The following is a 111,474-nucleotide window of genomic DNA, read 5'->3' on the forward strand; positions in this document are numbered from 1 at the left end:
GAAGGTGTATCGAGAGGTATGCTGGAGATATCAGAAGTGCGAATGCTGACGTAAGTAACGATAAAGGGGGTGAAAAGCCTCCTCGCCGGAAGACCAAGGGTTCCTGTCCAACGTTAATCGGGGCAGGGTGAGTCGACCCCTAAGGTGAGGCCGAAAGGCGTAATCGATGGGAAGCAGGTTAATATTCCTGCACGACTTGTAATTGCGATGGGGGGACGGAGAAGGCTAGGTGGGCCAGGCGACGGTTGTCCTGGTGAAAGTGCGTAGGCGGTATCTCTAGGCAAATCCGGAGATGCAACGCTGAGACACGAGACGAAGCCACTACGGTGGTGAAGCCATTGATGCCATGCTTCCAGGAAAAGCCTCTAAGCTTCAGATTACAAGTCATCGTACCCCAAACCGACACAGGTGGTCGGGTAGAGAATACCAAGGCGCTTGAGAGAACTCGGGTGAAGGAACTAGGCAAAATAGAACCGTAACTTCGGGAGAAGGTTCGCTCTTGACAGTGAAGTCCCTTGCGGATGGAGCAGTTGGGAGTCGCAGTGACCAGATGGCTGGGACTGTTTATCAAAAACACAGCACTCTGCAAACACGAAAGTGGACGTATAGGGTGTGACACCTGCCCGGTGCCGGAAGGTTAATTGATGGGGTTAGCGCAAGCGAAGCTCTTGATCGAAGCCCCGGTAAACGGCGGCCGTAACTATAACGGTCCTAAGGTAGCGAAATTCCTTGTCGGGTAAGTTCCGACCTGCACGAATGGTGTAACCATGGCCATGCTGTCTCCACCCGAGACTCAGTGAAATCGAATTCGCCGTGAAGATGCGGTGTACCCGCGGCTAGACGGAAAGACCCCGTGAACCTTTACTACAGCTTGGCACTGAACATTGAACCTACATGTGTAGGATAGGTGGGAGGCTTTGAAGCGATGACGCTAGTTGTCGTGGAGCCGTCCTTGAAATACCACCCTTGTATGTTTGATGTTCTAACGCAGGGCCCTGAATCGGGCTCGCGGACAGTGCCTGGTGGGTAGTTTGACTGGGGCGGTCTCCTCCCAAAGAGTAACGGAGGAGCACGAAGGTTGGCTAATCCTGGTCGGACATCAGGAGGTTAGTGCAATGGCATAAGCCAGCTTAACTGCGAGACGGACAGGTCGAGCAGGTACGAAAGTAGGTCATAGTGATCCGGTGGTTCTGAATGGAAGGGCCATCGCTCAACGGATAAAAGGTACTCCGGGGATAACAGGCTGATACCGCCCAAGAGTTCATATCGACGGCGGTGTTTGGCACCTCGATGTCGGCTCATCACATCCTGGGGCTGAAGTCGGTCCCAAGGGTATGGCTGTTCGCCATTTAAAGTGGTACGCGAGCTGGGTTCAGAACGTCGTGAGACAGTTCGGTCCCTATCTGCCGTGGGCGTTGGATGATTGAAGGGAGTTGCTCCTAGTACGAGAGGACCGGAGTGAACGAACCTCTGGTGTTCGGGTTGTCACGCCAGTGGCACTGCCCGGTAGCTAAGTTCGGAATCGATAACCGCTGAAAGCATCTAAGCGGGAAGCGAGCCCTGAGATGAGTCATCCCTGACCCCTTGAGGGTCCTAAAGGGCCGTTGGAGACCACAACGTTGATAGGTGGGGTGTGTAAGCGCGGCGACGTGTTGAGCTAACCCATACTAATTACCCGTGAGGCTTAACCATACAACACCCAAGAAGTGTTCTGAGACTTGTAGCAAGTGCGAGACTACTTACAAATTCAGTGATAGTGACGAAGCAAACAGGCTAAGTCGTTATTCACATCAGCTTTCCGGATGAAGTTTTTTGCCTGGCGGCCATAGCGCCGTGGACCCACCTGATCCCATGCCGAACTCAGAAGTGAAACGCGGTAGCGCCGATGGTAGTGTGGCATTCGCCATGCGAGAGTAGGACACTGCCAGGCTCCTAATTACGGTCACAGCGATGTGATTGGCCACAAATGCAGAGGCATTTGACTGGTAGCAAGACCCTGAAAGCCCGCTCTCACGAGCGGGCTTTTTTCATGCTTGAAATTCCGGAAGGAATAGATCCTCCATGTTACCTTCTGCTTACTTCCTCTTTTCAAATCATATGTTTACTGGCCGGACATCTAGCGTTAGCACGCAATAGGCTTGTATCTGTCATATAACTCGGTAGAGTGAAGAGAAGTGATGTTCGCCTGCTTTTCTGCAGATGGTTTTTCGTATCAGGCGTAACCTGCCCCCCGCTTTTATCAACCTTGAGTCAGTGGTATCGATATGGAACAAGTAAATAAATCTACTTTTAGCGATGTATTGGAATACGTGCGTATGTCTCGTCGTCAGAACAAGCTCAAACGCGAGATCACCGATAACGAGAAAAAAATCCGTGATAACCAGAAGCGAGTACTGTTGCTCGATAACCTAAGTGACTACATCAAGCCGGGCATGAGCATAGATGAAGTTCAGGCCATCATCGCCAACATGCGCACCGACTATGAAGAGCGAGTCGATGACCATATCATCAAGAATGCTGAGCTCTCCAAGGAGCGTAAGGAGCTGAGCTCCAAGCTGAAAGCGATGAGCTCCCAGAAGTAATCCATCCAGGATAGAGATATTGAACACCGGCACATCGCCGGTGTTTTTGCATGAGTACAGCGGGTTAGAACGAGACAATCGACTCCCATTTTGGAGGTCGGCCTGTTACCATCGGCACGAAGCGGTGAATAGTTTTCAAGCCATTGACTTGAAAAGACTAAGCTTGAGTGAAACACAATAAATTGCGTAACCATGGTGGGCAAATATGGGCGCATTACAACGGACGGATCTGGATACAGTGGCACCTCAAGAGTTTCCCGTCCCGCCAGAGGGCGGTCCCAAAAAGCGCAAGCGTCGCTCCTGGTGGCGTTGGCTATTCTGTCTGTTTATCTTGCTCTGCCTGATAGCGGCAGGCCTGCTGATCGCTTACGAGATGAAGACCTCCAAGCTTCAATCACAAGAGATTTCCCGTTATGCGGCCAAGCTGACATATCAGGTCGAGCCAGGGCCGAGCAAACAGATTATCTTCCCGGATGACGGCCCCTTTGATAAACGGTTGGGCTATGTCTTGTTGCCCATGATGCAGGAGCGCTTGCTTCAGCGAGGCTATGAGGTGAGCGCGCAGGTACGCTTCTCCGATGCGCTCTACGACTATGCCAAACGTGGTTTCTTCGTACCATACACCGAGAAGGTACAGGCTGGTCTGACCCTGCATGACTGCCGGGCCGACTCTTTCTACGCGTTCCACTATCCCACTTATTACTACCCCGATTTTGCCGCGATCCCGCCTCTGGTCGTGCAGTCTTTGCTGTTCATCGAGAACCGCGATCTGCTGAGTAATGAGCAGCCTTTGGCGAATCCCGCTGTCGACTGGCCACGCTTTACCAAGGCGGCCGTCTCCCAGCTTGGCAAGGCGCTGGACATGGAAGGGCAGTCGGCGGGTGGCAGTACCCTGGCGACCCAGGTGGAGAAATACCGGCACTCACCCGATGGTTTGACCGTCTCGCCGACTGAGAAGATCCGTCAGATGATTTCAGCCAGCGTAAGGGCTTATCGATTGGGGCCTGAAACCCTGGAAGCGCGCAAACTGGTCGCCTGGGCCTACCTTAACTCTGTCCCCTTGTCGGCGGCTCCTGGTCATGGCGAGGTGCATGGACTGGGTGATGGTCTCTGGGTATGGTTTGGTGCCGATGTGGCCGAGGTGAATCGCCTGCTCGATCCTGCGCGCAATCAGGATGCCTCCCTGGACGATAAAGGGTTGGCACTGCGCCAGGTGGTCTCCTTGATGATCGCCCACCGTCGTCCCTCCTACTACCTCGCTCAGGGGCGTGATGCCCTGTCCGCGCTCACCGACAGCTATCTGCGTCTCTTTGTGCAAGAGGGCATGATTACCCCGGATCTGATGGCGGCTGGCCTTAAGGCCAAGATCAAATACCGGGATTTCTTGCAGTCACCCGCTATTACCAAGGTCAATAACAACAAGGGGTTGCAGGTTGCTCGCACTCGTTTGAGCCGCCAGCTAGGGGTGCAGTTGTACGATCTGGATCGCATGGATTTGACCGCCGAGACCAGCCTCAATATGCCGTTGCAAAAAGAGATCACTGGCTACCTGCATCAGTTGGCCGATCCCGTCTTTGCCGAGAAGGTCGGTTTATTTGGTGAGCGGTTACTCTCGCCGGAGAAGACGGGGGATGTGCGTTATAGCTTTACCCTGTTTGAGAAATCCCAGGATGGCTTCAAGGTTCGGGTACAGACCGACAACACGGATCAACCCTTCGACATCAACGAGGGCAGCAAGCTGGAGCTGGGATCTACCGCCAAGTTGCGGGTGCTGACGACTTATCTGCAGATCGTCGCCGAACTGCATGACAACTATGTGGATATGCCGGCTGAGAACCTGCGCAAGCTGGATCTCTCCCCCCAGGACAACATCAGCCGCTGGGCAGTCTCCTATCTGGCCTCGGCCAAGGACAAGAGCCTGTCCACCATGCTGGAGGTGGCACTGGATCGCAAATATTCGGCCAGCCCCTATGAAGGCTTCTTCACGGGCGGCGGCATGCACACCTTCAACAACTTCAACAAGTACGATAACAATCGCAATCCGTCGATCCGTGACGCGCTGCGCGAGTCCCTCAACCTGCCATTCGTGCGTCTGATGCGTGATCTGGTGCGCTATACCCTCTACAAGGAAGGTAACCGCAATCAGCTGCTCAAGGATGACAAGGATCCGCGCCGCACCGAGTATCTGACCCGGTTTGCCGATAAGGAGGGGCAGACCTATTTGCTGCGCTTCTGGCGTAAATACAATGGCAAGACCCCGACCGAACAGATCGATACCTTCCTCGATGGGCTCAAACCGAGTGCGAGTCGTTTGGCGGCTGTGCATCGCTATCTCTACCCCGATGCGGATTTACCGACCTTCACCGCCTTCCTGGATGCGCGTCTGCCCAAGGTGCTGCGTAATCAGTTGAGTGAAAAGCGTATCAGCCAGCTCTATGACTCCTATGGTCCAGGTAAGTATTCACTACCGGATCAGGGCTATATCGCGCGGGTACACCCTCTCGAACTCTGGCTGGTCTCCTATCTCAAGGCCTATGAGAAGGCGACGTTCGCCGATGCGGTGCTGGCGAGTCGGGACGAACGTCAGGAGGTCTATAGCTGGTTGTTCAAGACCCGCCATCGCAGTGCCCGCGATACCCGGGTTCGTACCATGCTGGAGGTGGAGGCCTTCCTCGACATTCATCAGCGCTGGGCCAAGGTGGGCTATCCGTTCGATCACCTGGTGCCCTCTCTGGCCACCGCCCTGGGCAGCTCGGGCGACCGGCCGGCGGCCCTGGCCGAGCTGATGGGTATCATTCAGAACGATGGTATCCGGGCACCGACCTTGCGCATCGACCACCTGTCGTTTGCCAAGGGCACGCCGTTCGAGACCGAATTTGAGCCACTCCATACCCAGGGTGAGCGGGTGCTACCCTCCGAGGTGGCGACAGCCCTGCGGGGTGCGCTCTCCAAAGTGGTGGAAGGCGGCACGGCGCGGCGCATCTCTGGCGCCTTTACCCTGGCCGACGGCACAGTGCTGACCATGGGTGGCAAGACGGGGACAGGGGACAACAGGCTTGAAACCGTGGGACGCTACGGTAACGTCACCAGCTCCCTGGCTCGTAACCGCACGGCTACCTTCGTGTTTTTCATCGGCGATGATCACTTCGGAACCCTGACCGCCTATGTACCTGGCAGTCAGTCAGACAAGTTCCGCTTCACGTCGGCGCTGCCAGTGCAGGTGCTCAAGGGCATGGCTCCCTTGCTCACTCCTTATCTGGTGCCTGGGACCCAGACCCAGTGTCTGGCACCGGTTGCGGGTTGAGAACAAGGGAATGCCAGATACGAAAACGGGGCCTGATGGCCCCGTTTTTATGGCGATATCCGCCCATCACTTCCCTTACAACTGGTCTTCTATCTCGCCACGCAGATATTGGTAGATCTCGCGAAACGCCGCGGGCGGCTTGTTATGCTCGCGCTCTTTCTTGGCGTTGCGGATCAACTGGCGCAGCTTCTGGCGGTCCAGTTCATGGAACTGGGACATCAGTTCATTGAGAGCCTCGTCCCCTTCGACGATCAAGCGCTCGCGCCACTGCTCCAGGCGGTGCAGGCGAGCATTGATGGTGGAGTGGCGATTCTTGAAGATCGACAGTGCTTCGGTGATGGGCGCTATGTCGCGACTGCGCATCAGTTTACCGATGAACTGCAGGTGACGGCGGTAGGACTCATCCTTCTTGGGCTTGAGTTTACGACCCAGTTCGATAGCTTCCGCCAGCTCTTCGTCCAGTGTGATACGTTCCAGCTCGCTGTGGCTGAGATCGACGAGATCATCACCCATCTGCTGCAGTATCTCGGCCTCACGCTTCAACTGGCTCTTGCTGGGGCCCCAGTCATCCAACTCTTGCTCATCGTTAAAGTGGCTCATTATTCTTCATATCCTGTCATTCGCGTTTGGTCGATATGTTACCAGTTTCTCCCGCTGGGCGCAGGGGTCTGATATGCTTAGCCCCCTTCCTTTCTTCACGCAGACTTGAGTTATGACGCAGCAAGACGAAATCCGCCAGGATCAGGCGCAACTGGAGGCCGTGGTGGCCGAGGCGCTTGAGATTGCCAAAGGGCTGGGCGCCTCCTTGGCGGAGGTCTCTATCAGCAAGCAGACCGGTTTGTCGGTCAATACCCGCGGCTGCGAGCTGGAAAGCATCGAATTCAACAAGGATGGGGCGCTGGGCATCGCCGTCTACCGCAACGGTTGCAAGGGATCCTCATCGACCACGGATCTGAGCCAGTCCGCGATTCGTGCCGCCGTCGAGGCGGCCATCGAGATTGCCCGCCACACTTCGGCCGATGATTGTGCCGGCCTGGCCGATCCCGAGCTGCTCGCCTGGGATGCCCCGGACTTGCAGCTCTGTCACCCCATAGAGCTGGATCCCCAGCGTGGCATCGCATTGGCTATCGAGTGCGAGCGGCTCTCCCTGAATCGAGACAGCCGGATCAAGCACTCCGATGGTGCCGGTTTCTCCAGCCACCTCGGTATCAAGGTCTATGGCAACAGTCACGGTTTTGTGAAGGGCTATGCGGCCTCGCGTAACTCCCTGAGTTGCATGCTGATCGGGGAGCAGGATGGCGACATGCAGCGCGATTATGGTTACTCCTCCAGCCGTGACCTTGCCGGGCTCTGGAGCCCGCAACGCATCGCCGACGAGGCCGTAGAGCGTACTCTAGCCCGTCTTGGTGCCCGCAAGATCACGACCCGCCATGCTCCTGTGCTCTTCCACCCCGATACCGCAGCCGGTCTGTGGGGCCATCTGGTGATGGCCATCAGCGGCGGCAATCTCTACCGCAAGTCGAGCTTCCTGCAAGGTCGTCTGGGCGAACAGATCCTGCCTGCCTGGCTCAGGATCCAGGAGTTCCCCCATCTGCTGGGGGGCTTGGCCAGTTCGCCCTTCGATGGTGAGGGGGTGCGTACCCAGGATCGCGACATCATCCGCGATGGCAGCCTGATGAGCTGGCTGCTCACCTCCTACTCGGCGCGCAAGCTGGGGCTGACCACCACGGGCCACGCCGGTGGCATTCACAACTGGCAGGTGTCACACACGGGTCAGGATTTCCAGGGCTTGCTCAAGGAGATGGGCACGGGTCTGCTGGTGACCGAGCTGATGGGGCAGGGGGTCAATATCGTCAATGGCGACTACTCCCGTGGCGCGGCTGGGTTCTGGGTCGAGAATGGCGAGATAGCCTACCCGGTCGAGGAGATCACCATCGCGGGCAACCTCAATGACATGTACCGCCAGATAGTGGCAGTCGGTACCGACGAGGATGAACGCTCCAGCCTCAAGACCGGCTCTGTGCTGATCGAGAACATGAAGCTGGCCGGCCACTGAGTCTTTGCCCTGCACGGCAAAATAAAACGGCCCCCTCGCCAGGCGAGGGGGCCGTTTTTGTTGGCCAGCATGCGGTTTAGCCGGCGATACGCTCGATGCGACCACCCAGGGCCTGCAGCTTGTGCTCTATGTCTTCATAGCCACGGTCGATGTGATAGATACGCTCGACTATGGTGGTGCCTTCGGCGACGAAGCCAGCCAGAACCAGGCTGGCGGAGGCGCGCAGATCGGTGGCCATGACCTGGGCACCCTTGAGCTGCTCGGTGTCACGGCAGATGGCGACGTTGCCCTGCAGTTCGATATCCGCGCCCATCCGCACCAGTTCCGGCACGTGCATGAAGCGGTTCTCGAAGATGGTCTCGGTGACCATGCCGGTGCCCTTGGCGACCGCGTTCAACACGGTGAACTGGGCCTGCATGTCGGTCGGGAAGGCCGGGTAGGGAGCGGTCTTGATGGTGACTGGCTTGAGGGTACGGCCCGTCATATCCAGGCTGATCCAGTCTGGGCCCTTCTCGATGAGTGCGCCCGCCTCTTCCAGCTTGACCAGCACAGCTTCCAGCAGGGAAGGGTCCGTCTTGCGGCAGACAACCTTGCCACCGGTGACGGCGGCACCGACCAGGAAGGTACCGGTTTCGATGCGATCCGGCTGGACGCTGTAGGCGCCACCGTGCAGCTTCTCGACCCCGTCGATAGTCAGGGTATCTGTGCCTGCACCCTGCACCTTGGCGCCGAGGGTGTTGAGGAAGTTGGCGAGATCGACCACTTCCGGCTCACGGGCGGCGTTCTCGATCACGGTGCGACCATCGGCCAGGGCAGCGGCCATCATCAGGTTCTCGGTGCCGGTGACGGAGATCATGTCCATCAGTATGTGGGCACCCTTGAGGCGACCATCGACACGGGCCTTGATGTAACCATCTTCGATGGTGATCTTGGCACCCATCAGCTCCAGGCCATGCACATGCAGGTTGACCGGACGGGCTCCAATGGCGCAACCGCCAGGCAGGGAGACGTCTGCGGCACCGAAGCGGGCGGCCAGGGGGCCGAGGGCCAGTATGGAGGCGCGCATGGTCTTGACCAGCTCATAGGGGGCGACGTGGTTGTTGACGGCACCGGTCAGTACGGTCACGTTACCGTTGACCCTGGTGCTGGCACCCAGCATCTCCAGCAGCTTGAGGGTGGTGCCGACATCTTTGAGGCGGGGCACATTGGAGAGCTGGATCTCTTCGTCACACAACAAGGTGGCGAACAGGATCGGCAGGGCGGCGTTTTTGGCGCCGGAGATGGTCACTTCGCCGTTGAGAGTACAACGACCATCGATCTTGAATTTGTCCATGTTACTTAAATACCAAATCAGGAGGGCAGGATAAATTTGCGTTCACGGGCCCACTCGGTAGGCGTAAAGGCCTTGATGGAGAGGGCATGAATGGCGTTGGTGGCGATCTTGTCCATCAGCGGGGCGTAGATGGCCTGCTGCTTCTTGACCCGGCTCATGCCGTCGAACATGTCGCCGACGGCGATCACCTGGTAGTGACTGCCATCCCCTTTGACGTGCACTTCGGACAGGGGCAATGCCTCTAGGAGTAGTGCTTCAATTTCAGAGACTTGCATTATGCGTCCTCGGTTTGTTGGGCAATGGGTTGGAAAAGAGCGACGACCCCGTACAGGGTCGCCAGAGTATAGATGTCGGCGGTGGCATTGATCAGCTGTGGTTGGGCGCCCCGGGCCAGTGCGGCCTTGGCCCACTTGACCAGCAGCGCCAGCCCGGCGGAGTCGAGTCGCTCGACCTGGCTGAGGTCCAGACTGTCTTGCTGCCACCACTGATCGCGGCTCTGCCACAGAGTGATGACCTGCTCGGATTGCAGGTCGGCACCGAATGTCATGACTTGAGTACCAGCGGCTTGGCGTTGTGGGCCTGCAGCTGGGCAATCACGGCGTCTATGCCGTTCTGGCGGATCAGGCCACCGAGCTCGCTCTGCTTGGCGGAGAGCAGGCTGATGCCTTCGGCCACCATGTCAAACGCCTTCCACTCACCGGTCTTGTTGTTCTTGCGCAGCTTGAATTCGAGGAAGAGATCGGGCTTGCCGCTCTCCTTGACGCTGACGCTGACCGCTGTGATGTTACCTGTCGCGGGCTTGCCCGGTTCGACCTTGACCACCTGCTTGTCAAAATGGGCAAGGGCATCGGCATAGGAGCTCACCATGTATTCGGTGAACACCTGCACGAAGGCATCACGCTGGGCCGGGGTGGTCTCTTTGATCTGGTTGCCGAGCACCTTGTAGGCAGCAAAGCGGGTGTCGATATAGGGCAGCAGCTCTTCGCGGATGATGACTCTCAGGTGATCCGGATCCTGCTTGATTTGTGCCTGATCGGCCTTCAAGCGGGCGAAAGTCTGCTTGGCTGCGGTATCGACCAGAGCATAGGGGTCGCTCGGATAGCTCTCGGCCTGGGCCACCAAGGAGAACAATATGCTGGTCATCAGCCCGATCAGCAGGGTCATTTTCTTCAACATGGTTACTCCTTCTTGGTGTCATCTTTGCTGTCGGAAGATTGGCTATACAAGAACTTGCCAATCAGATCCTCGAGCACTATGGCGGACTTGGTGTCTTCTATGATGTCGCCATTCTTGAGCATGCCTGTCCCCATCTCCTCGTCGGAGAAACCGGGTGCCAGGCCGATATATTGCTCGCCGAGCAGGCCAGAGGTCAGGATGGAGAGGCTGCTGGTTTCGGAGAACTCACCGGCACTCTTTTGCATCTCCAGGGTGACAACGGGCACCTGAGTTTTGCTGTCCAGGCTGATGTCACTGACTCGACCGACTACCACGCCGCCCACCTTGATCGGCGAGCGCACTTTCAGGCCGCCGATATTATCGAAATGGGCGCGCAGGGTATAGGTTTCTCCCTCAGGTTTAAAGCTCAAACCGGCGACTTGCAGTGCCAACGCCAGAATGGCCGCGATGCCGGCCAGCATGAAGGCGCCAACCAGGAATTCTACTTTGCTGAACTTCATCTTTACCTTATCCAAACATGATTGCGGTGAGTATAAAATCCAGGCCGAGCACGGCCAGGGAGGAGTTGACCACGGTGCGGGTCGTGGCCTGGCTTATCCCAGCCGAGGTGGGCTTGGCATCATAACCGTTAAAGAGCGCAATCCAGGTGACAACCAGGGCGAAGATCACGCTCTTGATGGCGCCCTGCATGATGTCGTCCTGCCAGTCTACCGCGGCCTGCATGGCGGACCAGAAGCCGCCTTCATCGACGCCGAGCCAGTCTACCCCGACCAATTTGCCACCCATGATGCCAATCAGGCTGAACATGAAGGCCAGCAGCGGCATGCTGATGACGCCAGCCCAGAAACGGGGGGCCACCACGCGGCGCAGGGGATCGACCGCCATCATCTCGAGGCTGGAGAGCTGCTCGGTCGCCTTCATCAAACCTATCTCGGCGGTGAGTGCTGAACCGGCCCGGCCTGCGAACAGCAGCGCCGTGACCACAGGACCCAGCTCACGGAGCAGGGAGAGGGAGACCAGCGGCCCCAGGCTGCCTTCCGCACCGAAGTCTTTCAGTACGTTGTAACCCTGCAGCGAGAGCACCATGCCGATGAAGAGGCCGGAGACCAGGATGATGGCGACCGACTGCACCCCCACCACATAGAGCTGCTGGATGAGCAGCGGGAAGTGCTTGCGCGGTTGCGGGCGACCGGCCAGGGCGTGAAACAGCATTATGGTCGCCCGTCCCATGGCGGTCAGAGACTGGATCCCGGATCGCCCCAACTGGGTTATTTGACTTATCAACATCATAGATCCTGTAGCAGTTCGCCAGCCGGGAAATGAAATGGAACCGGACCATCGGGCAGCCCTTGCAGAAACTGTTCGACCTCGGGATTGCGATCCTCCCGCAACTGCTGGGGCGTGCCCTGGGCCACGACCTTGCGATTGGCGATGATATAGGCGTAATCGGCGATGCCCATCACCTCGGTGACATCATGGGTGACGATGACGGAGGTAATGCCAAGGGCATCGTTGAGCTCGCGAATAAGTTTTACCAGCACCCCCATGGTGATGGGATCCTGGCCGACGAAGGGCTCATCGAACATGATGAGGTCCGGATCCAGGGCGATGGCCCTTGCCAGGGCAGCGCGTCTGGCCATGCCCCCCGAGAGCTGGGAGGGCATCAGGGATGCCGCGCCGCGCAGACCGACGGCTTCCAGCTTCATCATGACGATGGTGTGGATCAGCGCCTCGGGCAAGCCGGAGTGCTCACGCAGGGGGAAGGCCACATTGTCGAACACCGTCATGCCGGTGAAGAGGGCACCACTCTGGAACAGCATGCTCATCCGCTTGCGCAGGGTATAGAGTCGGCCGCGCGACAGGCTGGGCACGTCCTCACCGTCAAACAGTATGGTGCCGGCATCGGGTTTGAGTTGACCGCCGATCAGCCGCAGCAGCGTGGTCTTGCCGATCCCGCTTGGCCCCATCACGGCGGTCACCTTGCCACGGGGGATGGTGAGGCTGATGTTGTCGTAGAGCAGGCGATCGCCGTGACTGAAGCTGAGATCGGAGATGGTGATCAGATCGTTGTTCAAACAATTGTCCATCGGGTGCAAATGAAGAGCGAATTTTATGGGCTAGTCTAGGTCTAAGCAACAACAAGGCACAACTATTGAGCAGGCCAGTCCCCTCTGTCGGCGACAGTTTCCGGCCTTTCGCCCCCCATCATGCTCGCCAGAAACCATCAGATTCGCTTATCTGGACAGACTTTTTTATAATCCCGCAGCTAATTTCGGCCCGGAGCTCTCCCCATATGTCTATCAAGCCTGAAAACCTGTCTGAAATGTTCGATTTTCGTCGCAGTGCCAAAGCGGTGCTGGACATAGAGAAACAAGCCATCGAGGGCTTGCATCAGTATCTGGACGAGACCTTTGTTCGTGCCTGCCAGCTGATGCTGGGCTGCGGGGGCAAGATAGTCATCACTGGCATGGGCAAGTCCGGCCACATCGGCAACAAGATTGCCGCTACCCTGGCCAGTACGGGTACCCCGGCCTTTTTCCTGCATCCTGGCGAAGCCAGTCATGGGGACCTTGGCATGATCTCGGCAGGGGATCTCATCATCGCCATCTCCAACTCCGGGGAGAGCGACGAGATCCTGGCCCTGCTGCCGGTACTCAAGCGCCGAGGCATACCGCTCATCTGCATGACCGGCAATCCAGCCTCGACCATGGCCAAAGAGGCGAATGTGCATCTCTGTGTCAGGGTCGAGCAAGAGGCCTGCCCCCTGGGACTGGCCCCTACCTCCAGCACCACGGCCACCTTAGTCATGGGAGATGCTCTGGCGGTGGCTCTGCTGGAAGCCCGTGGCTTCACCGCCGATGACTTCGCGCTCTCCCATCCGGGGGGATCCTTGGGCAAGCGCCTGCTGCTGCGGGTTGGCGATCTGATGCATGCCGGAGATCTGTTGCCCCGGGTGGGGATAGATGCCACCATCAGTCAGGCTCTGCTGGAAGTCAGCAGCAAGGGGCTCGGCATGACGGCCGTGGTCGATGGCGACGGCCTGTTGGCCGGCCTGTTTACCGATGGTGACCTGCGCCGCATTCTGGATCTGCGGGTCGATATTCACAGCACGCCTATCGCGCAGGTGATGACGGCCAACTGTGTTACCGTAAGACCGGAGATGATGGCCGCCGAGGCGGTAAAGCTGATGGAAACGAAAAAAATCAATGGCTTGCTGGTAGTTGATGCGGACAAACGACCGCTCGGTGCCTTCAACATGCACGATCTGCTCAAGGCGGGAGTGATTTGATGCAACAGATTGCAACGCCCTATGGCCCAGTGACGGCAGCCCAGTATGAGAAGGCTGCCCGTATACGCCTGCTGGTGTGCGACGTGGACGGCGTGCTCTCCAATGGCCTCATCTATATGGGCAACGATGGCGAAGAGCTCAAGACCTTCTGCACCCGGGACGGGGCAGGCATGAAGGCCTTGATGAAGGCGGGGATTGAGATTGCCATCATCACCGGCCGCAACTCGCGCATCGTCAGCAACCGGATGGCGAGTCTGGGGGTCAAGCATCTGGTACAGGGGGCGGACACCAAGCTGCCTCACTTTGAGGCGCTATTGGCCAAACTGGGCCTGGAGGCCACTCAGGCCGCTTATATGGGGGATGACACCATAGATCTGCCGGTGATGCAGGCCTGTGGGCTGGGGGTCGCAGTTGCCGATGCTCATCCACTGGTTGCGGCCCGGGCCGATCTGGTCACCCGTTTGGGTGGCGGCATGGGGGCGGTACGCGAGTTGTGCGATCTCATCTTGCAGGCTCAGGGCCATGCCGATGAGCTGGCCGAGGTGTCGGCATGATCAATCGCCAGACCTTGCTGTTTGCAGTGCTCTTCCTGGCTGCCTTGGCCATCTGGCAATTGGGAGACGTGACCCTGGCGCCGCCAGCCGCGACCAAGACAGAACATTATCAGCCGGACTTCATCGCCAAGGATCTGGTGACCACCCGCTTCGACGAGACAGGCAAGCGCAGCGAGCGGCTGGAGTCTGTCTATGCCGAGTATTTTCAGCTGCTCGAGCAGGCTACCTTCGACAAGCCCATCGTCTATCTGTTTGATGACAAGGGTCAGGAAGAGTGGAAGGTGACCGCCGAGACGGGAGTGCTCAACACGGACGACAACGTGATACTGCGCGACAAGGTCCATCTCGATGGCCTCTTGCCCACCTCCTTCATCTCCACCCTGGACACACCCTATCTGGAGCTGGACTTGGTGACCCAGGATGTGAGAAGCAATCGGCAGGTCAACATAGTCGCCAAAGAGTTCCAGACCGAGGGCGTGGGCCTGAAGGGTCATCTGGATCGCAAATATTTCGAATTACTGGATCAAGGTCATGCCATCTATTTCAATGAAAAACGTTAATCTGGCCGTCCTGGCACTGCTGCTGTGCGGTGGCGTCAACGCCAAAGAGTCCGACTTCGCCGAGAAGGTGTATGTGGACGCCGTCAAGCAGATCGCCGAGATGCAGGATAATCGCGTCACCTTCAGTGACGATGTGATCATCACCCAGGGCACCATCAAGATTAAGGCCGACAAGGTCGTGGTGATCCGCTCCGGCGAGAAGGGTGCCGAGGTGATGACCGCCTATGGCAAGCCCGCCACTTTCTTCCAGATCCTCGATAACGGCAAGCCGGTCAATGCGCACGGTGACAGCATCCGCTATGAGCTGAAGAACCGCCTGGTGACCATTACCGGCAACGGTGAACTCAAGCAGGAGGACAGCCAGGTCAACGGCGACCTCATTCGCTATGACATCGTCAAGCAGAAGATGATCGCCGAGAGCAAGGGGGAGACCAATCGCGTCAAGACGGTCTTCCTGCCTGATCAGGTTGAGAACTTCGACAAGCCCGCCGACAAGAAGCAGGACAAATAAACCATGGCCGTGTTGAAAGCAGCAGGGCTGCAGAAGAGCTACAAGAAGCGCATGGTGGTCAGTGATGTCAGCCTGGAAGTGGGCACTGGCCAGATCGTGGGTCTGCTCGGCCCGAACGGTGCGGGCAAGACCACCTCTTTTTACATGATTGTTGGCCTGGTGCAGCGCGATGCGGGCCTTATCACCATCGATGAGCAGGACATCAGCCTGCAGCCCATGCATATCCGTGCCCGCAATGGCATCGGTTACTTGCCGCAAGAAGCGTCCATTTTTCGTCGCCTCTCCGTCTATGACAACCTCATGGGGGTCATGCAGACCCGCAAGGGGCTGAGTCGGGAGGAGCGTGAAGACAAGGTTGAACAGCTGCTGGAAGAGTTCAGCATCACCCACATTCGCGACAACCTGGGCCAGAGCCTGTCCGGTGGCGAGCGACGCCGAGTCGAGATAGCCCGTGCCCTGGCCGCCGAACCGCGCTTCATCCTGCTGGATGAGCCCTTTGCCGGGGTAGATCCCATCTCCGTCATCGACATCAAGAAGATCATCCAGCACCTCAAGGAGCGGGGCCTGGGTGTGCTTATCACCGACCACAACGTGCGGGAGACGCTGGACGTGTGCGAGAAGGCCTATATCGTCAGCCATGGCCAGATGATAGCGGAAGGCACTCCCGCCGAGATCCTGGCCGATGAACAGGTCAAGCGTGTCTATTTGGGCGATCAATTCAGTCTATAGTAAGGGGAAATCACCCTTTGCTGCCTGATGACCGCCTCGCTGAATATAAGGATATCCCGACGTAGATGAAGCCGACACTCCAGTTGCGCCTCGGTCAGCAATTGACCATGACGCCACAGTTACAACAAGCGATTCGTCTGCTCCAGCTCTCCTCATTGGAACTTCAGCAGGAGATCCAGCAAGCCCTCGATAACAACCCCCTGCTCGAGCAAGAAGAGGCCGAGCTGCAGGAGACCCATGCCGAGGTCAAGCAAGACGAGAGTCAGCTCGACAGCAGCGAGGCCATGGCGCAGGAACAGATGCCTGACGAGTTGCCGGTCGACAGCAGCTGGGATGATGTCTACTCCGCCGGTACTGGCCAGAGTGCAGGGCCCGTCTTTGAGGGGGAAGAGAGCGTCTATCAGGGGGAAACCACCGAGAACCTGCAGGACTACCTGCTGTGGCAGATGCGACTCACCCCCTTCAGCGATGTCGATGCCGCCATCGCCCTGGCCATCATCGATGGCATTGATGAGTCCGGTTACCTGACCAGTCCTCTGGAGGATATCCGGCAGGCGGTGAGCAGCGAAGAGGTTGAGGTAGAGCTCGACGAGGTGGAAGCCGTGCTCAAGCGGGTGCAGCATTTCGATCCCGTGGGCATCGCCGCCCGTTCGGTGCAAGAGTGCCTGCTGATCCAGTTAGGTCAGTTCAGCCCCGATCTGCCCTGGCTGGCCGAGGCGCGGGAGGTGATTGGCGAGCACATGGATTTGCTGGGCAATCGTGATTATCGCACCCTGGCGCGCAAGACCCGCCTCAAGGAGGGGGATCTCAAGGAGGTCATCGACCTTATCCAGCAGCTCGAGCCGAGGCCCGGCAACAGGGTGGTGCAGAGTGACTCCCAGTATGTGATCCCGGATGTGTCCGTCATCAAGCGTCAGAATCGCTGGGTGGTGGAGCTCAATCCGGATTCGGCACCGCGCATTCGGGTCAACGAGACCTATGCGGCCATGGCCCGCCAGGCGCGTACCAGCCAGGATACCCAGTTCATTCGCTCCCATCTGCAAGATGCAAAATGGTTCATCAAGAGCCTGGAGAGCCGCAATGAGACGCTGCTGAAAGTTGCCACTTGCATCGTGGAGCAGCAGCAGGGGTTCTTTGAATATGGCGAAGAGGCCATGAAACCCATGGTGCTCAACGACATCGCCGAGGCGGTGGAGATGCATGAATCGACTATTTCCCGGGTGACTACCCAGAAGTACATGCATACCCCGCGCGGCATCTTCGAACTGAAGTATTTTTTCTCCAGCCACGTCAATACCGAAGGAGGAGGTGAATGTTCATCGACTGCAATTCGCGCCCTGATCAAGAAGCTGGTGACGGCGGAGAACCCGGCGAAACCGTTAAGTGATAGCAAGATCGCGGATTTGTTGGCCGAACAGGGTATTATGGTGGCACGACGCACGATCGCCAAATACCGTGAATCCTTGTTGATACCACCGTCCAATCAGCGCAAACGCCTGGTTTAGGCAAAACAAAAGGAAGACGTTATGCAAATTAACTTGACCGGACACCACGTAGAGATCACCGAAGCACTACGTGATTATGTGAATAACAAGTTTGCCAGACTCGAGCGTCACTTTGACCAGATCAACAATGTTCACGTGGTGTTGAGCGTAGAAAAACTGAACCAGATTGCCGAAGCCAAGCTACACGTCAGCGGGGGCGAAGTGTTCGCCAACTCACAACATGCAGATATGTATGCTGCGATAGATAGCCTGCTCGACAAACTTGATCGACAGATCATCAAGCACAAAGACAAGCTAAATCAAAAATAACTATGCAACTTGAACACATACTGAGTCGGGACTGCACCAAGAGTGCGGTCCCTTGTACCAGCAAGAAACGCGCCCTGGAAATCATCAGCGAACTGGCCGCCGAGCGGCTGGGAACCTCACGCCAGGCCCTGTTTGAATGTCTGCTTGCCCGTGAAAAAATGGGTAGCACCGGCATAGGTGCCGGGATCGCCATTCCCCACGGTCGTATCGGCGACGAGTTCCCGCCAACGGCCGTCCTGATGACCTTCGCAGAACCCATCCCCTTTGACTCCATCGACAATCAGCCCGTCGATCTGCTGTTTGCGTTGCTGGTGCCGGAGAGCGAGTGCAAGCAGCACCTCAAGACCCTCTCCCTGATGGCATCCAAGCTCGGTGACAAGGCGGTGTGCCGCCAGTTGCGCCAGGCCAGCAGCGATGATGATCTCTACCAGATCATGATCTCCGCCTGATGGGCATCACTCAGCTCTAATCAATCCTTGTTGTGGGAGGGCGCAAGATGCAGCTCATCGTAGTCAGTGGCCGATCCGGGTCGGGCAAGACAGTCGCCCTGCGGGTGCTGGAAGATCTCGGTTATTACTGTGTCGACAACTTGCCGGTCAATTTATTGCCCCAGCTGATCGTGTCGGTACAGAGTCAGTACGACAAGCTGGCGGTCAGCATAGACGTGCGCAATCTGCCCAGCGATCCGGAGCGGCTAGAGACGCTGCTTGCTCAGGTGCGCAACGATGGCCGGGTGCAGTACAGCAGCTTCTTCTTCGATGCCGAGAACAGTACTCTGCTCAAGCGCTATGGCGAGAGCCGCCGCCTGCACCCGCTGTCTCGCAAGCGCCTCTCATTGGACGAGGCGATCCGTGAAGAGACCCATCTGCTGGCGCCTATCTCGGCCAGCGCCGACCTGCGCATCGACACCACAAGCCTCAGCATCCATGACCTGAGCGAGCTCATCAAGACCCGGGTGCTCGGCAAGAAAGAGAACGAGCTGGTGCTGGTGTTCGAGTCGTTCGGCTTCAAATATGGCATTCCCAAGGATGCCGACTTCGTGTTCGATGCCCGCTTCCTGCCCAATCCGCACTGGATCCCCGAACTCAAGCCCTTTACCGGCAAGGACGAGCCCGTGGCTCGCTACCTGGCCAGTCAGCCGGACGTGATGCAGTTCACCCTGCAGATAGAGAACATGCTGGCGACCTGGTTGCCAGCCCTGGAGCGCAACAACCGCAGCTACCTCACGGTCGGCATTGGCTGTACCGGTGGCCAGCACAGGTCGGTGTTTATCGCCGAACAGCTGGCTCGCACCTTTGAGGGGCTCGGCAAGAACGTGCAGATCCGCCATCGCACCCTGGACAAACGCGATCCGCAACATTGATGGCCCAACGGGAGGTCAGATGACAGTTTCCGCCTCGGTAGAAGTGAAGAACAAGCTGGGCATGCATGCGCGCCCGGCCATGATGCTGTTCGAGCTGGTACAGGGGTTCGATGCCCATGTGCTGCTGCGTAACGAAGAGGGGGTCGAGGCCGATGCCGATAGCGTCATCGGCATGCTGATGCTGGATTCGGCCCAGGGCAAGCAGGTGGAAGTGCAGGCCGAAGGGCCCCAGGAAGAGGCGGCCCTGGCCGCAGTGGTGGCGCTGTTCACCTCGGGTTTCAACGAGGAGTAGGGCCGACCACTCCCCTGGTTAGTGGGGCCCGGTGCGTGCCAGCGCCTTGAAACTGGCAAAGTTTTCACAGGCCAGCAGACTCTTGCTGGCCTTCTCGTTCATCAGGCTGATGAAGAGATCGTAGAGGCCCATGGCCTCCTCATAGTCCCCCTTGCTGATGGCCAGCACGAAGATGAGGCTGGCACTCTCGCCGTTGCCCCACTCTATGCCTTGTGGCGCCAATACCGTATAGACACAGGTGCGCTTGGCCAGCAGGCCGAGGGAGTGGGGCAGGGCTATCCCTTCCCCCAGCATGGTGGAGACGATGTGCTCGCGCTCGAACAGAGAAGCGCGAAAACCGGCCTCGACCATCTCTTCCGCTTCCAACTGCTCGCAGACTCGCATCAGTAGCTGACTCTGGCTGATGGCTTCATTGAGAATAAGGAAGTGGTGCTCGCTGAAGTATTTGTCGAGCAGGTAGGGGCGGGTGCGATCGATCAGCACCAGCTTGCCGAGCTGCTCCAGCTGATACTGGGTCGGAAAAGGGTTGACCTGTACCACTGGGATACCTTTCTCGCTCACCCGTACCGTGCTTATCACGAAATCCTGATCCAGCCTGTCCAGGGCCTCGTAGTCGCGCACCGAATCCAGGCTGGTGAACCTCAGTTGCGGGTATTCACGTCTGATGCTGGCCTCCAGTACCCGGAAGGTGGCATTGCCCGCATCGCAGAGCAGCAGGGCATGGGGGCGACGCTCGTAGCCGATGTCGTAGTGACGCTCCAGCCCGACCCCTATGTGGATCACCAGGTAACCAATCTCGTGGTTGGTGAGCCGGTAAGGGGTCTGCCTGATCCACTCGGAGATGGCGGCAAGGGTGATGTCGTAGGCGAGGGGGTAGTGCTGCTTGATGTGCTCGGCCAGCGGGTTGTGACTGCCTATCTGGTATTTGACCCGCAGCAGCATGGTGCTGATGTGGGTGAGCAGATCCCCGCGCAGCTGGGCATCGTGGCGCAGGTCATAGGGGAAATGCTGATGGATATAATCGAGCAGATGGCTGACGAGCCGCTCACTCTCCGCGGCCATGACCGGATTGAGCAGGGGATTGTCGGCAATGACCCGCGCCTGGATCTGGATGGCCAGACAGGCCAGCTCGCTTGCACCCGGCCGGGTCAGGCTGGGCAGTTGCGCGAAGATGGCTTCGGCCGCCGTCAACATGCTGTCGGTCAAGTCTTCGGTATCAAACTGGGCCAGCTCATGCCCTGCGGCGAGACGCAGCAAGGCGACGGCGCAGTAAATGGTCAGCTGCTGCAGCCCCTCATCGGTCAGCCGCAACTGGTGGCGGCTGAGTTGCTCGTGGATCCGATTGCCGAGCACCTCCAGGGTCTTGCTGGGGCAGAGGGTGGGCAGCAGGCTCTGCAACTGGGTGTTATGGAGCAGCTCCTGATAGAGCAACTGGGTCAGGCAGGCGCGGATCGCCGTCTCCTCGCCCTGGATGCGCATGCCGAGGCGAGCCTTGCTCTCTATGGTCAGCCCGAAATGAGCCAACCGCTCGCGCACCTCGGCCATGTCCCCCTGCAGTGCCGCCCGGCTCAGATACCAGGTATCGGCCAGGTCTTCCAGCCTGATCCCCTGCTCGGCGCTGAGCAGCATGATCTGCAGATGCAACACCCGCTCCCGGCTGGTGCGTGGCAGGCTCGCCTCCTGCTGGCGGCTGGCAAGCAGCGCATCGAAGAGCGTCTGGTTGTAGATCTTGAGCCGATAACCGGCACCACGCTGATGAATGAGGTGGGCACCGTGGTTGGCGATCAGCTCATTGAGGGTAGAGACATCGGTGCGCACCGTGCGGGTCGAGACCTGCAGCTGGCGCGCGAGCTCCTCCTGGGGCAAGGCTTGATCGCGCAGGGCATCCAGCAACTGGTTCAGGCGGGGAGTGGGAAACTTCATAGGGGTCTGGGTCGCTCCGATCTGGCCATGAGGGGATGAGGGATGAGATCATATCGACAAATCATTCAATAACCCAACCCGACCAGCTGGGTCGGGTTGGGTGTTAACCAGGGGCTATGGCGATATCAAGCCAGCAGGCCCTTGACGGTGGCGAGCAGGGTGCGTACATCCTCGGGACGGGTCTCGCCACTGGCCTGGTCGATGATGGAGCTGTAGATGTGCGGTATCACCTTGGTGACGCCGGCCTCCAGGGCAATGCGCACTATCTCCTCGAAGTTGTCGAGGTCGATGCCGCCGGTGGGCTCCAGCCAGAAGTCATGGCGGGCGCACGCCTCGGCCACCGCCACATACTCATCCCGGCAGGCGAGACCATTCATGGGGAAGAACTTGACCGAGCTGCCGCCCATGTCTTTGAGCAGGGCGATGGCGGTATCGATGGGCACTATGCCATCGGCCTGCTGCGCGCTGAGGGCGCCGGTGGAGATCTTGACCATGCCGGGGGTGCCGGTCGGGGAGATGAGACCATTGACCAGGCTCTCGCTCTGACCGAGCAGGGCCCGGCTAGCGCCGACCCCGGTGAACACCTGGTTGACATGTTGGGGCTGCAGCTGGCGGGCCAGCTCGGCCACCATGGCGGACTGGCGGGGATCCCCTGCGCCCAGGCCGATGGAGAGGGCGTTGTCGATAAGCTTCGCGTACTCACCCATGTCGGCGACGGCGGAGGGCACATCCGGGTAGTTCTTGGAGAGCACGCCGACCAGCACATGGCCCTCGGCGGCTTCATAGATGTCGACGGCGTTTTGCCTGGAGCCGGCCAGCACGTTGAGGCAGACACGGTCACGGTAGTAGTTGGGAATAAGGGACATCAGCGGGTCTCCTGGGTTAACTGGGCGATGGCGGTATGGATCTGATCGAGCTGGGCAGGGCTGACGCTGCGCACATCTATCTCGATATGGCCTTCATTGGCCTTGTAGCCGCGACAGTAGATGGCCGGGTTGCCCTGTTGCAGGCGCTGCACCAGCTGGGTCGTACTCATCGGGAGTCTGGCGTGGTCGAAGGCGATGTCGGTGCGGGCGATGTCGCGTCCGGCACTGTCCCACACTGTTCTGGCGCTGACGCCCGGTAGCTGATTGAGCCGCTCGATGAAGGGGGTCATCTTGGCGACCATGGCGGCGCCGCTCTCTTTTTCTTTGACGAGATAGCGTTCGATGGCGTGGGTCAGGCCGAGGATCCCCTCCTTGCCCACCTTCATGGCGCGACCTATGCCGTTGCTCTGCTGCTTGACCCACTCCACATACTGACGCTTGCCGAGCACCAGGCCGCTGGTCGGGCCCTCGATGGCCTTGGCGCCACTGTAGATGACGAGATCGGCGCCGAGTCGATAGTAGAGCTGCAGATCCTCCTCGGCCGCCGCATCGACGATGAGCGGCAACTGGTGAGCCTGGGCCACCTCGACTGCCTCTGCGACCGACAGCATGCTCTTCTGCACGCAGTGGTGAGACTTGATATAGAGGATGGCGGCGGTATTGGGGTTGATGGCGGCGGCCAGTTGGGCGGGGGAGCATTCGTTGGCATAGCCTGCCTCCACTACCTTGCCGCCCCCCAGGTTGACCATGGTGCCCACCGGGGCGCCGAAGTTCACGTTATGGCCCTTGGCCAACAGGATTTCGCTTGGCACCTGATGCGGGTGGGCGTGCAGCTGCTCCAGGCGGTAGGGATCGCCGCGCACTATCATGGCGGCCACCGACTGGGCGATGCCTGCGGAGGCGCAGGAGACCACCACGGCGTCTTCCACATCCAGCAGGCGGGCGATATAGGCGCCGCTCTTGTTGACCAGATCCTTCACCTCGAAGTAGTGATCCAGGCCGAAGTTGACCGCCTCGACCACTTCTTGTTCCGGGGTCGAGACCCCGAGAATAGTCATGCGGCCGGAGGCGTTGATCACCGGTTTGAGATCATATTTTTCATAGACGGAAGACATGATGAGATTCCCCATGTTGAGTCAGAGTCAGTTTGCCCGCGACCAGGGCGGCAACAGGCATTAGCTGGTAGTCGCCGCTGCGGTGCTGCGCCTCGGTATCGGCGAACAGGCGCGGCTGGTGGGCCAGCTCGAACAGGGTCAGGTCGGCATCGGCCCCCAGGGTCAAGCGCCCCTTGCCGCGCAGGCGCAGGGCATCGGCGGCGCGGTCGGTGACGCAGGAGATGACCCGCTCCAGGGGCAGGCCGATGGCCAAGAATTTGGACATGACGTGCGCCAGGCTGTAGACGGGGCCCTTGATGCGGTTCTTGCAGTAGATATCCGAGCTGATGGTGTCCGGCAGCACGCCAGCCTGGATGGCTTGCTCCGCCACCTCGAAACTGAAGCTGGCACCGCCGTGGCCGACGTCCATCAGCAGGCCGCGGGTCATGGCGCTGCGCACGGAATGCCTGAGTTCCCCGGCCGGGGTGAGGATGCGATTGGGCTTGCCGTTATAGCAGTGGGTCAGCAGATCCCCGTCGCCGAGCAGGGCGACCAGCTCATCCAGATCCGGCGGGGTGTTGCCCACATGCACCATGAGCGGCAAGTTGCCGTTGTCGCGCTGGATCTGCTTGGCGATACGCAGGGGTTCCAGACCATTTTCGCCCACCACGCTGCCACTCATCCGAGCCTTGATGCCGACGATGAAGTCCGGGTGACGGCGGATGGCCGCCTGGGCCAGGGCCGGGTCGATGTCGGCGCGGTTGGCCAGCTCATTCTGGCGCAGCAGACCGATACGGGAGATGTTGAGCAGGGCATGAACCCGGGTCTGACAATGGGCTGTCAGGGCCTGGAAGTCATCCACGTCGTCGGCGCCGGTGCTGCCGGCATCGATGACGGTGGTGACGCCGGACTCGACGCCTACCTTGTCCGGCTCATCCTGATAGATGGGGGACCTGGGGTAACAGTGGGTGTGGGAGTCTATCCAGCCAGCGCTGAGATAGAGGTTGCCACCGAGATCCAGCTCGCGGCTGGCGTGGGCCTTGTCAAGCTGACCGAGGGCGGCAATCTTGCCAGCCGCGATGGCCACATCGGTCAGGTCGCCGCAGGCCAGGCGTGCTCGTCTGAAGATGATGTCGTACATAAGATGCCTCGCAGGTTCTGTTCGCCACCCGCGGGTGGCGAACAGAAGGGTCAGGAGATGGCGATCGGGAAGAAGGCGCCCAGCAACATGGCGCCGAGTATGGCCCCCCCCGTGATGGGTTTGCCCCAGAGGTAGAAGAGCAGGGCACCAAACAGGGATCCCAGGCCGATGGGGATGGAAGCCCCGATGGCGGAGAGGATGATCAAGGGGCCCAGGAAGCGGCCTGAGCTGTTGCCGGCCCCCATCATCACATCCGCCCCGTAGGTGGAGTCACTCTGGTTCACTGTGAATTTACGGGCCAGTATGATGAGGCCGCCGATGATGACCCCCACGGCCATGCCGGTTGCGAGAGCCGCCCCGAAGTTCTCCACCGGGTACATGATGCCCGCGCCCATCAGCAGCGCCGGGATCCCCAAGCCAACCCCGGTCTGGATGGCGCCACCTATATCGAGTATCCCCACCAGGGAGCCTTCGATGATGCGGGCGAACAGGAAGCTGGCCCCAAAGGCGGCGACAGCACCGTAGACGCCGGTATCAATGCCGGCGCGCAGCATGGAGACGAAGGCCACTTCGTTGAAGGCACCCACCCCGTAGAGGTAGTACATGTGGGTACCGGCAAAGACACCGGCCGAGAGCAGCCCCACAAAGATGGGGAAGGACCAGTCGGCATACCAGAAGTTGTTTCTCAGTTTCTCATCCATGGGATAGCCCTTATTTGCTGCTAAGCAGGTTATGGACATTATCCAGCCACAGGGGGATACCCATGTGGAAAGACTCAATCAGTTTCATGTCGAAGCCGCGGAAGAATCCGCTCAGCACGAACAGCAGCACGATGGCGGTCATCATCACCCTGGTGACGTGGTTCCAGCCGCTCTCTTCGACCCCTTTACCGATCAGGATGCCGAGTACCAGACCCGGTACGGCGTTACCCATGATGAGCTGGGCCAGGCCCCCAAAGATGGTGGCCCAGAAGCCGGACTTCTTGCCCGCCTCTATGGCTGCCAGCCAGAAGATCACCGGCATGATGGTGTTGACCAGCAGGTTGGCGGCGGGCACCAGCACCTTGACGGCGGTCACCTGCAGGGCTTCGGGGACGGCGGCGGCGGTGCTGTTGAGGAAGGTGACCACGATGGCACCAATGATGCCGCCGGCGATGGCCATCTTCTTGGGATCGTGCAAGGTGGTGGCGAGATCCCGGTTCTTGATCATCAGCACGGCAGTGGCCCAGTGCGGGATGATGCGGTGATCCACGTCCTGGGTGAAGGCGCCGGCCGCCACGGTCGAGGCCCAGGCGTTGAAGAAGAAGCCGAGGCCGAAGGAGAAGTGGGAGGCAGGATCCCCTTCACAGGAGTTGAGTTCTCCCAGGGTACGAAACGCCCCCATGCCCTGTACGGTCGGCGCGTGGAACATGCGGGCCGCTCCGGCCCCGACCCCGACGCCTACCAGGCCACCGATGATCAGCGACTTGATAAAAATGATGAGAAACATGCAATTTATCCTTTGTGAATTGCGTTACACCCGGGTGAAGTCCAGCTGCCGGGTATCGATCGCGTTGATGCTGACTTGGATCTCGAGTTCGACCCGAAATTCGTGTCGCGTCCGTGGCAGGAAGAAGAACAGGAACTTCTCGACCCGAATCGACTCTTCCGCCTTGAGCACCTTGACCGCGAGGGGTTCAACCCGCAGCAGCACCTGCTCTGTCTCCTTGAGCAGATTCTGTTGCACCTTGCTGAGGGCCGCGGCAAAGGCTTGTTGCCGGGTGGCCCCCTTGCCGCTGACGACCACCTGGCTGGTGAACTGGTGCTGCATCAGGCGCGACCGTGTTTCTTGGCGAAGGCTTCAATCAGCTTCTGACCCAGCTCTTCCTTGTCCATGAAACCAAAGCCCAGCACCACACAGCCATCATTGATGGCGGTGACCCCCTCTTCGACGGAGCGCATGCCATAGCGGCACTTGTAGCCGTATTTGGTCTGGGCCGTGATGGCGCCAGCGCCGCCGCTGCCGCAGAAGGAGATGCCCAGATCCGCCTGCTCCTTGTTCATCACATCACCGAGCTTCATGTCCGCGGCCATACCGGGGATGACAGTGACCTCTGCCCCGGCCGCACTGGCACCGGCGCCGACTTTCTGGCCCTTGCCGAGACGATCTCCAATCACGAGTTTGATGGCTGACATTTAGTTATCTCCTGTGGTTGCTGGTCGAGCAGCTGAGCTGAGTTCGTTTTCTTTGGCCACTTCGAAGTGGACAGACAACAGATGGGCTTCTTCATAGGCCAGATTATCCAGCCAGGCGACGACCTGTTCGGCCAGTCGCAGGGACAGGGGGGAGATCTCGTCAAACAGGGAGAGATCAACCTCCGGCAGTGCTTCACCACTGTATGAGCGCCACACCATGGCCTTGACGTGGGAGGCGAGCATCTGCTGCTGGACGTCATTGGGGACTATGCCGCGCTCGGCGAGCAGGGGATAGATTCTGGCCAGGGTATCGGTACTCTTGCGCCCTATTTGTGGGCTGTCCGGGGTGAGGTTGTGGCTACTTGCTTGCAAAGTCTTCTCTCCTGATGACAACGAGATGGTGACGACGAGACATGGGCTTACCCTATGCCTCCCCGGAATGGACAGGGAGGCAGGCTTTTTCCACAAGCAAATGGAAATTCGCCATCATCGGCGTTGAGGGGAGGGTTTTCTTGAACTGGATCCGGGGAATGGGCGTCAAGGGGCCCGAGGATGTGAGCCGCCTCACACCCCGGTGGCGCAAGCCGTGGCGAAGCCGGGTGCAGGAAGTGTGACCCTGTTCACATCAGGGAAGGAGGACGGCGAGGGCATGGAGGTGAAGGAGCGGACGGTATGAGTCCCGTCCGCCGCAGGGCAAGTGTCAGCTGGCGCTGGCTGCGCTGGTGCTGCCTTGCTGGTTCTGGTAGCGCAGGTCTTCTTCTATGGTGACCGTCAGTTCGAGGGGCTTGCCGTCGCGGATCACCGAGATCTTCATCTGGGCGCCGGGTCGGCTCTCGACAATTTTATCCATGGCGGCACGGACGCCGCTGATGGCCTCGCCGTTGATCTTGAGCAGCACGTCACCGCGCTGAATACCCCCTTTGGCAGCAGGACCGGCAGGGTCCAGGCTTTCGACCACCAGGCCGCGGAGATCGCCAAGGTTCATCATGCGCGCGACGATGGGATTGATTTCGACGCTGGAGATGCCGAGGTAGCCGCGGATGACCCGGCCATTGCTGATCAATTCGTCCATGATGCGCTTGGCAAGGCGATAGGGGATGGCGAAGCTGATGCCATAGCTCTCCTGGTTGCCACTCAGGTGATAGGCGGCGGTGTTGATACCGACCAGATTGCCATTGGCGTTGACCAGGGCCCCCCCCGAGTTGCCCTCGTTGATGGCGGCATCGGTCTGCAGCAGATCCTGGCGGCCATTGCTGTCGGGCCCCATGCTGGAGAGGCCGAGGCGACCGGTGGCACTGATGATGCCCTGGGTGATGGTCTGGCCGACGTTATAGGGGTTGCCGATGGCGAGCACCACGTCCCCGACGTCCGGGCGCAGATCGGGATCCTGGGGGATCACCGGCAGGTTGTCTGATTCGATATAGAGCACGGCGAGATCGGTGAGCTTGTCGGTACCGACCAGCTCGGCGCTGAACACCCGGCCATCTTGCAGCGCGACAATGATCTGGTCCGCATCGGCGATGACATGGTAGTTGGTCAGCACATGGCCACGGGGGTTCATGATGACCCCGGAACCCAGCCCCTGAGGCCTGAGCTCGGCCTTCTCGCCACGATTGCCAGCGAAACTGCGGGTGTAGATGTTGACCACGGCAGGACCTGCGCGGTGGGCGGCATAGGAGAAGCTCATCTCCCGATTGTTACTGATGAGGTCGGGCAGCAGGGCACCGCCTCTGAGGCTGGGGAAGAACAACAGCAATAGGGCCGCGACCGTGAGGCCAAAGGCGACTGACTTGCCCAAGTAACTGATCAGAGGTGGGATTTTCATTTCATTCTCATTGCGGCTCGCTGCCAGCAGAGAATAACACTAACGGTGCATAAAAATCACCCGCGACCTGGGTCGCGGGTGATGGGGGTTAATGCATGCTCATGAAGGGATCAGCGGATCACCAGGTAGAGCGAGGAGTCGCCGCGCTGGATGTTGAGGGCCAGCACATCCGGCTTGTTCTTCAACGCCTTGGTCAGGTCGGCAAGGGCATTCACTCTCAGCCGGTTGACCCCGATGATGATGTCGCCCTTCTGCAGGCCGGAAGCGGCTGCCGGAGAGCGCGGATCTATCTCGGAGACGGCAACACCCGCCACGGGGTCTGTGGTGGTGCTGAGCTTGGCGCCTTCCAGAGCCGGATGCAGGGCACTGGCACGCACCTCGCTGTCATCGGCCTGTTTCAGGGTGACCTTGACGCTCTGCTCCTTGCCATCACGCACTATGCCCAGGGTGACTTGTTTGCCGGCACCCATGGTCGCGATTTTGGCACGCAGTTCCCCAAACGAACGTATGGGCTTGCCATCTATGCTGGAGATGATGTCCCCGGCCTTGATGCCAGCCTTGTCGGCGGAGGAGCCCGGCATGACCTGGTTGACGAAGGCACCATTCTGCTTGGTTGAGCCGAAGGTCTTGGCCAGATCCGAGGTCAGCTCGGCACCTGTGATGCCCAGCTGGCCACGGCGCACTTCACCGAACTTGATGATCTGATCGGACAGGTCGCGCACCATGTTGGATGGAATGGCGAAGCCAATGCCGATGTTGCCCCCATTCGGACCCAGGATGGCGGTGTTGATGCCGATCAGCTCGCCACGCAGGTTGAGCAAGGCGCCACCCGAGTTGCCCGAGTTGATGGCCGCGTCAGTCTGAATAAAGTTTTCGAAGTTCTCGATGTTCAGGCCGCTGCGCCCCAGGGCGGAGACGATGCCTGAGGTGACGGTCTGACCCAGGCCGAAGGGGTTGCCGATGGCCAGGGCATAATCCCCGACTCTCAGTTCGTCGGAGTCAGCCAGCTTGATGGCCGTCAGGTCATCCGCCTTGATCTGCAGCAGGGCGATATCGGACTGCTTGTCTTCGCCAATCTTCTTGGCCGTGAATTCGCGGCCATCCTTGAGGCTGACCTTGATCTCGTCCGCTTCGTGGATCACGTGAGCATTGGTGATCACATAGCCTTTCTTGGCATCAATGATGACCCCGGAGCCGAGCGCCTGGAAAGGCTGTTCGCTGACCTGTTCATCAGGCATGTTGGGGCCGAAGAAGAAACGGAATTGCTCGGGCAGACGCTGTCTGGTGACTTTCTTGCCGGAGACAGAGATGTTGACCACAGCAGGAGTCACCTGTTCCAGCACGGGGGCCAGACTCGGGATCTCCTGATTTCCCATCAGGGAGGGCAGTGCCGCCTGGGCAGGGGCCGCAGACATGGCGATACCGACGCTGAGGGCTAGCACGCTGAGCAGAGAAAGAGGTTTACGCATATGAATAACAGCTCCCAGTTAATTGACAGTGCTTTTGCCAAGAATCTGACTACGGATCAAGGAATTAGTTCCAGGAAAGTGTCAGCTGGATTGCTTGAGCAGGCCTGAGGCGCTACCGGCATAGTCCCGCGGAGGCAGACCCTGGCTCTCTTCATCCTTGGCTTGTGTCGGTTCGACTTCTTGCTCGCGGAACAGGGGTTCCTCGGCCTTGGCCAGGAATTTGCTCTGTTCGGCCATGTGGCGGTAGAGGGTCTGGTACTGCTCGGCTAGCTGCTCCATCAGGGCGGCGCTGTCGGCAAAGTGAGTGTTGATCTGGCCCTGGTAACTCTCCATGTCCTTGCGGGCCGTGCTGAGTTCGCGCTCGAGGCGACCGGCATCACGGCTACGTACCGAGAAACGACCAATCAGGACGCCGATAATCAGGGCGGCAACGGCCAGCAGGATCCCATTTAACAGACTCATAGATGCTCCTTGTTACAGCTAATTCAACATGTGGATGATGGCCCAGAATGGCCGTCAACCCTGGTGGCACTATACCGTGCACCCCGGGGCCGTGATACCCTTTTGTCCTCTATTCAGGGACTTGGAGACGTTTGACAGGATGACCCCGCAGCAAAAATATCAGCAAGATCTGCAACGCTCTGATTTTCAGGCCGATCCGGCCCAGGCGATGGCAGTGGCACATCTGGAGCGACTCTATCAGGATTTGTGCGCTCCCCCGACTCCGACCAGATCCCGTGGCTGGCTGGGCTGGTTGCAAAAACCGCAAGCCGTCACGCCTGTCCGGGGATTATATATGTGGGGTGGGGTCGGCCGGGGCAAGACCTGGTTGATGGATATTTTTTTTGACGCTCTGCCCGGGGATCGTAAGTTACGGGTGCATTTTCACCGTTTCATGCACAGGGTTCATGATGAACTCAGAGGCTTGACCGGTCAGGCCGATCCTCTGGAACTCATTGCCAGCAAGCTGGCCAGCGAGACAGACATTATCTGTTTCGATGAGTTTTTTGTCTCGGACATCACCGATGCCATGCTGCTGGGCACCCTGTTCCAGGCGCTGTTTGGCCACGGCGTCGTGCTGGTGGCGACCTCCAATATTCCCCCCAAGGATCTCTACCGCAATGGACTGCAACGGGCGCGCTTTCTGCCGGCCATCGCGCTGATCGAACAGCATTGCGAGATCCTCAATGTCGATGGGGGAGTCGATTACCGGCTGCGGACATTGGAGCAGGCCGAGATTTATCACCATCCCCTCGACGGGGACGCAAGATCGAACCTGGAGCGCTATTTCCAGCAACTGACCGGGCAGAAGCAACCAGTGCCATTGGCCATCGAGGTGAATCATCGTCAGTTGCAGACACTGGGGGCCGAGGAGGGACTGCTCTACATCAGCTTCGATCAACTCTGTCGGAGCGCCCGCTCTCAGGGGGATTACATCGAGCTGTCACGGCTGTTTCATACCGTGCTGCTGGCCGAGGTACAACCAATGGGGGCGGGGTCGGACGATGCAGCCCGGCGTTTCATTGCCATGGTTGACGAGTTCTATGAGCGTCACGTCAAGCTCATCATGTCGGCAGCCGTCCCCATGGCGGAACTCTACAGCGGAGGCTTGCTCAGCTTCGAGTTCAAACGCTGCCTTTCACGACTGCAGGAGATGCAATCGCACGAATACCTTGCCAGAGTGCACCTTCCTTAGTCACAATACCCGCGCCTGCCAGTCGGATGGGCATCTGCGGCAGGTAGGGTCGGGCGACATTTGCTAGCGTCATGGCAGTGAAATTAGCAGGTGATATTTAAGGCAACTTCACTTATAATCGCCCGGCCCACGTTACAGCTGTCGATAAGACAGCAATACTTTAAAGCTTTACTTGTATTCGAAGGGGTACAGGTAGGCCATCGTTTGTTGCTTGTGGGCGAGCCCCCATAAGCAATTGGGTCTGTAACAGGTAATTGGGTTTAACTTAATGAAAACTTTCGTTGCCAAGCCAGAAACCGTAAAACGTGACTGGTACATTGTGGACGCAGAAGGTAAAACTCTGGGTCGTATCGCAACTGAGATTGCTTCTCGTCTGCGTGGTAAGCACAAAGCTGAGTATACTCCGCACGTTGACACCGGTGATTACATCATCGTTGTAAACGCTGAGAAGGTGCATGTTACCGGTAAGAAATTTACCGATAAAATCTACCATTCTCACTCCGGTTTCCCGGGTGGTATCAAGTCAATCAGCTTCGACAAGCTGATCAAGCGTAAACCGGAAATGGTAATCGAAGCTGCTATCAAAGGCATGCTGCCGAAAGGTCCTCTGGGCCGTGCCATGTTCCGTAAACTGAAAGTTTACGCAGGCGCCGAGCATGCTCATGCTGCTCAGCAACCTCAAGTACTGGATATCTAATCGGGAACTGGCAACATGGCAGAAAATCAATACTACGGTACCGGCCGTCGCAAAAGCTCCACTGCTCGCGTCTTTATCAAAGCGGGTAGCGGTAAAATCGTAATCAACCAGCGCTCCCTGGAGCAGTACTTCGGTCGTCCGACTGCCCGTATGGTAGTTCGTCAGCCGCTGGAACTGGTTGAAATGACCGAGAAACTGGATCTGTACATCACCGTTAACGGTGGTGGCATCTCCGGTCAAGCTGGTGCGATCCGTCACGGTATCACTCGTGCTCTGATGCAGTACGATGAGACCCTGCGCGGTGAACTGCGTAAAGCAGGCTTTGTTACTCGTGATGCCCGTAAGGTTGAGCGTAAGAAAGTCGGTCTGCACAAAGCTCGTAAGCGTCCGCAGTACTCCAAGCGTTAATTCGCTTTTGGTACTCACTCTTTCGAGTGTTAAAAAAGCCTGGCAGCCGCCAGGCTTTTTTTATTGGTAACGTTTCGATAGCCATTGCTAACCTCACGTCACAAAAGACAAAAAATTGTGTCTTTATTGTTTTTGCCCTTCGCTTCTCTTTCTTGTCAATTTGTTATCTTTTCTTTAAAATTTCCTCGATTTTTCTGTGACAATTGTAACTCCTGCTTCCGCCACTGTTGTCACAGGGGAACAGGGACATTATAAGAATGCGCCGAGTCCACATGGGAGAGTTTTTGGATGAGCAATGCGCCAGTTGATACCGGCCGCCGCAGATTTCTTACCTGGTCAACGATCGCCGTTGGTGGGGTAGGGGCTGCTTTTACCGCAGTGCCGTTTATAAAATCATGGAACCCGAGTGCCAAGGCCAAGGCTGCTGGCGCTCCGGTTGAAGTCGACATTAGCAAGTTGGAGCCGGGTCAACTCATTCGCGTTGAATGGCGCGGCAAACCGGTCTGGGTGGTCAATCGTTCCAAGCAGATCCTGGATGGCCTGCCGACGCACGATAACCTGTTGCGCGATCCAAAGTCAGATGAGCCTCAACAACCTGACTATGCCCATAATGGATACAGATCCATCAAGCCGGAAATCTTCGTGGCTGTTGGTATCTGTACTCATTTGGGTTGCTCCCCGTCTTATCTGCCGGACAGCTTCGGTGAACAGGTCGAAGGGGTCAGTTCTGGCTTTTTCTGCCCCTGTCATGGCTCCAAGTTTGACATGGCCGGTCGCGTGTTTCAGGGGGTTCCTGCCCCATTGAACCTGGTGATCCCGCCGTACCAGTATCTCAACGACACCACCATCCTGGTCGGTGCCGATGGCAAGGAGGCCTGACCATGTTTGCCAAATTGATGGGCTGGATCGATTATCGTTTTCCGCTCACAGCCATGTACAACGACCACATGGCCAAGTACCCGGCACCGAAGAACCTCAATTTTTGGTACTTTTTCGGGTCCCTTGCCATGCTGGTGCTGGTTAACCAGATAGTCACAGGCATCTGGCTGACCATGAACTACAACCCGTCGGCCGAGGGTGCTTTCGCCTCTGTCGAATACATCATGCGGGATGTGGATTACGGCTGGCTGCTGCGCTACATGCACAGTACCGGCGCCTCCGCCTTCTTCGTGGTGGTCTATCTGCACATGTTCCGTGGCCTCATCTATGGTTCCTACCAGAAACCCCGTGAGCTGCTGTGGATCTTCGGCATGCTGATCTTCCTGGTATTGATGGCGGAAGCCTTCATGGGGTACTTGTTGCCCTGGGGGCAGATGTCCTTCTGGGGCGCTCAGGTCATCATCTCGTTGTTTGGTGCCATCCCGGTGATCGGTGACGATCTGACCCTGTGGATCCGGGGTGACTACGTTATCTCGGGGGCAACACTCACCCGCTTCTTTGCACTGCATGTCATCGCATTGCCGTTAGTCATAGTGTTGCTGGTTGCCATGCATATTTTGGCACTGCATGAGGTGGGCTCCAACAACCCGGACGGGATCGAGATCAAGGCACACAAGGACGAGAATGGCTGGCCGCTGGATGCCGTTGCCTTCCATCCCTACTTCACCGTCAAGGACATGATAGGTGTGGCCGGGTTCCTGTTTTTCTTCTGCGCCATCATCTTCTTCAAGCCGGACATGTGGGGTTATTTCCTCGAGAAGCCGAACTTTGAAGTGGCGAATGGTCTGAAGACCCCGGAGCATATCGCCCCGGTCTGGTACTTCACTCCTTTCTACGCCATCTTGCGTGCGGTGCCGGACAAGTTGCTCGGTGTCATCATGATGGGCCTCTCCATCGTCGTGCTCTTCCTGTTGCCATGGCTGGATCGCTGCAAGGTGCGTTCGGTACGCTACCGCAGCATCCTGCATAAGCTGAACATCGCCCAGTTTGTGGTCTGCTTCGTCATTCTCGGTGTGCTTGGCGTATTGCCCTCCACCCCGACACTGACCCTGCTTGCCCAGATCTGTTCGCTTGGTTATTTCGGGTTCTTTGTCCTGCTCTATTTCTATAGCAAGAACGAAAATACCAAGCCGCTGCCGGAGAGGATCACATTCAAATGAAACGAATAATCTTTGCTGTGCTGGCTCTGCTCCCCGGACTGGCGATGGCGGCCACTCATGGTGTGGCCCTGGACAAGGCTGATTATGATCTGAGCGACAAGGCGTCTTTGCAGCGTGGCGCGACCACCTTCATGAACTACTGTGCAGGTTGCCATTCCACCCAGTATCAGCGTTACAACCGGGTGGCTGAGGATTTGGATATACCCGAGGATCTGATGCGGGACAATCTCATCTTCAACGGTGCCAAGGTGGGGGATCTGATGAAGAGCTCCATCGCCGAGAAGGATGCTGCCCGCTGGTTTGGTGCACCGCCACCGGACTTGACGCTGGTCGCCCGGGTGCGTGGTGCAGACTGGATCTACACCTACCTGCGCTCCTTCTACGTGGATCCGACGCGCCCATTCGGGGTGAATAACCTGGTGTTCCCCTCTGTGGGCATGCCCCATGTGCTGGAGCCGCTGCAGGGTACTCCACGTCTGGAACAGGAGACCCGCCTGGTCGATGGGCAAGAGGTGCAGGAGACCATTGGCATCAAATCCGACGGCAATGGTGAAATGACCAACGAAGAATATGATCAGACGGTACTGGATCTGGTAAACTTCTTGGTCTACTCGGCTGAGCCGGTCAAACTGGAGCGCGAACGCATGGGCTTCTGGGTGCTGGGCTTTATCGCGATCTTCTTCATCTTCACTGTGCTGTTGAAGAAGGAATTCTGGCGCGACGTTCACTAAGCGACCAGATCCGAGTAATATAATGCACGGCAATGAGGTCCAAGTTACTTCATTGCCGTTTCTGCTTTTTAATGACGGGAGGGTTCAATGGCTGTAGCTGCCAATAAGCGTTCGGTAATGACGCTGTTTTCCGGTGCCAACGATATGTTCAGCCATCAGGTGCGCATTGTCCTGGCGGAGAAGGGTGTTAGCGTAGATATCTGCCAGGTTGACCCGAGTAACCTGCCGGATGAACTGGCTGAGCTGAACCCGTACAACTCGGTGCCGACTCTGGTGGATCGTGAGCTTGCACTCTATACCTCACGCATCATCATGGAGTATCTGGACGAGCGCTTCCCCCATCCGCCACTGATGCCTGTCTACCCGGTTGCCCGTGGTAACAGCCGTCTGATGATGCATCGCATCGAGCTGGACTGGTACAGTCTGGCCGACAAGATCATGGCAGGCACCGATGTCGAGGCGGCACGCAACGAGCTGCGTGACAATCTGCTGGCCATCGCCCCCATCTTCGGTGAAATGCCCTATTTCATGAGCGAAGAGTTCGGTCTGGTTGACTGCTACATGGCTCCGTTGCTGTGGCGTCTGCCGAGCCTGGGGATCGATCTGGGTGGTCGTGGCGCGAAAGAGCTGAAGGCCTATATGGTTCGTCTGTTCGAGCGTGAGTCCTTCCAGGCATCGCTCACTGAAGCTGAGCGCGAGATCCGCTCCGGTATATGAGTATGGAACCGACAATGACCCCGAGCCGCCCGTACCTGTTGCGGGCGTTCTTTGACTGGCTGCTGGACAATGACTTGACGCCTCACCTGGTGGTGAACGTCAACATTCCCCATGTGCAGGTGCCGCTGCAATTTGCCCAAGATGGGCAGATAGTGCTGAACATAGCGCCGCGAGCGGTGATGCAGTTCCACATGGATAATGATGCTATCAGCTTCAGCGCCCGCTTTGGTGGCGTGTCCCAGCAGGTTTATATTCCCATGGCGGCCATAGTGGCCATCCATGCCAGAGAGAACGGTGTTGGTACTCTGTTCCCGCCCGAGCCAGCTTATGACCTCTGGCTGGAGCAGGCGGAAGATCAGGCGCAACCTGAGCCTGAACCGCCGCGCCCCACGGGCAGGCCGAGTCTCACTGTCATCAAGTAACCTTGTTGAATCAATAAAAACGCAGCCAATCGGCTGCGTTTTTTTATTTCGGATGCGGGGCCCGCATCAGTCCTGAGCGTATTCGAACGCCTTGATGACCCGGGTCACACCGCTGACGTGGCGGGCAATCTCGACCGACTGTTCCGCCTCTTTACGGGTTACCAGACCGATCAGGAAGACCTCGCCGTTCTCTGTCACCACCTTGACCTTGGCACTGTCGAAGTCCTTGGCGGCCAGCATGTCGGTGCGCACCTTGGAGGTGATCCAGGAGTCGTTGCTGCGGGTACCTATGCTCACCGGTTTGCCAAGGCGCAGTTCGTTGTAGACGTGACGAACGCCCTCAATGCGGCCAACCGACTGGCCTGCGGTCTGCTTGTAAGCATCGGTTGGTGTCTGACCGACCAGCAGCACGCGGCCATTATTGCTGTAGACACTGATCTTGCTGGCCGCAGAGAGCTGCTTGTTGTCTGCCAGCACGTTGGACGCTTTCAACTCGATGGCCTGATCGTCCCACTGGGTGCTCAGGGTGCGGCGATCGCCGGCGCTGGATGCGGTACCGGCGGCACCACCGACCAGCACGGCCGCACAGCCTTGCAGCAGGAGAGTTCCGGCCACCAGGGTCAGGGTCAGCGTGGTTTTTTTCAAGATGTCAGTCCTCTTGTTGCGGGAAAAGCGTCTGATCGATGAGATCACAGAGGCAATGCAGGGTCAACAGGTTGACTTCCAAAATGCGTGGTCGACGGGCAGAGGGAACCCGGATCTCGACATCGTTTGGACCGAGCAGACCGGCCATCTCGCCGCCGTCACCGCCGCTCAGCACCACTATGGTCATGTCACGGGAGAGGGCGGCTTCGGCCGCCTTGATCAGACTGCGGCTGTGGCCGGAGGTGGTAATGACCACCAGGATGTCACCGGGTTGACCCAGGGCGCGGATCTGCTTGGCATACACCTCTTCGAAGCCGTGATCGGTGGCGATGGCACTGATGGTCGCCATGTCCGCGGTCAGTGCCATGCCAGGCAGGGAGGGGCGCTGTGTCTCGTAGCAGTTGACCAGCTCGCTGATAAACAGCTGCGCCAGGGCGGCGGAGGGACCGTTACCGCAGGCGAGTACCTTGTGGCCATTGAGCAGGCAGATGGTGATCATCTGCGCCGCAGTATGGATGGCATCCGGTAGCGCCTCCGAGGCGGCGATCTTGGTTTGAATGCTTTCTGTGTAGTTTTCTTTGATGCGATCTGTCATGGGATCCTCTTAAAAAGCGTTCTGGATCCAGTCAGGCTGGTTGCCCTCGAACGCCAGCACATCGAATCGACAGGCCTGGCTGGCCTCGTTGATGCCATGGTGCGTCAAATAGTGGCGGGCGGCTAGCATGAGCTTGCGCTGTTTGGCCGGGGTGACCGAGGCGGCGGCACCGCCATGGTCGTTATTGGCCCGATATCGAACCTCGACAAACACCAGGGTATCACCCTGGCGCATGATGAGATCCAGCTCGCCACCGCGACAGTGATAGTTGCGTTCAATCAGTTGCAGGCCCTTGGCCTGCAACCAGTCGGCGGCGACTAACTCAAAGTGCTGCCCCGGGCGCTGTGGTGTCGCTGTCGTCTGAAACAGGTTCAGGCAGTGCTGTATCAGGGGCTTGAGCCGGCTCTTCATCGCTGGACTCCGGGGTGTCAGGGAGCGTGGCTTGCTCCATGCCGATGGGGTTACCCGTTGCATCGAGCAGCTTGCCATCCTGATAGGTGGCCCAGCTCTGCTCCCGCTGTACGACGCCATCCTGACTAATGCTGAGTTGACCGCTCAAACCCGGCTGTTTCATGGCGCCGACGGCGCGCATCTGCATCAGGTTAGGACTGAGGCTGACGGCGTCATAGCCCAGGGCAAACAGGCGCAGCAGGTCACCCTGAGTCTGTGGCCAGAGCAGCTGGGCCTTGCCGCGCAGCTCGTTGAACTCACCCAGCATCAACGGCATATCGCCTATGCGCAGACCATTGAGCTCCGAGGCTGCCTCGGTGGCCCCGCTGTCATAACCGCGGGGGCCGGTGAAGATCGGCAGGCTACCCATGGGATTGACCGAGATATCCACATAGGGTTTGACCATGCGGGTCTCGAGGTTGTTGGCGATCAGATAGACGACATCGATGCTGCGCGGCGTCTCATCGGAGAGCTGCATGACCTCGCCCGCCCGGGCGGTGGAGCGACCGCTCAAGGCATTTTTCACCATGCCCGGCACCTCTTTGCGGGAGGTAAAGGTCGCGACCACGGGCTTGTCCTGACTCAGACCGCTCCAGGTCTGCTCGAACGCCTTGATGCTGCCATAGCCAATGCGGCCCTGGGTGGCGATCAGCAGGGGCTTGCGATAGCCCTGGCCAAACAAGTAGTTGGCAGCCTGACTTGCATCGGCGGCGGCCGAGAGGGAGAAGTAGAAGGTGCTGTCATTGACGACCGGCTTGTCCAGCTCGTTCAGGGCGAGCACGGGCACGGTCGGGTTGAGCTTGAGCAGCTCCTCGACCCTGTCCTTGAGCAAGGGACCGATGATCATGTCGGCACCATCCTGGATGGCTTGCTGGTAAAGCTCGCCAACGGATTTGGTCTGGGTGTCGTAGAAGTTCAGGCTGTATTGGCCGTTATTCTCCTTGTAGGACATCAGCATACCGTTGCGGATTGCCGATCCCTGGGGCTCCAGATTGCCGGACAGTGGCAAGAACACGGCGATCTGCTGAGGAGCCAGGCCAGTGGTACTGGCCAAGTCGCCAAGACCGGCCGGCATGTCCTGTTGGGCAGGATGGTTTGGGAAGTCACGCTTCCAGCCATCTAACTGACGAGCCAGCTGGCTCGGCTGAGCACCAAACTCGTTGACCAGGGCAGCCAGTCGCAGCCAGCCGGTGGTCACATCGGGTGCCGGTGCTTCTTCCAGCGCTTGCAGGGTGGTGGGGGTCATGCTTTTCAGCAGGGACCAGATCTGCTTGTGATTGGTGGCAACCTCCTCTTTGGCCAGATAGGGCTCCAGCAAGATCAGGGATTTGGCGGCACCAAACTTGTTATTGATGTCGAGCTGCAACACGGTGCGCTGGCGATACCAGTCACGCTGGGTATCGGCATCGAGCTCCACCGCCGGCTTGCCTTCCAGCAAGATCAACGCCTGGTTGGCATTGCCCTGGGCCAGGAGCACATGGGCTTCAAGCAACTGGGCCTGGGCTTGCTGTTGTGGTGTCTTGGCCTGTTTTTGCAGCTGTTGCAGCAAGGCCTGCGCCGGGTTGAGCTGGCCTTGAGCCAGATAGCTGCGCGCAGCCAAGGTTTGCCAGATGAAGGCTTCATCCGGCTTGGCCGGATCCACCTTGGCCAGATAGGCCTCCGGATTCTGGGTCAGTGTGGCGAAGCCAGAGAGGCCTCCTGCCTGTCCAGAGGGTTGATTGGGTTCCGACGCGCAACCCGCAAGCAGGATAGCTGCGAGTAGGATGCCGAAGAGTCGTGATACACTTAGCTGCTTTGTAACCCGGTTCAAGTTCATTCCCCGACCAGTGTTGAAGTTACCCATAGTGTAAACGGGCCAATATGGCGACACAATTGTCGGGATGCTCGGAGATCCCATGAGTGACACCCCAACCCTCTATATAGTCCCCACTCCCATCGGTAATTTGGCCGATATCACCCAGCGTGCCCTCGATATTCTGCGCCGGGTCGATCTGGTGGCGGCCGAGGATACCCGCCACACCGGCATACTGCTCAAACACTACCAGATCTCGGTGAGCAGCTTCCCTTTGCACGATCACAACGAGCAGCAGAAGGCCGAGGTATTGATCGCGAAAATCAAGGAAGGCAAGAGTGTAGCCCTGGTATCGGATGCGGGCACGCCGCTGATTAGCGACCCCGGTTATCACCTGGTCACCCGCTGTCGCGAAGCCGGGGTCAAGGTGGTGCCGCTGCCGGGCCCGTGCGCGGCCATCACGGCGCTCAGTGCTGCTGGCCTGCCCACCGACCGTTTCGCCTTCGAGGGATTCTTGCCTGCGAAAGCCAAGGGACGTGACGACCGGCTGCAGGCCGTCATCGAAGATACCCGCTCTCTGGTGTTCTACGAGTCACCGCGCCGGGTGCAGGACACGGTAGAAGCGATTGCTCGCATCCTGGGGGAGCGCCAGGTGGTGGTGTGCCGCGAGTTGACCAAGACCTTTGAATCCATCCACGGTCTGCCCGCCTCCGAAATGCTGGTCTGGCTAGGGGAAGACGAAAACCGTTGCCGCGGTGAAATCGTGCTGGTGGTGGCCGGCGCCAGCAAGGTGGAAGAAGAGTTGCCCTTTGATGCGATCCGCACCCTGGGTCTGCTGGTGGCCGAACTGCCCCTCAAGAAGGCGGCCGCGCTGACCGCCGAGATCCATGGGGTGAAGAAGAACGCCCTCTACAAGTACGGACTGGATCACCACCAGAAAGAATAAGTAGCCTGGTCGGTTTGACGCAGCTGATCTTTCACGACCACGCCCGGGTGTGGCAACGGGAGCCTTTCAGCAAGGTTGAGGGTGGCTGACCAATGGTCATGTCACTCTGACAGGAGGCATCAAGCCGTGAATAAATGCCACTATCGACAATTGCCGGTTTACCCCGGCCAGTAGACAGGGCTATAATCCGCGCCCGGAGTCGGCTGGACAATCGCTGCTTCGTCGTTGTGCCTTTCGGGGCAGACGGGCGGAGGGGAGGAAAGTCCGGGCTTCATAGGGCAGGGTGCCAGGTAACGCCTGGGAGGCGTGAGCCTACGACCAGTGCAACAGAGAGCAAACCGCCGATGGCCCGCAAGGGATCAGGTAAGGGTGAAAGGGTGCGGTAAGAGCGCACCGCGCGTCTGGCAACAGTTCGTGGCACGGTAAACTCCACCCGAAGCAAGACCAAATAGGCCCCTATTGGCGCGGCCCGCGTTGGGGGCGGGTAGGTTGCTTGAGCCAGTGAGCGATTGCTGGCCTAGAGGAATGATTGTCACCGGGGCAACCCGGAACAGAACCCGGCTTACAGGCCGACTCCGACCTAATTTCAGGGTACTCTGTTACCCACAAGAATCCCGGTACCTTCTGGTCCGGGATTTTTCTTTATGGGCCTGCCTGGGTCGATAGCACCTTTTTTCATTTTGTAATACAGTTCCCGCCCATTTTGGTCGCTTCAAGTCGACTGGTCCCCTTTTCTCCACCTGCCCCGTCACCCTGATGTGGGTTAAGGGTGGCATGAACATGGTTAAGGTGAATTCGCAATGTCAGCTAGCAGCCTAACGCTAACACCATCCCGGCTGCTGCCGGCCGAACAGGGACGGGGGCTTCCTCGCTACGATCTGCTCGGTGTCGAGCGAGCCAAACAGGGTCATCTCAAGCAGATGAATGCCCACTTGGCCAGCTTCTCCTTGCAGGCTGCCGGGTGCATGGCCCAGCTGTTCAACAGCGCCGAGTGCGATCTCGTGTTTCAGGATTTCGTCAGTGCCGGCCATTTCCCTCCTGAAGATCAGCAGTTCTGGCTCGAAGCCAGGGCCCAGCGTGACGAGCGCTACCGAGTGTTTTTCTCCATCTCAGCGTCCGTCATCTATCGTCTCGCCGTGATCTTCTTCGGAGGACAGCTGCAAGCGGGTGAGGAGCCGAGTCAGGCCAAATCCCTCAGTGATACCGAGCAGCGCCTGTTGCACCGACTCTGCCAATACCAGGTCGATATTCTCTCCTCCTGCATGGGACTCGGCGATCTGGGCTGGCAGCTCACCCCCGTGCCTGCCGATGTGCTGCCAGTGGGGCCTGCGCTCTGGTCCAGCCAGGCGACTCTGAGTCTGGGAGAACATAACCATCAGTGGCGGTTGTGGTGGCTGCAGGCCGAAACCGAGGCGCAACTGACCGATCAACGCCCTGTTCGCGGTGAGCTGGAACAAGCGATGACTCACCTGCCGGTGCAATTGCGGGTGGTGATGGGACAGATGGCCATGACCCTGGCTGATCTGGAGACCTTGCAGGTTGGTGATGTGCTGGCTTTGGATATGCCTGACCTGGTGCCTGCCCTGATCGGCAGCCGCCCCTGTTTCAATGGACGCATTGCCGAGCAAAAAGGCAGCCTGGTGTATCAGGTAACGGCAGTGATAGAGGAGTAAGAACAAGATGAACGAACATAACATCAATGATCCCCTGGATCTGGACAGCCTGGATCAGTTGTTTGATGACGAACTCAGCATGCCGAGTGCGGCCGATTACCTGGCGCCGACCGGTAGCGGCAAGCCGAGGGATCTCTCCTTCTTCCGCCAGATCCCGGTCAAGGTGACCCTGGAAGTGGCCAGTGCAGAGGTGCCGCTTGGGGATCTGATGCAGCTCGAAGAGGGGGCTGTCATCGAGCTGGACAAGTTGGCGGGTGAGCCGCTGGATGTCCGGGTCAATGGCAAACTGTTGGCCCGTGGTGAGGTGGTGGTGGTCAATGGCAAGTATGGCCTGCGTCTGGTCGAGGTGGTTGACACCAAGCTGCTGGGTGGCATGGACGACTGATGCGCGTCCTGCTGCCGCTGCTCTTGCTCGTCGCCCTGCCCAGCTGGGGTGCGGACATGACCCTCTTCTCGGTCGCGCCTGGCGCCGAAGGGGGCGAGGACTACAACATCAAGTTGCAGATCCTCTTCTTCATGACCCTGCTGGGGTTGTTGCCGACCCTGTTACTGATGATGACCAGCTTTACCCGCATCATCATAGTGCTGGCCATATTGCGCCAGGCGCTGGGTCTGCAACAGAGCCCACCAAACCGAGTGCTGATCGGCATCAGTTTGATCCTGACGCTGGTCATCATGCGTCCGGTCTGGACCGAGATGTACGAAAACGCCTTCCTGCCCTATGACAACGACGAAATCACCCTGTCCGAGGGGATAAGCCGTGCCGAGCAACCCTTGCGGCGCTTCATGTTGGCGCAGACCCGGGAGCCGGATCTGGAGCAGATGCTGCGGATCTCGGGGGAGTCGACCAGCCTCACCAAGGCGGACATACCCTTCGGTGTCTTGTTGCCCGCTTTCGTGCTGAGCGAGCTCAATACCGCGTTTCAGATAGGCTTCATGCTGTTTATCCCCTTCCTGGTGATCGATCTGGTGGTCGCCAGCGTCTTGATGGCCATGGGGATGATGATGCTGTCGCCGCTCATCATCTCGTTGCCGTTCAAGTTGATGGTATTCGTACTGGTTGATGGGTGGTCAATGACGGTCGGCACCCTGGCCGCCAGCTTCGGAGGGGGCTGACCATGACCCCCGAGCAGAGCGTCAGTCTGGTGGGTGGCGCAGTGAATCTGGTGGTGATCATGGTCTCTGTGCTGGTGGTGCCCGGCTTGATCGTCGGACTCATCGTGAGTGTGTTTCAGGCGGCGACCCAGATCCAGGAACAGACCCTCAGCTTCCTGCCCCGTTTCATCGTGACGCTGTTGACGCTGATCTTCACTGGTCACTGGCTTTTGGCCCAGATCACCACCCTCTTCAATGAGCTGTTTGCCAAGATCCCCGGGCTTATCGGATGAACTCGCTGATCTCGGTCAGTGCGGCCGAGCTGACGGCCTGGCTGGGACAGTGGTGGTGGCCCTTCATTCGTATCGGCGCTGCCTTCTGGGTGATGCCCTTCTTCGGGGATGGCCGGGTGCCGCCCCAGATCCGGCTGTTGCTCGCCTTCCTGCTCAGCCTGCTGCTGGCCCCCATGCTCAAGGCCATGCCGCTGATAGACCCCTTCTCGGCACAGGCTATCCTGGTCACGCTGGAACAGTTGATGTTCGGCCTGTTATTCGGGCTCTGCGTCCAGATGCTGTTCATGGTGATGACCATGGCGGGCCAGATACTGTCGATGCAAATGGGTCTGGGTATGGCGGTCATGAATGACCCCAGCAATGGTGAATCGGCGCCTATCATCAGCCAGATCATGCTCATCTTTGCCACGCTGTTGTTTCTCGGCCTCAATGGTCATCTGGTGGTGCTGGAGGTGCTGGTGCAGAGTCTGCGCAGCTGGCCGCCGGGCTCTTCGCTCTACCTGCTCGATATCAAGGGGGTCATCGGCCTGTTTGGCTGGAGTATCGGGGCCGCCCTCATCCTGACCCTGCCTGCCGTGGTGGCGATGCTGATGGTGAATCTCACCTTCGGGGTCATGAACCGCACGGCCCCCTCCCTCAACATCTTCTCCCTGGGGTTCCCCATGACGCTGTTGCTGGGGTTGCTGACCATGGCGCTCTCCATCAGCGGGGTGCCTGCTCGTTATCTCGATCTGGTCAGCCATGTGCTGGAGCAGTTACAGGGATTGAGTGTGCAATGAGTCAGACCAGCGCCCAGGATAAAACCGAGCAGGCCTCCACCCAGAAACAGCGCAAGGCTCGGGATGAGGGGCAGATTGCCCGCTCCCGGGAGATGAGCTCGGCGGGTTTGCTGCTGCTCGGTGGACTCGCCATGCAGTGGATGGTGCCCGGCCTTGGCAGTTTCTTCGCCGAATTGATGAAACGTCCCATCCGTTTCGACTGGCAGGGGGCGCGGGATCCCCAGATGATGATGAGCTGGACCGGGGAGGCCCTGTTCAGCATGCTCATGGCCTTGCTGCCCCTGTTCGGTTTCCTGGCACTGATGCTGATCCTGGTCAGCATGGTGCCGGGGGGCATGGTGTTCACCTGGAAAAAGTTGATGCCCAGCGGTGAGAAGCTCAATCCGCTCAAGGGACTCAAGCGCATGTTTTCCACCCATAGCCTGATGGAGCTGCTCAAGTCCATTCTCAAGATAGTGCTGATTGGTTCAACCTTGGCCCTGTTATTGCAGCATCAGTGGCCGACCCTGTTGCAAATGAATCGAATGCCGCCCCAGATGGCGATGGAGCAGGCGCTGGGGATCCTCTCCCAGGCCTTTATCCTGCTTGGCGCCGTTCAGATGCTGATCGCCCTGCTCGATGTGCCTTACCAACGCTGGTCGATGCAGAAACAACTGCGCATGACCAAGCAGGAGGTCAAGGATGAGCACAAGAACAGCGAGGGTCGCCCGGAGATCAAGGCGAAGATCCGTCAAGTACAAGCCATGCTGGCCAGGGCCCGCATCGAGAAGCGGGTGCCCCAGGCCGATGTGATAGTGGTGAACCCGAGCCACTATGCGGTGGCCATCAAATACGATCCCGCCCGCGCCAATGCCCCTTATGTGATCGCCAAGGGGGTCGACAGCATGGCCGAGCGGATCAAGCAGGTGGGCAAGCAGCACGACAAGATGGTGTTGAGCCTGCCTGAGCTGACTCGAGCCATCTACTACTCGACCCGAATCGATCAGGAGGTCCCGGCCGGTCTCTATACCGCGGTGGCTTATGTCCTGAACCATGTATTGCAGTTGCAGGCCTATCAGGCTGGGCGGGGCAAGCAGCCCGGCCCGCTAGCCCCCCTGCATGTGCCCCCTGAATTGCGTCAACCCGAGAGGTAAGTTGTGAACTGGCGTACCCTGACCAAGTCCTATACGGCCATCCCCCTGATGCTGCTGGCCATACTGGCCATGATGATACTGCCGCTGCCGGGTTGGCTGCTCGATGGCCTGTTCACCTTCAACATAGTGTTGGCGATCATGGTGTTGCTGGTCTCGGTCTCGGCCCGCCGTCCCCTCGACTTCTCCGTGTTCCCGACCGTGCTGCTGGTGGCGACCCTGATGAGGCTCTCCCTCAACGTCGCCTCGACCCGGGTGGTGCTGCTCAATGGCCATGAGGGCAATGATGCGGCGGGCAAGGTCATCCAGGCGTTCGGCGAGGTGGTCATCGGCGGCAACTATGTGGTTGGCCTGGTGGTGTTCATCATCTTGATGATCATCAACTTCGTGGTCATCACCAAGGGTGGCGAACGGATATCAGAGGTGTCGGCCCGCTTCACCCTGGACGCCATGCCGGGCAAACAGATGGCCATAGATGCCGACTTGAATGCCGGCATCATGGATCAACACCAGGCCCGGGCCCGCCGGGAAGAGATCTCCCGCGAGGCCGACTTCTACGGGGCCATGGATGGTGCCTCCAAGTTCGTGCGTGGGGATGCCATCGCCGGGCTGCTGGTGCTCATCATCAACCTGGTTGGCGGTCTCGCCATCGGTATCTTTCAGCATGCCCTGCCGGTGGCTGAGGCCTTCCAGCGCTATGCCCTGCTCACCATAGGGGACGGTCTGGTTGCCCAGATCCCCTCCCTGCTGATGTCTACCGCAGCCGCCATCATAGTGACCCGGGTCAGTGATGAGGGGGAGATGTCCGATCAGGTGGGCCAGCAGCTATTGGCGTCGCCCAGGGTCATCTACACGGCTGCCGCCATCATGCTGATCCTGGGTCTTGTGCCCGGCATGCCCATGCTGGCCTTCGTCAGTTTTGCCGCCGTCCTGGCCTGGACCGGCTGGCGGGTGAGCCTGCGACAGCAGCAGGATCCGGCGCTCGATGCCGCCGAGCAACTGAGTCAGCAGTTGGTGTTGCCTGAACATCAGGGGTTGGAGTGGCAGGATCTGCCCTATGTCGATCCCATCGCCATCGAGCTTGGTTACAAGCTGGTTCCCCTGGCCGAGGCGGACAAGGGCGCCGAGCTGCTGGTGCGGGTGCGGGGCATCAGAAAGACCCTCTCCGAGCAGTATGGTTTCTTGCTGCCCGAGATCAGGGTGCGCGACAACCTGCAGCTGCAACCCGATCAATACCGAGTCCGGCTCTCCTCCGTGCCCATGGCGAGCGGGCAGGTGGATTGCCAGCGGCTGATGGCCATCAGCAGTGGCGAGACCTACGGTGCCCTGGACGGCGAGCTGACCCAGGATCCCGCCTACGGCATGAACGCGGTCTGGATAGCTCCGGACCACAAGGCCAAGGCACTCAATCTGGGTTACTCGGTGGTGGACTCGGCGACCGTGATAGCGACCCATGCCAGCAAGCTGCTGCGTGAACAGCTCGACACCCTGTTCGGCCACGATGAAGTCGGCAAGCTGGGTCAGTACTTGGCGACCCTGTCTCCTCGTCTGGCGGAGGAGCTCAACCTCGCCTTGACCCAGATGCAGCAGCTTCGGGTGTTCCGGCAACTGCTCAAGGAGCAGGTGAGCCTGACCGACATCCGTACCATAGCGACCACCTTGCTCGACGCGAGCGAGCTGACCAAGGATCCCGTGCTGCTGGCGGCGGACGTGCGCTGCGCCCTCAAGCGCCAGATAGTGCGTCAGGTGATAGGACAGCGTGAGCTGCTGGCCACCTTTACGCTGGATGAGCGGCTGGAGCAGACACTGCTGGCGGCCATGAATCAGGCTCAGCAACAGGGCAAGGTGGCGCTGGACAGTTTCCCGGTTGACCCCCAATTGCTGGCTCAGCTGCAACAAAACATGCCCCTTGTCAAGGAGCAGCTCCAGCAGCAGGGCCATGCCCCAGTATTGGTGGTGATGCCCCAACTGAGACCTTTGCTATCCCGTTATGCCACCTCCTTCGCCAAGGGGCTCAAGGTACTCTCTTACAACGAGATCCCGGAGGAGCTGAGGGTGGAAGTGGTCGGTACCCTGGGGTGAAGAGAATTGCCCTTGATCTCAGTCAGATAGGAAAATCTTATTCCGCATCTGTGCTTGAACTGTCTTCTCAACTTGTTATGATGCGCCGTGTTTTGACGCTTGCCGCCAAAACATACTGATAAATATAATAATTTGATACGTGCTGCCAGGCTGCGACAACCGCTGTCTGGCTGTCCTTTTGCATAAGGGCATATCGCATGAAAAAGGCAAACTGAACTGAAAAGTCAGGACGCAAAGCCTCCGGTCTAATGGCGGGAATGCCAATGATAGCGGGGTTACCAGGGATAGGTACCGTCACGAATGACGCCTATAGCAAACCGACATGCACGCAGATGCATGGCGGCGGCCACCTCTTTCCTCGGTTTTGACATTTCAGTTCTGTTGATTGACGACAATACAATCACAGGTTCAGGTTCATATGCTTTCGGATGTTTCTCTGAAATGTACCCCGACGCCGCCAGGCCTTGGGGGGCTCCCTCATCTGTTATTGCTGCAGCCAGACTCTTCTGCCGGGGAAGAGATACTGATCATGCTGGAGAGTTCGGGATATCGGGTATCTATCGTCGACTCGGCAAGGCAGGCATGCGCCAGCCTTGCCAATGACAGGGTCGATCTGCTGTTGCTGGACGTGAGCACGCCCATCGACAACCTCAAGGGCTTTCTGGGCAAATTGACCGACACCGACAGTGTCATCCTGGTCAATGAGCATCAGGGGCATCTGGCGGCCGAGGCCATGGGGGCCGGCGCCATCGATTACATCATCAAACCCTTCGGGCGACAGCAGATGCTGGATGCGATCCGGGGAGCCTTGCGCCTGCGCCAGCCGATCCCGGATCTGATTGCTGAGTCGAGTGCCAGTCGTCAGGTATTGCAGCTGGCCCGCCGGGCCGCCAAGACCTCGGCCACTATTCTCATCGGTGGTGAATCCGGGACCGGCAAGGAGCGTCTGGCACGGTACATCCATGAGATGTCCAACCGCTGTGATGGCCCCTTTGTCGCCATCAACTGCGCCGCCATCCCCGAGTCGATGATCGAGTCCATCCTGTTTGGCCATGCCAAGGGGGCCTTCACCGGGGCGGTGTCGGCCCAGCCTGGCAAGTTCGAGCAGGCGCAGGGGGGGACCCTGTTGCTGGACGAAATCTCCGAACTGCCCCTGGCACTGCAAGCCAAGCTGCTGCGGGTGTTGCAGGAGCGCCAGGTCGAGCGACTGGGGAGCCATCAACTGATCAACCTGGATGTACGCATCATCGCGGCCAGCAACAAGGATCTGCGGACCCTGGTGGCCGCAGGGCTGTTTCGCGAGGATCTCTTCTACCGCCTCGATGTGCTGCCCATGAGCTGGCCTGCGTTGCGTGAACGGCCGGGAGATATTCTGCCGCTGGCTGAATATTTCATCGCCCGCTATGCACCCAGACAGGGTCATTGGTTGAGCGAGCTGGCACGCAAGCAGATGCTTGCTTATCCCTGGCCTGGCAATGTGCGCGAGCTCGACAATGTCATTCAGCGTTCGCTCATCATGGCGCGAGGATTGCATATTCAAGCGATCGATTTGATGCTGCCCCGTGAGCCGGGGGCCGCAGAACCCGGTTTGGTCGAGCCTTTATTGGCCCCTGAAGGGCTGATGGAGACCCGCCGCCATGCCGAGTTTCAGTTCGTATTAGAGACCCTGCGCCGCTGTAGCGGCCATCGAACCCGCACGGCCGAGGCCCTGGGCATGACGACCCGGGCATTGCGCTACAAGCTGGCGGCGATGCGTGAGCAGGGCATAGACATTGAACTCCAGATTCAAAATTGAGGGATAACCCAGTGAAGATTGAAATGATGTCGTCACAGACCACTCTGTTGCAGCAGATGCAGGAGCTGAAGCGGGTGGCGAGCCAGGAGCCTCACATCGAGCTCCAGGGCGGTCAGGAAGTCTCCTTCGGCAATGCCATGCGAGACGTGGTCAATCGGGTCAACGAACAACAAAACATCTCTTCCCGTCTGATGACGGCGGTCGATGCGGGCCAGAGCGATGATCTGGTCGGGGCCATGGTGGCCAGTCAGAAAGCCGGTCTTAGCTTTTCCGCCCTGATGCAGGTGCGCAACAAGCTGATGACGGGTTTCGATGACATCATGCGCATGCCGCTCTGAGGTTACTGATGACTGAATTGGTAAGCGGCTCGCCACGGGAGGCCGTCAGCATGCAGCAGCGCATACAGGCGTGGCTGAAGAACTGGCGCAGCCTCTCTCGCGACAATAAATCCATCCTGACCATAGCCCTGTTGGCCGCCACCGTGGCGGGGACCATAGTGGTCATCCTCTGGACCTCCAGCAAGAACTACGTGCCCCTGTACGGCAAGCAGGAGTTGTACGACACCGCCAATATCATGGAGATGCTGGAGAAAGAGCAGATCCCCTTCCAGCTTGAGAAAAGCTCCGGGCAGGTACTGGTGCCAGAGGGTCAACTGGCTCACATTCGTATGGCGCTAGCTGCGCGTGGGGTCCGTGCCGCCATGCCCTCTGGCCTGGAAGGGCTGGATGCGGTCACGGGTCTTGGCACCAGCGAATTCATGGAAGGGGCGCGTTATCGTCACGCCCTGGAAGGGGAGCTGGCGCGTACCATTATCTCCCTCAACGCGGTGCGCAGTGCCCGTGTCCATCTGGCTATTCCCAAGCGCACCCTGTTTGTCGGTCGTGATGAAGAGAAGCCCAGTGCCTCTGTCATGGTGGATCTGCAACCGGGTCAATCGATGGAAGCGGGTCAGGTTGAGGCCATCGCCAATCTGGTGGCCGGTAGCATCTCCGGCATGAAACCGGGCGCCGTGACCATCATCGATCAGGCTGGCCAGCTGCTGAGCAGCGAGCTGGGAGACAAGATGGGCTTTGGCAAACAGAGCGTGCAGCAGATGGAATACGTGCGCAAGCTGGAGCAATACATACGCCAGCGTGCCACTGACATGCTCTACCCCATGCTGGGCACGGGCAACTTCCGGGTGCAGATAGCCGCAGACGTCAATTTCAATGCGGTCGAAGAGACTCAGCAGCAGTTCGATCCGCAAGGTGTGATCACCCAGGAGACCAACAAGTCCGACAAGACGGTCGATGCCCTGGCCATGGGGATCCCGGGAGCCCTGTCCAATCGGCCACCCGAGACGGCACCCCAGGCCGAACCGGCCGATGGTGCCGCCGCGGCACCCGCGGAACCGACCCCCAAGAACGACAGCCGGACCGAGCGCCAGGAGAGCAGTCGCCAATACGAAAATAGCCGCACCGTGGTGCATACCCGCTATCAGCAGGGGCGACTCGAGCGGATGAACGTCTCGGTGCTGCTCAACGAGCAGACTGCGCCGAAAGAGGGCTGGAATGAGGCTCAGCTTGGCCAGATCCGCCAGATGGTGGAGCGGGCCGTCGGCTTTGATACCGGTCGGGGCGATCAGATCAGCCTGCAGGTATTCAATTTCACCGACGAGGTGCAGGTCGCCCCTCCCGAATCCAGCTGGTGGGAGACCCCGTACTGGCAGGACTCCCTGCGTTACCTGGTCGGCGGCCTGCTGGGTCTGACTCTGGTGTTCTTCGGGATACGTCCCCTGGTCAAGCATCTGGTGCGTACCCAGCAGCCAGTGGTCGTGCCGGACGAAGAAGAGCAGGAGGAGCGGGAACCCGAACTCGGCCTGCCGCTACAGCGCCGGACCGATGAGACGCTGGCGGCGCCTCACAGTAAAGGTCTCATCCGTACCGATGATGAGCAGGGGCCTCACTTCAGCGCCCTGGACCTCGATGCGCTGCCCGAGCCGGGCTCTGAACTCGAGGTGCAGTTGAAACACCTGCAACTGCTGGTGGACAAAGACACGGCCCGGGTGGCCGAAGTGGTCAAGGCATGGGTGAGCAGTAATGAGCAACGCTAACATGAACCAGAGTGCAGTGGACATCGACATAGACAACCTGGAGAAGGCGGCCATCTTGTTGCTCAGCATGGGCACAGAGGCGGCCGCCAAGGTGATGCAGAAGCTGTCGCGCGACGAGGTGCAACGGCTCATCTCCAAGATGGCGGGCCTGTCCGGGGTCAGCTCCATCGAGGCGAAGTGGACCCTGCAGCAGTTCTTCATCCAGTACCGGGAGCAGAGCGGCATCGCCAGCGCCTCCCGGGATTATCTGGAGCAGACCCTGGATCTTGCCCTGGGCCAACGGCTCTCCCGCAGCCTGCTCGATAGCCTGTATGGCGACGCCATGAGCCAGGATATCCAGCGTCTGCAGTGGGTGCCTGCCGAGGTGCTTGCCCGCTTCTTTCGCAACGAACACCCGCAGATGCAGGCCGTCTTGCTGGCCTTCCTGCCGCCCCAGACCGCCTCGGCAGTGCTCGATGCCTTGCCAGGTTCGCTCCACGATGACCTGCTGGTTCGGGTCGCCGGACTCAGCTCGGTGAGCGAGCATGTGCTCGATGAGCTGCGACTCACCCTGGATCGCTGTCTGGCCTATGTGGCGGATCAGTCCGGCGCCAAGGTCAACGGGGTGCGCCAGGTTGCCGATATCCTCAATCGTTATCAGGGCAACAAGGAGCAGATGCTCTCCCTGCTGCGTGAGCGCGATGGCGACATGGCCCTCGAAATAGAGAAGAACATGTTCGACTTCATGGCCCTGCGCCGTCAGAGCGACGACACCTTGCAGCGCCTGGTGCAGGAGTTGCCCGCCGATCTGCTGGCCCTGGCTCTGAAGAACACCGAGACCAGCTTTCGCAAGGTGGTGCTCGGTGCCATGCCCAAGCGGATGGCCCAGTCCCTCGAGGCCCAGATCCAGGATCAGGGCAGCGTCTCTTTGCGCAAGGTGGAACAGGCACGGGACGACATCATGCAACTGGTGCGCGAACTGGTCGAGCAGGGCGAGGTCGAGTTCCAGCTGTTCGAAGAGCCCACGGTCAACTGATGAGAGACGAGCATGCCTAACAAGATGCGCAAGTTGGCCCCGGGGGCGACCCGTCGCTACCGTTTCCCGCAACTCGGCCAGGTCGGAGAGGGGGAGCCGAGCGAGCAGGAGCAGTTCGAGTTCGGTTACCAGCAGGGGCTGGAGCAGGGCCAGGATCTGGGTTATCAGGAAGGTTACCAGCAGGGACTCACCAGCGGCCTGATTGAGGGTGAGAGTCGGGGGGTGGCGCAGGGCCAAGCCCGGGGCCTTGCCCAGGGATTGGCCGAAGGACGCGGCTCCTTCGACCAGGCCATGGTGCCTTTTGAGAAATTGCAGCAACAGTGGGATAGCCTCTGCCAGGCCCGCATGTTGCAGCAAAAGCAGGTGTTGGCTCAGTTGGTTGAGCAGGTGGCGCGGCGGGTCATCCAGGCCGAGTTCACCCTCAACCCCCAGCAAGTGCTGACGCAAGTCGAGCAGGCGCTGGCCAGCCTGCCGAGCCAGCCTGAAGAGTTGGTCATCTACCTCAATGAGGGAGACAGGCGCCGTCTGGCCGAACTCGGCGTGACCCGCTGCGCTGGCTGGCCGTTGCAGCAGGATGCGGCCCTGGCCATGGGGGATGCCAGGCTCGAGACTCAGGCGGCTGTGATTGAGGTCAATACCGCGGAGCGGCTCGACGCCTGCCTTGACAAGATCAACAGCGCCCTGGATGCCAGCCTGAATGGATAAGCGTTTGCAGCAGGCGCTCAGTTCGGCACTGGATGACTTTGAGCCCGCCCCCGGTTTTCGCCGTTATGGCCGGCTGGTGCGGGTCACGGGGCTCACCCTGGAAGTGGTTGGCTGCCAGCTGGTCATGGGCCAGCGCTGCCGGGTGGATACCGCAGGCGAGGGCTATCTGCTGGCGGAGGTGGTCGGCTTCAATCGCGACGTCTCTTACCTGATGCCGTTGCAGGCCATGAGTGGCCTCTACTCGGGGGCGAGGGTGTTGCCCATCTCGGGTGAGGAGACGATCCGGGTCGGCGATCACCTGCTTGGCCGCGTGCTCGATGGTTTGTTGCAGCCTCTGGATGGCCTCCCGCTGCCAGACGCCGGGGAGCGTGTCAGCTTGTTCAGTTCCCCCCCCAATCCCCTGCAGCGTACCCCGGTGCGCGAGCCCCTCGACGTCGGGGTGCGTGCCATCAATGGCTTGCTCACGGTCGGCAAGGGTCAGCGGCTCGGGTTATTCGCAGGCTCCGGGGTCGGCAAGAGCATGCTGCTTGGCATGATGACCCGCAACACCACGGCCCAGATCGTCATCGTCGGTCTGATCGGCGAGCGAGGGCGCGAGGTGCGCGAGTTTATCGAACACAGCCTGGGCCGCGAGGGGCTGGCGCGGGCCGTGGTCATTGCAGCACCGGCCGATCAATCCCCGCTGATGCGGCTGCGCGCGGCTCAGCTTTGTCATCGCCTCGCCGAATACTTTCGCGAGCAGGGCCAGGACGTGTTGCTGCTGATGGACTCCCTGACCCGTTATGCCCAGGCCCAGCGCGAGATAGCCCTGGCCATCGGTGAGCCACCCGCCACCCGGGGTTATCCGCCTTCGGTGTTCAGCATGTTGACCCAGCTGGTGGAGCGGGCCGGTAACGGTGTCGATCCCAATGGCAGCCTGAGCGCCTTCTATACGGTGCTGGCGGAAGGGGACGATCAGCAAGATCCTGTGGTGGATGCGGCCCGCGCCATTCTGGATGGCCACATAGTGCTGACCCGGCGCCTGGCCGAAGAGGGCCACTATCCGGCCATCGACATCGGTGCCTCGGTCAGCCGGGTCATGCCTCAGGTGGTACCGGCCGAGTGGCAATCCCTGGCGGTCACCCTGCGCCAGCTGTGGGGGCGTTATCAGCAGGTGCGCGAATTGCTGCCTCTTGGCGGTTATCAGGCGGGGGCGGATGCCCAGATGGATGAGGCCGTGCAGCGTTACCCCGCCATCGCGGCGCTGCTGCAGCAAGGGATCCATGAGGTGACCCCCCTGGCCGAGGCCCCTGCCGGGTTGCGCCAGGCGCTTGGCCGCCCGGCCTAAGGAGAGACAGTGCTCAATGCATATCTGGGTTTACAACAGCAGGCGCTGGACGAGATGGGCAAGGAGCGTCAGCGGCTGCGTGAGCTGGCTCAGCGTGAGGAGTTGCGGGCATTCAGATTGCAGGAGGTGATCGCCAGCCTGGGTCAGGGGCAGGGTTTCCACCCTCTGTTGCTGCAAAATCGTCAGCAGATGGATGCCCAGCTGCGCCGCTTGCACGCCCATCAGGTTCAGCAATCGGCGATGGCGCGCCTCGATCTGGATCGCCATGAGTTGCAATTGCGCCAGCAGTTCGGGCGCGTGAAGGGGTTGGAAGGGGTGCTGGATCGGCGGGCACTGGCGGACAGGAGACTCAGGGAGTCACAGGAGCAGCGTCTGCTCGATGAGATAAGCGGCCTGCGCCATCGTACCCGGGGTAGTTGACGCAGGGGGGGAAGAGCCTGAGGTTCAGGCTTCCTGGCCATACTCCTGGCGCTGACCGAGCAGGGTATGCAGGGTTTCAATCTGTCCCGCCAGCAGGCGACCGTTGCGATCGTTCTGCTGTTGGCACTGGCGCAGGCTGGACTCGAGTTGTTGCCACTGGCCCGTCATGGTGTGTTGCAACTGAGCGGGCAGGCGAGCGATCAGCTTGGCCATGCCCTGCTCATTGGGCGCCATGCCCAGGGCGAGCAGATGCTGGCAGCGTTGCTGAGCCTGTTGCTCTATCTGCTTCATCAGTTCAGTTTGCTGCAGATTATGCTGGGTCAAGGCATCCACTTCGTGGGTCGCCAGCAGCAGATGCTGGCGCTGCAGCATCTGCTGCAACTCGCCATAGCGGCCGAGATCCCGCTGGATGCCGAGCAGCAGTTGCTTGACTCTCTGTTTGGCATCCAGCGGGCTGACGGATTGGCTCATCGACGGTGCAGTTCCAATATGGCCTGGCTCAAGGCATCCATGTCGAGGCTCAGACGCCCTTCCCCTATAGCCTGACGGATCTGCTCGACCTTGGCCATGTCGACATCGGGGGTGTCGGCCAGGGCGATACTGGCTTGTGCCATGGTCTGGGCAGTGGCACTGATCTGGCTCTCACCGCTCTGGCGAGGTGGGTTTGGCGTTGGGGCCGCATCCTGCCTGCGTTGAGTCAGGGGTTGAGTCGGGATGAGGTCGGCACGGGTGATCTTCATATGTTCACTTCCTGATGGTCTACTGGAGTAAAGCGACCGGGGTTCAGCATAACTTGAATGGACTGTTCGCTCAAAACACTCAAAATCGTGTCTCCACCTCGCCCTTGCCCAGCACCCAGGTCTGGATCTCTCTGCCCGAGCTGTTGTTGCGTACCCTGATACCCTCGCCAATGGCGCCATTTTCCAGCGCCTCCCCCCGTGTCGTGGCGGCAAAACTGCCCTGACCCGCCCGGATCAGTACCCCTTCCCCCTGGCGCACCGCCCACTGTTTCTGCAGGTCGAGTTCACCGATCAGCTGGCCCGTGCGCAGCCTGCGACCGCTTTTTTGCTCGAGCAAGGAGAGGCTCGCCGGGGTGAAACCGCGCTGAATGCGGCTGACTTCCAGCTCCTTGGCAACCAGATCGGCGACCTGGATGGGGTGCCCCTTGGCTATCTCCTGGGCCGTGGCCCAGACCGACATGAAGACGCTGACATCGACCCTGCCCCTGAGTTGCCATTGGGGATCGCCGCAGCTGATGAGGTAGGGGCGCCGACCCCAGGGCTGGCGATAGAGACCGCCAGCCTGCAACCCGAGGGCTTGTCGACAAGGGGGCAGGTGCGCCGCCGCTGGCGCGAGCCAGACTTGATAATCGACGCGGTTGGCCTGCCAGCGTTGCAGGGTCAGATAATCGTCGAGCTGACGTTGCGCCTGTTGGCGCAGGGTCTGCTCCAGGGCGGTGATATCCAGTGTCTCCGTCTGGGCTTGCACCCCGGGAGACAGGGCGAGCAGCAGCATCAACAAGAGGCCGCTCCACTTCCTGCCGGGAAAGCCAGCTTCCCCCTGATGCGTGCCAGGCAGGGTATGAGGCCACGCCATAGGGCGAACGGGGTGATTTTTCATGGTTGGCATGAGTCTTGATATGGCCTGCACGGGTCTGACTATTTCGCTGACGAGAGGATGAAGCATGAGTATCTCATTTGACAGTGCGCTGGGGGTACATCCCTATGCCCTGAATGTGCGAACGGATAGGGCGCGTATCCTCGCAGGTAATCTGGCAAATGTGGATACCCCGGGCTATCTGGCCAGGGACGTGGATTATAAGAGCATTCTGGGTCGGGTCGCACAGCAAGTGGCGGCCAAGGAAGAGAGCGGTGCCATTGCGGGGGGGCGTCTGCAGGATGATATGCAGCATCCCCTCTACCGCATGCCTTACCAGGTCTCCATGGATGGCAACACCGCCGAGCTCAGTGTGGAGCAGAGCAAGTTTGCCAACAATGCCACCGATTTTCAGACCAGCCTGACCTTCCTCAATATGAAACTCAGCGGGATCGCCAAGGCGATCGAGGGCCGTTAATCATGTCGTTCAATCGAATCTATGAGATCGCCGGCAGTGCCATGCGGGCACAGACGGTCCGTCTCGATACCGTCGCCTCCAACCTTGCCAACGTCGATAGCGTGGCGGGACGGGAAGAGGAGGCTTTTCGTGCCATCAAGCCGGTGTTCTCCACCCTGTATCAGCGGGTTCAGGATGCCGATGGCATGGGGGCCGCCCAGGTACAGATTGCCGGCATAGTGCAATCCGATCGCCAGATTGAGCGGCGGCTGGAGCCGACCAATCCCCTGGCCGATGAGGATGGCTTCGTGTACCACTCCAACGTCAATGCGGTGGAGGAGATGGCCGACATGATGAGTGCCTCGCGCGGCTTTGAGACCTCGGTGGAGGTCATCAATCGTATCTCCAGCATGCAGCAGGGTCTCCTGCGCCTCGGGCAGGTCTGATCATGAGCCTTCCTCAGGTCAGTAGCCTGGACACGGCCCGCAGCACCAGTCAGAGCCTGGATGACAACATCGCTGGCAACGGCACGGCGAGCGGTGGCATGCAGCTGCGCAACGAGTTTTTGCAGATGATGGTGGCCCAGCTCCAGAATCAGGATCCCACCAATCCCCTCGACGGCTCCCAATACGTTACCCAGCTGGCCCAGTTCAGCATGGTGGAGGGGGTCGAGCAGTTGAAGGTATTGCAGCAAAAGTCCATCGCCATGATGGATACCCAGCAGGTGCTGCAGAGCACGGATCTGATCGGTCGGGATGTCATGGTGCCGACTGCTTCCCTCAAGCAGGGGGCAGAGAAGGCGATACGGGGCCAGATTGAGCTGGGTGGCGCGGCCGACCAGGTCGAGCTCAAGGTATTTGATCAACATGGCACCCTGGTTGCGACCCGCAACTGGGGGGAGAGCAAGGCTGGTGGCATCGATTACGACCTGCCGGTATTACCCGCCGGCGAGTACAGCTTTGAGGTGAAAGCCTCCCTGGCCGGGAGCAAGGTGCAGAGCAAGCACTATGTCTCCAGTACGGTGGACAGGGTCACCCTGCCCGGCACCGGCGACATCATGTTAGAGGTGGCGGGCGTTGGGGAAGTCCCCCTGTTCAGCGCCATCCAGTTTGGCAAATCGGCATAAGCCCATAGGAGCGACACAGTGTCTTTTAGTATCGGACTGAGCGGCCTGCGCGCCGTTAACCAGGAATTGAGCGTCATCAGCAACAACGTGGCCAACGTCAGCACCGCCGGTTTCAAATCGAGCCGTGCCGAGTTTGCAGCCATCTATGGTGGCGGCCAGGCGGGTGGGGTCGAGATGAACAACGTCTCCCAGAACTTCGATCGCAACGGCGATCTGATGCGCACCGGCCGTGGTCTGGATCTGGCGATCTCCGGCAATGGTTTCTTCCAGCTCAAGGATGGCAACGGCCAGACCTCCTACACCCGTGCCGGCATGTTCCAGCGCGATGCCAACAACTACCTCACCACCTCGACCGGGGATCGCCTGCAAGGCTATACCGTCAACGGCGCCGGTCAGTTGCAGACGGGGGTTGTGGGCGATCTGCAGGTGGGTACCGGCAGTCTGCCCGCCAAGGCCTCCGACTCCCTGGAGTTTGTGGGCAATCTGAAGGCGGATGCCAGCAACATAGACACCACGCTCAATCCGTTCGATGCCAGCAAGGCGGAGAGCTACAACTTCTCCCAGTCCAGCAAGGTGTTTGACTCCCTGGGCAGCGAACACAATGTCACCCAGTATTTCGTCAAGGTTGGCAGCAACGACTGGCAGGTGCACTACACGGTCGATGGCGTCGCCAACGGGACCACCACCAACCTCAAGTTCAATACGGATGGTTCTTTTGATGCGGTGGGCAGCGGTGCCGACAAGGCGACCCTGGCCCTGACACCGCAGGGTGCGGAGCCCATGACCCTGGACATCGGTCTGAGCAAGTTCAGCCAGTATGCCTCCGACTTCAACGTCAGCCGCAACCAGTCCAACGGTTACACCTCCGGCGATCTGACCGGGGTCCGCATCGATGGGGATGGCGGCGTCTACGCCACCTTCACCAATGGTCAGAGCCTGTTGCAGGGGCAGGTGGTCATGGCCAATTTCGCCAACCCCAATGGTCTGCTGCAGAGCAACAACACCACCTGGCAGCAATCCTTCTCCTCCGGTCAGCCAGTGGTCGGTGCCCCGGGCAGCGGCACCCTGGGTTCGCTGACCTCGGGCGCCTACGAGGGCTCCAACGTGGACTTGACCGGTGAGCTGGTGAACCTGATGACCTCTCAGCGCAACTACCAGGCGAACGCCAAGAGCATCAGCTCGGCGGACAAGATGACCCAGGTGCTCTTCAACTCCTTCTGAGGCTGATCCGTGGAAAAGCTAATCTACACCGCCATGTCCGGCGCCCAGCACTCCCTGGTCGCCCAGCAGATCCGGGCCAACAACCTGGCGAACCTCAACACGGCGGGTTTTCGAGCCGATTTCGAGCGGGTCTCCGCTTACGCCCTGAGCGGGGATGGTTACCAGAGCCGCGTCATGGCGCGGGAAGAGGTAGCCGGCACCGACTTTCGAGCCGGTGCCCTGATGCAGACGGATCGCAAGCTGGACGTGGCGGTGCGTGGTGAGGGTTTTCTGACGGTGCAAACGGCAGATGGTGCAGAGGCCTATACCCGGGCCGGCAATCTGGAAGTCGATGCCGATGGCCTGCTCAGCCTCAATGGCCGCCCCGTGCTGGGGGATGGCGGTGAACTGGTGGTGCCGGCCTATCGGGATCTCAGTTTCGGCAATGATGGCTCCCTGAGCATCACGCCTCCCGGTGGGGGCGCCCGCCTCGATGTGGGACGGCTCAAGCTGGTCAATCCGGCGGCCAGCGAGCTGGTCAAGGGACTGGATGGCTTGTTTCGCCTGCGCCAGGGCGGCGATGCCGAGCCGAGTGAAGAGGTGGTGATGGCCTCCGGCTTCCTGGAAGGGGGCAACGTCAACGCGGTCGACGAGCTGATCGGCAGCATGGCACTGACCCGCAACTTCGAATTGCAGGTCAAGTTGATGAAGACGGCAGACGATCAGGCCCGCCAGGGCGCCCGCCTCATCTCGGGCCAGGGTTAACCCTCAGGGGCAATATTTCGGATCCGGCCCCTGGCCGGGTCCTCATGAACGCAGTGGAGAGAGTCGATGCACGCAGCATTATGGGTCAGCAAGACCGGCCTGTCGGCACAAGATGCCAAGATGGCCAGCATTTCCAACAACCTGGCCAACGTCAACACGGTCGGCTTCAAGCGAGATAGGGTTGCTTTCGAAGACCTCTTCTATCAGGTCCAGCGCCAACCGGGTGCCCAGCAGGATCAACAGAATCTGGCGCCGATCGGCATCCAGATGGGGAACGGGGTTCGGGTGGTCGGGACCCAGAAGGTATTCACCTCGGGTCAGTTCCAGAATACCAACCAGGAGCTGGACATGGCGGTGGTCGGGGCGGGTTTCTTCGGGGTCGAGCGCCCGGATGGTGAAACCGCCTATAGCCGCAATGGCCAGTGGCATCGCAGCGCCGAGGGGTTGCTGGTCAATGCCGATGGCCTGCCCATGCTGCCGCAGATCCAGATCCCGGACAATGCCACCAAGGTCTCCATCGGCACAGATGGCACCGTCAGTGCCACTCTGCCGGGTCAGCAGGAGAACGTGGAGCTCGGCCGGATCACCCTGACCAACTTCGCCAATCCGGCCGGTCTGGAGGCGCTGGGCGGCAACCTGTATCGGGCCACCGGAGCCTCCGGTGAGGCGATCGAAGGGGTGCCTGGCGAGGATGCCATGGGGGCCATCAAGCAGTACACCCTGGAGAGTTCCAACGTCAATGTGGTGGAAGAGATGGTCGACATGATCACCACCCAGCGCGCCTATGAGATGAATGCCAAGGTGGTCTCGGCGGCGGATCAGATGCTGAAGTTCGTGACCCAGGCCCTGTGATGATGAGCGTGTTCAGGCAGAGCCTCTGGCTGGTGTTGCTGCTCGGTGGCTGCGCCACCTATGAGCTGCGCGCCCCCGAGCCGGGTGAAGAGCAGTGGGCCCCCTCGCGTCCCAATCTGCCCGTGGCGGCCAGTGGCGAGGATGGCAGCCTCTATCGCGACAACTATATGTTCACCCTGTTTCAGGACAGGCGCGCCTATCGGGTCGGCGACATCTTGACCGTCATGCTGGAGGAGCGAACCCAATCCAGCAAGAAGGCCAATACCAGTACCAGCAAGAGCAGCAGTCTCAATGTACCGGCCCCGTCCATCGGCGGTGAGGTGCGCACCGACTGGGGGGCAACCCTGAGCGCTGACCGGGATTTTGACGGCGGCGCGACGTCCAGCCAGCAAAACACCCTGTCCGGTGCCATCACGGTCACAGTGGCAGAGGTGATGCCCAATGGGGTGATAGGGATCCGCGGCGAGAAGTGGATCCGTCTCAACCAGGGGGACGAGTATGTGCGGCTCGGCGGCATGGTGCGGGTCGAAGACATCGATCAGCGCAATCGCATCTCTTCCCAGCGCATCGCCGACGCCCGCATCACCTATGCCGGGCGAGGTGCCTTGGCAGACAGCAACCAGATGGGGTGGTTGAGCCGCTTCTTCAGCTCAGCCTTTGCGCCATTTTGAGGACTCTTATGAAAAAGTGGCTTCCTGCCCTGCTCTGCCTGGTTCTGCCCCTGCTTGCGACGGCGGCACCGGCCAGCAAACGTGCTCTGCTCGACATTGCGGACGTGCAGGGACTGCGCCCCAACCAGTTGGTGGGCTATGGCCTGGTGGTCGGTCTGTCCGGCACCGGGGATCGCAGCCAGGTCAAATTCACCGGTCAGTCGATGGCCAACATGCTCAAGCAGTTCGGTGTGCAGCTGCCTGACGATATCGATCCCAAGCTCAAGAACGTGGCCGCGGTGTCGGTACAGGCGACCCTGCCTGCCCTGGCGGGCAAGGGCCAGCTGGTGGACGTGACAGTCACCTCCATCGGCGATGCCAAGAGCCTGCGTGGCGGCTCCTTGCTGTTGACGCCACTGCGGGGTATTGACGGTGAAGTCTATGCGGTCGCCCAGGGCAATCTGGTGGTCGCCGGGGTGAAGGCCGAAGGCCAGTCCGGCTCCTCGGTCACCATCAATGTCCCGACCGCAGGTATCATCTCCAATGGCGCCATCATAGAGCGGGAGGCGGTCAACAGCTTCGCCGACAAGCCTGAAGTGACCCTCAACCTGCATCAACCCAACTTCCGCACCGCTCGCAACGTGGAGCGCGCCATCAATGCCCAGTTGGGGCCGGTGGCCAGGGCGGTGAGCGCGGGCCGCATCCAGTTGGCGGCCCCCAAGGATGAGAGCCAGCGTATCTCCTTCATGGCCTTGCTCGAGGACATCCAGATTGACCTTGGCAAGGCGCGGCCCAGGGTGGTGTTCAACAGCCGGACCGGCACCGTGGTGATGGGGCAGGGGGTCAAGGTGCGCAAGGCGGCGGTCAGCCATGGTAGTCTCACTGTCACCATAGGCGAGAGCCAGACGGTGAGTCAGCCCAACGCCTTCTCCAATGGGCAGACCACCACCACACCGAACTCCCAGGTCCAGGTTGATCGGGAGCGCAACAATATGTTTGTCTGGCCGGAAGGCACCTCCCTCGAGGTGATCGTCAAGGCGGTCAACTCCCTGGGAGCCACCCCGGATGATGTCATGGCCATACTGCAAGCCCTCGATGAGGCGGGAGCCCTCGAAGGCGAGCTGGTGGTCATCTGAGGACCTATCATGACTAGAATCACATCAGAACCTGGTTTTTATCAGGATCTCAATGAGTTGCAGCAGATAAAGAGCAACCCGGATCAGCGGGCCGCCCTGGAGGCGGCCGCCGGCCAGTTCGAGGTTGGCTTTTTGCAGACGGTGCTCAAGCACATGCGAGCCGCGACCGATGCCTTGCAAGACGAGGATGACAAGCTGATCAAGGGCGAGGGGCTCTATCGCGACATGTATGACAGCCAGCTCGCCATGAGCCTGGTGCAGCGCGGTGGTTTGGGGCTCAAGGAGCAGATGGTCAGGCAACTGGATCCCGCATTAAAGAATCCCGAGCCCATGGTCGCTTCACAGGAACAGGGTCTGGTGGCTTTCCAGCAACCCCTGACCCGGATGAAGAAACCGGGGTGATGCCAAGGCATACCCGCTTCGATCCCTATCGCCAACCTGCCAACAGAAGGAACGCTGACAGATGTCACTGCTCAATATCGGCTTCAGTGGTCTCAACGCCGCCCAGATAGCGTTGAATGTCAGCGCCCAGAACATTGCCAACGCCAATACCACCGGCTATTCGCGCCAGGAGGCCATGATGGGCAGCCTGTCTGGTTTTGGTCGGCTGGATAACGGCATGGGGGTTGAAGTCGTCGGAGTGCGCCGCATCACCGACGACTATCTGGTGGCCCAGCACTGGCGTGCCGGCTCCTCCCTGGGATCTGCCTACTCCTTTCATCAATACATCAATACCACCGAGCAACTGCTTGGCAGCGAATCGATGAATATTGCCAAGGGACTCGACAGTTTCTTTGCCTCACTCAGTGCGGCCCTGGACAGTCCGGAAACCCCGGCCCAGCGCAGCCAGATTGTCAGCTCGGCCGGTGCGCTTGCCAACCGTTTCAATCAACTAAGCGAGAGCCTGCTGACTCAGGAGAAGCAGATCGACGATCAGCTCAACGGCAGCGTCAGTCAGGTCAACAGTTACCTGGGGCAGGTGGCCGAACTCAACAAGCAGATCGGCGATCAATCCTCGAAAGGGGTGAATACCTCGGTGCTGGAAGATAGTCGGGATCAGGTGATCCGCGAGCTTTCCACCCTGATGGAGGTCAGGGTCAACCGCCAGAGCGATGGATCCGTGGCACTCAGCCTGCCTCAGGGACAACCCCTGGTGCTGGGCGCGAGCAGCAGCAGCCTCACCATCAAGGGTGACCAGCTCTCCCTGAGCTTTGGCCCCCAGACGTTCGAGGTACCCAAGCTCAGTGGCGGCACCCTGGCCGGCATGCTCGCTTACCGTGCCGAGGTACTGCGTCCGACCCGGGATGAGCTGGGCCAGATAGCCAGCAAGCTGGCCGATGAATTCAATGCCAAACAGATGAACGGCATAGACCTCAATGGCGGCACCGGCAAGCCGCTGTTCGTCTATGACCCGCTGGATCCTGCCGGCACGCTCAAGCTGGCGTCGGGTTTTAAAGGGGACGATCTCGCCTTTGCCCAGGTCGGAGGGGGCCCGGGCGACAACCGTAATCTGCAGGCGCTGATCACCATCAAGGATGGCCAGTATGACGCCTACGGTAGTTTGCTTGGCCAGATGGCGGTGCAGAGCGGCCAGGCCAAGGCCCAACTGGATGCCAACGCCAACCTGGAGCAGCAACTCTCCCTCAAGCTGAGCAGTGTCAGCGGCGTCAATACCGATGAGGAAGGGGTCAAGGTGATGGCCTACACCAAGGCGTATCAGGCCAATGCCAAGGTGATCAGCACCTCGGATCAACTCTTCACCTCTCTCCTGAACATGTTCTGAGGTTAAGTCCATGATTGTCAGCGCCGACCAGCACCCGCTCTTCACCTTTTTCCTGAACATGTTCTGAGGAACTCTCCATGCGTGTCAGTACCAACCAGATCCAGCTCAGCATGCTCGGCAACCTGCAACAGGGCTTCGGTGACTATGCGCGGCTCGATCGTCAGATCGCGAGCAACAAGCGGATCCTGCAGCCATCGGATGACGCCATCGGCAGCGTGCGCCTGCAGGGGCTGCACAAAGAGCAGACGGCCATGGCCCAGTACCAGAAGAACATTTTCAATGCCAAGAGCCAGCTATCCCAAGGGGAGCAGCAGCTCGACACCATGACCAACATGCTGATGCGATTGCGAGACTTGACCCAGATGGCGGCCACCGGCAGCATGTCCCCCGATGACAGGGCTGCGGTTGCCAGCGAGCTGGCGGTGCTCAAGGAGGGTCTGCTCGATCTGGCCAATGGCCGCAACGAGAGTGGCTCCAGCCTGTTTGCGGGCAGTCAGGTCGACAAGACCGCCATCGTCAAGGATGCGGGTGGCAACTACCTCTATCAGGGGGATGCCCTGGTGCGGGAGGTGGTGGTGGCCAAGGGGGTGACGGTCGGCCTCAATCACACCGCCGATAGCCTCTTCATTCAGGGCGGGGACTTCTTCAAACAGCTGGACGATCTGGTGACGCTGCTGGAGAGCTCGACCGGTGATACCAATGCCGAGGCGGGTGCCATGCTGGATCGCAGTCAGCTGTTGCAAGATGAGATCAGCCAGATGGTGAGCGGCATAGGCGCCCGCATCAATCTGCTCGACCAGATCGACGAGAGCCATGCCGAGAAGACCATCTATAGCAAGGAAGTGAGCAATCAGATAGAGTCCCTCGATTATGCCGAGGCGGTGACCAAGCAAGCCCATGTGCTGATGGCTCTTCAGGTCCAGCAGCAGGCGTTTGCCAAGGTCAATGGCCTGAGCCTGTTCAACTACATTCCCTGACCCGGATAAGGACCCAAGATGCAGATCCAGCAGACCAGACCGGGCGGTGTGGCCGAAGCCCCCGCCCAGCTCAAGTTGCGCGGTCAGGCATCTGTCCAGGGGAAGAACAAGAGTCGCCAGCCGGTCGCCATGGATCGTCACCCCAATGTGGCGAGGCTGGAACGTTGGGCGCTGATTGGCACGGCCCAGCAACGTATCGCCCATGCTCAGGGTGGCGAGCAGGCCCTCGGTCAGGTGTGGGGCGAGCTCAAGCGCCTGGAGCGGCAGCTCTCGCAGACCACGAGTGCCGGGGGGGAGATAGTCCAGCGTCTGCGCGCCCTCGAAGAGAAACTGACCAGTCAGGATGCCCCCTTGACGGATGCCCTCAAGCCGAGGTTGCTGAATGGTGCGGGCAGCCGGGTTCATTATGGGGTCGATCATCTGGAGCTGCTGACGGCCAAACCGACGGCCGAGCGACTGGTACTGGCCTTTCCCGTCAGCAACAGCGCGGTGGAAGTGTTGATTCCGGCGGGAGCCCAGGGACAAGAGGTGATCAAGCGGCTGGATCAGGCCCTGCACAAGGAGCAGATCCAGGCCAGGATGAGTGAGCAGGGCAAGCTGGAGCTGAGTCTACCGGAGGCGCAGAGACGCAAACTGGATGAACCTGTCCTCATCAGTGGTGAAGGGATCCGGATCCCGGCCGGTAACCCGGTGCCGGTCAAGTTCAAGCAGCACCCTGGTCAATTGAGCCTGCTGGGTGAGGGGCTGGGGCGCGGTGAGATCAAGCAGGAGCAGCGCAGATTGCACAAGCTGCTCGGCGAGATAGAGCAGTCGGTTCGCGAACTCAAACAGTTCCGCCAGAAGATGGTCCAGCAGCTGGACAAGGTGAAATCCCGCAGCCAGAGTCTCAAGCTCGATGAGCTGGAACAGCTGCAAAGCAAGTTGAGCAGCCAGCTTAAGGATGGCGGTTTTGCCGGTACCATGGCGGGCCTGTTGGCCCAGGCCAATGTCTCCCGCCAGAATGTGGTGGCCCTGCTGGCCTGATCGCGTCGTGCATTTGGTGACACAGACAACACCCCGTGACCCGGGGTGTTGTCGTTTCTGGCATCCCCGCTCCCGGATTATCCCGTCTTGAGCAAGGCGTAGAGGGTCAGGTCGCTGGCGAGCCCGGAATCTTCCAACCCCTTCTCCAGGGTGCTCAGGAAGGTCGCGTTGTGCTGGCGAACCGTGTGATAGCTGTAGAAGAGGTCCGTGACATCCCCCTCGGTCAGGGGCGCATCCCCCATGGCCAGCAGGCACAGGTAGCTGCGCAGCAGGAAGTAGTCCGCGATCAGCAGGCGATAGGCCAGCTGCGGACTCTGTCCCTGGGCCGGGAACTGGTTGTGATAGACGTAATAGAGCAGATGGTTCTGCTGAATATGGGGTCGTTCGGCCAGGAAGGGGGCAACCCGTTCATGCCAGCACTGATGCAGGCTGGCGAGCTTGTGTTCATCATACTCGCCCTCCAGCACCCGATTGATGGTCTCCAGACAGCGGCTCATGGTCACGCGCCCACGGCGCTGCTGGTGCTGGTTGTTGAGCATCAGCAGATGGGTGAGGGTGCGCAGCGCCCACCACTGGATCTTGCCAATGAAGGGGAGCTGGGCGAAGGCCGTGGCGAGTTGGCCCTGCTCTATCATGGGCACCATCTGCTCGAGGAAGGCCTGGTTGGATACCTTGCTCTCATCTCTGTGTGCCAGCATGCCAATCAACCAGAGCCGCTCTTCCACCGTCATGGTATCGGCCAGCAGCACGTCGATGCTCAACATGTGCAAGGAGGCCTGGGCAGGAGCGATGGCCTTGGGCTTGCCCTTGCCGATGAAGGGGGTCGCCTCCATCGCCATGGCCTGAGGGTCGAGCAACACCCGGCGGCTGACCTCGGGGCAGGAGAGCATCAGACTGCGCCTGTGCTGATCACCCAACTGGGTTTGCTGCCTGGGGTAGCTCTTGCAGGTGTGGCTGAGGGCTTCGGGGCCCGCCTGCTTGTGGACATTGCACAATCCTGTTCCGTCGAGGAAGGGGCAGGCTCCCGTCTTGTCCATGCGGATGGTGCCCCAATGAGCATCGGATTTTTTCACCTTCTGGATATGCTGTTTGGCGGTGCTCTGGATGAGTTGATCAGGGTGGCTGACGTAGTGGCGATAGGTCTGCTTGTCGATGGAAATGGTCCAACCATGACAGCAGTTGTCTTCGCATCGATCGCCGATGCACTGGAATTGCTGATAGTACCTGGGGGTAAGCAGGGTATGGGCCATTCTGATCTCCTTGCGTGGCTTGAACCTCATGATCGCACGGGCGGCTGCCCGTATTGATCGCTGTGGCCGACGCACTGCAAGAAGGGTGCCCGAAGTGGCAAGCGATGCACCCAGGCTGGGGGCGGGTGAAAATTTTAAAAAAGTGCGGCCGTCATTTCATTTTCACCGCCGGGCGGTCGCTCTTGAAGGGAGTCAACCAATCAGCTGCCCGGCAGCATCTCACTCAAGGAAACGACCATGGGTCTGTCCATTCACACCAACTTCGCCTCGCTGACCACTCAGAGCCAGCTCAATACCACCAACAAGATGCTGGGCACCGCCATGCAGCGTCTGGGCACCGGTCTGCGCATCAACTCCGCCGCCGACGACGCCGCCGGTCTGCAGATGGCTACCCGCCTGCAAGCCCAGTCCAATGGCCAGAAGGTTGGCATGCGCAACGCCCAGGATGCCGTCTCCATGATGCAGACCGCCGAAGGCGCCATGGACGAGATGACCAATATCGTCCAGCGCATGAAGGACCTGGCCACCCAGGGTGCCAACGGCACTGCGACTGCCACAGACCGCGCGGCAATGGGCTCCGAAATGAAGGAACTGGCAGCAGAGCTCAAGAACATCACTGATAACACGACCTTTGGCGGTGCTTCCTTGCTGACAGATACTACCGGCCAGTTCGAGAAGGGCGCCGTCAAGTTCCAAATTGGTGGCACTTCAGCAGAATCACTGGATGTGGATGCATCCACCAACGTTAAGGCCATCAACACCGCGGTGGAGACTGCCATTGATACTGATCTGACAGATTTTGATGATGTCACCAAAGTCACTCAGACTGGCATGCAGGCACAGATTAAGAAGATGGATGACCTACTTGGGACCATCGGCAGTGCCCGTTCCCAGTTCGGTGCCAACATCAACCGTCTGGAGCACACGGTCAACAACCTCTCCAACATGAAAGAGAACACCGACATGGCGAACGGCCGCATCATGGATGCCGACTTCGCCCAGGAGACCACCAACATGACCAAGAACCAGATGCTGATGCAAGCTGGCATGTCCGTGCTCTCCAACTCCAACCAGATGACCGGCATGGTCACCTCCCTGCTGCGTTGATACCTGTGGCACTCATCCCCTGGATGAGTGCCTTTTTCCGCTTCCCCTCCCGCCCGGTTCCGCTTTCCCGCATTTTTTCAGTAATTCATTCAAGTCTTGCAGCGCACCTGTCGCTTCTCTTCTTCGTACGGTTATCCGCTGCGGTCGCAGCCTTCCTCGAGGAATAGATCATGGGTTTGTCCATTCACACCAACTTCGCCTCTCTGACCACTCAGAGCCAGCTCAATACCACCAACAAGATGCTGGGCACCGCCATGCAGCGTCTGGGCACCGGTCTTCGCATCAACTCCGCCGCCGATGACGCCGCCGGTCTGCAGATGGCCACCCGTCTGCAAGCCCAGTCCAACGGCCAGAAGGTCGGCATGCGCAACGCCCAGGATGCCGTCTCCATGATGCAGACCGCCGAAGGGGCCATGGACGAGATGACCAATATCGTCCAGCGCATGAAGGATCTGGCCACTCAAGGCGCCAACGGCACCACCACTACCGATGATTACAAAGCCCTGGACGCTGAGTTTAAGGAACTGAGCAAAGAGCTGACCAACATTGTTGATAACACCACCTTTGGTGGTCAGAAGTTGCTGAAGGGCGGTGCGTTTGAGGTTGCTGGTGGTGTTACCTTCCAAATCGGTGCATCCAGCACTGAAAAGCTGACGGTGGATGTGGAAGCCGCCATGAAGGATCTGACCGGTACTGCAGGAGCTAAGGGTATTGCGGACGCTGATATTGTCGCTGGTATAGGTGATCAAGGCAAAGCCAGTACCGCGATTACCGACACAACCAACCTGCTTGATCAAATTGGTGCTGTCCGTTCCTCCTTCGGTGCCAACATCAACCGTCTGGAGCACACGGTCAACAACCTCTCCAACATGAAAGAGAACACCGACATGGCGAACGGCCGCATCATGGATGCCGACTTCGCCCAGGAGACCACCAACATGACCAAGAACCAGATGCTGATGCAAGCTGGCATGTCCGTGCTCTCCAACTCCAACCAGATGACCGGCATGGTCACTTCCCTGCTGCGTTAATAGTGTTAACGGGCTGCCCTGTCCGGGCGGCCTGTTTTTATCGCCTGTCCATCGGAAAGCAGGTGCCTGTGTTTTCCAATCGACATGCCGGATGAACCTAGTCTCAAGGGTGTAACAAGATGCAGATAGATCCCTCCTCCATGGCCTCTCAGCTGGTTGCCGCCGAGCGTCAGAACATGGATGCCCTGCTCAATCGCCAGATGGCGAGCGTCAAGGGGCAGCAGACGGCGTTGAGCGCGCTCAACACCAAGCTCTCCACCTTCCAGACCATGCTCAAGGACTTGAACAAGGCTTCCACCTTGCAGGCCCAGAAGGCGACTATGTCCCAGGAGGGCTTCATGACGGTCACCAGCAACGGCAAGGCGAGCTCGGGTCAATACAGTTTCTTCGTCGAGCAGCTGGCTCAGGCTCATCAGCTGGGGGTGCAGCTCGGCAGCGACACGGATCTCCTGCCGGCGAGTGGCACTCTCTCTCTGGCGGTGAAGGGCAAGACCCTGAACGTGGACCTGGCCGCCCTGCCGGCGGGGGCGACCGTCAAGGATCTGGTCTCCCACATCAACAATGCCACGGACAACCCCGGGGTCAAGGCGACCCTGGTGCGCACCGATGGCAAGGTCAACCTGGTACTGACCGGCAAGGAGACGGGGGAGGAGAACGTCATCAATCTGAGTTACAGCGGCGATCCGGCCAGTGCCTTCGCCACTGCGCTGGCGGCTCGCACCGACATCACCAAGGCGCAGGATGCCAAGTTGCGGATGGGGGGGGATAGCCCGCTCACCATCACCTCTGCCAGCAACAAGATAGAGAATGTGGTCGATGGTCTCACCTTGGAGCTGACCAAGGTGCAGGCGGCCGGGGATCCCCCGATGCAGGTCACCATTGGTCAAGATACCGAGGCCGTGACCGGCTCCCTCAAGCAGTTTGTCGACAGCTACAACGAGCTGGTGGGCGAGTTGGCCAAGATGACCGCCAGCGATCCCAAGGCGCCGGGAGCCCTTGCCTCGGACAGTGGGGTGCGCGGCCTCAAGAGCCTGCTGGCTGCCAAGGTACGGGATCTGCCCAATGGCCTGACCCTGAATAGCTTGGGGATCAAGACGGATAAGGCGGGCAAGCTGGCGTTCAACGAGGCTGACTTCAACAAGGCGCTGGAGAAGGATCCCGAGCTGCTTGGCAAGGCATTGATGGGGGATGATGGTCTGCTCAAGCGGATGAGTAACGCCATGGATCCTTACACCAAGCGGGATGGGATGCTCAAAGGACGCAAGACGGGTCTTGAGAACAACCAGCGCCGTCTGGACGAGCGGATGGAGGCACTGGATCGGCGCATGGAATCCACGTATAAGCGCTACCTCAATCAATTCACCACCATGAACCAGATGATGCAGACCATGGGTTCTTTGTGAGTCGATGCCCGCGCTCTATTCTGACTAAGTGAGTTTTCCATGTTTGAACACCAAGATGGCTACGATGCCTACCAATTTGCCGCCACTCAGGCCAAGGCCGCCAGCGCCGATCCCCATCAGCTGGTGCTGATGTTGATGGATGGCCTGCTCGATGAGATAGCCCGGGCCGAAGGCCATATCCAGGCCAGGCAGTATGAGCGCAAGGGGCAGGCCATCAACAAGTGTCTGCAGATCCTCGGTGGCCTCGACAGCGCCCTCGACATGGAGAAGGGGGGGGAGCTTGCGGCCAACCTGCACCGTCTCTATGACTACTGTGGCCAGCGCCTGTTCGAGATCAGCGTCAGCAATGATTTGGCTGGTTTCGCCGATGTGCGACGCATTCTACTGGAGCTAAAACAGGGCTGGGAAGCCATGGCGGCTCACAAGGGGTGAAGCAGGCGGAAGCAGCACTTCCCGCCATTCCCATGTCGACATCCTAATTCATTGATAATTATTATTTATTTTATGGCCCACTCCTTGCTAGTGGCTATGTGCTACCACTCATTAAGGCCCTTGCCATGCCCGTCAAAAAGCCATCGATACCCGGCATCGAGTATGAGACTCGCCAGCGCCAGCTGCTGGCTCTGGGTCGTCAGTTGCAACAGCAGGCCCAGGCCGGTCAGTGGGATGCGGTGCGCTTGACCGATCAGCGGCTGGCACAGTTTTGCGGCGCACTGGCGAACTCGCCCTCCCTTTGGCAGGCTCTGCAGCCTGTCCGTCAGCAGATCAAAGCCTGGCATGGCGAGGCGCTTGCCCAGTGCCGGGCCGAGCTGGAGACCCGTCAGCAAGAGTGGCAACGACTCAGTCAGGGGCGCGAAGGGATGCAAGCCTATGACGAGGTGCAGTCATGGCTGTGATCCGCCATCTGGAGCAGGCGACACTGGCCGCCGCGTCCCCAGAGCAGGGCACTATTCGTAGTCGCCAGCCGGTGGAGCCCGAACAGGGTTACCTGCCGCTCGACAGCCCCCACGCTGAGGTACCGCCTCTTCCTTTGCCAACGCTGCCTCAAGAACAAGGCAATGAGCAGGCCCCGCCGGAAGAGGGTCACCATGATGAGGAGGCGCTGGCCGCCGCCCTCGCTGTTTTCCTGCAGCAAGACCCCATGACTGGTTTCACAGCATCCACGAGCAGCGGCTTCTCCCGGCGCAGTGCCGGGGTGGAGACACTGACTTTCAGCGTGGAGTCGCGCCCGACGCAGGTAACCCAGGCACTTGTCTCGACTCGGGAGGATCGGCCGCTGTTGCCGGATGTGCCATCGCTCGCATTCGAGACGCTGCAGGCGAGGCTCAAGCTGCGTCAAGGTGCCTTCGCCGATCTGGCCGGTCAAGCCAGCCAGGCTGAGCATCAGACTCCCGCGACAACCCGCGCCGGTGAAGCCGTTACCGCCCGTCCCTTACCCGTTTTGCCTCCCGCCCTGATCGCTGCGTTGGGGGGGGATCTGCCCAAAGGGGAGGGGGTCGAATCGAAAGGGATGCAAGTGCCCACCCTCACCACCCAGCAGCTGGCTCGCGGTCCCGAGTATCAATGGGCACCGGCCAAGCTGGCAGACAACCAGTCTCAATGGGGTCAGCAACTGGCCGATCTGCTTCGCGACAAGGTCGAGATGCAGGTCAACCATCAGATAAAGCAGGCTCATATTCGCCTGGACCCCCCTGAGCTGGGGCGCCTTGAGCTCACGGTGCGGATGGAGGGAGACAAGCTCAGTGTGCAGCTGAATGTGGCTAATCCGGCGGTGCGTGACGCCCTTATCCAGTCAATGGAACGGCTGCGCATGAGCCTGGCACCCCATCATGCCGGTGGGGTCGAGGTCAATGTGGGTCAGGGGGGCGAGCAGGAGCGGCGTCAGGCCTGGACTCAGGATGAGGTACTGGCCGGGCGGCGCGACTGGGCCGATGAACCCTCACCGACCGACACCCGGGGCCGAGATTGGCTCAACACCCTGGTCTGATAGCAACCGAACAACAAGGTAACGAGATACGATGCGGCGATTTTTCAAGTGGTTGATGGTGATAGTGGCGGCTTGCTGCTTACTGCTGGTGCTAGCTTATGGCGCTTATCTGAAGCGGGAGCAGATCGGGGTCTGGCTCGGTCTGACCGAGGCCAAGCCTGAACTCAGTGCGACGCCGTTGTTCAAACCCATGGAGCGTTTCGTCATCAGCCTGGAGGGCGGGGCCCAGACCCATTATCTGGTACTGGAACTGGCCCTGGTGACCCACAATCCGGCCCAGCTGACCGTGCTGGAAGAGCTCAAACCCCTGATCCGCAACGCCATGGTGCAGTACTTCAGCCATCGGACCCTGGAGAGCGTGCGACAGGAGCTGCAGAACATCAGCGTCCTGCAGAGCTCGCTGCTTGGCAAGTTGACCACGACGCTACAGGGATATGGTTATCAGACCTATCTGGATGAAGTGCTGATCACCAAGGTGTTGGTGCAATAGGTCCGCGATGAGTCATTCGGAGTGGGAGCAGCCAGATGTCTTCGCCGCCAAGAGGCCCATCTTAGGCGAGCAGGCCATCTTGATGCGCTATCTGCCCCTGGTCAAACGGGCGGCCAGTCACCTGCGTAGCCAGGTATCTGCCAGTTTCGATCAGGATGACATGGAGCAGGTGGGCATGATGGGCTTGCTGGAGGCCTGGCGTCGCTATGATGGTGAGCCGGATCAACAGTTCGAGAGTTATGCCTTCAAGCGCGTCCGTGGCGCCATGCTCGACGAGCTGCGTCGTCTCGACTGGCGACCACGCCAACTGCGCCAGCAGGTCCATGTTTACAACCAGGCCCAGCGCGAGCTGCACAACAGCGCAGGGCGCGCGCCGACCGAGCAAGAGCTGGCCGATGCGCTCGCCACCTCGGTGGAGGAGGTCCGCCAGCTTGCCTATGCCAGCCAGGCCGAGGCTTTGCAGAGTCTGGAAGAGTGGCTGGAGAATGGTGGCCGGGCGCCGACCGCCGAATCCGATGATGCCGACCTGGCCATGACCCTCAGCAAGGTGCTCGCCACCCTGGACAAGCGGGAGCAGTTGCTGCTCTCCCTCTACTACCAACATGAGCTGAACATGAAGGAGATAGCCCTGGTACTCGGTCTGACCGAGTCCCGGGTTTGTCAGCTGCATAAGCAGTGTGTGCTTCAGCTCAAGAAGCAATTGGTCGATTCCATCTAATCATGCCTCGCCACACCCCGTGGCGAGGCTCCTTGTGTTGTGCGGGAGCATTCATGCAAAAACAGCTAGGCCTGGGCATCATCTTCGTGTGTGTGCTGGGCGGTTTCATGATGGCCGGTGGGCGCCTGCTCGCCCTGTGGCAGCCCGCCGAGATGGTCATTATCTTCGGCGCGGCCATCGGCTCCATGTTCATCGGCAACTCCAAAGAGGTGCTCCACGAGATGTGGCGCCAGATCAAACTGGTGGCCAAGCCAAACAAGGCTGAGCGGGAGCTCTACCGCGAGTTGCTGACCTTGATGCATCAACTGCTGGAAGAGACCCGCAGCAAGGGCCTCAAGGCCCTCGATGAACACATCGAGAATCCGCAGCAGAGCTCGGTCTTCCTGATGTACCCGCAGATCGCCGAGGATCCTCAGTTGCTGGGCTTCATCATCGACAACCTGCGCCTGCTCGGCATGGGCAAGATCAGCCCCCATGAACTGGAGACCATGCTCGAGCAGGAGATCATGGCCATCGAGGAGGAGATGCTCAAACCGGCCCATGCCCTGCACAAGACAGGGGAGGCCTGCCCGGGCTTCGGCATACTGGCGGCGGTCATGGGCATCATCATCACCATGCAGCAGCTCGATGGCCCTCTCACCGCCATTGGCGTACACGTGGCTGCGGCCCTGGTCGGCACCTTCATCGGGATATTCATGTGTTACTGCCTGCTCGAGCCCCTGAGCAGCGCCATGGAAGATCTGGTCAAACGGCGCATCTCCCTGCTGATGTGCGTCAAATCCATACTGCTGGCCCAGTTGCGTGGCAAACAGCCTCTGCTTGCGGTGGACTCGGGACGCAAGGTATTAGAGCCCGACGTCAAACCCAGCTTCATGGAGCTGGAAGAGTGGGTCACCAACAAGGCGATGTAGATGCGTAACCACGAACAGATCATTATCAAGCGGCAGAACCGACGCAACTCGGCGCCCAAGAGCGGAGGGGCCTGGAAGGTGGCCTTCGCCGACTTCACCCTCGCCATGATGGCCCTGTTCATGGTGCTCTGGATCCTGGCCGTCTCCAATCAGGAGGAGCGTGAGCAGGTCGCCAGCCATCTGCGTGATTACAGTATTCTGGACAACGCGGCCAATCCCTTCGATATCCGTAATAGCCCCTTCCCGGTCGACCTCGGCGGCCAGCCCTCACCCCTGGAAGAGCTGGTGCCCGTTTACACGCCGGACGGCCAGTTGATGCCCAGACACAGAGACCCCAGCCAGAGCATCCTCAATGAGAAGGGAGTCGATCACTACAGCAACCTGATTGTGGGGCGGGTCGAGGGCAAGCAACAGATGGCGCAATTGGCTGGCGTCATCGACTCCCTGGCCGATCAACTGCAGGCCAAGAACAACCTGGAGCTTCAGCTGGTGCCGCAGGGGCTGCGGATCCTCATCCGGGACAACGAGGACAGGGAGATGTACAGCCGGGGCAGTGCCAGGATCAGCCCCTTCTTCCGTCATCTGCTGATGGGGCTGGCCCCGGTGTTTCAGCGGGTGGAGAACCGGGTGATGATCTCGGGCCACACGGATAACACCCCCTTTGCCGGAGACAACTACAGCAACTGGGAGCTCTCCTCCGATCGCGCCATGATGGCCAGACGGGTGTTGCTGGCAGGCGGCATGCCGCCACAGCGGATTGCCCAGGTAGTGGCGATGTCCGATACCATGCTGGAGGATGCCGATAACCCGACCGGTAGCCGTAACCGGCGCATCGAATTGCTGATCATGACGACCGAGGCCGAGCAGAGCCTGGATCAGTTGTTCAGCTCACAGATACAGGCCGCGACGGCCCAGGCCAAGGAAGGTGTGCCCAGATGAAGGATGAACTAGCCCATGAGCTAACGCTGCAGCAGCAGGATCCCAGGCGCAAGGTACCGCGTTGGTATCTGCACGACGGCACCACCCCCTTAGAGGCGCAAAGCTGTGGCATCGCCGCTCGCCTGCTGATCAGCGGTCTGTTGTTTGACAAGCGGATCGGGCGGGCAGTGATCAAGGACATAGGACCTGGCGGGGTGGGCTTCCTGGCCCCGTCCCGTTTCGAGCTGCCTGACACCATCAGCCTCTCGCTTGCCCCCCACATCCGGCTCGAGTGCCAGATCATGCATAGGCGCGGCATCGGCCAGTATTTGAGTTTCTATGGAGCCAGCTGGACGGATCCGGGACAAGTGGATCTGGCTCCTGTGCTTAGCCACTGGCGACACTGCTTCATGGCAGTAGCGGAACCGGGCGTCGATCCAGACCCAGCGGATCAGGCACCTTCTCCAACCTGAGCCCGCCTTGACCCAGGTCCAGTCCCTTGCTTGCCTGGAGCAGCAAGGGATCATGCAGACTCTCCAATGAAATGGTACTGGCGATAAAGGGCCCCCTGGTCGCTTGATATCCACTGGGTGGGTGCCCGTCGGATGTGCTGTAGGCAATGGGACAACGGTTTACCCCCTGAGCCTGGGGCAGGCGCCAGGCGGGATTCCAGCGACTGGCATCATTCATGGAAACACCTTTCTCAAGCGCCCAGGCCAGCAGGGAACAGCCCTGAGGTTCTGATTCGAGTTGCAGATCGGCCCCTTGGCGCCAGGGGGGTAGCATGAAACTGTAGCGATCTGGGTTCTGCAACAGACGAGAGAGGGCCAGCAGGCGTGCGACATAGAAACGCGTCTCCTCCGGCAGCGCCAGATCCCACAGATTACGGCTGTTGGCGGCCAGTATGGCCTTGGCGACTCGACCCTCCCCCGCGTTGTAGGCTGCCAGGGCCAATGGCCAGTCCCGATCGAACAGTTGATAGAGCCAGGCGAGGTAGGTGAGTGCTGCCTCGGTGGCGAGCGGCAGGGAGTAGCGGCCATCAAAGCTGCTGTTAATGGGGACCCCGAAGCGACTCGCCGTCTGGGGCATCAATTGCCAGGGACCGGCTGCCCCCGCGTGGGAGACAACCTCCAGCCGGTAACTGCTCTCGATGAGGGGTACGAAACTGAGCAGGGGGGGGAGCTGTCTGGCTTCGACCTGCTGGGCGACCCAGCGGATCATCGGTTGCACCTGACTCAGGCGTCGCTGCAGATAATCCTGCTGTTTGAGCAGGAACTGAGTCTGTTCCTGTACCAGCTCATTGCCCACCCCTGTCAGGGGGCTGGGAAAACCCGACTGCCAATGATAGTTTTGATAAGAATAACAACAGGATGATGTCAAAATTGTCAGCGAGTACAGCCATTTTGTTATGACTCTCATGGCGCCGCCATCTCTGGGTGGCCGAATGGGAATAAAAACATGGTTGCTCTCAACAGTTTTAGACCTTTTTTGTCGACTGTTCATGTGGATTCAAGGATGTGATGAGCATGATACCACAAGCAAAAAACCCCTCGACAGCAGGTAGAACACTGCAGAAATTTCTGCTCTATCTCATCCTGATTAACTTCGTGCTGATGGGACTCTACATCCTTTATATGGATGGACTGGGTTTGGCGACAAATATGCTGTTGAGCGCCCTCCTCATTCTCTACAACCTGCTGCTTTGTCAGCTTGTTTGCCTGCGAGCACGGCGGGCTGGGGATGGTTACATCATCTATCCCGTGGTCGGTGTGAGCATTGCCTTGTGTACCTTAATCCTTTATCGCTTTATTATTTCGCCCTGAATGGAGGCATTGCCTCAATGGGACTCTAATTAATCGCTGTCTTTTTCCAGCAAATAACTTGTGGAAAATCAACTCACTTAATCTGCCCTTGTCAGCCGCTGCGTCAATATGTTCCCCGCCGTAAGGATCCTTGCTTGAAAAGCACTTTACTCGTCCTTAAACTTCACAGTGGAGAAAAGTGGATCAAAGTGGTTTTTCTGGGCAAAGGCCCACCATGTGTTACTCATTGGGGATGGCTAATTTGTTGCGTGGTGCTCACGCCATCAGCCTGGATGTCAAAGGGCGACTGGCGATTCCGACCAAATACCGTGATTGGCTGCGCGACGAATGCGACGGCCAGCTGGTCTGTACCATAGACATCGCCCACCCCTGCCTGCTGCTCTACCCCTTGCATGAATGGGAGGAGATTGAGCGCAAGCTGAAGACACTCTCGAGCATGGATCCGGCACAGCGCCGCCTGCAGCGTCTGCTGCTCGGCCACGCGACCGAATGTGAACTGGACGGCAATGGCCGTCTTTTGCTCTCCCAGCCCCTGCGCACTCATGCCGGGCTGGACAAAAAAATCATGCTGGTGGGTCAGCTCAACAAGTTTGAGCTGTGGGACGAGTCCCGCTGGCAACATCAGATCGATACCGATATCGCGAGCCTGCCCGAGGATGACTGGGCTGGCTCGGATCGTTTACAGGATTTCTCGCTATAAATGAGCCAAGCCGCTGAACACATCACAGTGCTGTTGCACGAAGCCGTCGAAGGTCTGGCCATCCAGCCGGACGGCATCTACGTCGACGGCACCTTTGGCCGTGGCGGTCACTCCCGTCTCATCTTGGAAAAACTGGGCCCCCATGGCCGCTTGATCGCGATTGACCGCGATCCCCAGGCCATCGCCGAGGCCGCCAAGATCCAGGACTCCCGTTTCGAGATAGTCCATGGCCCCTTCTCCGGCATCACCGACTACCTCAATGATCGCGGCCTGCTCGGCAAGGTAAACGGCTTCCTGCTGGATCTGGGGGTCTCCTCGCCTCAGCTCGATGATGCAGAGCGCGGTTTCAGCTTCATGAAAGATGGCCCCCTCGACATGCGCATGGATCCGACCAGCGGCCAGAGCGCCGCCGAGTGGCTGGCCAGGGCCGATGTGGATGATATTGCCTGGGTGCTCAAGACCTTTGGTGAGGAGCGCTTCGCCAAGAAGATAGCCCGCGCCATCGTCCATGACCGTGCCACTGAGCCCTATGTGCGTACCCGGCCACTGGCGGAGATGATTGCCAGGGTCAATCCGAGCAAAGAGAAGGGTAAACACGCCGCCACCCGCAGCTTCCAGGCGATCCGCATCTATATCAACAGCGAGCTTGACGAGATAGAGACGGCCCTCGATGGTGCCTTGCAGGCCCTGGCCCCGGAAGGCCGTCTGTCGGTCATCAGCTTCCACTCCCTGGAAGATCGCCTCGTGAAACACTTCATCCGCAAACATGAGAAGGGCCCGGACGTTCCCCGCGGCATCCCCCTGACCGAGTCCCAACTGGCCGGTGGTCGCAAGTTGAAGTCGGTGGGCAAGGCACTCAAGCCTTCTGACCATGAAGTCAGCGAAAACAGCCGTTCACGCAGCTCGGTGCTGCGGGTCGCCCAGCGGTTGGCGGATTAACTCATGAGCGAGCCCCGCGTTCACCTCGGCAAGGAGATAATCCAGGACCTGTGGCGTCACAAGCTGCAGCTCGCGCTGGCCGTTGCCGTGCTGGTGACCTCCTTTGCGGTGATCCTGGTGACCAACATGACGCGGGTCATGACGTCGACCCAGAACGATCTCATGGCCGAGGAAGACAGGCTCAATATCGAATGGCGTCACCTGCTGCTGGAGCAGGGGACCCTGGCCGAGCACTCCCGTGTGGCAGCGCTGGCCATGGACAAGTTACAGATGGCTCGCCCCCTGGTGACCACTGAGAAGGTAATCAACCAACCATGAAACGCAAGACGCCCGCCAAGGCGCAGGCCAAAGCCCCGTCACTCTATCCGTGGCGCTTTCGCACCCTGGTGTTCTTCATCGGGGTCGCGTTTATCGGGCTTATCTTGCGTCTGGCCTGGATCCAGGTGATCAACCCGGACAGGTTGCGTCAGGAGGGGGACCTGCGCTCTTTGCGTACCACCTCGACCCAGGCTGTGCGCGGCATGATCACGGATCGGAACGGCGAACAGCTGGCCGTCTCCGTGCCGGTTGAGGCGGTCTGGGCCGATCCCAAGACGGTGCACGAATCCGGCTCCATCCATAACGAGCGGGCCTGGCTGGCGCTCTCCGCCGTGCTGAAGGTCGATATCGATGTGCTCAAGCGCCGTACCGCCAACCCCAAGAAACGCTTCGTTTACTTGCAGCGCCAGGTGACCCCTGCGGTGGCCGAATACATCAAGGGCCTCAAGCTGGGGGGGGTCTTCCTGCGCCCGGAATCCCGCCGTTTCTACCCCACTGGGGAGATCAGCTCTCATCTGGTCGGGGTGACCAACATCGATGGCCACGGCATCGAAGGCATAGAGCGCAGTTACGACCAGTGGCTGACGGCAACCCCTGGGGAACAGCGGGTGCGCAAGGATCGTCAGGGTCGGGTCATAGAGCGGCTCGGGGTGGTGAAAGAGGGCAAGAATGCCAACAACCTGGCCTTGAGCATCGATCAGCGGGTACAGGCGCTGGCCTACCGCGCCCTCAAGCGCGCCACCGATGAGAACAAGGCGACCTCCGGCTCCCTGGTCATGCTGGACGTCAAGACAGGGGAGGTGCTGGCCATGGTCAACACCCCCTCCTACAACCCGAATAACCGCGGTCAGTATCAGAGTTTCCGGGTGCGCAACCGGGTTGTGACAGATACCTATGAGCCGGGCTCCACCATCAAGCCGTTGATATTGTTGAGTGCCTTGCAGGCCGGGGTGACGAGCTGGAAAGATCATATCCCGGGTGGCCCGCTCTATATCGGCGCCAAGCAGATCAGGGATGTCAGCATCCACAGTGCCAACAACCTGTTCGACATACTGCGTTACTCCTCCAACATCGGCATGTCACGGATCGCCTTGCGCATGCCGGCTCAGGAGATGATCAACACCCTCAGCCTGTTCGGGCTTGGCAATGACACCGGCAGCGGCCTGATCGGTGAGAGCCTTGGGATGCTGCCCCAGCGTCGGCGCTGGTCCGATATCGAGCGCGCCACCCTGTCGTTCGGCTACGGCCTGCGGGTGACACCGCTGCAGCTGGCCTCCGCCTACGCCACCCTGGCCAATCAGGGCAAGCGGGTACCCATCTCCACCATCAAGCTGGACAAGGCGCCCAGGGGAGAGCAGGTCATCGACCACAACAACGCCAAGGCCATGATGCAGGCGCTGGAGTTCGTGGTCGACAATGCCATTCCCAAGGCCAAGGTGCCCGGCTACCGCATCGGTGGCAAGAGTGGCACCGCCAAGGTGGCGGTCGCCGGTGGCTATGGCAAGGACTACATGGGCTGGTTCGCCGGTTTCGCGCCAGCCAGCGATCCTCGCTTCGTCATGGTGGTGGTGATCAACGAGCCCAAGGGCAGTGCCTATTACGGCGGCGCCGTTGCCACCCCGCCCTTCGCCGAGGCCATGGGCGGCGTACTCCAGCTCTACAACATTCGTCCCGATGCGGTGCCCAATGCGCCGCCCCCCTCGCTCGCCCAGATGGAGGCCGCCGTTGTCCCTCACACTTGATGCACTCGTGCGCCCCCTTGGCATTGAGGCCCAGGCGCTCCCGCTGACCGACATGCAGCTCGATAGCCGACGGGTCGGCCCCGGCTGTCTGTTCGTGGCGCTCAAGGGGCATCAGGTCGACGGCAGACAGTTCATCGAACAGGCGGTGGCCCAGGGGGCGAGCGCCGTGCTGTTTGAGGAAGATGGGACATTTGCACCGCCAGCGCTCGATGTGCCCTGCATCGGCCTTGGCGATCTGCCCGCCAGGCTGTCGGGTCTGGCCGGGCGTTTCTTCGGGGAGCCTGCGGCGGCGCTGGACTTGATTGGTATCACCGGCACCAATGGCAAGAGCACCACCGCCTTGCTGGTCGCCAACTGGCATAGCCTGCTGGTCGGTGAACAGGGTGGCAAGGCCGCCGTCATGGGCACCATAGGCAATGGTCTGTTTGGCGAGCTGATTGAAGCCGCCAACACCACGGGCAGCGCTCTAGAGGTGCAGGCCAATCTGGCCGCCTTGCGGGACAAAGGCGCCAGTCTGGTTGCCATGGAGGTTTCCAGCCATGGCCTGGTGCAGCACAGGGTGGCCGAGCTGCACTTCGCCGCCACCGTGTTCACCAACCTGAGCCGGGATCATCTCGACTATCACGGCACCATGGCGGCCTACGGCGAAGCCAAGGCGCTGCTGCTCAAGCAGGTCGACGCGCCCCATGCGGTCATCAATCATGATGATCCGCTCGGGTGCCAATGGCTGGCTCTCCATCCCCAGGCGGTGGCCTTCGGTACCCATGGTCCGATTGAAAACCATCCAGGGCGACAGTTGACGGCGCAGGATCCCCAATTTCATCAGCAGGGATTCAGTTCTGCCATTAACTCCAGCTGGGGGAATGGTGTATTATCCGCCCCCTTGCTCGGCCGCTTCAACGTCAGCAATGTGCTGGCCGCCATGGGGGTCATGCTGGTACTCGGTCATGAGTTTGAGCAACTGCTCGCGACCGCTCCCCGCTTGCAGGGGGTGACGGGCCGCATGGAGTGCTTTGGCGGTGGTCAGGTGCCGCTCGCCGTGGTCGATTATGCCCACACACCGGATGCGCTGGAGAAGGCATTGCAGGCCCTGCGGGTGCACTGCGAGGGTCGGCTCTGGTGCATCGTCGGCTGTGGCGGAGACAGGGACAGCGGCAAGCGCCCCATGATGGCTGCGGTGGCAGAGCAACATGCGGACAGCGTGATCCTGACCGATGACAACCCCCGTACCGAATCGCCGGCCCGCATCATGGCTGACATGGTGGCGGGTCTTGCCGATCCTGACGCCGTGACCATAGAGCACGACAGGGTCAAGGCCATCGAATACGCGTTAGCGCAGGCGAGCAAAGAAGACATCATCCTGGTGGCCGGTAAGGGGCACGAGGATTATCAGATCATTGGTACCGACAAGCGGCACTACAGCGATCGGGAGACCGTCGCGGCTGCCTTGGACACATTAATGGAGTCATTCAGATGATGGCCCTCAGGCTTTCCGACCGGGAGACCGTCGCGGCCGCCTTGGACACAATATTGGAGTCATTCAGATGATGACCCTCAGGCTTGCCGAACTGGCCCTGGTTCTCGATGCCCGCTTGCTGGGCGAGGATGCAGCGATCACAGCGATCAGCACGGATACCCGTACTCTGGGTCCGGGCGCACTCTTCGTTGCCCTGCGCGGTGAGCGTTTCGACGCCCACGATTTTTGTGAGCAAGCCATGGCGGCAGGCGCCAGCGCCTTGCTGGTGGAGCGCGAGCTGCCCCTGGCCATTCCTCAGCTGATCGTGACGGACAGCCTCAAGGGGCTGGGTCTGCTCGGTCGACTGGTGCGGGAACGCGTCAATCCCAAGGTGCTGGCGATCACCGGCAGCTGTGGCAAGACCACGGTGAAGGAGATGGCGACCGCCATATTGCGTCACGAAGGTGAGGTATTGGCCACCGCGGGTAACTTCAACAACGAGGTGGGCGTGCCGCTCACCCTGCTGCGTCTCGAACCGCACCATCAGTTTGCGGTGATGGAGCTGGGCGCCAACCACCCGGGGGAGATTGCCTGGACCACCTCCCTGGCCCGGCCCGATGCCGCCCTCATCAACAATGTGGCCGCCGCCCATCTGGAAGGCTTCGGCTCTCTGGAAGGGGTGTTCCACGCCAAGAGCGAGATCTTCGAAGGACTGAGTGAGCAGGGAACTGCCATCGTCAACGCCGACAACGAGTTCTGGCCCAAGTGGCAGGCGAAAGGGATCCGTTGTGCCTTCTCTATCGAAGATCAGAGCCAGCCGTTCCATGCCCGCAACATCGTACTCAACGGGCAGGGCTGCGCCGAGTGCGTGCTGGTGACCCCGCAAGGGGAAGTGAACCTGACCCTGGCCATCCCGGGTCGCCACAACGTGGCCAACGCCCTGGCCGCCGCCGCGGGCTGCCTGGCACTCGGGGCGTCGCTTGCCTCGGTCAAGGCGGGGCTGGAGCAGATGGCACCGGTCAAGGGGCGCTTCTGTGTACGGCGCTGGGGTGGTCTCACCCTGATCGATGACACTTACAACGCCAGCGTGGAGTCCGTGCTGGCAGGCATCGATGCCCTGACCGCCATGGGCGGTTATAAGGTGCTGGTGTTTGGTGACATGAAGGAGTTGGGTGAGGAGTCTGCCGCGCAACATGCACGGGTGGGACGCCACGCCCGAGAGCGTGGCCTCGACGCCGTGCTGACGGTCGGTGAACAGAGCCGCCACACCGCGGATGCCGCGGGTGGTCGACATTTTGATAACAAGGCGTCCCTGTATGACGCGCTGGCACAGATGATAAACACAGAACAAACCATCTCGATTCTGGTGAAAGGGGCGCGGGGTTCGCGCATGGAAGAGATCGTCAACATGGTCGCCGACCATCAGGAGCAAGCCTCATGCTAGTCTGGCTGGCGGAATTACTCACCCCGCACTTCACCTTCTTCAACGTCTTCTCCTATCTGACGCTGCGCGCCATCCTGTCTATCCTCACGGCGCTCGGAGTGGCACTCTGGTTGGGACCACGGCTGATCCGTCGCCTGCAGATCATGAAATTTGGCCAGGTGATCCGCCAGGACGGCCCTGAGTCTCATTTCAGCAAGGCGGGTACCCCGACCATGGGCGGTCTGATGATACTGGCGGCCATCTTCGTCTCCGTGCTGCTCTGGTGTCGCCTCGACAACCCCTATGTCTGGCTGGTGCTGTTCGTGCTGGCCGCCTACGGCGCCATCGGCTTCGTCGATGACTATCGCAAGGTGGTGCGCAAGAATACCGATGGTCTGATCGCCCGCTGGAAATATTTCTGGCAATCCGCGGTGGCACTGATCGTCGCCGTCTTCCTCTACACCACGGCCACCCATGATGGTCAGACTCAGCTGGTGGTGCCTTTCCTCAAGGATGTGATGCCGCAGCTCGGGCTGATGTTCATCCTGCTGACCTACTTCGTCATCGTCGGTACCTCCAACGCGGTCAATCTGACCGATGGTCTGGATGGCCTGGCCATCATGCCGACCGTGATGGTGGCAGGAGGCTTCGCCCTGATTGCCTGGGCGACCGGCAACGTCAATTTTGCCAGCTACCTGCACATTCCTTATGTGCCCTATACCTCCGAGCTGGTGATTGTGTGCACCGCCATCATAGGGGCGGGCCTGGGCTTCCTCTGGTTCAATACCTATCCCGCTCAGGTCTTCATGGGGGATGTGGGCTCACTGGCTCTGGGCGGCGCCCTTGGCACCATAGCCGTGCTGGTACGCCAGGAGTTCCTGCTGGTGATCATGGGGGGCGTCTTCGTGATGGAGACCGTCTCGGTGATCCTGCAAGTCGGTTCCTACAAGCTGCGCGGGGTACGCATCTTCCGCATGGCGCCCATCCATCACCACTACGAGAAGAAGGGCTGGCCCGAGCCGCGCGTCATCGTGCGCTTCTGGATCATCACCCTGATGCTGGTGCTGCTGGGTCTTGCCACCCTGAAGGTGCGTTAATCATGGTCATCATCATAGGTCTGGGGAAAACCGGTCTCTCTTGTGTCGATTATTTCCTCGGCCGTGGTGTGACCCCCCTGGTGATGGATACCCGTCGCAATCCCCCTGGTCAGGATCAGCTCCCGGCCGGGGTTGAACTCATTGAGGGACTGGATGAAGCCTTGCTCACCCAGGCCCACCTGATCGTGGCCAGTCCCGGTATTGCCCTGGCGACCCCCGAACTCAGGGCTGCCGCCGAGCGGGGGGTGGACATAGTCGGCGACATCGAGCTGTTCGTGCGCGAGACCCACACCCCCGTCATTGCCATCACCGGCTCCAACGGCAAGAGTACGGTCACCACCCTGGTCGGCGAGATGATCGCCGAGGCGGGCCTCAAGGTGGGCGTCGGTGGCAACATCGGCACCCCTGCGCTGACGTTGCTCAAGCAGCCAATGGATCTCTGCGTGCTGGAGCTATCCAGCTTCCAGCTCGAGACCACCCATAGCCTGCGCGCCGTCGCCTCAGTGGTGCTGAACCTCTCTGAGGATCACATGGATCGCTACGTGGGCATGGCCGATTACCGCGCCGCCAAGCAAGAGATCCATCAGCATTCCCAACATATTCTGGTCAATCGGGACGATGCCCTGACCCTGCCCGACGTGGGCGAGCTCTGGCAAAGTTTTGGCCTGGACGACAAGAGTTATGGCCGAACCCTCTGCGAGGAGCGCCTGTGGCTGAGTCTGCATGGCGAGCCGCTCATCGCGGTGGACGAGATGAAGATCGTCGGTGCCCACAACCAGGCCAACGCCCTTGCCGCCATGGCCCTGTGCGACGCCGTCGGCATTCCCCGCGAGCCACAGCTTGCCGTGCTGCGCCGCTTCGAAGGACTGCCCCACCGTGCCCGCTTCGTGCGCGAGGTGGCGGGGGTTCGCTGGATCAATGACTCCAAGGCCACCAACGTGGGGGCCACCCTGGCCGCCGTGGCTGGGGTGCGGGAATCGGTCAAGGGGCGCCTGCTGCTGTTGGCTGGCGGCCAGGGCAAGGGCCAGGATTTTGGCCCTGTGCAAGCGCTGCTCGGCAGCCAGATAGACAAGATGTACTGCTTTGGTCAGGATGCCGACACCTTGCTGGCGCTGGGCGAGCAGACTGAGCGGGTTGACTCCCTCGAGGCCGCCGTCGCCAAGGCCGCAGCCGACGCCAGACCCGGCGACTGGGTGCTGCTTGCTCCGGCCTGCGCCAGTCTGGATCAGTTCAAATCCTTCGAAGCACGGGGCGATCGCTTCACCGAACTGGTACTGATGCTATGAACGCGCCCCTTGCCAGCCTGGACGGGCTTAACCTCTTCACATCCTTCGACGTTCGCGGTGATCGCCTTACCGCTGAACGGGTGATGGCCCTATGAACGCCCTGCGCGCGACCCTGGCTTTCCTGCAACGGATCCTGCTGCCCGCCCGGCCCGGTGCGCTCTACGATCGCCAGCTGGTGGTGCTGGGCTTCTCCCTGATGACGGTGGGGCTGGTCATAGTGGCCTCGGCCTCCATCCCGGAAGGGATTGCGCTGGCCAACGACCCCTTCATGTTTGTCAAACGCCACGGCCTCTTCCTGGTGATGGCGCTCGGTATCTCCTGGTTTGTCTTGCAGGTGCCCATGGCCCGCTGGCAGCAATACAACGGCCCCATGCTGCTGCTCGCCATCCTGATGCTGGTGCTGGTGCTGCTGGTGGGACGCAGCGTCAACGGCTCGGTGCGTTGGTTGCCCCTGGGGCCCTTCAACCTGCAACCAGCCGAATTTGGCAAGCTGGCGCTCTTTGTCTATCTGGCGGGCTACCTGGTACGCCGCCAGAACGAGGTGCGCGAGCGGCTCATCGGCTTCATGAAGCCGATGGCGGTGCTCTTCCTGGTGGCCGTGCTGCTGCTGGCCCAGCCGGATCTGGGCTCCGTGGTGGTGATGTTTGTCACCTCGTTGGGGATGCTGTTCCTGGCGGGGGCCCGCATGGGTCAGTTCATCGCCCTCATTCTGGTGGGGGTGAGCGCCGTGGTGACCCTGATCATCGCCGAGCCTTATCGGATGCGGCGGGTGACCTCCTTCCTCGACCCCTGGGCCGACCCCTTCGGCAGTGGCTATCAGCTGACCCAGTCCCTGATGGCGTTTGGCCGCGGCAGCTGGCTTGGGGAAGGGCTCGGCAACTCCATCCAGAAGATGGAGTACCTGCCGGAGGCCCACACCGACTTTGTGTTCGCCATCCTGGGTGAGGAGCTCGGCTATCTCGGGGTGCTCGGCGCCCTCTTCCTGATTTTCGCCCTGGCATACAAGGCGCTCAAGCTGGGCCATCAGGCCCTGGTGGCAGACAAGCTCTATGAGGGCTATCTCGCCATCGGTATCGGCATCTGGTTCAGTTTCCAGACCTTCGTCAACGTGGGTGCCGCCAGCGGCATGATGCCGACCAAGGGGTTGACCCTGCCACTGGTCAGTTATGGTGGCTCCAGTCTCATCATCATGACGGTCGCGGTGAGCATGTTGATCCGGATCGATTTCGAATTGCGCCAGGCCAGTGCCCAGGCGCGCGTGCGGGAGGTTGCGTGAGTAGCAAGACGTTGTTGGTGATGGCCGGTGGTACCGGGGGCCATGTGTTCCCCGGCTTGGCGGTGGCTGACAGGCTCAAGGCACAAGGCTGGACCATACATTGGCTCGGCACGGCGGATCGCATGGAAGCCGAGCTGGTGCCGGCCCATGGCTACCCCATCTCCTTCATCGACATTCAGGGGGTGCGTGGCAATGGCATCAAGCGCTTGCTGGTCGCCCCTTACCGCATCGTCAAATCCATACTGCAGGCGCGTCAGGTACTGAAAGAGATCAAGCCTGATGTGGTGCTCGGCATGGGGGGCTTCGCCTCGGGTCCAGGTGGCGTAGCGGCCTGGTTGTCCGGTATTCCCTTGCTGCTGCACGAGCAGAACGCGGCGGCCGGCCTCACCAACAAGCTGCTGGCCCGCCTCGCCAAGCGAGTGCTGATGGCCTTCCCCGGCGCGTTTGCTCCCAGCAACCGCACCGCAGTGGTCGGTAATCCGGTCCGCCCGGAAGTGGTGGCGCTGCCGGAACCGGCCAGCCGCATCAGCACTCAGCCCGCCCCTCTGCACCTGCTCATCATTGGCGGCAGTCTGGGTGCCCGGGTGCTGAATGAACAGGTCCCCGCCGCGGTTGCCGCCGCGGGAGTGCCCATCGAGGTGCGCCACCAGACCGGCAAAGGAAACAGGGAGGCCGTGGCCAATGCCTATGCCGCCCTGGGGCAGGATGCGGAGGTGAGCGACTTTATCAAGGAGATGGCCGATGCCTATGCCTGGGCCGATCTCGTGGTGTGTCGCGCGGGGGCCCTGACCGTCTCCGAAGTGGCTGCCGCCGGTGTGGCGGCCATCTTCGTGCCGCTGCCCCATGCGGTGGACGATCACCAGACCCGCAATGCCCTGACCCTGGTCGATGGTGGCGCCGCCGAATTCCTGCCCCAGGCGGAACTGAGCCCAACCACCCTGGCGGCCCGCCTCAGCTGGCTGGCCGGGCGCAGGGAGATCTTGTTGAACATGGCCAAGGCGGCGCGGCGCGTCGCCATTATCGATGCGGCAGAACGGGTTGCCGATGAGTGCAAGCGGCTCGCCACCGGGCAGAGTGAGAAAGCATGCTGATCAGGATTGCACAGGCCAAGCCATGCAGTCTTACCCCTCAATGTATTGAGGCCGCAGAGCGCGTTGCAGATAAGTGCGCGGGACTGGCGGCAGAGTCAAGAGAGAATTATGAACAAGGTTGAACTGGCAAAACTGCGTACTGTGATCCCCGAAATGCGCCGCGTGCGTCGCATCCACTTTATCGGCATAGGTGGTGCGGGCATGGGCGGCATTGCCGAGGTGCTGGCCAACGAAGGCTATCAGGTCTCAGGCTCTGACTTGGCCAGCAATGCCGTGACGGCGCGGCTTGCCAGCCTGGGGGCGCAGATCTTCGTCGGTCACAGTGCCGAGCATGTGGATGGCGCCAGCGTCGTGGTGGTCTCCACCGCCATCAATACCGACAACCCCGAGCTGCTTGCTGCGCGCGAGCAACGCATCCCCGTAGTGCGCCGCGCCGAGATGCTGGCCGAGCTGATGCGTTTTCGCCATGGCATCGCCGTCGCCGGCACCCACGGCAAGACCACGACTACCAGTCTGGTCGCCAGTATCTATGCCGAGGCGGACCGGGATCCCACCTTCGTCATCGGTGGCCTGCTCAACAGCGCCGGTACCAATGCGCGGCTGGGCAGCAGCCGCTATCTGATAGCGGAAGCGGATGAGAGCGATGCCTCCTTCTTGCATCTGCAGCCCATGGTTTCCATCGTGACCAACATCGAAGCGGACCACATGGACACCTATGGCGGTGACTTCTCCAAGTTGAAAGCCACCTTCATCGAATTCCTCCATAACCTGCCTTTTTACGGTTTGGCTGTGGTATGTGTTGACGATCCTGTGGTCCGTGGCATGCTGCCTGAGATAGCGCGTCCGACCCTGACCTACGGCCTGTCCGATGACGCCGATGTGCAGGTGCTGGACTTCGTGCAAACCACCCATCGCAGCAGTTTCCGGGTATGCCGTAAAGATGCCGGTGAGCTGCAAGTGACTCTGAATCTGCCGGGTGTGCACAACGCGCTCAACGCCGCTGCCGCAATCGCGGTCGCGACCGAAGATGGTGTCAGTGATGAGGCCATCATCAATGCCCTGGCCAAGTTTGAGGGAGTGGGGCGTCGCTTCCAGCAATATGGCGAATTCGAGACCGGGCGTGGCAAGGCCATGCTGGTGGATGACTATGGCCATCACCCGAGCGAAGTGAAGGTCACCATCAACGCCGCGCGCGCCGGCTGGCCCGAGAAGCGTCTGGTGATGGTATTCCAGCCGCACCGCTACAGCCGCACCCGCGATCTCTATGAAGATTTTGCCGACGTGCTCTCCAAGGTGGACGTCTTGGTGATGCTGGAGGTTTACGCCGCCGGTGAAGAGGCGATCCCGGGCGCCGATGGCCGCGCCCTGTGCCGTTCCATTCGCTCCCGTGGCAGCCTGGAGCCGGTTTTTGTCGCCACGCCGGATGATGTGCCGGCCGTGTTGGCGGATCTCATCGGTGAGGGGGATTTGGTGCTGACCCAGGGGGCGGGCAACGTGGGGGCGCTGGCCCGACGTCTCGGTGAGATGAAATTGAGCGTAGAGAGCATGAAATCCGGCGCCTGAGGGCCTAATGAGTATTTTGACCGCCAAGCCGGGGCCTATATAATGGCGCACCCGGCCCGGCCGGCGGTCTGGTCACGTTTTACGGGGATATGACGGGTGGAGGCAAGGGCACAAGGGCGCACCAAGGGCGGCTTCATCATCGGAGTGACGTTTTTCCTCCTGGTGATGGCGGGGCTCTACCAGAGTGCGCTGGACGTAAAGGATTGGCTGACAGATGCCAACCGGTTGCCCATCAGTGCCTTGCTGGTACAGGGGCAACACCAATATATCAAGGCGGAGGAGTTGCGCAGTGCCGTGCTGGATGGCGATGCGCCCCGCAACTTCTTCGAGATGGATGTGAATGCCCTGCAGACACGTCTGACGGCATTGCCCTGGGTCGCCCAGGTGTCGGTACGCAAGAAGTGGCCCGACAAGATCAAGGTCTACCTCACGGAGCAGAAGGTGGCGGCCCGCTGGAATGGCGACCGATTCATCAATGCCAAGGGTGAGCTGTTCAGTGCACCAAATCGGGTGAAGAGCCCCTTGATGCAACTGTCCGGCCCTGATGACCAGGCTGCCAAGGTGCTGGAGAACAGCCACCACTTTGAGGCGCAGCTGGCAGAGCGTGGTTACAAGCTCAGTGCGGTCAATCTGACCCCACGTTATGGCTGGGAACTGACGCTGGATAACAATATTCAACTGTTCGTGGGGCGCTCGGATATGGCGCTCCGTCTACAGAGATTTATCGATGTCTTCCCGATCATCGAACCCCGTGAGCAAGTGGCTTATGTGGACCTTCGATACGACACCGGGATGGCGGTTGGCTGGAAGAAGAACGAAGAGAAAGCGCATGACCAAAACCGCAGATAGAAATCTGATTGTCGGGCTGGATATCGGCACTACCAAGGTGGCGGTTCTGGTGGGCGAAGTGCTGCCGGACGGTGAACTCAATGTCATCGGTATGGGCAGCCATACTTCTCGCGGCATGGACAAGGGCGGGGTCAACGATCTGGATTCCGTGGTCAAGTCCCTGCGCCGAGCCGTGGAAGAGGCCGAGATGATGGCCGACTGCCAGATTAGCTCCGTCTATCTGGGTCTGTCTGGCAAGCACATTGATTGCCGCAACGAGACCGGCATGGTGCCTATCTCCGACGAGGAGGTGACTCAGGAGGACGTGGACAACGTCATCCACACCGCCAAGTCGGTGCGTCTGTCCGATGAGCTGAGGGTGCTGCACGTGCTGCCCCAGGAGTTTGCCATCGACTACCAGGAGGGCATCAAAAACCCGGTCGGTCTGTCCGGGGTACGGATGGCCGCCAAGGTGCACCTGATCACCTGCCACAACGACATGGCTCGCAACATCGAGAAGTGTGTGGAAAAGGTGGGGTTGAGGGTCGATCAGCTGATCTTCTCCGCCCTGGCCTCCAGCTACGCCGTCTTGACCGAAGACGAGAAAGAGCTAGGTGTCTGCGTGGTCGACATAGGTGGCGGCACCATGGACATGTCGCTGTTTACCGGCGGGGCCCTGCGTCACACCAAGGTGATCCCCTATGCCGGCAGCACTGTCACCAGCGATATCGCCTACGCCTTCGGCACGCCGCCGCTGGACGCCGAGGCCATCAAGGTGCGCTACGGCTGTGCGCTGGGCCGCCTGGTCAGTAAAGAAGACAATATTGAAGTGCCCAGCGTCGGTGGACGCCCGGCCCGCAGTCTGCAACGACAGACCCTGGCCGAGGTGATAGAGCCGCGCTACACCGAGCTGCTCTCCATGATCAATGACGAGCTGGTGAAGGTGCAAAGCGAATTGAAACAGCAGGGGGTCAAGCATCAGCTGGCCGCCGGTTTGGTACTGACCGGTGGTGCGGCCCAGATCGAAGGCATAGTGGAGTGCGCAGAGCAGGTATTCCAGTGTCAGGTCCGGGTCGGGGAACCCATGAATGTGCGCGGATTGAGCGATTACGTGCAGGCGCCAGTCTACTCGACCGCGGTCGGGTTGCTGCAATACGGCCGTACCCATCAATCCACAGGCAGTAGCAACGATTATACCGCCAAGGCAAGTGTCGGTGGGCTGGTCAAACGGGTCAGCAACTGGTTGCGTGGCGAGTTCTAAAAGATTTTGCTGAGTCAGGCAAATAAAGCGGAGAGACAACATGTTTGAATTTATGGATAGCCACACGGACGAAGCTGTCATCAAGGTGATAGGCGTGGGTGGCGGCGGCGGCAACGCAGTCGAGCACATGGTTCGTCAAAACATCGAAGGTGTTGAATTCATCACCATCAACACCGACGCCCAGGCACTGCGTAACTCCAGTGCCAACACCACACTGCAGATCGGCAGTGGTATCACCAAGGGACTGGGTGCCGGAGCCAGCCCGGATGTGGGTCGTGAAGCCGCCCTGGAAGACCGTGAAGCACTGCGTGAGCTGCTGACCGGTTCCGACATGGTATTCATTGCCGCGGGCATGGGCGGTGGTACTGGTACTGGCGCGGCCCCCGTCGTGGCCGAAGTGGCGCGCGAGATGGGCATACTGACCGTCGCCGTGGTGACCAAGCCGTTCTCCTTCGAAGGCAAGAAGCGGATGGGCTTTGCCGCCCACGGCATCGAAGAGCTCTCGAAGAACGTCGACTCCCTGATCACCATCCCCAACGACAAGTTGCTGAAGGTGTTGGGCCGCGGTATCTCCCTGCTGGACGCCTTCAAGGCGGCCAACGATGTGCTGTTGGGCGCGGTACAGGGCATTGCCGAGCTGATCACCCGTCCGGGCTTGATCAACGTCGACTTCGCGGATGTGCGTACCGTGATGCGTGAGATGGGTACCGCCATGATGGGTACCGGTTCCGCCTCCGGGGATGACCGTGCCGAAGAAGCTGCCGAGAAAGCCATCTCCAGCCCGCTGCTGGAAGACGTGGATCTGGCCGGTGCCCGTGGCATCCTGGTCAACATCACCGCCGGCATGGACATGACCATCGAAGAGTTCGAAACCGTGGGTAACGCGGTCAAGGCCTTCGCCTCCGAGAATGCCACCGTGGTGGTGGGTACCGTAATCGACCCAGAGATGCAAGATGAGCTGCGGGTGACCGTGGTTGCGACTGGTATCGGTGCCGATCGCAAGAGCGACATCACGCTCGTGAAAAACAACATGGTACAAGAGCGTCCGGCCCGTCAGCCCCTGATCAGCGAAGCCCTGCAGTCTCGCGTGATGGAAGAGGCCCCGGCCAAGGCGGTGAATGCCGAGCCACAAGCTCGTCGTGAGCCTGATTATCTGGATATTCCGGCTTTCCTGCGCAAGCAGGCAGACTAAGCCTCTAACGGGGCTGGTTTGTTTGTTGTTTAAGGAATGTGCTAAGATGGCCCGTCAACGACCATCTGGTCCGGAATTTAGCTGTGGATACGCCCATGATTAGACAAAGAACCTTGAAAACGAGTGTCCAGGCCACTGGTGTGGGCCTGCATTCGGGTCGGAAAGTCACAATGACATTCCGTCCGGCACCTGTGAACACAGGGATCGTTTACTTGCGTACCGATCTGGATCCTGTGGTGGAATTGCCAGCAAATGCTGACCAGGTGCGGGATACCGTACTCTGTACTGCGTTGGTCAACGAAGCTGGTGTGCGTGTTTCCACCATAGAACACCTCTCCGCCGCCTTGGCCGGGATGGGGATCGACAACCTCTATGTCGAGGTTGATGCTCCCGAGATCCCGGTCATGGATGGCAGTGCGCACCCCTTCATCTACCTGCTGCAGGAAGTCGGGATCCGCGAACAGAATGCGCCCAAGCAGTTTGTGCGGATCAAGCAGAGCATCCGGGTTGAGGACGGCGACAAGTGGGCGGAATTCCACCCCTATCGCAACGGCTTCAAAATGGATCTCGAGATCGATTTCCAGCACCCGGTGTTCGAAGGCCGCAATCAGCGTTGTGTACTGGACTTCTCCGGCGCCTCTTTCGTGAAAGAGATCAGCCGTGCCCGTACCTTCGGCTTCATGCGTGACATCGAGTACCTGCGCTCCCAGAACCTGGCCTTGGGCGGAAGCCTGGAGAATGCCGTGGTGCTGGATGACTATCGGGTGCTGAACGAAGATGGTTTGCGCTACGAAGATGAGTTCGTCAAGCACAAGATGCTGGATGCTATCGGTGACCTTTATATGTGTAACCGCAGCATCATCGGCGAATTCCGCGCCTACAAGACGGGTCATGCCTTGAACAACAAACTGCTGCGTGCCTTGCTGGCTCAGCAGGAGGCATGGGAACTGGTGACCTTCGAGGGTGAGGGCGACAAAGCCCCCATCGCTTACTACGATAACGGTCTGGTTCTAGCCTGATAGCTGTGCAACAGGACGTCGGTCATCTCTCCGCACCGACGTCCTGTCATTCTTGTTTACATCCCGATACCGATACTCTCCCGGTTTTATTTTCGTGGTGGCAACTCGCCTCACCCGACCGAGCAGATTGAATTTCTATGAGCATTACCCTGATCCTCAATGGCAAGCAGCGGCGCAAGCTGCACTTCCCCAAACAACGTCTGGCCTGGGTCGGCGGTCTCTTTCTTTCTATTCTGGTGCTAGGGTCTGTCCTGTTATGGCAGAGCTGGCATCAGAAAATGGCCGCCCTCGAGCTGGCGCTGGTTCAAGCAGAGCAGCAGCAGGCGAGCCAAACTACCGATCAGGCCCGTGAGCAACTCGCCATGCTGGCGGCTCAGGTAGGCACCATGCAGGGCCAGCTGGGCAGGCTCAATGCCCTCGGCGAGCGCCTGACCGAACAAGCCGAGCTCGATCCCGACGAATTCAACTTCAAAGAGCTGCCTCCCATGGGCGGCCCCTCCTATGATGCCGATCTGGAGGTGAACCTGGACGAGCTGCAAAGCTCCATGGCTCACCTCAGCAAACAGCTCAGCAGTCGTGAAGAACAGCTGTCAGTACTTGAATCTTTCATGCTCAATCACCATATCACTGACGCAGGCTTTATTTCCGGCTCGCCGGTCAAGCAGGAGCGGGTCTGGATAAGCTCCGGCTTCGGTGGCCGGGTCGATCCGTTCAACGGTCGGGCCAAGATGCACAAGGGTGTCGATTTTCGCGGCAAGCCGGGCACGCCCATATTGGCAACCGGGCCCGGCATAGTGAGCTGGTCGGGTCGGCATCCTGAATTTGGCAACATGATTGAGATCAATCATGGTAATGGCCTGGTGACTCGCTATGCCCACAACTCCAAGTTGTTGGTGGAGGTGGGCACGCTAGTGGATCAGGGTCAGCAGATAGCCCTGATGGGACGCACCGGTCGCGCGACCGGGGTCCATTTGCATTATGAAGTGTTGAAAGACGGTCGTCAGGTCAACCCCAGTCAATTCCTTACTGCCAGACGGGGTTAGGTTTTTTTCTCTCCAGTTCCAGCGACGGAACCTTATAACCAGAAACAGTTGGTACCCATGATTAGCACACTGCTTACCAAGATTATCGGCAGCCGGAACGACAGAACGCTCAAGGCCCTGCGCAAAATAGTAAAACAGATCAATGCAATGGAGCCTCAGTTCGAGGCGTTGTCTGATGCTGAACTGCAGGCCAAGACGGCAGAGTACCGTCAGCGTCTGGATCAGGGCGAGACCCTGGAGCAGCTGCTGCCGGAAGCCTTCGCCACGGTGCGTGAGGCTTCGCGCCGCGTGTTTGGCATGCGCCACTTCGACGTCCAGCTGATCGGCGGCATGGTGCTCAACTCCAACCGCATCGCCGAGATGAAAACCGGTGAAGGTAAGACGCTTACCGCTACCTTGCCGGCGTATCTGAACGCCCTGGGTGGCCACGGCGTGCACGTGGTGACGGTGAACGACTATCTGGCCAGGCGTGATGCCGAGGCGAACCGCCCGCTGTTCACCTTCCTCGGCCTGACCGTGGATTGCAACGTGCCCGGCATGGATGCGTCCCAGAAGCGCGACGCTTACGCCGCCGACATCACCTACGGTACCAACAACGAATTCGGTTTCGACTACCTGCGCGACAACATGGCGTTCTCGCCGGAGCAGCGCGTGCAGCGCCCTCTCAACTATGCCCTGGTGGATGAGGTGGATTCGGTGCTGATCGATGAGGCGCGTACGCCACTCATCATCTCGGGCCCGGCGGAAGATAGCTCCGCCATGTATATCCAGATCAACAAGCTGATCCCGCTGCTGGTCAAGCAGGACAAGGAAGACTCCGAAGAGTACACCGGCGACGGTCACTACACGGTCGACGAGAAGAACCGTCAGGCCCTGCTGACCGAGAATGGTCAGATCTTCGTGGAAGAGCTGCTCAAGAAGGAAGGGTTGCTGGCCGAGGATGACTCCCTGTTCTCCGCCACCAACATCAGCCTCCTGCACCACGTCAACGCCGGTCTGCGGGCTCACACCCTGTTTGAGCGCAACGTCGATTACATCGTGCAGAAAGACGAGATCGTCATCGTCGATGAACACACCGGCCGTACCATGCCGGGTCGTCGCTGGTCCGATGGCCTGCATCAGGCGGTCGAAGCGAAGGAAGGGGTCAAGATCCAGAACGAGAACCAGACCCTGGCCTCCATCACCTTCCAGAACTACTTCCGTCTCTATGACAAACTGGCGGGCATGACGGGCACCGCAGATACCGAAGCCTTCGAATTCCAGCAGATCTATGGTCTGGACACCGTGGTCATTCCGACCAACCAGCCGATGGTGCGCAAGGACATGGGCGATCTGGTCTATCTCACTGCGCAAGAAAAATACGGCGCCATCGTCGAAGATATCCGTGGTTGCGTCTCCCGCGGCCAGCCGGTGCTGGTCGGTACCGTCTCCATCGAGAACTCCGAGCTGCTGTCCGGCATCCTGACCAAGGAGAACATCCCGCACAAGGTGCTGAACGCCAAGTTCCACGCCATGGAGGCGGAGATCGTCGCCCAGGCCGGTCAACTCGGCGCCGTGACCATCGCCACCAACATGGCCGGTCGTGGTACTGACATCGTGCTGGGTGGCAACTGGCAGGCCGAGATTGCCGCGCTGGAGAACCCGACCACCGAACAGATCAGCGACATCAAGGCCGCCTGGCAGATCCGTCACGATGAAGTGCTGGCCGCCGGTGGCTTGCACATCATCGGTACCGAGCGCCATGAATCCCGCCGGATCGACAACCAGCTGCGCGGCCGTTCCGGTCGTCAGGGGGATCCGGGTTCGTCCCGCTTCTATCTCTCCATGGAAGACCAGCTGATGCGTATCTTCGCCTCTGACCGCGTCACCGGCATGATGAAGAAGCTGGGCATGGAAGAGGGCGAGGCCATCGAGCACCCATGGGTGACCAAGGCCATCGAGAATGCCCAGCGCAAGGTGGAGGGTCGCAACTTCGACATCCGCAAGAACTTGCTCGAGTTTGATGACGTGGCCAACGACCAGCGCAAGGTGGTCTACGAGCAACGCAACGAGCTACTGGAGACCAACGACATCTCCGAGACCATCCACATCATCCGTGATGACGTCTATGGCGCCGTGATTGACGAATACATTCCGCCCCAGTCTCTGGAAGAGATGTGGGACGTGCCCGGCCTGGAGGCCCGTCTGGCTGCCGATTTTGGCCTGGTCCTGCCCATTCAGCAGTGGCTGAGTGACGACGACAAGCTCTACGAAGAGAAGCTGCGCGAGCGCATTCTGGACGAAGCGAACCAACTCTATGCCCGCAAGGAGGAGCTGGTCGGTGTCGATGTGCTGCGCAACTTCGAGAAGGCCGTGATGCTGCAGACCCTGGATGGTCTGTGGAAGGAGCATCTGGCCGCCATGGATCACCTGCGTCAGGGTATTCATCTGCGCGGTTATGCCCAGAAGAACCCCAAGCAGGAGTACAAGCGTGAATCCTTCGACTTGTTCACCCAGATGCTGGAGACCCTCAAGCGCGACGTGGTCAGCATACTGAGCCGGGTTCAGGTACAGGAGCGGGATGTCGAGGTGATGGAAGAGCAGCAGCGCCAGCAGGCGGAAGCGACTCCCCGTACTTACACCCATGCTACCGCCGATAACCAGCTGGCCGACGAAGAGACCCAGGCCGACGCGGCACCGGTTACCTTCGTGCGGGACGAGCAGAAGGTGGGCCGCAACGATCCTTGCCCCTGCGGCTCCGGCAAAAAGTACAAGCATTGCCACGGCCAGTTGACCTGAGTCGTCAATCAGTCATAAGGAGGCGGGCCCAGTGCCCGCCTTCATTTTGTTAAGGGCCCGAGTGGTCAGCCATGAGGTGAAGCGAGTGGAACAGAAGAAGCGGATTTGGGTGGCGGTTGGCGTCATCGAGAACGAGCGGGGTGACATCTTCATCGCCAAACGCTCCTCAGACAGTCACCAGGGCGATCGTTGGGAGTTCCCCGGTGGCAAGGTTGAGGCGGGGGAAGATCTGCTGGCAGCCCTGGACAGGGAGCTGTGGGAGGAGATCGGCATCCGGGTCGAGGATTGCGCCCCCTTCATGGAGTTGCATCATGACTATCCCGAGAAACAGGTGCTGCTGGATATCTGGAAGGTGACGCAGTTCAGTGGTGAACCCTTTGGCAAGGAGGGCCAGGAGTGTCTGTGGGTACCCCTGGCCGAGCTGGATAACTACCAGTTCCCGGATGCCAATGGCCCCATAGTCGCGCGGCTACAGGGTTTGGTCGCTAAAAGCTGACAACGAATGCGGTAGCGAAACGTTGATAACAAAAAAGGGCCATTGTGGCCCTTTTTTGTTATGGAGGGGGAGGGCTCAGCGCCACTCCTCTCCGGCATCGGGATCTGGCAGCAGATCCGGATTGAGCTCTCCCGGGATCCGCTTCTCTTCATCGGCCCACTCGCCAAGATCGATCAGCTGGCAGCGCTTGCTGCAGAAGGGGCGAAACGGGCTCTGCGGCCCCCATTCCACGGGGGTTTGGCAATTGGGGCAGTTGACCTTGGTGACCATGAGTTCCTCCACAGGCAAGAGATGAATGACGCAGGATGGGAGCCAGGCTCCCATCTCTTGGTTAGCAGCAGGCGAGCTGGAAGGGCACATCGCCAATGGGTTGTTCCTGGGTGGGCAGGAAGCGCAGCGCAAAGCGGTTCTTGTGGCCACTCAGGGTCGGGTAGCAACCCATGGCATGGGGCAAGCGGATACGGATCAACTCCGCATTCTCCGCCGTGTCCTGATAGAAACCATTGGTGGCGACCTGATCGCTGAAGTGGGACGCATCGCGCCACAGTCGCAGCAAGAGGCCAATCGCCCCCATCAGCAACTGGATGTCGCTCAGCCAGGCTTCCATCTGCGGGTGTCGCAGGGACGCCGGGGTGGTCAACCAGTGGTGCAGCTGAGGCACATCAAAGGCGCAGAGTCCGCCGGGAATGGAGAAACGCTGGCGGATGGAGCCGAGCAGCTTGTCTTCCTTGAGGCGAGCGCCGGGACGCGCGGCACCCAACAGCTTGCGGGAAAGCTGGCTGCTCTCCTGTTGCATCGCACGGATCTGGTCGAGATCGACATCGGGCAGCTCTGCCCAGTGGCCGAGGCGCTGACTCAGGCGTTCAAGATCCTTGATGAGATCCGAGCGCAGATCTCCCCGCTCGAGCAGTTCCTGCAGATCGAACAGCCCCTTGAAGAAGGCGATATGAGACCAGGGGTGATCGCTACCCAGATTGTCATGGATCTGGTTGAACAGTGATTCCAGACGAAGATAGGTCCGGCTTTTTTCGTTGAGAGGGAAATCGTAAATCATGCCTAATCCTGGCCAGCCATAAACCGGCCTAGTGTACTCACAGTTGCCGGGCTTGTTGAGTGGCAAATGTCAGATATGTTTGGTGCAGCGCCAGAATTCGCCCACGCAATAGCTCGGGAGAGCCGTCCCGGTTCTCAATGATGTCATCGGCGGCGGCCAAGCGAGCCATACGACTCGCTTGAGCGGTGACGATGGCCCTGGCCTGTTCACGGCTGACCCCATCACGACGACAAGTGCGGGTGATCTGTGTCTCCTCGTCCACATCGACCACCAGTACCCGGTTAGCCATGGCGGTGAGCCGGTTTTCAACCAGCAGGGGCACCACCAGCAAGCAATAAGGGGAGCTAGCCTCGGCGCACTGGCGCTGCATCTCCTGGCGGATCAGGGGGTGGAGCAGGGCGTTGAGCCACCCCTTGGCATCGGGCTCTCTGAACACGCGGTCACGGAGCTTGCGTCTGTCCAGTGCACCCTCTTCATCGAGTACGCCAACCCCGAAGTGCTGGGTGATGGCAGCCAGTGCAGGGGTACCGGGTTCCACCACCTCGCGGGCGATAACATCCGCATCAATGATGTCGATGCCCAGCTCGCCAAACAGATTGGCGACAGTGGTCTTGCCACTGCCTATGCCCCCTGTGATTGCGACTATATACATGGGTGAGTGTGTCCTGAAGTGATCGTTCTTTATTCGTCTTGCTGGTTATTGTGCCCCAAGCGGGGGTCAGAGCACCATGTGCAGATACCAGGTGGTGATGCTATCTCCCCAGAGCAGAGCGACCCAACCGGCGATGGCGAGATAGGGGCCGAAGGGGATGGGGTTGCTGTGCGCTTGGCGGCGGGAGGCGATAAGGGCTATGCCGATCACGGCGCCCACCAAGGAGGAGAGCAGCAGGATCAGCGGCAGCGCCTGCCAGCCGAGCCAGGCCCCCAGGGCTGCCAGCAACTTGAAGTCACCATAACCCATCCCTTCCTTGCCGGTGAGCAGCTTGAAGGCCCAATAGAGGCTCCAGAGCACCAGATAACCGGCCATGGCACCGATGACGGCATCCGCCAAGGGCACCTTCTGCCAGATGAGGTTGACCAGCAGGCCAGCCCAGAGCAGCGGCAGCGTGAGGGGATCTGGCAGTAGCATCTTGTCCAGATCGATGAAGGTCAGAGCAACCAGCACCCAGGTGAGCAGCAGATAGGCCAGCAGGGAAGGGTCAGCAGGCAGGCGGCTGGCCACGACGACGGAGAGCAGGGCGGTGAGCAGCTCGACCAGGGGATAGCGCGCCGAGATAGGCGCGGAGCAGCTGCGGCAGCGCCCCTTGAGCCAGAGCCAGCTCAATAGCGGGATGTTTTCCAGGGCGCTGATGGCATGGTGGCAATGGGGGCACCGGGAGCGTGGCACCATGAGGTTATAGGGCTCGGTAGGGGCGGACTCGCTCTCAGGATGAAAGTAGTCCCGATACTCGGCCAGCCAGCCACGCTCGAGCATGATGGGCAGGCGGTGGATGACGACATTGAGGAAGCTGCCAATGGTCAGGGAAAAGAGAAATACCAGGGTCAGGTAGAGCCAGGGCAGGCTGAGCGCCAGTTCAGTCATGGGTTGCATCGAGTCTCGGATAAGGAAGCAGGCAGTGTAGCATGACCCCGGCGGCTGAGGGCGCTGGCCCCCCGCCGGGATGGTTTGATCGCATTAGTGGATGACAGAACCCAGTTTGAAAATGGGCAGATACATGGCCACCACCATGCCGCCAACCAGCACGCCCAGTACCACCATGATAAAGGGCTCTAGCAGACTGGTGAGGCCGTCGACCAGATCGTCAACCTCCTGCTCGAAGATGGTCGCGACCTTGGAGAGCATCTCATCGATAGCGCCAGACTCCTCTCCTATCATCACCATCTGGATCACCATGTCCGGGAAGAGATCCACGGTGCGCATGGCGACGTTGATCTGCATACCAGCCATCACTTCATTGCGAATGGCCAGAATGGCAGTGCGATAGACATAGTTCCCCGAGGCTCCTGCCGCCGAGATAAGTGCATCCACCAGGGGAATACCGGCGCTGAAGGTAGTGGAGAGGGTGCGAGCGAAGCGGGCCATGGCGGCCTTGTGCAATATCATGCCGACCACGGGGATGGTGAGAATGAATTTGTCGGTGTTATCTCGGACTTTGGAATAGCGGCGCCAGGCCCGTACATAGAGGAAGATGGCCAGGGCTATCCCGCCGAAAATCATATACCACCAATCCTGCATGAAGCGGGAGATGCCAATGACGAACTGGGTGAAAATGGGCAGCTCGGCGCCGAAGCTCTTGAAGATGTCTTCAAACTGCGGGATGACAAACAACAGCAGGATGGAGGTCACCACTATGGCCACCAGGATCACCATACTGGGGTAGAACATCGCCTTCTTGATCTTGGATTTGAGCGTTTCGGCCTTTTCCCGATAGGTAGCGATGCGATCATAGATGGTCTCGAGTGCCCCCGAATGTTCCCCTGCCTCGATCAAATCGCAATAGAGATCGTCAAAATGGCGGGGGTGTTGGCGCAGGGCTTCCGACATGGGCGTACCGGTTTCGACATCGCTGGCAATCTGCCCCATCAAATCACGCATGCTCGATTTTTCGTGGCTACGGGCGATGATCTGCAGGCTCTGCACTAGGGGTACGCCAGCGCTCAACATGGTAGCAAGTTGGCGGCTCACCACGGCGATATCCATCGCCTTGATCTTGGCACCCGCCTTGGAGAAGAGGCCGTGACTCTTTTTGCCGATACGGGAGACGCTGACCCCCTGCTTGCGCAGCTCGGCCTTGGCCATATTGACGTGTTCGGCCTGTAGCTCCCCGGAGATATCCTTGCCTTTGCGATTGACCCCTTTCCAGCGGAAGGTATAGACCTTGGCGGGCTGGTTGCGCTTCTTCGATAGAGTAGCCATCCTTGCATCCTTGCAATGAGGGCCGCTTGATGAGCGGCGTGATAAGTCGGCGGCCTGACGAGCTAGTTGGTGGTGATCCTATTGATTTCGCTCAGACTGGTGACGCCGAGACGGGCTTTTTCCAGGCCAGATATGCGCAGGGTTCGCATCCCCTCCTTCTGGGCGATGGCGGCAATCTGCAACGAGTTCGCCCCCTGCATGATGAGTTTGGCGATATTTTCTGACATCAACAGTATTTCATAAATGCCGACCCGCCCCTTGTAACCCCCGGTACACTCCTTGCAACCCTTGGGTTTGAACAGCCTTACCCCAGCGGTCACTTGCTGAGTACTGAAGCCCAGCGCGGTCAGTTCGGAGTCGGGGATAGCTTCCGGTTCCTTGCAGTGATCGCACAGCTTGCGGGCGAGCCGTTGAGCCATGATGAGCGTTACCGACGAGGCGATGTTGAAGGCGGGCACCCCCATGTTCATCATCCGGGTCAGGGTCTCGGCTGCCGAGTTGGTGTGCAGGGTAGAGAGTACCAGGTGGCCGGTCTGGGCCGCCTTGATGGCTATCTCGGCGGTTTCTAGATCCCGGATCTCCCCCACCATGACGATATCCGGGTCCTGGCGAAGGAAGGAGCGCAGGGCGCTGGCGAAGGTGAGCCCTGCCTTGGGATTGACCTGCACCTGATTGACCCCGGGCAGGTTGATCTCTACCGGATCTTCGGCGGTGGAGATATTGACCTCAAGGGTATTGAGTATGTTGAGCCCGGTATAGAGAGAAACCGTCTTGCCGGAGCCGGTGGGTCCTGTCACCAGGATCATGCCCTGTGGTTTACTCAGTGCGGTCAGGTATTGCTGTTTCTGCGTCTCGTCAAAGCCCAGTTGCTCGATGTTGAGCCGGGCCGCCGAGGAGTCAAGCAACCGGATGACGACCTTCTCGCCCCACATGGTCGGCAGGGTATTGACCCGCATGTCCATGGAGCGGTTACGGGACAGCTTGAGCTTGATGCGACCATCCTGAGGCAGGCGCCGTTCGGCAATGTCTAGTCTGGCCATGACCTTGAGGCGGGCGGCGAAGCGGTTGGCCAGATTGACCGGCGGGGTGGAGGCTTCGTGCAATATGCCATCGATACGAAAGCGGATGCGGTACTTGAACTCATAGGGTTCGAAGTGCAGGTCGGATGCCCCCTGGCGAATGGCGTCCATCAAGATCTTGTTGATGTATTTGACGATGGGGGCATCGTCGTCGGCGGTGTTGACGCTTTCGTCAAGGCGACTGCTGTCGTCTGCCACTTCGAGTGCCGAGATCTCGGCCTCATCAATATCGTCCATGCCGAGGGCGTCATGCTCGCTCTCGAGCAGCTTGCCGATGGCCTGGCTCAGTTTGTCCTCTTCGACCAGCAGGGCCTCGGTATGCAGGCCGAAGCTGAAGCCGAAATCTTCCAGGGCCGCCACATTGGTCGGGTCGGACATAGCGATATAGAGGGTATGGCCCTGGGTGTAGATGGGCAGCACATGGTGCTTGTCGATCAACTTCTGATTGAGGTATTTCTGCGGGATCTCGGCCAGGTCGAAGGCGGCAAGATCCAGCAGAGGTACCCCATATTCCAGCTCGCAGAACTCGGCCAGCGTCTTGCTGGCGAGGATGTCGTTCTCGATAAGGTAGGTGACAAAGGGTTTGCGCTGGGCGCGGGCCTGGCTCAGATAGTGCTGTGAGTCAGACTCACTTAGCAGGGAGGAAGCGGCCAGGCTCAGGGCCAGGCCGCTATGGGGGCTAGAGGTCATGCGTTAGCAAATGCCTTGGTCAGTACAAGTAGCTGAGCTATTGGGTGCCCACAGGATTTGTCCACCACTAGCGGTACCAGTCAGAATATAGGTTACATTGTCGAATGGATCTGCGCCGGTTGCGGTTATAGAAACATCTGCCGGAGTGTCATCTACTTCCACCGATTTCACATAACCACTGGGGCCAGCGGCAGAAGGGACACCTCCTGAGCCATTGGCATTGCAAGAATCTATATCATCGGTTGTTTGATAACACACTTCGATGGCAGTTTTAACGCCGCCTGTCGCCGCAACTACCTCAGAAAACTTGGCTTTTTTGGTATAGGTCTGATACGCCGGCAGGGCGATGGCGGCAAGTATGGCGACGATGGCCACGACGATCATCAGTTCGATCAGGGTAAAGCCTGTTTGCTTTCTCATCTTCAATATCCTTATTTCACATGGGTCCTGATAACACTGGCGGTGACCTCACCGCTCTTGGCAGCTTAGCCAAACTGCTGCACTTGGCAACAACGCAATCCAGTTTAGTTGACGAGCATTAAACTAATGACATAAGTAGAGATAAATCAGAAGGTTAGTGGTTTCCTTTGGTTCCCTGTCATTCAGTCGGCTGTTCCGGTCTCTCCTTTTACCATGGGCGGGCCTTGCCTAAAGAAAAGGCGTCAATGGCGTCTTTTGCAAGTCGAGATGCGTCAGGGGTTGATTGCTGCCCCGGTATCGGGAGAAGGGGGAGATCGAGGGAGTGAGCCGAAAGGATTGAGGGGCTTGACTAAGGAGAGATCCCTGCCCCCGCTGGCACCATGGCTAGCGGGGGCAGGTGAATGGTAATGACGGCGTTGACGGGTCAGATAAAGCGCATGGAGAGATCGAGGGCCCGCACATGCTTGGTCAGGGCACCGACCGAGATGTAATCCACGCCGGTGGCGGCAAATTCAGCCAGCGTGTCCAGGGTGACGTTGCCGGATACCTCCAGCTTGGCCCGGCGCTCGCCCCCCTTGCCGTTCAGGGTGACCGCCTCACCCATCATGGCCACATCAAAGTTATCCAGCATGACGATATCGGCGCCGGCATCGAGGGCGAGTGCCAACTCGACGAGCGACTCCACCTCCACCTCCACCGGCTTGCCCGGATTGAGGCGGCGGGCCTCGCTCACGGCCTCCATGATGCCGCCGCAGGCGAGAATATGGTTCTCTTTGATGAGGTAGGCGTCATACAGACCGATACGGTGGTTCTTGCCGCCGCCACAGGTCACGGCATATTTTTGGGCATCCCGCAGCCCTGGCAGCGTCTTGCGGGTGTCGAGCAGGCGGCATTGGGTGCCGGTGAGCTCTGCGACGTAGCGGGCGGTCAGGGTGGCCACCCCGGAGAGGGTCTGCACAAAATTGAGGGCATTGCGCTCACCGGTCAACAGCACCCGGGCCGGGCCGTGGAGACGAAACAGCTCCTGATCCGGCTGCAAGATGTCGCCGTCCTGGACCAACCACTCCACTTGTACCTCGCCACCGAGCTGGGCAAAGACTTCATCCACCCAGGCTTGACCACAGAAGACCCCCGCCTCGCGGGTGATGACCCGGGCACTGGCCTGGCGATCGGTCGGGATGAGCTGAGCCGTGATGTCGGCGCGGGCGTCCGGTTGGTCTTGGGCGGTCAGGGCGCCCCCCAAATCTTCGAGTAACGCGGCGCGCACGGCGCGGCTGATGTCCTGTTGTAACATGCCTTTTATTCCTGCAAGGGTCTGAGAAGCAACTGCCTGTCTCGTTGAGTCAGCTCCAGCCGACCGAGGGCGTTCATGCCGACCAGGATCTCATTGCCGCTGGCGGCTGGATTGATGTAAACGGCCAGATCGTACAAGGTCAGCGGGCCCATCGCCAGGCTTTCTATCCGACCGTTGCCGACCAGAATAGGGCCAGCTGCCGTATTGACCCGACTCTGTCCCTGCACCACGAGCCCCAGCCGACTCGCCACCTCAGCCGGTATGGTGACCCGGGTGGCGCCAGTGTCGAGCAGCAGTTGCACCTCCTGGCCGTTGATGGCACCCTCCAGACGATAGTGGCCGCTGGCATCCATCGGCAGACGCAGTTCGCCGCTGGCAGTGACGCTGGGCTGGCTACCCGTATGGAAATAGAGGGTGAGCAGTCCCATCAGCGAGAGCCAGGTCAGTAGCCAGAGCCAGCGGGCCGCAGCAGGGGCCGCCATTAAGAGCGCCCCCCGGTGCAGGACAACAGCCCGGGCTGTGAACGCGGGGGGAGTGATAGCCAGACCCTAAGGGCGGTAATGCGCACATCCATACCATGAGCAAGAGAGATGATGACCCAGCCTAACACAGTATTTTCCATTGATTCAGACGGTTGGTGCGAGCAGGCCAGACGGGTGCCCTCTCCTCATCACAATGAGCGGGCCAGCCCCGAGGATGTCTCCTTGCTGGTGGTGCACGGCATCAGCCTGCCACCAGGGCAGTTCGGCGGTCCTCATATCGACGAGCTGTTCAGCGGCACCCTCAATCCTGATGGCCACCCCTATTTCGCCGAGATCCATCAACTGCGGGTCTCCGCCCATTGCCTGATCCGCCGCGACGGAGAGCTGGTGCAATATGTGCCTTTTATTGCCCGAGCCTGGCATGCGGGCCTCTCTTGCTGGGAGGGGCGAGAAGCGTGCAACGATTACTCCATCGGCATCGAGCTGGAGGGGACCGATGATCTGCCTTATAGCCCTGCGCAATATGCCGTGCTGGCGAGTCTCACTCGAACCATTCAGGCGCGTTTCCCGGCCATAGTGGCAGAGCGGGTGGTGGGGCACTGCGACATAGCGCCGGGCCGCAAGACGGATCCGGGCAGCAGTTTTGACTGGGTGCGATATCGCCAGGAAACAAACAAATCCTGCTAGTGTTGAAATTAAGTTTGTGTTTTTTAAATCAATGGCTTGCTAACAGTGCAGGCTATTTTTATTGGCTGTTACCCAAATGTTGTCTGTGATCTGGCGCAGAAATATTGGTCAGACCATTTTCTATGAGTGAGATCATGGTTCCCGAAGATTACCCATAAGTAGGCAGTTCACTTTCTTGATGCAGATCAGATTTTGGGTGGACATTTTCCATGCCCTCTGCTAATTTTCGCCCCATTCATGAAATTGGTAATACCAATTTAACAAAGCTGCCTCATGCCCTATCGTAAAGTTACTCAACCCAAATTGGCTGACGCCATCGTCGCCGAGTTGGAGCACATGATCCTGGAAGGCAGCTTGCAGCCTGGCCAGAAGTTGCCGCCAGAGCGGGAACTCGCCATCCAGTTTCAGGTGTCGCGCCCCTCCTTGCGAGAGGCCATCCAGCGTCTGGAGGCTCGTGGGTTGCTGTATCGCCGCCAGGGCGGTGGCACCTTTGTGCAAAATGGTTTGAGCAAGGGCATCGCCGATCCCCTGTTCGAGCTGCTCAGTACCCACCCTGAAGCCCAGTATGACTTGCTGGAGTTTCGCCACGCACTGGAAGGCATCTGTGCCTACTATGCTGCGCTGCGGGGTACAGAGGCAGATTTCGAGCGCATCCGCGCCGCCCAGGCCGCCATCGAGGCCGCCGGGCAGCAGGGATCGCTTGCGAGCGAGTCGAGCGCTGTCACCCAGTTCTATCTGGCGGTGGCGGAGGCCTCCCACAACGTGGTGCTGCTGCACCTGTTGCGGGCCATGGGTCCCATGCTCGAACAGAACATTTTGCGAAATAACGAAATTTTGAATCGCCGTCCGGGAGTGGTCGCCAAGATCCGTCGCCATCGTGCGTCGCTGATCGAGGCTATCCTGTCGGGGGCTCCGGAGCGGGCCAGGACTGCTTGTCATGAGCACCTGGCCTTTATCGAGGACACCTTGTTGGATATGCAGAGGGAAGATAGCCGGATCCAGCGATCCATGCGTCGGATCCGTCAGCAGGAAAACTAATCCCACAAGGCTTTATTGTCGAATTTTGCGCAACTTACATCCCGTGCAATAACAATAGGAACCAGCCATGTCTGATATCCTGAAGAACGATGTGGACCCGATAGAAACGCTGGAGTGGCTTGCCTCTCTGGAATCCTTGTTGCGTGAAGAGGGTCCGCAACGCGCTCAGTTCATCCTTGAACAGCTTACTGAGAAGGCACGCGTTAGCGGTGTGGAAGTGGCTGAGAAAGCGAATCGCGATTACATCAACACCATTCCTGCCATTGACGAACCGGCTTACCCGGGCGATCAGGAGATGGAGCGCCGTATTCGCGCCATCATCCGCTGGAATGCCGTGATGATAGTGCTGCGCGCTTCTAAAAAGGATCTGGACCTGGGTGGTCACATGTCCTCTTTCGCTTCCAGCGCCACCATTTACGAAGTCTGCTACAACCACTTCTTCCGCGCTCGCAACGAGAAGGATGGTGGTGATCTGGTTTATTTCCAGGGTCACATCTCCCCGGGCATCTATGCTCGTGCCTTCGTCGAAGGTCGCCTGACCGAAGACCAGCTGGACAACTTCCGTCAGGAAGTGGACGGCAAGGGTATCCCTTCCTATCCGCACCCGAAACTGATGCCGGACTTCTGGCAGTTCCCGACCGTCTCCATGGGTCTGGGTCCTATCGCCGCCATCTATCAGGCGCGTTTCCTGAAATACCTGACCGACCGTGGCATCAAAGACTGTGCCGACCAGACCGTGTACGCCTTCCTGGGTGACGGCGAGATGGACGAGCCGGAAGCCAAGGGCGCCCTGACCGTTGCCGTGCGTGAAAAGCTCGACAACCTGGTATTCGTGGTCAACTGCAACCTGCAGCGTCTGGATGGTCCTGTCGTGGGTAACGGCAAGGTCATCAACGAGCTGGACGGCCTGTTCGCCGGCGCCGGCTGGGACGTGACCAAGGTTATCTGGGGTCGCAAGTGGGATGAGCTGCTCAAGAAAGACACCTCAGGCAAGCTGATCCAGCTGATGAACGAGACCGTGGATGGTGACTACCAGACCATGAAGTCCCGTGACGGCGCCTATGTCCGTGAGCACTTCTTCAATCGCTACCCGGAAACCGCAGCCCTGGTCAAAGACATGACCGACGAGGAGATCTTCGCCCTGAACCGCGGTGGTCACGATCCTCGTAAGCTGTTCGCCGCCTTCTCCAAGGCCGCAGCGACCAAGGGCAAGCCGACCGTCATCCTGGCCAAGACCATCAAGGGTTATGGCATGGGTGAAGCGGCCGAAGGCAAGAACATTGCCCACCAGGTCAAGAAGATGGATCTCGGCTCGGTGCGTCACCTGCGCGATCGTTTCAACCTGCCGGTGACCGATGAGCAGATGGAAGAGCTGCCGTACCTGAAGATCGAAGAGGGTACCGAAGAGTACAAGTACCTGCATGCCCGCCGTGCCGAGCTGAA

Annotated in this window: 119 protein-coding genes, 2 rRNA genes, 1 other RNA gene and 1 riboswitch (2 of these 123 cut by a window edge); of the genes, 84 read left to right on the top strand and 38 right to left on the bottom strand. The window is 59.7% G+C overall.

Annotated elements, in window-relative coordinates:
- The 4 genes from KYK33_RS02015 to KYK33_RS02030 all read left to right on the top strand — a co-directional run.
- Window positions 1–1,692, top strand: a 23S ribosomal RNA gene (locus tag KYK33_RS02015) (it extends 1,198 nt beyond the left edge of the window).
- A 123-nt stretch (window positions 1,693–1,815) separates the two neighbouring features.
- Window positions 1,816–1,930, top strand: a 5S ribosomal RNA gene (gene rrf, locus KYK33_RS02020).
- A gap of 334 nt (window positions 1,931–2,264) precedes the next feature.
- Window positions 2,265–2,582: a PTS system regulator TmaR gene (gene tmaR / locus KYK33_RS02025; protein WP_042041924.1), complete on the top strand. Its 318-nt coding sequence runs from the start codon at window positions 2,265–2,267 to the stop codon at window positions 2,580–2,582.
- Between the two features lie 205 nt (window positions 2,583–2,787).
- Complete coding sequence (locus KYK33_RS02030) at window positions 2,788–5,886, top strand: transglycosylase domain-containing protein (protein ID WP_042041923.1); 3,099 nt, start codon at window positions 2,788–2,790, stop codon at window positions 5,884–5,886.
- 75 nt (window positions 5,887–5,961) lie between these two features.
- Here the strand turns inward: KYK33_RS02030 and yjgA are convergent, their stop codons facing one another.
- Window positions 5,962–6,486: a ribosome biogenesis factor YjgA gene (gene yjgA, locus KYK33_RS02035; RefSeq protein WP_042041922.1), complete on the bottom strand. Its 525-nt coding sequence runs from the start codon at window positions 6,484–6,486 to the stop codon at window positions 5,962–5,964.
- Window positions 6,487–6,598: 112 nt separating this feature from the next.
- On the opposite strand from yjgA, the gene pmbA reads away from it, so the two are divergent.
- Window positions 6,599–7,942 carry a metalloprotease PmbA gene (gene pmbA, locus KYK33_RS02040; RefSeq protein WP_224431885.1) on the top strand — a complete coding sequence of 448 codons (1,344 nt, stop codon included), beginning with the start codon at window positions 6,599–6,601 and terminating at the stop codon, window positions 7,940–7,942.
- A gap of 76 nt (window positions 7,943–8,018) precedes the next feature.
- On the opposite strand, the gene murA is transcribed toward pmbA, so the two are convergent.
- The 7 genes from murA to mlaF are packed head-to-tail and all read right to left on the bottom strand — an operon-like array spanning window position 8,019 to window position 12,538.
- A complete protein-coding gene (gene murA, locus KYK33_RS02045) occupies window positions 8,019–9,275 on the bottom strand; it encodes a UDP-N-acetylglucosamine 1-carboxyvinyltransferase (RefSeq protein ID WP_224431886.1) in 1,257 nt (418 codons plus the stop codon).
- 17 nt (window positions 9,276–9,292) lie between these two features.
- Complete coding sequence (ibaG, locus tag KYK33_RS02050) at window positions 9,293–9,550, bottom strand: BolA family iron metabolism protein IbaG (protein WP_005891007.1); 258 nt, start codon at window positions 9,548–9,550, stop codon at window positions 9,293–9,295.
- Complete coding sequence (locus tag KYK33_RS02055; RefSeq protein WP_042041917.1) at window positions 9,550–9,822, bottom strand: STAS domain-containing protein; 273 nt, start codon at window positions 9,820–9,822, stop codon at window positions 9,550–9,552. Before KYK33_RS02055 ends, ibaG begins: the two co-directional genes overlap by 1 nt.
- Entirely contained in the window at window positions 9,819–10,451 is a 633-nt protein-coding gene (gene mlaC, locus KYK33_RS02060; RefSeq protein ID WP_042041916.1) for a phospholipid-binding protein MlaC, read from the bottom strand. Before mlaC ends, KYK33_RS02055 begins: the two co-directional genes overlap by 4 nt.
- A gap of 2 nt (window positions 10,452–10,453) precedes the next feature.
- Complete coding sequence (mlaD, locus tag KYK33_RS02065; protein ID WP_224431887.1) at window positions 10,454–10,951, bottom strand: outer membrane lipid asymmetry maintenance protein MlaD; 498 nt, start codon at window positions 10,949–10,951, stop codon at window positions 10,454–10,456.
- 7 nt (window positions 10,952–10,958) lie between these two features.
- Window positions 10,959–11,738, bottom strand: a complete 780-nt coding sequence (mlaE, locus tag KYK33_RS02070; protein WP_224431888.1) for a lipid asymmetry maintenance ABC transporter permease subunit MlaE — start codon at window positions 11,736–11,738, stop codon at window positions 10,959–10,961.
- Window positions 11,738–12,538 (bottom strand): phospholipid ABC transporter ATP-binding protein MlaF, encoded by an 801-nt coding sequence (gene mlaF, locus KYK33_RS02075; RefSeq protein ID WP_042041913.1) that lies wholly within the window; start codon window positions 12,536–12,538, stop codon window positions 11,738–11,740. Before mlaF ends, mlaE begins: the two co-directional genes overlap by 1 nt.
- 206 nt (window positions 12,539–12,744) lie before the next feature.
- Between mlaF and KYK33_RS02080 the strand changes: the two genes are divergently transcribed.
- From KYK33_RS02080 to npr, 10 genes are all read left to right on the top strand, one after another.
- A complete protein-coding gene (locus KYK33_RS02080) occupies window positions 12,745–13,740 on the top strand; it encodes a KpsF/GutQ family sugar-phosphate isomerase (RefSeq protein ID WP_042041912.1) in 996 nt (331 codons plus the stop codon).
- Window positions 13,740–14,294, top strand: coding sequence for a 3-deoxy-manno-octulosonate-8-phosphatase KdsC (gene kdsC, locus KYK33_RS02085; RefSeq protein ID WP_224431889.1), 555 nt, complete (start codon window positions 13,740–13,742; stop codon window positions 14,292–14,294). The genes KYK33_RS02080 and kdsC overlap by 1 nt, the downstream gene beginning before the upstream one ends.
- The gene (gene lptC, locus KYK33_RS02090; protein WP_042041962.1) at window positions 14,294–14,854 is read left to right on the top strand and encodes an LPS export ABC transporter periplasmic protein LptC; all 561 of its coding nucleotides are present in this window, start codon (window positions 14,294–14,296) and stop codon (window positions 14,852–14,854) included. Before kdsC ends, lptC begins: the two co-directional genes overlap by 1 nt.
- Window positions 14,841–15,365: a lipopolysaccharide transport periplasmic protein LptA gene (lptA, locus tag KYK33_RS02095; RefSeq protein ID WP_042041910.1), complete on the top strand. Its 525-nt coding sequence runs from the start codon at window positions 14,841–14,843 to the stop codon at window positions 15,363–15,365. Before lptC ends, lptA begins: the two co-directional genes overlap by 14 nt.
- A 3-nt stretch (window positions 15,366–15,368) precedes the next feature.
- Window positions 15,369–16,094, top strand: a complete 726-nt coding sequence (gene lptB / locus KYK33_RS02100; RefSeq protein ID WP_042041909.1) for an LPS export ABC transporter ATP-binding protein — start codon at window positions 15,369–15,371, stop codon at window positions 16,092–16,094.
- 65 nt (window positions 16,095–16,159) lie between these two features.
- Window positions 16,160–17,599, top strand: coding sequence for an RNA polymerase factor sigma-54 (locus tag KYK33_RS02105; RefSeq protein ID WP_224431890.1), 1,440 nt, complete (start codon window positions 16,160–16,162; stop codon window positions 17,597–17,599).
- A gap of 21 nt (window positions 17,600–17,620) precedes the next feature.
- The gene (hpf, locus tag KYK33_RS02110) at window positions 17,621–17,908 is read left to right on the top strand and encodes a ribosome hibernation promoting factor (RefSeq protein WP_042041907.1); all 288 of its coding nucleotides are present in this window, start codon (window positions 17,621–17,623) and stop codon (window positions 17,906–17,908) included.
- A 2-nt stretch (window positions 17,909–17,910) separates the two neighbouring features.
- Entirely contained in the window at window positions 17,911–18,357 is a 447-nt protein-coding gene (ptsN, locus tag KYK33_RS02115; protein WP_042041906.1) for a PTS IIA-like nitrogen regulatory protein PtsN, read from the top strand.
- A 47-nt stretch (window positions 18,358–18,404) separates the two neighbouring features.
- The gene (rapZ, locus tag KYK33_RS02120; protein WP_224431891.1) at window positions 18,405–19,271 is read left to right on the top strand and encodes an RNase adapter RapZ; all 867 of its coding nucleotides are present in this window, start codon (window positions 18,405–18,407) and stop codon (window positions 19,269–19,271) included.
- Between the two features lie 19 nt (window positions 19,272–19,290).
- A complete protein-coding gene (npr, locus tag KYK33_RS02125; protein ID WP_005891045.1) occupies window positions 19,291–19,563 on the top strand; it encodes a PTS phosphocarrier protein NPr in 273 nt (90 codons plus the stop codon).
- 18 nt (window positions 19,564–19,581) lie between these two features.
- Here npr and KYK33_RS02130 read toward each other — a convergent pair whose 3' ends face one another.
- From KYK33_RS02130 to KYK33_RS02185, 12 genes are all read right to left on the bottom strand, one after another.
- The gene (locus tag KYK33_RS02130) at window positions 19,582–21,486 is read right to left on the bottom strand and encodes a BglG family transcription antiterminator (protein WP_224431892.1); all 1,905 of its coding nucleotides are present in this window, start codon (window positions 21,484–21,486) and stop codon (window positions 19,582–19,584) included.
- A gap of 125 nt (window positions 21,487–21,611) precedes the next feature.
- Window positions 21,612–22,352, bottom strand: coding sequence for a 2-dehydro-3-deoxy-phosphogluconate aldolase (gene dagF, locus KYK33_RS02135; RefSeq protein ID WP_224431893.1), 741 nt, complete (start codon window positions 22,350–22,352; stop codon window positions 21,612–21,614).
- On the bottom strand, window positions 22,352–23,467 hold the full coding sequence (locus KYK33_RS02140) for a DgaE family pyridoxal phosphate-dependent ammonia lyase (RefSeq protein ID WP_224431894.1): 1,116 nt from the start codon (window positions 23,465–23,467) through the stop codon (window positions 22,352–22,354). Before KYK33_RS02140 ends, dagF begins: the two co-directional genes overlap by 1 nt.
- Entirely contained in the window at window positions 23,451–24,587 is a 1,137-nt protein-coding gene (locus KYK33_RS02145) for an amidohydrolase/deacetylase family metallohydrolase (protein ID WP_224431895.1), read from the bottom strand. Before KYK33_RS02145 ends, KYK33_RS02140 begins: the two co-directional genes overlap by 17 nt.
- 50 nt (window positions 24,588–24,637) lie before the next feature.
- Window positions 24,638–25,288, bottom strand: coding sequence for a DUF4310 family protein (locus KYK33_RS02150; protein WP_042041900.1), 651 nt, complete (start codon window positions 25,286–25,288; stop codon window positions 24,638–24,640).
- A gap of 10 nt (window positions 25,289–25,298) precedes the next feature.
- Window positions 25,299–26,075: a DUF4311 domain-containing protein gene (locus KYK33_RS02155; protein WP_042041899.1), complete on the bottom strand. Its 777-nt coding sequence runs from the start codon at window positions 26,073–26,075 to the stop codon at window positions 25,299–25,301.
- A gap of 24 nt (window positions 26,076–26,099) precedes the next feature.
- On the bottom strand, window positions 26,100–26,396 hold the full coding sequence (locus KYK33_RS02160; RefSeq protein ID WP_042041898.1) for a DUF4312 family protein: 297 nt from the start codon (window positions 26,394–26,396) through the stop codon (window positions 26,100–26,102).
- Window positions 26,396–26,761 (bottom strand): SFCGS family glycine-rich protein, encoded by a 366-nt coding sequence (locus KYK33_RS02165; protein WP_005891061.1) that lies wholly within the window; start codon window positions 26,759–26,761, stop codon window positions 26,396–26,398. The genes KYK33_RS02160 and KYK33_RS02165 overlap by 1 nt, the downstream gene beginning before the upstream one ends.
- A complete protein-coding gene (locus KYK33_RS02170) occupies window positions 26,762–27,133 on the bottom strand; it encodes a transcriptional regulator (protein WP_224431896.1) in 372 nt (123 codons plus the stop codon).
- Between the two features lie 328 nt (window positions 27,134–27,461).
- Entirely contained in the window at window positions 27,462–28,586 is a 1,125-nt protein-coding gene (degS, locus tag KYK33_RS02175; protein WP_042041896.1) for an outer membrane-stress sensor serine endopeptidase DegS, read from the bottom strand.
- A 110-nt stretch (window positions 28,587–28,696) separates the two neighbouring features.
- Window positions 28,697–30,055 carry a DegQ family serine endoprotease gene (locus tag KYK33_RS02180; RefSeq protein WP_042041895.1) on the bottom strand — a complete coding sequence of 453 codons (1,359 nt, stop codon included), beginning with the start codon at window positions 30,053–30,055 and terminating at the stop codon, window positions 28,697–28,699.
- 81 nt (window positions 30,056–30,136) lie between these two features.
- Complete coding sequence (locus KYK33_RS02185) at window positions 30,137–30,517, bottom strand: YhcB family protein (RefSeq protein WP_224431897.1); 381 nt, start codon at window positions 30,515–30,517, stop codon at window positions 30,137–30,139.
- 139 nt (window positions 30,518–30,656) lie between these two features.
- On the opposite strand from KYK33_RS02185, the gene zapE reads away from it, so the two are divergent.
- From zapE to KYK33_RS02225, 8 genes are all read left to right on the top strand, one after another.
- Window positions 30,657–31,751, top strand: coding sequence for a cell division protein ZapE (gene zapE / locus KYK33_RS02190; RefSeq protein WP_224431898.1), 1,095 nt, complete (start codon window positions 30,657–30,659; stop codon window positions 31,749–31,751).
- Window positions 31,752–32,019: 268 nt separating this feature from the next.
- Window positions 32,020–32,448, top strand: coding sequence for a 50S ribosomal protein L13 (gene rplM, locus KYK33_RS02195; RefSeq protein WP_042019612.1), 429 nt, complete (start codon window positions 32,020–32,022; stop codon window positions 32,446–32,448).
- A 15-nt stretch (window positions 32,449–32,463) separates the two neighbouring features.
- Window positions 32,464–32,856, top strand: a complete 393-nt coding sequence (rpsI, locus tag KYK33_RS02200) for a 30S ribosomal protein S9 (protein WP_005891084.1) — start codon at window positions 32,464–32,466, stop codon at window positions 32,854–32,856.
- 288 nt (window positions 32,857–33,144) lie between these two features.
- A complete protein-coding gene (gene petA / locus KYK33_RS02205) occupies window positions 33,145–33,735 on the top strand; it encodes a ubiquinol-cytochrome c reductase iron-sulfur subunit (protein WP_042041892.1) in 591 nt (196 codons plus the stop codon).
- 2 nt (window positions 33,736–33,737) lie between these two features.
- Window positions 33,738–34,955, top strand: coding sequence for a cytochrome b (locus tag KYK33_RS02210; RefSeq protein WP_042041891.1), 1,218 nt, complete (start codon window positions 33,738–33,740; stop codon window positions 34,953–34,955).
- Complete coding sequence (locus KYK33_RS02215; protein WP_224431899.1) at window positions 34,952–35,686, top strand: cytochrome c1; 735 nt, start codon at window positions 34,952–34,954, stop codon at window positions 35,684–35,686. The genes KYK33_RS02210 and KYK33_RS02215 overlap by 4 nt, the downstream gene beginning before the upstream one ends.
- An 87-nt stretch (window positions 35,687–35,773) precedes the next feature.
- The gene (sspA, locus tag KYK33_RS02220; protein WP_005891096.1) at window positions 35,774–36,403 is read left to right on the top strand and encodes a stringent starvation protein SspA; all 630 of its coding nucleotides are present in this window, start codon (window positions 35,774–35,776) and stop codon (window positions 36,401–36,403) included.
- Window positions 36,400–36,825 carry a ClpXP protease specificity-enhancing factor gene (locus KYK33_RS02225; protein ID WP_042041888.1) on the top strand — a complete coding sequence of 142 codons (426 nt, stop codon included), beginning with the start codon at window positions 36,400–36,402 and terminating at the stop codon, window positions 36,823–36,825. The genes sspA and KYK33_RS02225 overlap by 4 nt, the downstream gene beginning before the upstream one ends.
- Window positions 36,826–36,891: 66 nt before the next feature.
- Here KYK33_RS02225 and dolP read toward each other — a convergent pair whose 3' ends face one another.
- The 4 genes from dolP to KYK33_RS02245 are packed head-to-tail and all read right to left on the bottom strand — an operon-like array spanning window position 36,892 to window position 40,331.
- Window positions 36,892–37,470 carry a division/outer membrane stress-associated lipid-binding lipoprotein gene (dolP, locus tag KYK33_RS02230; protein ID WP_042041887.1) on the bottom strand — a complete coding sequence of 193 codons (579 nt, stop codon included), beginning with the start codon at window positions 37,468–37,470 and terminating at the stop codon, window positions 36,892–36,894.
- A 4-nt stretch (window positions 37,471–37,474) separates the two neighbouring features.
- A complete protein-coding gene (locus KYK33_RS02235; RefSeq protein ID WP_005891102.1) occupies window positions 37,475–38,065 on the bottom strand; it encodes a D-sedoheptulose-7-phosphate isomerase in 591 nt (196 codons plus the stop codon).
- A gap of 9 nt (window positions 38,066–38,074) precedes the next feature.
- Entirely contained in the window at window positions 38,075–38,476 is a 402-nt protein-coding gene (locus tag KYK33_RS02240; protein ID WP_042041886.1) for a YraN family protein, read from the bottom strand.
- Window positions 38,388–40,331, bottom strand: a complete 1,944-nt coding sequence (locus tag KYK33_RS02245) for a penicillin-binding protein activator (protein ID WP_224431900.1) — start codon at window positions 40,329–40,331, stop codon at window positions 38,388–38,390. Before KYK33_RS02245 ends, KYK33_RS02240 begins: the two co-directional genes overlap by 89 nt.
- 79 nt (window positions 40,332–40,410) lie before the next feature.
- On the opposite strand from KYK33_RS02245, the gene rsmI reads away from it, so the two are divergent.
- From rsmI to KYK33_RS02325, 16 genes are all read left to right on the top strand, one after another.
- Window positions 40,411–41,253 carry a 16S rRNA (cytidine(1402)-2'-O)-methyltransferase gene (rsmI, locus tag KYK33_RS02250; protein WP_224431901.1) on the top strand — a complete coding sequence of 281 codons (843 nt, stop codon included), beginning with the start codon at window positions 40,411–40,413 and terminating at the stop codon, window positions 41,251–41,253.
- A 195-nt stretch (window positions 41,254–41,448) separates the two neighbouring features.
- Window positions 41,449–41,834: RNase P RNA component class A (rnpB, locus tag KYK33_RS02255), an RNA gene on the top strand.
- A 219-nt stretch (window positions 41,835–42,053) separates the two neighbouring features.
- A complete protein-coding gene (locus KYK33_RS02260) occupies window positions 42,054–42,926 on the top strand; it encodes a FliM/FliN family flagellar motor switch protein (RefSeq protein WP_224431902.1) in 873 nt (290 codons plus the stop codon).
- A gap of 7 nt (window positions 42,927–42,933) precedes the next feature.
- The gene (gene lfiN / locus KYK33_RS02265) at window positions 42,934–43,311 is read left to right on the top strand and encodes a lateral flagellar motor switch protein LfiN (protein ID WP_042041883.1); all 378 of its coding nucleotides are present in this window, start codon (window positions 42,934–42,936) and stop codon (window positions 43,309–43,311) included.
- On the top strand, window positions 43,311–44,042 hold the full coding sequence (gene fliP, locus KYK33_RS02270; protein WP_224431903.1) for a flagellar type III secretion system pore protein FliP: 732 nt from the start codon (window positions 43,311–43,313) through the stop codon (window positions 44,040–44,042). The genes lfiN and fliP overlap by 1 nt, the downstream gene beginning before the upstream one ends.
- 2 nt (window positions 44,043–44,044) lie before the next feature.
- On the top strand, window positions 44,045–44,314 hold the full coding sequence (fliQ, locus tag KYK33_RS02275; protein ID WP_042041880.1) for a flagellar biosynthesis protein FliQ: 270 nt from the start codon (window positions 44,045–44,047) through the stop codon (window positions 44,312–44,314).
- Window positions 44,311–45,093, top strand: a complete 783-nt coding sequence (gene lfiR / locus KYK33_RS02280) for a lateral flagellar biosynthetic protein LfiR (protein ID WP_042041879.1) — start codon at window positions 44,311–44,313, stop codon at window positions 45,091–45,093. The genes fliQ and lfiR overlap by 4 nt, the downstream gene beginning before the upstream one ends.
- Window positions 45,090–46,226, top strand: coding sequence for a flagellar biosynthesis protein FlhB (flhB, locus tag KYK33_RS02285; RefSeq protein WP_224431904.1), 1,137 nt, complete (start codon window positions 45,090–45,092; stop codon window positions 46,224–46,226). The genes lfiR and flhB overlap by 4 nt, the downstream gene beginning before the upstream one ends.
- A 3-nt stretch (window positions 46,227–46,229) precedes the next feature.
- A complete protein-coding gene (gene lfhA / locus KYK33_RS02290; protein ID WP_224431905.1) occupies window positions 46,230–48,305 on the top strand; it encodes a lateral flagellar biosynthesis protein LfhA in 2,076 nt (691 codons plus the stop codon).
- Window positions 48,306–48,500: 195 nt separating this feature from the next.
- Window positions 48,501–48,588, top strand: a riboswitch (cyclic di-GMP riboswitch).
- 246 nt (window positions 48,589–48,834) lie between these two features.
- Window positions 48,835–50,100 (top strand): sigma-54-dependent transcriptional regulator, encoded by a 1,266-nt coding sequence (locus tag KYK33_RS02295; RefSeq protein WP_370736605.1) that lies wholly within the window; start codon window positions 48,835–48,837, stop codon window positions 50,098–50,100.
- A gap of 11 nt (window positions 50,101–50,111) precedes the next feature.
- Window positions 50,112–50,438 (top strand): lateral flagellar hook-basal body complex protein LfiE, encoded by a 327-nt coding sequence (gene lfiE, locus KYK33_RS02300; RefSeq protein WP_084218181.1) that lies wholly within the window; start codon window positions 50,112–50,114, stop codon window positions 50,436–50,438.
- Window positions 50,439–50,512: 74 nt separating this feature from the next.
- Window positions 50,513–52,192 carry a lateral flagellar M-ring protein FliFL gene (fliFL, locus tag KYK33_RS02305; protein WP_318010416.1) on the top strand — a complete coding sequence of 560 codons (1,680 nt, stop codon included), beginning with the start codon at window positions 50,513–50,515 and terminating at the stop codon, window positions 52,190–52,192.
- Window positions 52,179–53,207, top strand: coding sequence for a lateral flagellar motor switch protein FliGL (gene fliGL / locus KYK33_RS02310; protein ID WP_042041871.1), 1,029 nt, complete (start codon window positions 52,179–52,181; stop codon window positions 53,205–53,207). The genes fliFL and fliGL overlap by 14 nt, the downstream gene beginning before the upstream one ends.
- 12 nt (window positions 53,208–53,219) lie before the next feature.
- Window positions 53,220–53,912, top strand: coding sequence for a FliH/SctL family protein (locus KYK33_RS02315; RefSeq protein WP_042041870.1), 693 nt, complete (start codon window positions 53,220–53,222; stop codon window positions 53,910–53,912).
- On the top strand, window positions 53,905–55,239 hold the full coding sequence (lfiI, locus tag KYK33_RS02320) for a lateral flagellar FliI-like assembly ATPase LfiI (RefSeq protein WP_042041869.1): 1,335 nt from the start codon (window positions 53,905–53,907) through the stop codon (window positions 55,237–55,239). The genes KYK33_RS02315 and lfiI overlap by 8 nt, the downstream gene beginning before the upstream one ends.
- 9 nt (window positions 55,240–55,248) lie before the next feature.
- Window positions 55,249–55,659 (top strand): flagellar FliJ family protein, encoded by a 411-nt coding sequence (locus tag KYK33_RS02325; RefSeq protein ID WP_042041867.1) that lies wholly within the window; start codon window positions 55,249–55,251, stop codon window positions 55,657–55,659.
- Between the two features lie 24 nt (window positions 55,660–55,683).
- Here KYK33_RS02325 and KYK33_RS02330 read toward each other — a convergent pair whose 3' ends face one another.
- The 3 genes from KYK33_RS02330 to flgA all read right to left on the bottom strand — a co-directional run bounded on the left by KYK33_RS02330 (window position 55,684) and on the right by flgA (window position 57,174).
- Window positions 55,684–56,130 carry a flagellar protein FlgN gene (locus KYK33_RS02330; RefSeq protein ID WP_224431906.1) on the bottom strand — a complete coding sequence of 149 codons (447 nt, stop codon included), beginning with the start codon at window positions 56,128–56,130 and terminating at the stop codon, window positions 55,684–55,686.
- Window positions 56,127–56,399, bottom strand: coding sequence for a flagellar biosynthesis anti-sigma factor FlgM (gene flgM / locus KYK33_RS02335; protein ID WP_224431907.1), 273 nt, complete (start codon window positions 56,397–56,399; stop codon window positions 56,127–56,129). Before flgM ends, KYK33_RS02330 begins: the two co-directional genes overlap by 4 nt.
- A 79-nt stretch (window positions 56,400–56,478) precedes the next feature.
- Entirely contained in the window at window positions 56,479–57,174 is a 696-nt protein-coding gene (gene flgA, locus KYK33_RS02340; RefSeq protein WP_224432926.1) for a flagellar basal body P-ring formation chaperone FlgA, read from the bottom strand.
- Between the two features lie 169 nt (window positions 57,175–57,343).
- Between flgA and lfgB the strand changes: the two genes are divergently transcribed.
- The 12 genes from lfgB to KYK33_RS02400 all read left to right on the top strand — a co-directional run bounded on the left by lfgB (window position 57,344) and on the right by KYK33_RS02400 (window position 67,224).
- Window positions 57,344–57,733, top strand: a complete 390-nt coding sequence (gene lfgB, locus KYK33_RS02345; RefSeq protein ID WP_042041862.1) for a lateral flagellar basal body rod protein LfgB — start codon at window positions 57,344–57,346, stop codon at window positions 57,731–57,733.
- 2 nt (window positions 57,734–57,735) lie between these two features.
- Entirely contained in the window at window positions 57,736–58,158 is a 423-nt protein-coding gene (gene flgCL / locus KYK33_RS02350) for a lateral flagellar basal body rod protein FlgCL (RefSeq protein ID WP_042041861.1), read from the top strand.
- A 2-nt stretch (window positions 58,159–58,160) separates the two neighbouring features.
- A complete protein-coding gene (locus KYK33_RS02355) occupies window positions 58,161–58,838 on the top strand; it encodes a flagellar hook assembly protein FlgD (RefSeq protein WP_224431908.1) in 678 nt (225 codons plus the stop codon).
- Window positions 58,839–58,856: 18 nt separating this feature from the next.
- Window positions 58,857–60,059: a lateral flagellar hook protein FlgEL gene (flgEL, locus tag KYK33_RS02360; protein WP_042041857.1), complete on the top strand. Its 1,203-nt coding sequence runs from the start codon at window positions 58,857–58,859 to the stop codon at window positions 60,057–60,059.
- 9 nt (window positions 60,060–60,068) lie between these two features.
- Complete coding sequence (lfgF, locus tag KYK33_RS02365) at window positions 60,069–60,803, top strand: lateral flagellar basal-body rod protein LfgF (protein WP_042041855.1); 735 nt, start codon at window positions 60,069–60,071, stop codon at window positions 60,801–60,803.
- Window positions 60,804–60,869: 66 nt separating this feature from the next.
- Complete coding sequence (lfgG, locus tag KYK33_RS02370) at window positions 60,870–61,655, top strand: lateral flagellar basal-body rod protein LfgG (RefSeq protein WP_042041854.1); 786 nt, start codon at window positions 60,870–60,872, stop codon at window positions 61,653–61,655.
- Complete coding sequence (flgH, locus tag KYK33_RS02375; RefSeq protein WP_042041852.1) at window positions 61,655–62,326, top strand: flagellar basal body L-ring protein FlgH; 672 nt, start codon at window positions 61,655–61,657, stop codon at window positions 62,324–62,326. Before lfgG ends, flgH begins: the two co-directional genes overlap by 1 nt.
- Before the next feature lie 8 nt (window positions 62,327–62,334).
- A complete protein-coding gene (gene fgIL / locus KYK33_RS02380; protein ID WP_224431909.1) occupies window positions 62,335–63,441 on the top strand; it encodes a lateral flagellar basal body P-ring FlgIL in 1,107 nt (368 codons plus the stop codon).
- 9 nt (window positions 63,442–63,450) lie between these two features.
- The gene (locus tag KYK33_RS02385; RefSeq protein WP_042041849.1) at window positions 63,451–63,843 is read left to right on the top strand and encodes a rod-binding protein; all 393 of its coding nucleotides are present in this window, start codon (window positions 63,451–63,453) and stop codon (window positions 63,841–63,843) included.
- Between the two features lie 61 nt (window positions 63,844–63,904).
- A complete protein-coding gene (lfgK, locus tag KYK33_RS02390; protein WP_042041847.1) occupies window positions 63,905–65,224 on the top strand; it encodes a lateral flagellar hook-associated protein LfgK in 1,320 nt (439 codons plus the stop codon).
- A gap of 77 nt (window positions 65,225–65,301) precedes the next feature.
- The gene (lfgL, locus tag KYK33_RS02395) at window positions 65,302–66,201 is read left to right on the top strand and encodes a lateral flagellar hook-associated protein LfgL (protein ID WP_224431910.1); all 900 of its coding nucleotides are present in this window, start codon (window positions 65,302–65,304) and stop codon (window positions 66,199–66,201) included.
- A gap of 18 nt (window positions 66,202–66,219) precedes the next feature.
- On the top strand, window positions 66,220–67,224 hold the full coding sequence (locus KYK33_RS02400) for a hypothetical protein (protein ID WP_224431911.1): 1,005 nt from the start codon (window positions 66,220–66,222) through the stop codon (window positions 67,222–67,224).
- Between the two features lie 77 nt (window positions 67,225–67,301).
- Here the strand turns inward: KYK33_RS02400 and fliB are convergent, their stop codons facing one another.
- Window positions 67,302–68,474: a flagellin lysine-N-methylase gene (fliB, locus tag KYK33_RS02405; RefSeq protein ID WP_224431912.1), complete on the bottom strand. Its 1,173-nt coding sequence runs from the start codon at window positions 68,472–68,474 to the stop codon at window positions 67,302–67,304.
- A 237-nt stretch (window positions 68,475–68,711) separates the two neighbouring features.
- On the opposite strand from fliB, the gene lafA (KYK33_RS02410) reads away from it, so the two are divergent.
- From lafA (KYK33_RS02410) to KYK33_RS02460, 11 genes are all read left to right on the top strand, one after another.
- Window positions 68,712–69,581: a lateral flagellin LafA gene (gene lafA / locus KYK33_RS02410; protein ID WP_224431913.1), complete on the top strand. Its 870-nt coding sequence runs from the start codon at window positions 68,712–68,714 to the stop codon at window positions 69,579–69,581.
- 170 nt (window positions 69,582–69,751) lie between these two features.
- Window positions 69,752–70,612: a lateral flagellin LafA gene (lafA, locus tag KYK33_RS02415; protein ID WP_224431914.1), complete on the top strand. Its 861-nt coding sequence runs from the start codon at window positions 69,752–69,754 to the stop codon at window positions 70,610–70,612.
- Between the two features lie 119 nt (window positions 70,613–70,731).
- Window positions 70,732–72,015: a lateral flagellar capping protein LafB gene (gene lafB / locus KYK33_RS02420; protein WP_224431915.1), complete on the top strand. Its 1,284-nt coding sequence runs from the start codon at window positions 70,732–70,734 to the stop codon at window positions 72,013–72,015.
- Window positions 72,016–72,054: 39 nt separating this feature from the next.
- A complete protein-coding gene (gene lafC / locus KYK33_RS02425; RefSeq protein WP_042041837.1) occupies window positions 72,055–72,447 on the top strand; it encodes a lateral flagellar export chaperone LafC in 393 nt (130 codons plus the stop codon).
- 125 nt (window positions 72,448–72,572) lie between these two features.
- Window positions 72,573–72,911 carry a LafX gene (locus KYK33_RS02430; RefSeq protein WP_224431916.1) on the top strand — a complete coding sequence of 113 codons (339 nt, stop codon included), beginning with the start codon at window positions 72,573–72,575 and terminating at the stop codon, window positions 72,909–72,911.
- Window positions 72,902–74,002, top strand: a complete 1,101-nt coding sequence (locus KYK33_RS20175; protein ID WP_269745809.1) for a flagellar hook-length control protein FliK — start codon at window positions 72,902–72,904, stop codon at window positions 74,000–74,002. Before KYK33_RS02430 ends, KYK33_RS20175 begins: the two co-directional genes overlap by 10 nt.
- Before the next feature lie 31 nt (window positions 74,003–74,033).
- Complete coding sequence (lafF, locus tag KYK33_RS02440) at window positions 74,034–74,492, top strand: lateral flagellar basal body-associated protein LafF (RefSeq protein ID WP_224431917.1); 459 nt, start codon at window positions 74,034–74,036, stop codon at window positions 74,490–74,492.
- Window positions 74,493–74,499: 7 nt separating this feature from the next.
- Window positions 74,500–75,210 carry a lateral flagellar system RNA polymerase sigma factor LafS gene (gene lafS / locus KYK33_RS02445; RefSeq protein WP_042041830.1) on the top strand — a complete coding sequence of 237 codons (711 nt, stop codon included), beginning with the start codon at window positions 74,500–74,502 and terminating at the stop codon, window positions 75,208–75,210.
- A 53-nt stretch (window positions 75,211–75,263) separates the two neighbouring features.
- Window positions 75,264–76,121, top strand: a complete 858-nt coding sequence (gene lafT / locus KYK33_RS02450) for a lateral flagellar motor stator protein LafT (protein WP_042041828.1) — start codon at window positions 75,264–75,266, stop codon at window positions 76,119–76,121.
- Window positions 76,122–77,060 (top strand): lateral flagellar motor protein LafU, encoded by a 939-nt coding sequence (gene lafU / locus KYK33_RS02455; protein WP_042041825.1) that lies wholly within the window; start codon window positions 76,122–76,124, stop codon window positions 77,058–77,060.
- The gene (locus KYK33_RS02460) at window positions 77,057–77,512 is read left to right on the top strand and encodes a hypothetical protein (RefSeq protein WP_224431918.1); all 456 of its coding nucleotides are present in this window, start codon (window positions 77,057–77,059) and stop codon (window positions 77,510–77,512) included. The genes lafU and KYK33_RS02460 overlap by 4 nt, the downstream gene beginning before the upstream one ends.
- Here KYK33_RS02460 and KYK33_RS02465 read toward each other — a convergent pair.
- Window positions 77,448–78,347 (bottom strand): lytic transglycosylase domain-containing protein, encoded by a 900-nt coding sequence (locus KYK33_RS02465; RefSeq protein ID WP_224431919.1) that lies wholly within the window; start codon window positions 78,345–78,347, stop codon window positions 77,448–77,450. The genes KYK33_RS02460 and KYK33_RS02465 overlap by 65 nt on opposite strands.
- A gap of 218 nt (window positions 78,348–78,565) precedes the next feature.
- On the opposite strand from KYK33_RS02465, the gene KYK33_RS02470 reads away from it, so the two are divergent.
- The 19 genes from KYK33_RS02470 to mutT all read left to right on the top strand — a co-directional run bounded on the left by KYK33_RS02470 (window position 78,566) and on the right by mutT (window position 100,370).
- On the top strand, window positions 78,566–78,862 hold the full coding sequence (locus KYK33_RS02470) for a hypothetical protein (RefSeq protein ID WP_224431920.1): 297 nt from the start codon (window positions 78,566–78,568) through the stop codon (window positions 78,860–78,862).
- Between the two features lie 241 nt (window positions 78,863–79,103).
- Complete coding sequence (mraZ, locus tag KYK33_RS02475; RefSeq protein WP_042041821.1) at window positions 79,104–79,562, top strand: division/cell wall cluster transcriptional repressor MraZ; 459 nt, start codon at window positions 79,104–79,106, stop codon at window positions 79,560–79,562.
- On the top strand, window positions 79,563–80,501 hold the full coding sequence (rsmH, locus tag KYK33_RS02480; RefSeq protein WP_042041819.1) for a 16S rRNA (cytosine(1402)-N(4))-methyltransferase RsmH: 939 nt from the start codon (window positions 79,563–79,565) through the stop codon (window positions 80,499–80,501). It abuts the gene before it with no gap.
- 3 nt (window positions 80,502–80,504) lie between these two features.
- The gene (ftsL, locus tag KYK33_RS02485) at window positions 80,505–80,819 is read left to right on the top strand and encodes a cell division protein FtsL (protein ID WP_042041817.1); all 315 of its coding nucleotides are present in this window, start codon (window positions 80,505–80,507) and stop codon (window positions 80,817–80,819) included.
- Window positions 80,816–82,561, top strand: coding sequence for a penicillin-binding transpeptidase domain-containing protein (locus KYK33_RS02490; RefSeq protein WP_224431921.1), 1,746 nt, complete (start codon window positions 80,816–80,818; stop codon window positions 82,559–82,561). The genes ftsL and KYK33_RS02490 overlap by 4 nt, the downstream gene beginning before the upstream one ends.
- Window positions 82,506–84,038, top strand: a complete 1,533-nt coding sequence (gene murE, locus KYK33_RS02495; protein WP_224431922.1) for a UDP-N-acetylmuramoyl-L-alanyl-D-glutamate--2,6-diaminopimelate ligase — start codon at window positions 82,506–82,508, stop codon at window positions 84,036–84,038. Before KYK33_RS02490 ends, murE begins: the two co-directional genes overlap by 56 nt.
- Window positions 84,039–84,105: 67 nt before the next feature.
- Window positions 84,106–85,461, top strand: a complete 1,356-nt coding sequence (gene murF / locus KYK33_RS02500) for a UDP-N-acetylmuramoyl-tripeptide--D-alanyl-D-alanine ligase (RefSeq protein ID WP_224431923.1) — start codon at window positions 84,106–84,108, stop codon at window positions 85,459–85,461.
- Window positions 85,455–86,537: a phospho-N-acetylmuramoyl-pentapeptide-transferase gene (gene mraY / locus KYK33_RS02505; protein WP_042041811.1), complete on the top strand. Its 1,083-nt coding sequence runs from the start codon at window positions 85,455–85,457 to the stop codon at window positions 86,535–86,537. The genes murF and mraY overlap by 7 nt, the downstream gene beginning before the upstream one ends.
- Window positions 86,538–86,539: 2 nt before the next feature.
- Window positions 86,540–87,823, top strand: a complete 1,284-nt coding sequence (murD, locus tag KYK33_RS02510) for a UDP-N-acetylmuramoyl-L-alanine--D-glutamate ligase (protein WP_224431924.1) — start codon at window positions 86,540–86,542, stop codon at window positions 87,821–87,823.
- Between the two features lie 91 nt (window positions 87,824–87,914).
- Complete coding sequence (ftsW, locus tag KYK33_RS02515) at window positions 87,915–89,099, top strand: cell division protein FtsW (RefSeq protein ID WP_042041809.1); 1,185 nt, start codon at window positions 87,915–87,917, stop codon at window positions 89,097–89,099.
- Window positions 89,096–90,190 (top strand): undecaprenyldiphospho-muramoylpentapeptide beta-N-acetylglucosaminyltransferase, encoded by a 1,095-nt coding sequence (gene murG / locus KYK33_RS02520; protein WP_263479992.1) that lies wholly within the window; start codon window positions 89,096–89,098, stop codon window positions 90,188–90,190. The genes ftsW and murG overlap by 4 nt, the downstream gene beginning before the upstream one ends.
- A gap of 108 nt (window positions 90,191–90,298) precedes the next feature.
- Complete coding sequence (gene murC, locus KYK33_RS02525) at window positions 90,299–91,753, top strand: UDP-N-acetylmuramate--L-alanine ligase (protein WP_042041808.1); 1,455 nt, start codon at window positions 90,299–90,301, stop codon at window positions 91,751–91,753.
- Window positions 91,754–91,849: 96 nt separating this feature from the next.
- Window positions 91,850–92,602, top strand: a complete 753-nt coding sequence (locus tag KYK33_RS02530; protein ID WP_224431925.1) for a cell division protein FtsQ/DivIB — start codon at window positions 91,850–91,852, stop codon at window positions 92,600–92,602.
- Window positions 92,583–93,842: a cell division protein FtsA gene (gene ftsA / locus KYK33_RS02535; protein ID WP_042041806.1), complete on the top strand. Its 1,260-nt coding sequence runs from the start codon at window positions 92,583–92,585 to the stop codon at window positions 93,840–93,842. Before KYK33_RS02530 ends, ftsA begins: the two co-directional genes overlap by 20 nt.
- A gap of 40 nt (window positions 93,843–93,882) precedes the next feature.
- The gene (ftsZ, locus tag KYK33_RS02540; protein ID WP_005891146.1) at window positions 93,883–95,034 is read left to right on the top strand and encodes a cell division protein FtsZ; all 1,152 of its coding nucleotides are present in this window, start codon (window positions 93,883–93,885) and stop codon (window positions 95,032–95,034) included.
- A 95-nt stretch (window positions 95,035–95,129) separates the two neighbouring features.
- Entirely contained in the window at window positions 95,130–96,053 is a 924-nt protein-coding gene (gene lpxC / locus KYK33_RS02545; protein WP_042041805.1) for a UDP-3-O-acyl-N-acetylglucosamine deacetylase, read from the top strand.
- Window positions 96,054–96,190: 137 nt separating this feature from the next.
- Window positions 96,191–97,096, top strand: a complete 906-nt coding sequence (locus tag KYK33_RS02550; protein WP_224431926.1) for a M23 family metallopeptidase — start codon at window positions 96,191–96,193, stop codon at window positions 97,094–97,096.
- A gap of 57 nt (window positions 97,097–97,153) precedes the next feature.
- Window positions 97,154–99,874, top strand: a complete 2,721-nt coding sequence (secA, locus tag KYK33_RS02555; protein WP_224431927.1) for a preprotein translocase subunit SecA — start codon at window positions 97,154–97,156, stop codon at window positions 99,872–99,874.
- Window positions 99,875–99,959: 85 nt separating this feature from the next.
- On the top strand, window positions 99,960–100,370 hold the full coding sequence (mutT, locus tag KYK33_RS02560) for an 8-oxo-dGTP diphosphatase MutT (RefSeq protein ID WP_224431928.1): 411 nt from the start codon (window positions 99,960–99,962) through the stop codon (window positions 100,368–100,370).
- Between the two features lie 75 nt (window positions 100,371–100,445).
- Here the strand turns inward: mutT and yacG are convergent, their stop codons facing one another.
- The 9 genes from yacG to KYK33_RS02605 all read right to left on the bottom strand — a co-directional run bounded on the left by yacG (window position 100,446) and on the right by KYK33_RS02605 (window position 108,306).
- Window positions 100,446–100,640 (bottom strand): DNA gyrase inhibitor YacG, encoded by a 195-nt coding sequence (gene yacG / locus KYK33_RS02565; protein WP_042041799.1) that lies wholly within the window; start codon window positions 100,638–100,640, stop codon window positions 100,446–100,448.
- Between the two features lie 61 nt (window positions 100,641–100,701).
- Window positions 100,702–101,424 (bottom strand): cell division protein ZapD, encoded by a 723-nt coding sequence (gene zapD, locus KYK33_RS02570; protein ID WP_042041798.1) that lies wholly within the window; start codon window positions 101,422–101,424, stop codon window positions 100,702–100,704.
- 37 nt (window positions 101,425–101,461) lie between these two features.
- The gene (coaE, locus tag KYK33_RS02575; RefSeq protein ID WP_042041797.1) at window positions 101,462–102,076 is read right to left on the bottom strand and encodes a dephospho-CoA kinase; all 615 of its coding nucleotides are present in this window, start codon (window positions 102,074–102,076) and stop codon (window positions 101,462–101,464) included.
- A 66-nt stretch (window positions 102,077–102,142) separates the two neighbouring features.
- Window positions 102,143–103,015, bottom strand: coding sequence for a prepilin peptidase (locus tag KYK33_RS02580; protein ID WP_224431929.1), 873 nt, complete (start codon window positions 103,013–103,015; stop codon window positions 102,143–102,145).
- 84 nt (window positions 103,016–103,099) lie between these two features.
- A complete protein-coding gene (locus KYK33_RS02585) occupies window positions 103,100–104,341 on the bottom strand; it encodes a type II secretion system F family protein (RefSeq protein WP_224431930.1) in 1,242 nt (413 codons plus the stop codon).
- 62 nt (window positions 104,342–104,403) lie between these two features.
- Window positions 104,404–106,110 carry a PilB family type IVa pilus assembly ATPase TapB gene (tapB, locus tag KYK33_RS02590; protein WP_224431931.1) on the bottom strand — a complete coding sequence of 569 codons (1,707 nt, stop codon included), beginning with the start codon at window positions 106,108–106,110 and terminating at the stop codon, window positions 104,404–104,406.
- Between the two features lie 3 nt (window positions 106,111–106,113).
- Complete coding sequence (locus KYK33_RS02595; protein ID WP_224431932.1) at window positions 106,114–106,530, bottom strand: pilin; 417 nt, start codon at window positions 106,528–106,530, stop codon at window positions 106,114–106,116.
- Between the two features lie 424 nt (window positions 106,531–106,954).
- Complete coding sequence (gene nadC / locus KYK33_RS02600; RefSeq protein WP_224431933.1) at window positions 106,955–107,824, bottom strand: carboxylating nicotinate-nucleotide diphosphorylase; 870 nt, start codon at window positions 107,822–107,824, stop codon at window positions 106,955–106,957.
- Window positions 107,825–107,829: 5 nt separating this feature from the next.
- Window positions 107,830–108,306, bottom strand: coding sequence for a retropepsin-like aspartic protease family protein (locus KYK33_RS02605; RefSeq protein ID WP_042041791.1), 477 nt, complete (start codon window positions 108,304–108,306; stop codon window positions 107,830–107,832).
- Between the two features lie 111 nt (window positions 108,307–108,417).
- Here KYK33_RS02605 and ampD point away from each other — a divergent pair, with 111 nt between their 5' ends.
- From ampD to aceE, 3 genes are all read left to right on the top strand, one after another.
- Window positions 108,418–108,993 carry a 1,6-anhydro-N-acetylmuramyl-L-alanine amidase AmpD gene (ampD, locus tag KYK33_RS02610; protein WP_224432928.1) on the top strand — a complete coding sequence of 192 codons (576 nt, stop codon included), beginning with the start codon at window positions 108,418–108,420 and terminating at the stop codon, window positions 108,991–108,993.
- A gap of 273 nt (window positions 108,994–109,266) precedes the next feature.
- Window positions 109,267–110,031, top strand: a complete 765-nt coding sequence (gene pdhR / locus KYK33_RS02615; RefSeq protein WP_224431934.1) for a pyruvate dehydrogenase complex transcriptional repressor PdhR — start codon at window positions 109,267–109,269, stop codon at window positions 110,029–110,031.
- Window positions 110,032–110,098: 67 nt separating this feature from the next.
- Window positions 110,099–111,474: the 5' portion of a pyruvate dehydrogenase (acetyl-transferring), homodimeric type gene (gene aceE / locus KYK33_RS02620; RefSeq protein ID WP_224431935.1), read on the top strand. 1,285 nt of this gene lie beyond the right edge of the window; the window shows 1,376 of its 2,661 coding nt (coding positions 1–1,376); the start codon lies at window positions 110,099–110,101; its stop codon lies beyond the right edge, outside the window.

The sequence above is a fragment of the Aeromonas rivuli genome (assembly GCF_020149575.1).
GTDB lineage: Bacteria > Pseudomonadota > Gammaproteobacteria > Enterobacterales > Aeromonadaceae > Aeromonas > Aeromonas rivuli.

Bases quoted from the DNA above. Each gene is read 5' to 3' on its own strand.
- tmaR (WP_042041924.1), top strand. From the start codon at position 2,265: ATGGAACAAGTAAATAAATCTACTTTTAGCGATGTATTGGAATACGTG.
- KYK33_RS02030 (WP_042041923.1), top strand. From the start codon at position 2,788: ATGGGCGCATTACAACGGACGGATCTGGATACAGTGGCACCTCAAGAG.
- yjgA (WP_042041922.1), bottom strand. From the start codon at position 6,486: ATGAGCCACTTTAACGATGAGCAAGAGTTGGATGACTGGGGCCCCAGC.
- pmbA (WP_224431885.1), top strand. From the start codon at position 6,599: ATGACGCAGCAAGACGAAATCCGCCAGGATCAGGCGCAACTGGAGGCC.
- murA (WP_224431886.1), bottom strand. From the start codon at position 9,275: ATGGACAAATTCAAGATCGATGGTCGTTGTACTCTCAACGGCGAAGTG.
- ibaG (WP_005891007.1), bottom strand. From the start codon at position 9,550: ATGCAAGTCTCTGAAATTGAAGCACTACTCCTAGAGGCATTGCCCCTG.
- KYK33_RS02055 (WP_042041917.1), bottom strand. From the start codon at position 9,822: ATGACATTCGGTGCCGACCTGCAATCCGAGCAGGTCATCACTCTGTGG.
- mlaC (WP_042041916.1), bottom strand. From the start codon at position 10,451: ATGTTGAAGAAAATGACCCTGCTGATCGGGCTGATGACCAGCATATTG.
- mlaD (WP_224431887.1), bottom strand. From the start codon at position 10,951: ATGAAGTTCAGCAAAGTAGAATTCCTGGTTGGCGCCTTCATGCTGGCC.
- mlaE (WP_224431888.1), bottom strand. From the start codon at position 11,738: ATGTTGATAAGTCAAATAACCCAGTTGGGGCGATCCGGGATCCAGTCT.
- mlaF (WP_042041913.1), bottom strand. From the start codon at position 12,538: ATGGACAATTGTTTGAACAACGATCTGATCACCATCTCCGATCTCAGC.
- KYK33_RS02080 (WP_042041912.1), top strand. From the start codon at position 12,745: ATGTCTATCAAGCCTGAAAACCTGTCTGAAATGTTCGATTTTCGTCGC.
- kdsC (WP_224431889.1), top strand. From the start codon at position 13,740: ATGCAACAGATTGCAACGCCCTATGGCCCAGTGACGGCAGCCCAGTAT.
- lptA (WP_042041910.1), top strand. From the start codon at position 14,841: ATGAAAAACGTTAATCTGGCCGTCCTGGCACTGCTGCTGTGCGGTGGC.
- lptB (WP_042041909.1), top strand. From the start codon at position 15,369: ATGGCCGTGTTGAAAGCAGCAGGGCTGCAGAAGAGCTACAAGAAGCGC.
- KYK33_RS02105 (WP_224431890.1), top strand. From the start codon at position 16,160: ATGAAGCCGACACTCCAGTTGCGCCTCGGTCAGCAATTGACCATGACG.
- hpf (WP_042041907.1), top strand. From the start codon at position 17,621: ATGCAAATTAACTTGACCGGACACCACGTAGAGATCACCGAAGCACTA.
- ptsN (WP_042041906.1), top strand. From the start codon at position 17,911: ATGCAACTTGAACACATACTGAGTCGGGACTGCACCAAGAGTGCGGTC.
- rapZ (WP_224431891.1), top strand. From the start codon at position 18,405: ATGCAGCTCATCGTAGTCAGTGGCCGATCCGGGTCGGGCAAGACAGTC.
- npr (WP_005891045.1), top strand. From the start codon at position 19,291: ATGACAGTTTCCGCCTCGGTAGAAGTGAAGAACAAGCTGGGCATGCAT.
- KYK33_RS02130 (WP_224431892.1), bottom strand. From the start codon at position 21,486: ATGAAGTTTCCCACTCCCCGCCTGAACCAGTTGCTGGATGCCCTGCGC.
- dagF (WP_224431893.1), bottom strand. From the start codon at position 22,352: ATGTCCCTTATTCCCAACTACTACCGTGACCGTGTCTGCCTCAACGTG.
- KYK33_RS02140 (WP_224431894.1), bottom strand. From the start codon at position 23,467: ATGTCTTCCGTCTATGAAAAATATGATCTCAAACCGGTGATCAACGCC.
- KYK33_RS02145 (WP_224431895.1), bottom strand. From the start codon at position 24,587: ATGTACGACATCATCTTCAGACGAGCACGCCTGGCCTGCGGCGACCTG.
- KYK33_RS02150 (WP_042041900.1), bottom strand. From the start codon at position 25,288: ATGGATGAGAAACTGAGAAACAACTTCTGGTATGCCGACTGGTCCTTC.
- KYK33_RS02155 (WP_042041899.1), bottom strand. From the start codon at position 26,075: ATGTTTCTCATCATTTTTATCAAGTCGCTGATCATCGGTGGCCTGGTA.
- KYK33_RS02160 (WP_042041898.1), bottom strand. From the start codon at position 26,396: ATGCAGCACCAGTTCACCAGCCAGGTGGTCGTCAGCGGCAAGGGGGCC.
- KYK33_RS02165 (WP_005891061.1), bottom strand. From the start codon at position 26,761: ATGTCAGCCATCAAACTCGTGATTGGAGATCGTCTCGGCAAGGGCCAG.
- degS (WP_042041896.1), bottom strand. From the start codon at position 28,586: ATGAAAATCCCACCTCTGATCAGTTACTTGGGCAAGTCAGTCGCCTTT.
- KYK33_RS02180 (WP_042041895.1), bottom strand. From the start codon at position 30,055: ATGCGTAAACCTCTTTCTCTGCTCAGCGTGCTAGCCCTCAGCGTCGGT.
- KYK33_RS02185 (WP_224431897.1), bottom strand. From the start codon at position 30,517: ATGAGTCTGTTAAATGGGATCCTGCTGGCCGTTGCCGCCCTGATTATC.
- zapE (WP_224431898.1), top strand. From the start codon at position 30,657: ATGACCCCGCAGCAAAAATATCAGCAAGATCTGCAACGCTCTGATTTT.
- rplM (WP_042019612.1), top strand. From the start codon at position 32,020: ATGAAAACTTTCGTTGCCAAGCCAGAAACCGTAAAACGTGACTGGTAC.
- rpsI (WP_005891084.1), top strand. From the start codon at position 32,464: ATGGCAGAAAATCAATACTACGGTACCGGCCGTCGCAAAAGCTCCACT.
- petA (WP_042041892.1), top strand. From the start codon at position 33,145: ATGAGCAATGCGCCAGTTGATACCGGCCGCCGCAGATTTCTTACCTGG.
- KYK33_RS02210 (WP_042041891.1), top strand. From the start codon at position 33,738: ATGTTTGCCAAATTGATGGGCTGGATCGATTATCGTTTTCCGCTCACA.
- KYK33_RS02215 (WP_224431899.1), top strand. From the start codon at position 34,952: ATGAAACGAATAATCTTTGCTGTGCTGGCTCTGCTCCCCGGACTGGCG.
- sspA (WP_005891096.1), top strand. From the start codon at position 35,774: ATGGCTGTAGCTGCCAATAAGCGTTCGGTAATGACGCTGTTTTCCGGT.
- KYK33_RS02225 (WP_042041888.1), top strand. From the start codon at position 36,400: ATGAGTATGGAACCGACAATGACCCCGAGCCGCCCGTACCTGTTGCGG.
- KYK33_RS02235 (WP_005891102.1), bottom strand. From the start codon at position 38,065: ATGACAGATCGCATCAAAGAAAACTACACAGAAAGCATTCAAACCAAG.
- KYK33_RS02240 (WP_042041886.1), bottom strand. From the start codon at position 38,476: ATGAAGAGCCGGCTCAAGCCCCTGATACAGCACTGCCTGAACCTGTTT.
- KYK33_RS02245 (WP_224431900.1), bottom strand. From the start codon at position 40,331: ATGAACTTGAACCGGGTTACAAAGCAGCTAAGTGTATCACGACTCTTC.
- rsmI (WP_224431901.1), top strand. From the start codon at position 40,411: ATGAGTGACACCCCAACCCTCTATATAGTCCCCACTCCCATCGGTAAT.
- KYK33_RS02260 (WP_224431902.1), top strand. From the start codon at position 42,054: ATGTCAGCTAGCAGCCTAACGCTAACACCATCCCGGCTGCTGCCGGCC.
- lfiN (WP_042041883.1), top strand. From the start codon at position 42,934: ATGAACGAACATAACATCAATGATCCCCTGGATCTGGACAGCCTGGAT.
- fliP (WP_224431903.1), top strand. From the start codon at position 43,311: ATGCGCGTCCTGCTGCCGCTGCTCTTGCTCGTCGCCCTGCCCAGCTGG.
- fliQ (WP_042041880.1), top strand. From the start codon at position 44,045: ATGACCCCCGAGCAGAGCGTCAGTCTGGTGGGTGGCGCAGTGAATCTG.
- lfiR (WP_042041879.1), top strand. From the start codon at position 44,311: ATGAACTCGCTGATCTCGGTCAGTGCGGCCGAGCTGACGGCCTGGCTG.
- flhB (WP_224431904.1), top strand. From the start codon at position 45,090: ATGAGTCAGACCAGCGCCCAGGATAAAACCGAGCAGGCCTCCACCCAG.
- KYK33_RS02295 (WP_370736605.1), top strand. From the start codon at position 48,835: ATGCTGGAGAGTTCGGGATATCGGGTATCTATCGTCGACTCGGCAAGG.
- fliGL (WP_042041871.1), top strand. From the start codon at position 52,179: ATGAGCAACGCTAACATGAACCAGAGTGCAGTGGACATCGACATAGAC.
- KYK33_RS02315 (WP_042041870.1), top strand. From the start codon at position 53,220: ATGCCTAACAAGATGCGCAAGTTGGCCCCGGGGGCGACCCGTCGCTAC.
- lfiI (WP_042041869.1), top strand. From the start codon at position 53,905: ATGGATAAGCGTTTGCAGCAGGCGCTCAGTTCGGCACTGGATGACTTT.
- KYK33_RS02330 (WP_224431906.1), bottom strand. From the start codon at position 56,130: ATGAGCCAATCCGTCAGCCCGCTGGATGCCAAACAGAGAGTCAAGCAA.
- flgM (WP_224431907.1), bottom strand. From the start codon at position 56,399: ATGAAGATCACCCGTGCCGACCTCATCCCGACTCAACCCCTGACTCAA.
- flgA (WP_224432926.1), bottom strand. From the start codon at position 57,174: ATGCTGCTGCTCGCCCTGTCTCCCGGGGTGCAAGCCCAGACGGAGACA.
- lfgB (WP_042041862.1), top strand. From the start codon at position 57,344: ATGAGTATCTCATTTGACAGTGCGCTGGGGGTACATCCCTATGCCCTG.
- flgCL (WP_042041861.1), top strand. From the start codon at position 57,736: ATGTCGTTCAATCGAATCTATGAGATCGCCGGCAGTGCCATGCGGGCA.
- KYK33_RS02355 (WP_224431908.1), top strand. From the start codon at position 58,161: ATGAGCCTTCCTCAGGTCAGTAGCCTGGACACGGCCCGCAGCACCAGT.
- lfgG (WP_042041854.1), top strand. From the start codon at position 60,870: ATGCACGCAGCATTATGGGTCAGCAAGACCGGCCTGTCGGCACAAGAT.
- flgH (WP_042041852.1), top strand. From the start codon at position 61,655: ATGATGAGCGTGTTCAGGCAGAGCCTCTGGCTGGTGTTGCTGCTCGGT.
- fgIL (WP_224431909.1), top strand. From the start codon at position 62,335: ATGAAAAAGTGGCTTCCTGCCCTGCTCTGCCTGGTTCTGCCCCTGCTT.
- KYK33_RS02385 (WP_042041849.1), top strand. From the start codon at position 63,451: ATGACTAGAATCACATCAGAACCTGGTTTTTATCAGGATCTCAATGAG.
- lfgK (WP_042041847.1), top strand. From the start codon at position 63,905: ATGTCACTGCTCAATATCGGCTTCAGTGGTCTCAACGCCGCCCAGATA.
- lfgL (WP_224431910.1), top strand. From the start codon at position 65,302: ATGCGTGTCAGTACCAACCAGATCCAGCTCAGCATGCTCGGCAACCTG.
- KYK33_RS02400 (WP_224431911.1), top strand. From the start codon at position 66,220: ATGCAGATCCAGCAGACCAGACCGGGCGGTGTGGCCGAAGCCCCCGCC.
- fliB (WP_224431912.1), bottom strand. From the start codon at position 68,474: ATGGCCCATACCCTGCTTACCCCCAGGTACTATCAGCAATTCCAGTGC.
- lafA (WP_224431913.1), top strand. From the start codon at position 68,712: ATGGGTCTGTCCATTCACACCAACTTCGCCTCGCTGACCACTCAGAGC.
- lafA (WP_224431914.1), top strand. From the start codon at position 69,752: ATGGGTTTGTCCATTCACACCAACTTCGCCTCTCTGACCACTCAGAGC.
- lafB (WP_224431915.1), top strand. From the start codon at position 70,732: ATGCAGATAGATCCCTCCTCCATGGCCTCTCAGCTGGTTGCCGCCGAG.
- lafC (WP_042041837.1), top strand. From the start codon at position 72,055: ATGTTTGAACACCAAGATGGCTACGATGCCTACCAATTTGCCGCCACT.
- KYK33_RS02430 (WP_224431916.1), top strand. From the start codon at position 72,573: ATGCCCGTCAAAAAGCCATCGATACCCGGCATCGAGTATGAGACTCGC.
- KYK33_RS20175 (WP_269745809.1), top strand. From the start codon at position 72,902: ATGGCTGTGATCCGCCATCTGGAGCAGGCGACACTGGCCGCCGCGTCC.
- lafF (WP_224431917.1), top strand. From the start codon at position 74,034: ATGCGGCGATTTTTCAAGTGGTTGATGGTGATAGTGGCGGCTTGCTGC.
- lafS (WP_042041830.1), top strand. From the start codon at position 74,500: ATGAGTCATTCGGAGTGGGAGCAGCCAGATGTCTTCGCCGCCAAGAGG.
- lafT (WP_042041828.1), top strand. From the start codon at position 75,264: ATGCAAAAACAGCTAGGCCTGGGCATCATCTTCGTGTGTGTGCTGGGC.
- lafU (WP_042041825.1), top strand. From the start codon at position 76,122: ATGCGTAACCACGAACAGATCATTATCAAGCGGCAGAACCGACGCAAC.
- KYK33_RS02460 (WP_224431918.1), top strand. From the start codon at position 77,057: ATGAAGGATGAACTAGCCCATGAGCTAACGCTGCAGCAGCAGGATCCC.
- KYK33_RS02470 (WP_224431920.1), top strand. From the start codon at position 78,566: ATGATACCACAAGCAAAAAACCCCTCGACAGCAGGTAGAACACTGCAG.
- rsmH (WP_042041819.1), top strand. From the start codon at position 79,563: ATGAGCCAAGCCGCTGAACACATCACAGTGCTGTTGCACGAAGCCGTC.
- ftsL (WP_042041817.1), top strand. From the start codon at position 80,505: ATGAGCGAGCCCCGCGTTCACCTCGGCAAGGAGATAATCCAGGACCTG.
- KYK33_RS02490 (WP_224431921.1), top strand. From the start codon at position 80,816: ATGAAACGCAAGACGCCCGCCAAGGCGCAGGCCAAAGCCCCGTCACTC.
- murE (WP_224431922.1), top strand. From the start codon at position 82,506: ATGCGCCGCCCCCCTCGCTCGCCCAGATGGAGGCCGCCGTTGTCCCTC.
- murF (WP_224431923.1), top strand. From the start codon at position 84,106: ATGATGACCCTCAGGCTTGCCGAACTGGCCCTGGTTCTCGATGCCCGC.
- mraY (WP_042041811.1), top strand. From the start codon at position 85,455: ATGCTAGTCTGGCTGGCGGAATTACTCACCCCGCACTTCACCTTCTTC.
- murD (WP_224431924.1), top strand. From the start codon at position 86,540: ATGGTCATCATCATAGGTCTGGGGAAAACCGGTCTCTCTTGTGTCGAT.
- ftsW (WP_042041809.1), top strand. From the start codon at position 87,915: ATGAACGCCCTGCGCGCGACCCTGGCTTTCCTGCAACGGATCCTGCTG.
- murC (WP_042041808.1), top strand. From the start codon at position 90,299: ATGAACAAGGTTGAACTGGCAAAACTGCGTACTGTGATCCCCGAAATG.
- ftsA (WP_042041806.1), top strand. From the start codon at position 92,583: ATGACCAAAACCGCAGATAGAAATCTGATTGTCGGGCTGGATATCGGC.
- ftsZ (WP_005891146.1), top strand. From the start codon at position 93,883: ATGTTTGAATTTATGGATAGCCACACGGACGAAGCTGTCATCAAGGTG.
- lpxC (WP_042041805.1), top strand. From the start codon at position 95,130: ATGATTAGACAAAGAACCTTGAAAACGAGTGTCCAGGCCACTGGTGTG.
- KYK33_RS02550 (WP_224431926.1), top strand. From the start codon at position 96,191: ATGAGCATTACCCTGATCCTCAATGGCAAGCAGCGGCGCAAGCTGCAC.
- secA (WP_224431927.1), top strand. From the start codon at position 97,154: ATGATTAGCACACTGCTTACCAAGATTATCGGCAGCCGGAACGACAGA.
- yacG (WP_042041799.1), bottom strand. From the start codon at position 100,640: ATGGTCACCAAGGTCAACTGCCCCAATTGCCAAACCCCCGTGGAATGG.
- zapD (WP_042041798.1), bottom strand. From the start codon at position 101,424: ATGATTTACGATTTCCCTCTCAACGAAAAAAGCCGGACCTATCTTCGT.
- coaE (WP_042041797.1), bottom strand. From the start codon at position 102,076: ATGTATATAGTCGCAATCACAGGGGGCATAGGCAGTGGCAAGACCACT.
- KYK33_RS02580 (WP_224431929.1), bottom strand. From the start codon at position 103,015: ATGCAACCCATGACTGAACTGGCGCTCAGCCTGCCCTGGCTCTACCTG.
- KYK33_RS02585 (WP_224431930.1), bottom strand. From the start codon at position 104,341: ATGGCTACTCTATCGAAGAAGCGCAACCAGCCCGCCAAGGTCTATACC.
- tapB (WP_224431931.1), bottom strand. From the start codon at position 106,110: ATGACCTCTAGCCCCCATAGCGGCCTGGCCCTGAGCCTGGCCGCTTCC.
- KYK33_RS02595 (WP_224431932.1), bottom strand. From the start codon at position 106,530: ATGAGAAAGCAAACAGGCTTTACCCTGATCGAACTGATGATCGTCGTG.
- nadC (WP_224431933.1), bottom strand. From the start codon at position 107,824: ATGTTACAACAGGACATCAGCCGCGCCGTGCGCGCCGCGTTACTCGAA.
- KYK33_RS02605 (WP_042041791.1), bottom strand. From the start codon at position 108,306: ATGGCGGCCCCTGCTGCGGCCCGCTGGCTCTGGCTACTGACCTGGCTC.
- ampD (WP_224432928.1), top strand. From the start codon at position 108,418: ATGACCCAGCCTAACACAGTATTTTCCATTGATTCAGACGGTTGGTGC.
- pdhR (WP_224431934.1), top strand. From the start codon at position 109,267: ATGCCCTATCGTAAAGTTACTCAACCCAAATTGGCTGACGCCATCGTC.